Below are 110,731 nucleotides of genomic sequence, written 5' to 3'. Positions count from 1 at the left end.
GCCGTGCCGGCGATCATCGCGGCCGCGAACCCGGCCTACGCGGAGGCCGCCGGCCCCGCGACCGTGCTGGTGGCGGCGAGCGTGGTGGTCACGGCGCTGCTCGTGCCGCTGCTGACGGCCTTCGTGGCCGCGCGGGTCCGGCAGGAGACCGCCCAGCCGGAGCCGCTTCTGGATCCCGCCCCACGGCCCGCGACACGGCCGCACTGACCCGTCCACCGGCGTTGCCGGCCGCGCATCGGGCGCGGCAACCGAAATCGAGGACGTCCTGTTGTCTCGACAGACAGCCCGGCGCGGCCGCGGCTCATCGATCATCAGAGCGGGCACAGCATGTCCACCGAATCCCGAGGCAAGACGCACATCGATATCTATGACCGCACCACGCGCGAGGCGTGGGCGCAGCGCTTCGGCGTGAGCGAGGAACGCCTGCGCAAGGCCGTGACGATGGTGGGCAGCCGGATCACCAGTGTGGCCGCCTATCTCGACAAGCCGGCCTCCTGATCCGGCGGGCAGCCCCCGTGAAGTCCGATCCACGCCTGCCTCCTGAGCCGGGCTATCCGCCCGTGCCCGACGACACACACGCTCTGGTGCCGGCTCCGGGCGGCATCACCTTCGAGCAGATCCGTGAACGCGCCTACGAGTTGTGGGAGCGCAATCACCGCCCGGAGGGGTTCGAGATCGAGTTCTGGCTCCTCGCCGAGCGGGAACTGCGCAAGGAGCGGGAGCGCCGGACGGACGACGAGCCGGCGCCTTCCGGGTCCAAGCCGCCGCGCTAGCGGCCGATCAGGCTGGCCGGATCATCCCGGGCGGGGTACCGGGATCGGCCCGCTGATCGGGAGGGTGAACCCGCCGTCCCGAGCCGGCACAACGGGGCCTGAACTCCGGAGCGGCTCTGCGGGCAGGGCGGGGCGCCGTTCCGGACCGCCCGCGTTCAGCATGCTCTCGCGGATCCGGGCTTCCTGCGACGCCCGGGATGCGTGTCCGGTTGATGCCGTCCGCCTCGCCGTCCACGCGAGCGGAACGCAGCGACCCAGTCGGCGCCACCTGCAGGTCGCGCTCCCCTGGGTCACGTCGCTTCGCTCGTGATGACGGTGAGGGCGGCGTCAACCGGAGCGTTCAACCCGACATCGTATGAGGCGGCAGACGGTCGTGCTGGCCCGCGATCGCCGGGCCGGCCCGTCAGCCGGCCGCCGCCCGGGCTTCAGCCACCGCGGCCTCGAAGGCCATGAACGCCTTGGTGGCGTCGTCCCAGGCCTGGCTGCGGACGTGACGGGCAAGCGCCGCCGCCTGCTCGCGCGCCTGTGCCAGGGGCGCCTCCACGGCCGCCGGCCGTGCCGGATCGGCGGGGATTCCGGGCGGCGGCGCATCCGCCGAGCGCATCCCGACCAGGGTTGCCGCCATTGCCCGGCGCCAGGCCGCGCAATCGGCCGGGATGCGGGCGACCAGCAGGTCCGCGCCCTCGCGCTCCTGCTGGTCGAGCAGGGTCCGGCTCAGATCCTCGATCTGCTCGAGCTGTGCGAGGGCATCGCCGATCTCCCGGCGGGCCTTGTCGGTGCCCTGCGCGATCTGGCCGACGTTGCGCGCGATGTCGCCCGTCGCCTGGATCTGCTGGGTCATGATCTCGGAGGCATCGCGCATCTGCGCCGCGACCGTCGCCACGGCGCCGCTCTCGGCCTCGACCCGGGCATTGGCCCGCACCATGGCGGCGGCGCCGGTCTCGACGGCGCTGCGGCTGCGCGTCACGGCCGCCTGCATCGCCGCCATCTCCTCGCGCAGGCCGTTCACCCGGGCGCGGATCTCGTCGGTCGCCTTGGCGGTCTGGGCCGACAGGGTCTTCACCTCGGCGGCCACCACGGCGAAGCCGCGACCCGCCTCGCCGGCCCGCGCCGCCTCGATGGTGGCGTTGAGCGCCAGCAGGTTGGTCTGCGCCGAGATCGCCGCGATGGTCCCGGCCATCTCCTCGATGCGCAGGGCCGCGGCCGAGAAGCTGTCGAGGCGGCTGCCGATCTCCTCGGTGCCCTCCTCGATCCCGCGCATGCCGTCCGAGGCGCGCTGGAGGTCGCCGACGCAGGTGGCGATGCCGGCGCGCGCCGTCTCGGCGGTCTCCGCCGCCGAGGATGAGCGCGCGGCGATCTCACCGGTGGTGGCGGCGAGCTCCTCGCTGGCGGCGGCGATCAGGCGGGCCTGCTCGGCGGTGCCGGAGGCGTCGTGGGTCATCCAGCCGATCGAGACGCCGGCATCCGAGGCCGACGCCGAGAGCCGGGCCAGAAGTGGCAGCCAAGCACGGCTCGCCGCCGGGGCGGCCGGGGGCTTCGGGGCCGCCGAGACCGGCGCCGTGACGGCCGGCGCGATAATCGCCTCGGCCGGGACGCGCGCCAGCCCGATGGGATCGGCCGCGCCCTGGTTCTGACGCCGCCGGCGCAAGCTGAACATGCTGTAACCTCCGCCCTTTCAATCAGAGCGAAAGTCGCACGGAATCTTCAATCAATGGTGAAAGATGATCCCGCGACATCGCCGGCGATAAGCGGCTGTGCTGCAGCTTATCGCCGAACGGACCGAGGTTTGATGGTGCTCCCGGAGCGAAATTCTCCGGACGCCCGTATTCACTCGCCCGTGAGCGCGGCCTTCGTCCGGGACCACCATCCGGCGCGCTTCGGCCGGTCCGGATCGGCGGGCGGCGTCAGCACAACCGCCACGGGCTCCGGCGCCGGCTCAAGGTCAAGTTCACGGGCCGCCTCACCGGCCGCTACCTGGGCAGGCTCGGGCTCAGTCCCGCGAGCGGCCGCGCGGTCCGGTGCCGCGTCGGCACCCCCGGTCGCGGATGTCTCCGGCGCGGCAGCGACGGGTCGATCGACCGCGGTCTCGCCCCGGCCTTCCGACAATACAGCCTCAACGGCTTCCGCCACGGCCTGCGCGCTCACCGGCTCCTCCGCCGACAGGGCGACCGTATCGCCCGTCGCCTCGGGGGCATCCTCCGCCTCGGCCGCATCCCGGGTGCGGCCCTCGCCGCGCCCGCGTCCGCCCCGGCGTCCGCGGCGACGGCGGCGCCCGCCCTCGTCCTCGGCGCGGGCGGACTCGTCCGGCCCGGCCACAGCCGCGTCGGGCTCCCGGGCTTCGGCCGCGGCGGCCGGCGCAGGCTCGGACGGCTCCCCGGCCTCGGCCGCGTCCTCGCCCTCCCAATCCTCGTCCCGGCCGTCCTCGCGGTCGTCCTCCTCCGGACGCTCGCCGCCCTGGCGCTCGTCCTCGGAACGGCCCTCTTGCCGGCCGCCGCGGCGGCGGCGGCGACGGCGCCGACGACGGCCGTCGCCCTCGTCGCGGGATCCGTCCTCGCGGGCCTCGGCACCGCCCTCTTCGGCCTCGCCCTCGACGTCCGCCTCGGCCTCGGCCTCATCGACCTCCTCGTCCTCGTCGTCGAACTCGGTGGTGGGCGAGATCGCCTGGGCGCGTACGCCCGTCACCGGGCCCTCGGCCCGCTGGGCCGGCTCGCCGCGGTCGAGCTGGAAGGCGGCGGTGGCGGCGAGCCGCTCGTCGGCCGCGATCGTGATCGTCACGCCGAAGCGCACCTCCAGCTCGCGCAGGTGTCCGCGCTTCTGGTTGAGGATGTAGAGCGCCACCTCGGTGCGGGTCCGTAGGACGAGGTTGTGGGAGGCCGACTTGAGCAGCGCCTCCTCGATCGAGCGCAGGATGTGGAGCGCCACCGATGCGGTGGCGCGCACGAAGCCGGACCCGCCGCAATGCGCGCAGGGGATCGAGGAGGACTCAAGGACGCCCGTGCGGATGCGCTGGCGGCTCATCTCCAAGAGGCCGAAGGGCGAGATCCGGCCCACCTGGATGCGGGCGCGGTCGTTCTTCAGGCACTCGTTGAGCTTCTTCTCGACGGCGCGGTTGTTGCGCTTCTCCTCCATGTCGATGAAATCGATGACGATCAGGCCCGCGAGGTCGCGCAGCCTGAGCTGGCGGGAGACCTCCTCGGCGGCCTCCAGGTTCGTCTTGAGGGCGGTGTCCTCGATGTCGTGCTCGCGGGTCGCGCGGCCCGAATTCACGTCGATCGAGACCAAAGCCTCGGTCGGGTTGATCACGAGGTAGCCGCCGGACTTCAGCGAGACGTGCGTGGAGAACATCGCGTCGAGCTGCTGCTCGACGCCGAAGCGGGCGAAGATCGGCGTCGGGTCGCGGTAGGGCTTCACGACCTTGGACTGGCCGGGCATCAGCATCCGCATGAAGTCCTTGGCCTCGCGGTAGGCGTCCTCGCCCGCGACCAGAACCTCGTCCAGATCCTTGTTGTAGAGGTCTCGGATGGCGCGCTTGATCAGCGAGCCCTCCTCGTAGACCAGCGCTGGGGCCATCGAGGTCAGCGTCAGCTCGCGGACCGACTCCCACAGGCGCATCAGGTACTCGAAGTCCCGGGCGATCTCGGGCTTGGAGCGCGAGGCGCCGGCGGTGCGCAGGATGACGCCCATCCCCTCCGGCACCTCCAGGTCCTGCACGACCTCCTTGAGGCGCTTGCGGTCGGCCGCCGAGGTGATCTTGCGGGAGATGCCGCCGCCCCGGCCGGTGTTGGGCATCAGCACCGAGTAGCGGCCGGCGAGCGACAGGTAGGTGGTGAGCGCCGCGCCCTTCGTGCCGCGCTCCTCCTTGACCACCTGCACCAGGATGATCTGGCGGCGCTTGATCACCTCCTGGATCTTGTACTGGCGGCGGTAGTGGCGGGGGCGCTCGGGGATCTCGGCCAGCGCGTCGCCGTTGCCGCCGACCTGGGCGATCTTGGGCTCGGCGTCGGGATCGTCGGATTCCTCGTCCGAATCCTCGTCGGATTCGTCCTCGTCGTCCTCAGACTCGTCCTCGTCCTCATCCTCCTCGTCGGATTCCTCGTCCTCCTCGTCGGACAGGTCGTCGGCCTCGCCCACGGGCGCCGCGGTCAGTCCGGACGCGTCCGCGGTATCCTCCGCAACGGCCTCGGCGGGCTCCTCCGCCACGGTCAGGGCCTCCGCCACGGCGATGCGGGCCTCGGGCTCGGCCGGGCTGTCCTGGTCGGTGGCGGCGTGGGCGGGCTGCGCCTCGGTCGGCGCGGGGTTGCCGGCCTCAGGGGCCGCTTCGTGGACCGCTTCGCCGGCCGGGGCCGACTCGGCCTGCGGCTCGGCGATGTCGGCGGCCGCGGTCTCGGAGGCGAGGGCCTCCTGCACCACCTCGGGATTCTCGGCGAGGGTGTCGGGCATGCCGGTGGGGGCGACCGCGGCTTCCTCGGGGGCCTGATCCGCCGCCTGCACGTCGACCTGCAGCGCGTCGGTCGTATCCTCGAACGTGTCCTCGGCGCTCACCGTCTCGTCCGTGCTGCGGGCGCGGGCTTCGGCGCGGCGGCCGCGGGAGCGGCGGGGCGAGCGGCGGCGGCGCTCCTCGCGCTCGCGGTGCTCCTCGGCGTCCCGGGCCTCCTCCTCGAGGAGCGCCTGCCGGTCGGCGAGCGGGATCTGGTAATAGTCGGGGTGGATCTCGTTGAAGGCCAGGAAGCCGTGGCGGTTGCCGCCGTACTCGACGAAGGCCGCCTGGAGCGACGGCTCCACGCGGGTGACCTTGGCGAGGTAGATGTTGCCGCGCAGCTGGCGCCGGTTGGCGGCTTCGAAGTCGAACTCCTCGACCCTAGACCCGTGGACCGTGACGACCCGGGTCTCTTCCGGGTGCATCGCGTCGATCAGCATTTTGTTGGCCATGTCGGACTCTCGGCATGGCGGCCGACGTCGTTCTCCGTGCCCGTGGTCCCGGCGGCACCTCGCCCGACGTCAAACCTGTCGGGCGCGGTGCCGGCCTCGTCGCCGAGGCGGATGGATTCGAGGGGAAATTGCCGTCAACCGCCGTTCGGCGCCGTTGGCGCCTGGGGTTGAAACAGGCCGGGTAGAGGGACGGACCGGGACGACGCACCGATTGCGCCTCCGGGGCACGCGCAGCGCTCTGCTGGGCCGTGCGTCCGTCCATCGTTGTCCCGACCTCGCGAAACACTCTCGGCCGGATGGGACCGGCCGTGAATTCCTGGGGTGCGACGGAGGATCTCCGCCGCGACGTGCGACACCTGCCCGATCGGGGAAGACACCCGTCGCCGCCAGGCGGGCCGACAGGGCCCGCCGCGACACCGCGCCCGTTTTCGCGAGGAATTCGGCCGCGTCCGCGGGCCGTTGCGGCGGCCGACGGGACCGGAAAGGGGTCGTCATCATTACAGACCGCTGCGCGGATTTGGCAAGGGTCAAGTGGGAATAGATGTCACGGAGGTGTCACCCGGCGCCTTGCCCGGTGATCTGCCTATGACCGGCGCGGGTGTCCCGGGCGGCCCGGAGCCCATCCTGCGGCGGACGGCGAGGCGCACGCCGATTGTGCTGAACCGGCCCGGATCGATCGTCCAACCTACCTCGTCGTCCTGAGGTGCCGGAGCGCAGCGCAGGTCTCGAAGGAGGCCTCCAGGGATCGCAGAGGCTTCTGGAGGGCTCCTTCGAGGCCCACTGGCGCGGGCACCTCAGGATGCGGTGGTGGGTGGGATCACGCGTCCAGGGTGCCATGTGCCTAGGTGCGTCCGCAGCGGATCCCCCGATGCCAGAGCCGAACCGCCCTCTACTCCGCCGCTTCGAGGCGCGGCGCCAAGCCGGCCAGCGCCGCCGGCTTCGGGCCGCCGGTCGCCCAGTCGAGCAGCTCCACCGTGTGGACGATGGGGATGCCGGTGCCCTTCCCGATCTGCGTGGCGCAGCCGATGTTGCCGGTGGCGATCACGTCGGGGCGCACGCGCTCGATGTTGGCGACCTTCCGGGCGCGCAGCTTCGCCGCCAGCTCCGGCTGCAGGATGTTGTAGGTCCCCGCCGAGCCGCAGCAGATATGGCCCTCGGGCACGTCCTTCACGGTGAAGCCGGCCCGCTTGAGCAGCGTCTTCGGCTCGGTGCGGATCCCCTGGCCGTGCTGCATCGAGCAGGCCGAGTGGTAGGCCACCACGAGGTCGTTCTCCGCCACCGGCGCCAGATCGAGCAGCGCGAGGTACTCGGTGACGTCCTTGGCGAGGCCCGACACCCGCCGGGCCTTCTCGGCGTAGGCGGGATCGTCGCGGAACATGAAGCCGTAATCCTTGATGGTCGTGCCGCAGCCCGACGCCGTCACCAGGATCGCGTCGAGACCCTTGGCGATCTCCGCGTCCCAGGCGTCGATCGCCTGCTTGGCGTGGGCGTGAGCCGAGTGCTCCTTGCCCATGTGGTGGGTCAGCGCCCCGCAGCAGCCCTCGTTGGCGTGCACCACCTCGACCCCGTGCCGGTTGAGCAGCCGGATCGCCGCGCCGTTGAAGTCCGGCCGCAGGACGCTCTGGGCGCAGCCCCGCAGCAGGGCGACGCGCTTGGTGGCCTGTCCGGTCCCCGGCGGGAAGCGGCCCGGCCGGTTCGTCGGCTCGCTGGGCGGCATCCCGGCGGGGGCGAGGTCGAGCATGGCGGCGAGGCGGTTGCCGACCCGGGGCAGCCGGGCGACCAGCCCCCGGAACGGCGCCCCGAGCTTGGCGGCGCCCAGCGCGAGGCGGAAGCGGTTCGGGTAGGGCAGGACCTGGGCGAGCAGCGCGCGCAGGAACCGGTCGCCGGCGGGTCGCGCGTAGGTCTTCTCGATGTGGGTTCGGGCGTGGTCGACGAGGTGCATGTAGTGCACCCCGGACGGGCAGGTGGTCATGCAGGACAGGCAGGAGAGACAGCGGTCGACGTGCTTGACCACCTCCGGCGAGGCCGGCTTGCCGCCCTCCAGCATGTCCTTGATCAGGTAGATCCGGCCGCGCGGGGAGTCGAGCTCGTCGCCCAGCAGCAGGTAGGTCGGGCAGGTCGCCGTGCAGAAGCCGCAATGCACGCAGGTCCGCAGGATCTTTTCCGAGGCCGCCATCGCGGGGTCGGCGAGCTGGGCGGGAGCGAAGTTGGTCTGCACGGTCTCTTCCTGCCTTCTCTCCTCCCCCTTGCGGGGAGGAGGCGGAGGTGGGGGTGGCTCAGGATCGAGCGATGCGTTGCCTCCTGCACCACCCCCGCCCCTGGCCCCTCCCCACAGGGGGAGGGGAATCTACAGTCCGGCGTACATCCGGCCTGGGTTGAGCACGCCCTTCGGGTCGTGCGCCGCCTTGATGCCGGCGGTGAGCCGCATCAGCGGCTCGGCCAGCGGTTCGAAGACCGGCACGGCGGCGCGAACGGCATCGGGCGCGCGGACCAGCGTGGCGTGGCCGCCCTGGGCCCGAACCGCCTTCCGCACCGTTTCGGCGCCCGCATCGCCCTCCGAGCCGGTGGCCAGCCAGATCAGGCCGCCGCCCCAGTCGAAGAACCAGCGCGCGGCGCGCTCCGCCGCGACCGCCGCCGCCAGGGCCGGCCCGCGGGTCGGGGCGGTGGAGATCCGCCAGAGCGCGGCGTCCCGGGGCTCGGCCAGGGGCGCGGCGTCGCGCACCCCGCGCCAGAGGGCGGCGCCGGCCTCGCCGTCGAGAATCTCGGGCTGGCCGTAACGCTTCAGCAGGCGGCGCAACTCGCCCATGCGGTAGTCGATGGACTCCGAGAACCCCTCGAGGCGCATCAGGGTCCGCGCCCCGGCCGCGCCGATCCCGGCCGGGAGATGGGCCGCGCCGGTGAGTTCGAAGGGCGAGCCGAGGGCTTCCGCCAGGGCCGTGACGGCCCGGGAATCATCCAGGCCGGGGAAGACCAGGGTGGCGACCCGCTCGCTGGCCGGCAGGACCTTGAACGTGACCTCCGTGAGGAAGCCCAGGGTGCCGTGGGCGCCGGCCATCAGCTTCACGAGGTCGAGGCCGGTGACGTTCTTCATCACGCGTCCGCCCGACTTGATCGCCTCGCCGCGGCCGTTGACGAAGCGCACGCCGATCAGGCTGTCCCGGGCCGCGCCGGCGTTGATCCGTCGGGGACCGGCATTGTTGATCGCCGCCACGGCCCCCAGCGTCGGTTCGCCGGTGCTGCCGTAGAGGCCGCGCAGGTCCATCGGCTCGAAGGGCAGCATCTGGCCCCGGGAGGCCAGCAGCGCCTCGATCTCCGCGAGCGGCGTGCCGGCGCGCGCCGCCACCACCATCTCGGCGGGCTCGTAGAGCGTGACGCCGGTGAGCGCCTTGGCCGAGAGCGTCGCGCTGTCCTGCGCGGGCCGGCCGAGCCCCGCGGCTGTGCCGCCACCGGCGAGGCGCAGGCCCTCGCCGCGCCCGGCGGCCGCCCGCACGATCTCTCCGGCTTCCGCCTCGGTGCCGGGCTCGTAGACGCCCATCGCTTCCGTCCCGGTCTAACTTGGATCTTTTCCAGGATGGGTGTCGCCGGATCCGGGGCTGGTTTCAAGCGGAGGTGGAGTCGCGGGGTTTCAGCGGCAGGATTTCCTACGGGGCGCGGCTTGCGCGGCGCCCGGGCGCGGGAACGCGGAGCCCGCCCTGGTCCAGCCCTTGTCCAGCCTTGTCCAGGCCCTGTCCGTCCGCGCCCCTGGCCCGGAGGCTGGACGGCGCCGCCGCGTGGATGCGGCCCCACACGCGGCGCATGTGCCGGGCCGAACCGAAGCCGGCACGCGCGGCGACCTGCTCCAGGCCGAGGTCCGACTGGGCGATCAGTTCCCGGGCCAGCGCGATCCGGGACCGGTTGACGGCATCGGTCAGCGTCATGCCCGCGTGCAGCCTGAACAGGCGCGCGAGGTTGCGCGGGCTCGCCCCCACGATCCGGCCGAGCGTGGCGGGCGACCAGTCCCGGGCCGGATCGGCCGCGATGGCATCCTGCGCCCGGTGCACCGCCGGGTGCAGGTGGCTGCGGCCTTCCAGCCAGGGCGAGAGCTGGGGGTCGTCCGGACCCCGGCGCATGTACACGACCAGGGTGCGGGCCACCGCGACGGCCGCCGCCGGGCCGGCCCAGTCCCCCACGAGATGCAGCATCAGGTCGATACCGGCGGTGACCCCGGCGCTGCTGAACCGGTCCCGGTCCTGCACGAACAGCCGGTTCTCCAGGACCGCGGCCCGCGGTGCCGTTGCGGCGAGGCGCGCGCAGCTTCCGTGATGCGTGGTGCAGGCGTAGCCGTCGAGCAGCCCGGCCCGCGCGGCCAGCAGCGCGCCCTCGCAGACGGTCACGACGATGTGGCCCGGACGGATCGCCGCGCGCAGCCACGCCACGATCTGCGCCTCCGCGGCGGCCTCGGCCTCCCGGTCCCGATCCGGGCCGAGCGGCTGCTCGGTCGAACCCGGCAGGAGCACAACCGTCCCGGGAGCGATCTCCGGCGGCAGCGGACCGGCGCCGCCGAGATCCAGCCCGACCGAGCTGCGCGTCGATCCCTGTGGCGCCGCGTAGCGCAGGTCGAAGGCGACCCGGTCCTGCACCGCCCCGGCGATCCGCAGCACCTCCACCGGACCGGCCAGATCGAGCAGCAGCGCGCGGGGCGGCAGCACCACCAGAACCGGGATGCGGCGCTCGGGTCCGCTCATGCGGCGGCTGGAAGGTCCCGGCCGTCCAGCGCCTGCGCCACCGTGGCGATGCGGGCGAAGCGGTCGGCGAGCACCAGCTCGGTCCGGGCCTTGATGTCGTCGGCGCCGAAGCGGCGGCCGTCGGGATGGGTCATGGCGAAGGTCAGGGTCGCCTCCGTGACATAATCCACCTGCCAGCCGCTGTCGGAGGCGTGGCGCGCCGTCGTCTCGCAGCACTGCTCGGTCCGGATCCCGGAGACGATCAGCCGGCGGATGCCGTGCTGCGTCAGCCAGCTCGCCAGTCCGGTATCGACCAGGGCGCTGTGGCGGTGCTTGTGGAAGGTGGCGGTCGGCGCGATCGCGACCGGCTCCAGGGTGCGGACATGGCCGGAGGCGTGGGAGAACGGTCCGGTGTCGGTCACGTGGAACACCTGCAGGACCGGGATCCGGCGCGCGGCGGCGCCGTCGATGAGCCCCTGCAGCCGCTCGGTGAAGCGCGGGACATCGGCGTCGTCCCAGAAGGGCCTGTGCCGGAAGGATTCCTGGACATCGATGACCAGCAGCGCAACATCGGACATTTCGTGCTTCCCGCTCGGTGAAGGCAGCCGCACAATCGACCGGACCGGTCGAGCGCGAAAGAAACCGCTCCGCCAACCACCGGACATATCCGGCCAACCTTGACCGAGCAGGAGCGGCGCGTGGCGGATTCACCCAGGACGATCTTCGTGCTCACCGGAGCCGGCGTCTCGGCCGAGAGCGGGCTCGGCACGTTCCGGGACCGCGGCGGGATCTGGGCGCGGTTCGACCTGATGAAGCTCGCCACCCCCGAGGCCTACGCGGCCGACCCCGACACGGTGCTCGACTTCTACGATCATCGCCGCCGGGGCTTGATCGCGGCCGTTCCCAACGCCGCGCACGGCGCGCTGGCGCGGGCCGAGGCGCGGCTCGCCGACAGGGGCGGCCGGCTGTTCCTGTGCACGCAGAACGTCGACGACCTGCACGAGCGGGCCGGCTCCCGGTCGGTCACCCACATGCACGGTGAGCTGCTCAAGGCCCGCTGCTGCGCCTGCGGGGCCGTCATACCGTGGCGCGCCGACCTCGGACGGGCGGATGCGTGCCCCGCCTGCGGCACCCCCGCCCGGATGCGGCCGGACGTGGTGTGGTTCGGCGAGATGCCGATGCACCTCGACGCGATCGAGGCGGCGCTGGCGGAGGCCGACCTGTTCGTGGCGGTGGGCACCTCGGGGGCGGTCTACCCGGCCGCCGGCTACGTGCGGCAGGCCCGCAGCCTCGGCATACCGACTTGCGAGATCAACCTCGAACCGTCCGACAACGCCGATGCCTTCGACGCGGCGCATTACGGTCCCGCGAGCGAAGCCTTGCCGCGCTACTTGGCGGATCTGGGGCTGTGAGGATCGGATCGGCCGTAACGCACCAGCCGGCCTGGCTTTTCTGACTCGTCGCCGGGAATCCCCTGCCAGGACCAAAGTCTCAATTGCTGCGAATCACATCCGCGCGACCTGTCAAGAACTGGCCGGGCCGTTGCCCACCGGTTACAACAGTCAAGCTCGGGTTCGGCGTCGCGGCCCGCCCGGGCGTTCGTTGAAGCCACAAGGGGAAGCCACGACCCATGCAGCACTTCACCGTAACCGACCGCGAGCGCGACACTGTCCTGGCGGCGCTGCGCTATTACCAGTTCTACCGGATGCAGGGTCACCCCTTCGACCCGCGCCAGGACCACCTGATCGATACGATCGCCGGCCAGACCGGCGATGCCCTGGACCTCACCGAGATCGACGATCTCTGCGCAGGCCTGAACGGCCATCGCCACGCGCTGGCGGCCACCGCCGCCTGAGCGCGCCGCTCCGCGCGTCCCGCCGGAGGCGCGGGACGAAACCGAGGCAATCCGTTCCGAGATGAGCATCAGTGCCGCCGGAGGCGGATCCCTCGCCGGACCCGGGCGCGACCCCCGGGTCTTCATCATCCCCGCCGCGGTCGCCGCGGCCGGGACTCCCCCCGAAAGGCCGGTTTGATCCGGCCGAGAAACGTGCCCTAACGGGCCCGCGACGGTCCTCCGGCCGCGCGAGGTCCGGGAACACGGATGCCGACGATGCGGACGGGCTCGGGGGGATTCCGGCGCGGCGTGATACGTGTCGTCGGCATCCTGCTCTTTGGCCTCGCCCCCGCCGCTGCCGCGCCCGAGAGCGTCGCCACAGCCCTCGTCGTCTCGGTGGACGTGTCGCAATCCGTCGACGACACGCGCTTCCGCCTGCAGATGGAGGGCATCGCCGAGGCCCTGGAAGATCCCTCCGTGGTCGGCGCGATCACCGGCAATCCGGGCGGGATCCTGTTCGCCATGGTCACCTGGGCGGACCGGGCGAACCTCGCGGTCGGATGGCGGCGGATCGCCAGCCGGGCCGACGCCGCCGCCACCGCCGCCCTGGTGCGGGCCACGCCCCGCCAGGCCGGCGAGTTCACCTGCCTCGGCCAGATGTTCCGGACGGTCACCGCCGCCGTGCTGCCGGCGCTGCCGATGCCGGCGGACCGCGTCGTGGTCGACGTCTCGGGTGACGGGATCGACAACTGCACCGACGCCGACAGCCTCGCGGAGGCGCATACGGCGCTGCTGGCCACCGGCGCGACCGTCAACGGCCTGCCGATCCTGGTGTCCGGCGAGAACGACGTGGTCGGGGCCGGCGCCTACCGGGCGCCGGGCTACGGCCTGCTCCCGACCCCGCTGCCGCAGGAGCGCACGAGCCTGGAGCAATGGTATCGCGCGCACGTGATCGGGGGGCCTGGGGCGTTCCTGCTCGCGGCGGCAGGCTACGGTGACTTCTCCCAGGCGTTGCGGCGGAAATTCGTGATCGAGATCAGCGCGCTGGGGCGGTAGGCTGCCTTTTCCGAGGTGCATGGAGCTTCGGTGGAGCTCGGCCCAGGATTCGGCACAACAAGATTTGAGATGCCTCTGTGAGGTGGCGATGCCCTGCTGACCCAGCCTTCCGCCGCCTTCCTGGCGTCCGGGACCTGGCGCGATCCTCGAGAGCCGCTCAGACCAGATGGTGTCTTCGGCGGGTGTCGCTCCTTCCGTCCTCACGAGCGAAGCGACGTAACCCAGGGCAGCGCGACCTCGAAGAGCTAGCGTTCCCCTGGTTTGCTTCGCTCTGCTCGCAAAGACGGCGCGAGCGGAGCAGAAAACCGGATCAGCCTCTTACGGCGCCTTCTTCAGCTGCTGCTCGGCGCGGGTGAGCGCCGCCTCGCAGCCCTTCGCGTCGCCCTTCGAGTCCGCCGTGCGGGCCTCCTCCAGGGCGACCTTGGCCTGCTGGGCGGCGTCCGCGCCCTGGCCGGCCTGGGCCGACTTCTCCGGAGGTGCCTGCGGCGACTCGTTCGCCCGCTGGCCTTCCGTGCCCGTGACCCCCTCGCCACCGCGCTTGGCGGCGTTGCCCTGGCCGCTGGTCGAGGCGGAGATCGACTGGGTCAGCTCGGACTGGACCCGCTTCGACACGCCGTCGATCCGATCGCCGCACGGCGAGGCGAGGGCGGGGACCGTCAGCATCAGGGTCAGGCAGGCCGTCAGGGCGGGACGCATCATCGGGTCGGGTACTTTCCAAAAGAATGGGGCCGCGGGTTCCCCCACGGCCCCAACGCCTTGCGGCTGGTGACGGTTCAGGCGCTCAGCTGATCGCGGATCGGCAATTGCCGCACCCGCCGGCCGGTGGCCGCGAAGATCGCGTTGGCGATGGCCGGCGCCACCGGCGGCACGCCGGGCTCGCCGACGCCGCCGAGCGGTCCGTCCCAACTGCCGCTCGGCACGAGGTGCACGCGGACCGCCTTCGGGGCGGCGTCGATCCGGAGCACCTCGTAGCCGTCGAAGTTGTTCTGCACCGTCCGGCCCTGCTTGAAGGTGATCTCGGAGGTGAGGGCGAGCCCCATCCCCATGACCACGGCGCCCTCCATCTGCGAGCGGATGCGCTCCGGGTTCACCTGCGGACCACAATCGACCGCGATGTCGATCGCCTTCACCTGGACCTGGCCCTTGTCGTCGACCTCCACCTCGGCCGCCACCGCCGTGTAGGTGACGAAGCTGTAGTGGCCGGCGATGCCGAGGCCGGTGCCCTTCGGCATCTGCCGCCCCCAGCCCGCGCCCTTGGCGGCCGCCTCGATCACGCCGCGCAGGCGGCCCGTCTCGATCGGGTAGCGGTTCGGATCCTCGCCGTAGTTCCAGACGTCGCCGATCTCGGTCGGGCTGATCTTGCGATCGGGTCCGATGAGCGCGAGCAGGTACTCCTTCGGCTCGCGGCCGGCGGCGTGCGCCAGCTCCGACACGAAGGACTGGATCGCGAAGGCGTGCGGGATGTTCGACACCGAGCGGAACCAGCCGATGCGGGCATGGGCGGCGGCCTCGGGGTTCTCCAGCCGCATGTTCGGGATGTCGAGCGGCGTGTTGACCAGCCCCATCCCGAGCTCGAATGGCAGCTCGTGCTTCGGATCGGGCGCGAAGATCGAGCCGATCGTCGGCGCCACCGAGCGATGCAGCCACGCCACCGGCATGCCCTTGTCGTCGAGGCCGGCCTCCAGGTGCTCCACCGAGATCGTGTGGTAGAAGCCGTGGTGGATGTCGTCCTCGCGGGTCCAGGCGAGCTTCACCGGCGCGCCGCCGACGGCCTGCGAGCAGAGCGCCGCCTCGACCACGTAGTCGGGTTTCGACTTACGGCCGAACCCGCCGCCGAGCAGCGTGACGTTCACCTTGACCTTGTCGTCGGGCAGCTTGAGCGCCTTCATCAAGCGGTCGTTGGCCGCCTGCGGACCCTGGACGCAGGCCCAGGCCTCGCAGAACCCGTCCTTCACGCGTGCCACCGCCGCCGGGGGCTCCATCGGCGCCTGGGCGAGGTGGGGCACGAAGTACTCGGCCTGCACCTTGGTCTTGGCCTTGGCCATGGCGCCGTCGACGTCGCCCTGCGTGCGCACGACCTTGCCGGGCTTGCGGGCGGCGGCCTCCAGCTCCTTGCGGAACGCGTCGGTGTCGTAGCCGGCGTTCGGGCCGTCATCCCAGGTGATCTTGAGGGCGTCCCGCGCCTTCATGGCCGACCACGTGTTCTTGGCGACCACCGCCACGCCGCCGAGCGGCATGAACTCGGACGGGATCTCGCCGCCGTCGATCTTGAAGATCTTGACGACGCCCGGGACCTTCTTGGCCTCGCTGTCGTCGTAGGACTTCACCGTGCCGCCGTAGACGGCCGGGCGCGCGACGACCGCGTACAGCATCCCGTCGAGCTTGGTGTCGAGGCCGTAGATCGCCTTGCCGGTGGTGATGTCGACATTGTCGATCAGCCCGACCTTGCCGGTGCCGATGTAGCGGAAGTCCTTCGGGTCCTTCAGCTTGACGTCGGTGGGCACCGGCAGCTCGGCGGCGGCCTTGGCGACCGCGCCGTAGCCGAGGGTGCGGCCCGACTTGGCGTGGGTCAGCGTGTGATTGACGGCCGTCACCTCGGAGACCGGCACGCCCCACTGCTTCGCGGCCGCCTGGATCAGCATCAGACGCGCGGCCGCGCCGGCGTGGCGGAAATGCTGGAAGAAGTGGCGGGTCGAGCGCGAGCCATCCGTGTCCTGGTTGCCGAAGCGGTTCTCGTCGCCCCAGGCCTGGACCACCTTCACCTTCGACCAGTCGGCCTCCAACTCGTCGGCGACCGTGAAAGCCACCGAGGTGCGGATGCCCTGGCCCATGTCGGAGCGGTGGTTCGTCACCGTGACGGTGCCGTCCGGCGCGATGGCGACGAAGACCTTCGGATCGTCGCGCCAGCCATGCGGCATGCCGTCGGCGCCGAACTTCTGCTGCTTCTGCTCCTCGGTCTGGGTCTCGTCGGCCCGGGCCGGACGCAGGGAGAGGGCCAGCACCAGGGCGCCGGCGCCCCCGAGGATGCCGCGGCGGCTGACGTTGTCGAGGGCCGGCTTAGCCGTGGCCATGTCTGCCATCATCTTCGCGTCGTGGATCACAGGCGCTCTCCCTTGCTGGCGGGCGCCGTCTGGCCGGCGGCCTGATGGATCGCGGTGCGGATGCGCGGATAGGTGCCGCAGCGGCAGATGTTGCCGCTCATCGTGTCGTCGATGTCCTGATCGGTGGGCTTGGGCGTGTCCTTCAGGAGCGCGGCGGCCTGCATGATCTGGCCGCACTGGCAGAAGCCGCACTGGGCGACGTTCTGGTCGCGCCACGCCACCTGCACGGGGTGGTTGCCGTCCGGCGACAGCCCCTCGATGGTCACGACCTCCTGGCCGGCGGCCGCCGAGACCGGCGTGATGCAGGCGCGGGTCGCCGCGCCGCCGAGGTGGATGGTGCAGGCCCCGCAGAGCGAGACGCCGCAGCCGAACTTGGTGCCGGTGAGCCCGAGCTCGTCCCGCAGGTACCACAGCAGCGGCATGTCGGGGTCGCCGTCGAAGCTGCGCGCAGCCCCGTTCACGGTGAGTTTGATCATCAATGCGTCCTGTCTGGCGGCGCCGGAGCGGCGTTCAGTCGGGTCCGAGCCGGGCCTGAGGCCAAGGCCGGCATTGCCGGCTCACGCGTGCCGATGCGGAAAGGTCGCCAGGCAAACGCTCAAGCTCAGAATAATAAATATTCTAAAGCAGGCCTTGGGCCGAGTGCAACGCAGGGATCCGGATAGTCATCCTGCCATGGTTGCGTTCCGGGTATGGCGCGTGCGGTGGCGCACACAGTCGGATCATGGGACGGCGGTCGCCAAACTGAGGGCGGGCGGAGCACTATCGTTGTCCGCCCGCTGTGCCGAAGACCGCTCTTGAGAACTGATGTCTTTACGGGACGGTCTCCAGATCCGTCCTGCGAAATTCGTCGGCCGTGGCGAGGATCGGCATGTGGAAGAACCGCGCGGCCGCGTAGTGGAGGCAATCGCCGAGATTGAGTCTGTGGCGGCCGGCCCGGTATCGATGCGCGGCCGAAAGGGCGAGCGCCGTCGTCTCGCTGGCCGGCGGGAGATCGCAGATCTCGATGCCCCTGGCATCGAGAAATTCGAGGACGATTGGTTCGACTGCTTCGACTGTCATGTCGAACTTGTCGGGCCGCGCGAGCGCCAGCACAGTTTCGAGAACCGCAACAGGTGAGGTTCGACACTGACTGGCCGAAGCGAGCGCTGCGGAGATCCGGTCGGCCTCCGGCTCGTCCGCCAGCAGGGCGACGATCGCGGAGGCATCCACGAACATCAGCGGCTTTCCCACATTGCGTCGTAGATCTCCCGCGGCAGAGGCTCCCGGGCGGTGTCGCCCAGCGTGATCCCATGCTGTGCGCGCAACCGGGCCGCGGTCTCCCGCGGCGTCTCCGCCCGGTGCCTGCGCTCGATCGCCTCCCGCATGGCGATGACGATCGCCTCGCTGATGCCGACGCCCGCCATGGCGGCGAACCGGCGCGTCAGCGCGTCGGCTTCGGGATTGTTGACGTTGATCGCCATGGGGATTCGCCTTCGTTGCCCGATGTAGATAGTCCCGCGCGTCGATCTACACCAGCGGCTGGCACGTTGCCGTCACCTGCCTCACCCCTCGAAGGTCTTGTCCATGCCGATCAGTAGATCGCGGCCGTTCTTCGGGATCGGAAAGCCGTATCCATCGCCTGGCTTGTCCCACATCAGAGTGCCGGCCTTGTGGGCGTCGCAGACGTAGAGGTCGATGCCGATTTTCTGCATCGTCAGATGGAGCGCCTGCAGTGCATCGACGCCGGCTCCGAAGCTGTCTCGCGGCTCTCCGGGCCAACCGATCGTGTAGCGGCAGATCCAGTGGCCGTCGTCATATTCCGGCGCGCAGAGCCGGACCGGAACGGAAATATCCGCGTCCGGACTCCGGATGGTCAAGATGCGCGTGCCGATGACCATGGCGGCGCGATCCTCACACCGTCACCTGCGTCCCGACCTCCACCACCCGCCCGGTCGGGATCTGGAAGAAGTCCGTCGCGTCGTTGGCGTTCTTGGCCAGCGTGATGAAGATCCGGTCCTGCCAGAGCGGCATGCCCGAATGCGCCGCCGGCCGGATCGAGCGGCGCGACAGGAAGAACGACGTCGCCATGATGTCGAACTTGAAGCCCTGGCGGCGCAGCAGCACCAGGGTCTTCGGGATATTCGGCGTCTCCATGTAGCCGAACTTCATCACGACCTTGTAGAAGTGCGGGCCCACCGGCTCGATCCGCACCTTGTCGGCCTCGTTGGAGCGCGGCGTGTCCACCGTCTCGACGGTGAGGATCACGTTCTTCTCGTGCAGCACCTTGTTGTGCTTGAGGTTGTGCAGCAGCGCCGCCGGGGCGATCTCGGGGTCGCTCGTCAGGAACACCGCGGTGCCGCGCACGTGGTGGGGCGGGCTCTTCTCCAGCATGCCGACCAGTTCGACCAGCGGCACGTCGGTCTTGCGGGTCTTGTTGAACAGGATCGTGACCCCGCGCACCCAGGTCCACATCAGGATGATCAGGCCCCCCGCGAGCAGCAGCGGCACGTAGCCACCTTCCACCACCTTGATCAGGTTGGAGAGCAGGAACAGGAACTCCAGCACGATGAAGGGCAGCATCACGGCCGCGGCCGCCACCGGCGACCATTTCCACATGCGCCACATCACCAGGAAGGTCAGCGAGGCGGTGAGCAGCATCGTGCCGGTCACCGCGATGCCGTAGGCGGAGGCGAGCGACGACGAGGTCTTGAACAGCACGGCCAGCAGGACGACACCGATCATCAGCAGCGAGTTGATCTGCGGCAGGTAGATCTGGCCGGCATGCGACTCGGAGGTGTGACGGATCTCCAGCCGCGGCAGCAGGCCGAGCTGGATCGCCTGCCGGGACAGCGAGAAGGCGCCGGTGATCACCGCCTGGCTCGCCACCACAGTGGCCAGCGTGGCGAGCAGCACCATCGGCAGCAGGCCCCAGGCCGGCACGAGCTGGAAGAACGGATCGGCGGTGTCGGGCTTCTCCAGCACCAGGGCGGCCTGGCCGAGGTAGTTGAGGGCGAGCGCCGGGAAGACGAGGCCGATCCAGGCCACCTGGATCGGCTTGCGGCCGAAATGGCCGAGATCGGCGAACAGCGCCTCGGCCCCGGTCACAGCCAGGAACACGGCACCCAGCGCCACCAGCGCGCCGGTGCCGTGGCCGAGCAGGTAGACCACGGCGTGCACGGGATTGACCGCCCGGAACACCTCCGGGTGCAGGGCGATGTGCGGCAGCGCCGCCAGCGCCATGGCGAGGAACCACACGATCGTCATCGGCCCGAAGAAGGCCGCGACCTTGCCGGTTCCGCGGTTCTGCACGAGAAACAGGGCGACGATGATCACGACGGTGATCGGCAGGACGTAATCGTCGAGGGCGGGCGTGACGAGCTTTAGGCCCTCCACCGCCGAGAGCACCGAGATCGCCGGGGTGATCACCGCGTCGCCGTAGAACAGCGAGGCGCCGAGCAGCCCGAGCATGAACACGATGCGCGAGCCGCCGAGCGCCTTCCGGGCAAGCGCCATCAGCGAGAGGATGCCGCCCTCGCCGTTGTTGTCCATGCGCAGCAGGATCGCGACGTACTTCACCGTCACGATCATGAACAGCGCCCAGAGGATCAGCGAGACGGTGCCGATCACCTCCTCGGGCAGCAGGATCCCGTCCGTCCGGGCCGGGCCCAGGGCCTCGCGGAACGCGTAGAGCGGGCTCGTGCCGATGTCGCCGTAGACGACGCCGACCGAGCCGACCAGCAGCGTCCAGAACCCGGCATGGCCGTGCTGGGTCTCGGCCTTCTCGGGGGCGTCGAGGGTCCCGGAGGTGGCCGGCCCCTGCAACGGGCCCTGACCGTCCGCGTCACTGGTTGGGGCCGAGTCGCGGGCGTCGGACGCGGGCTGGGCTGCGACGCCGGGTGCGAAGATTTGGCTCATGGGAATGTCGGAAGCTCGGGCGTGGCCGGCGCTTCGCGGTTCGGCTCAGGGGCCAGTCGGGGCCGGGCAGAAAACGCGAAGACTCCGCCGAACCGCGCGGGCCGGCCACCGGGCCGACCGCTCACGGGATCGTGGCGCGTTGCTACCACGGCCGCGTGCGGCCGGAAACCGTGTTGCATTGCGAAGGGCGCGGAGCTGGGTCTCGGCGCGGCGAGGCTGAGGGACGCGGGCGCGATGCGCCCGTCGTCACTCCGCCGCGGTGCGCGTCCCGCCCTGGCCGAATCGGCGCTCGATGTAGTCGATGACGATCGTCTCGAAGTCCTTGGCCAGCGTCGGGCCGCGGAGCGTCATCGCCTTCTTGCCGTCGATGAAGACCGGCGCGGTCGGCGTCTCGCCGGTGCCGGGCAGGGAGATGCCGATATCGGCATGCTTCGATTCGCCCGGGCCGTTCACGATGCAGCCCATCACGGCGACGTTCAGCCCCTCGACGCCCGGATAGGTCTTCTTCCACTCCGGCATCGAGGTGACGATCCAGTTCTGGATGTCGCGGGCCAGCTCCTGGAACGTGGTCGAGGTCGTGCGGCCGCAGCCCGGGCAGGCCGCCACCATCGGCACGAAGGTGCGGAACCCCATGGTCTGCAGGAGTTCCTGGCTGGCCTTGACCTCGACGGTCCGGTCGCCGCCGGGCTCGGGGGTCAGCGAGTAGCGGATCGTGTCGCCGATCCCCTCCTGGAGCAGCACGCCGATGGCGGCCGAGGCGGCGACCAGGCCCTTCGAGCCCATGCCGGCCTCGGTGAGGCCGAGATGGATCGCGTAGTCCGAGCGGCGCGCCACCTCGCGGTAGACCGCGATGAGATCCTGCACCGCCGAGACCTTGGCCGAGAGGATGATCTTGTTCTGCGGCAGGCCCAGCTCCACGGCGCGGTCGGCCGAGCTGATCGCCGAGCGGACCATCGCCTCGCGCATCACCGCACGGGCATCGATCGGCCGCGGCGACTTGGCGTTCTCGTCCATCAGGTGGGTGAGCAACTCTCCGTCGAGCGAGCCCCAGTTGGCGCCAATCCGCACGGTCTTGTTGTGCTTGATCGCCTGCTCGATGATCGCCGAGAACTGCGTGTCCTTCTTGGCCTTGAAGCCGACGTTGCCGGGATTGATCCGGTACTTGGCCAGCGCCTCGGCGCAGGCTGGATGGTCGGCGAGCAGCTTGTGGCCGATGTAGTGGAAGTCGCCCACCAGCGGCACGTGGACGCCGATCCGGTCGAGGCGCTCGCGGATCTTCGGCACCGCGGCCGCCGCCTCGTCCCGGTCGACCGTGATGCGCACCAGCTCCGAGCCGACCCGGGCGAGCTGGGCGACCTGCGCCACCGTGGCGTCGATGTCGGCCGTGTCGGTGTTGGTCATCGACTGGACGACGATCGGGGCACCGCCGCCCACCGTGACCGCGCCCTCACCCTCGCCGACCGTGACGCCGACCGTGCGGTGCCGCGGGGCGGGGCCGGCGATCTCCGGGCCGCCGCCGGCCAGCGGGTTCTCGGCGGGGATTTCGGAGGGGTTGGTGGCTTCCATGACTTCCATCGTGGACCTTCGCGTGCGCGCCTCGCGGGGTGCCGGAGCCGGGACGGCTGCCGGGCCGGTCCCGGGGACACGCCTCGCCGGAACTTCGGGGCTGCCGCGGGTTAGCTGCGGATGACCCGGCGCCGCGTCAAGGCGGCGCCGCGCGGGGCAGCATCGCGCATGACAGCATCGCGGCTGTCATGTCGTATCCGCGCGCGGATGTCGAGTTCGCTGCACGTCCCGCAGGCGTCTGCCGACCGCGGGACCGAGTTTTCATCTCCCTCTGTTGCTGATTCGCTCGAGCAGGGTGGAGCGCGATCCGCCGGGCGCATCCCTGGCGTCCGGTTGATGCTGCATTGCAGCATCCCATCTTAGCGGGCTGATCAGGAGGCCCATATGAGCGAGCAGTCCGGCGGCGCCGAGCCGCACAATCCCGCCACCGCGGTACCGGAGGCGCCCGTTTCGGACGCAATCGAGGCGCCCCCCGCCCACGCGCCGGGTCACATGCTGGCCGGTCCCGGCGCCGAGAAGCCGGTCGCCCTGGCGCTGCAGGGCGGCGGTGCGCACGGCGCCTTCACCTGGGGCGTCCTCGACGCTCTGATCGAGGACGGGCGGCTCGGTTTCGAGGCGGTGACGGGGGCGAGCGCCGGCGCGATGAACGCCGTCGTCCTCGTGGACGGCTGGCTGAAGGGCGGCCCGGACGGGGCCCGCGAGGGGCTGGAGCGCTTCTGGCGCGAGGTCAGCCTCGACGGCGATCTCGGGCCGGCCCAGCGCAACCTCGTCAGCGGCCTGTTCAGCCTGTGGAAGGGCAACCCGGTGGCCGAGTTCTGGGCCAAGATGCTGGCGCCGAGCCCCTACGTGTCGAACCCGCTCAACATCAACCCGCTGCGCAAGGCGCTGGCCGAGCAGGTCGATTTCGACCGCCTGCGCGAGGCCGACACGGCGGGCCTGTTCGTCTCGGCCACCAATGTCTGGACCGGCAAGCTCGCGGTGTTCGAGCGCGAGCGACTGACCGTCGACCACCTGATGGCCTCGGCCTGCCTGCCCACCGTCTTCCAGGCGGTCGAGATCGACGGCGTGCCCTATTGGGACGGCGGCTATCTCGGCAACCCGCCCCTCTACCCGCTTCACCGCGGAGCCCAGACCCGCGACATCGTGCTGGTGCAGATCAACCCCGTGGAGCGGCGCGAGACGCCCCGCACGGAGAACGAGATCCGCGACCGTCTCAACGAGATCACCTTCAACGCCAACCTGATGCGGGAATTGCGGGCGATCGACTTCCTCGACGGGCTGATCGAGGAGGGCGTCCTCGGTCAGGGCGAGTACCGCCGGGTCCTGGTGCACCGGATCGACGGGACCGACGCGCTGGAGGACTACAACGCCGCCTCCAAGCTCGATGCCCGCTGGACCGTGTTCAAGCGCCTGCGCGACAAGGGCCGCGGCGCCGCGCAGACCTGGCTCGCCGAGAACTACGAGCGGATCGGCCGGGATTGCACGGTCGATCTGCAGCAAGCCTATCAGTGACACGGGCCGCTGATCGCGAACGTGCGAAGCGGTCTCCAGTCGAAGCTTCCTGTCGGTGAAGACCGCTCCATCATCGCGCGCAGCGAAAAGGCGTGAGGACGGTGCGATAACCACGAGCGTGGCGCCGGCCGGACCGCTTCGCTGCGCTCGTACAGATGGCGCCGCCGAGACGATCGGCCGGAAGCGGCATGATTGATATCTTGATCGCGTTCGCGAAGATTTTTAGGCGAGAAAAGGTCCAGACCTCGCGAACGCATATCTAAAAAAGGCAATTGGCTATATTTTTCCGCCTAAATTTCCAGAAACACAACTACATATATTCTTCACGAACCTCCGTTACGCGCACCGGGATGGGGCGCACATCGCAGAATAGCGCGTCCGTCACTTTGGGGAGGTGCTGAAACATGTCGCTTCGTATGTCTGATTACAGGATCAGCATCAAGATTGCGCTGGTCATGGGTGCGATGCTCGTCGTTACGCTGATCGTCGCCGCCATAACCCTGCGGAACACCGATGAGATCCGGGACACGCAGGATTGGATCGGGCACACGCAGACCCTCTTGACACACGTCGACCGGTTGAACCTCGCGATCGTCAACCGTGAGACGGGCCTGCGCGGCTACCTGCTCTCCGCGGAGCAGCGCTTCCTCGAACCCGAGACGGCCGGGCGCGAGGCTTTCGCGGCCGCCTGGGCGGAGGTGCGGCGGCTGACGGCGGACAATCCCGCGCAGCAGATCCGCTTGGCGGACCTGAAGGCCCTGGCCGACCGCTGGGGCAGCGAGTTCGCGGATCGCGAGATCGCCCTGATGGGCGACGCGGCGACCCGGGAGGAGGCCCGCCGGATCATGCTCACGGGCGTCGGCAAGGCGGTCATGGACAAGATGCGCGCGAAGACGGCCGAGATCGCCCAGACCGAGCGCGCGCTGATGCAGGAGCGGGCGAATGCCGCTGCGGCGGCCATCGCGACGACGCGCTCCGCCATCCTGACCGGGCTCGGGCTGATGGCGGGCATCGGCCTCGTCGGGCTGACGCTCCTGCAACTCGGCATCGCCAAGCCGGTCCGCGCCATCACGGCCGCGATGACCCGGATGGCCGGCAACGACCTCAAGACCGAGGTTCCCGGCGTCGGACGCGGCGACGAGATCGGCGCCATGGCCGATTCGGTTCAGGTCTTCCGGGACGGCCTCGTGCGGGCCGCGGCCCTGGAGACGGAGGCGGCGCAGGCGCGCGTCGCCCTGGAGGCGCAGCGCAGGGCCGCGATGTCGGAGATGGCCGACGGCTTCGAGACGGCGGTCGGCGGCGTGGTCCGCGCCGTCTCGGCGGCGGCGACCGAGCTGGAATCCGCCGCCGCGCGCATGAGCGCCGCCGCGACCGAGACGGCCGACCAATCCACCGCGGTCGCGGCGGCGGCCGAGCAGGCGGCCTCGAACGTCAACACGGTGGCGGCCGCCGCCGAGGAGCTGGGTGCGACCGTCAACGAGATCGGCCGTCAGGTGCAGACGGCGGCCGGCTTCGCCGACACGGCCGTCTCCGAGGCCGGGAAGTCCTCGGACCTGATGCGCAGCCTGCGCGAGAGCGCGATGCGGATCGGCGACGTGGTCGGCCTGATCTCGGGCATCGCCGCGCAGACGAACCTGCTGGCGCTGAACGCCACCATCGAGGCGGCCCGGGCCGGTGAGGCTGGACGGGGCTTCGCGGTTGTCGCCAGCGAGGTCAAGGAACTGGCGGGCCAGACCGCCAAGGCCACCGAGGAGGTGGCCCGGCAGATCGGTGAGATCCAGTCCTGGACCGGAGACGCCTCGCAGGCGATCGCCGCAGTCGTCAGCCGCATCGACGAGATCAGCGCGGTCTCCGGCGGGATCGCCGCGGCGATCGAGGAACAGGGCTCGGCGACCCAGGAGATCGTCCGGAACGTCGGGCAGGCGGCGCTCGGGACCGGAGCCGTCACGTCGAACATCGCGGCCGTGGCACATGCCGCCGGAGGGGCGGGGACTGCCGCCGCGCAGGTGCTCGACTCGGCTTCCGGCCTGTCGGGGCAGGCCCGGCAGCTCGACGCCGAGATGCGCCGCTTCCTCGACACCGTCCGGGCGGCCTGAGGCTGGCTCCGCAGACCTTCGCTTCCGCCGGCCGGCGGCTCTGCGTCCATTCAGCCGCCCCGGCCCGTGAAACGATGGTGGGCTTGGCGCGTTGGCGCGCGAGCGGAAGCGTCCGGCCCGGCTTGGTCCGGCCCGGTCCGGCAAGGAGGTCGACGCCATGACGATGCTGCGCCGCGAAGCCCTGATCCTGATCGGTGCCGGCCTCGCAGGGGGTGCCCGCGCCGCCGAGGCCGCGCGGGCCACCGACTTCGCCTTCGAGACGGCCGAGGGCGCGCCGATGCCGCTCGCCGCCTATGCGGGCAAGCCGGTTCTGGTGGTGAACACCGCCACCGCCTGCGGCTATGCCGGCCAGCTCGCCGGGCTCCAGACCCTGTGGACCCGCTTCGGCGACAGAGGGCTCACGGTGATCGGCGTGCCGTCCCCTGATTTCGGCAATCAGGAGCCGCTGGACGGGCCGGCCATCGCGGAGGCCGCCCGGAAGAACCACGGCGTCACCTTCCCGCTTACCGCCAAGACCCGGGTGAAGATGCCGGGCGCTCATCCCTTCTACCGCTGGGCCGCCGCGGAGCGCCCGGGCGAGACGCCGCGCTGGAACTTCCACAAGTACCTGATCGCCCGCGACGGCAGCCTCGCGGCGGCCTTCGCCACGCAGGTCGAGCCCACGGATCCGCGGATGATCGCGGGCATCGCGGGCGCCCTCGAACAGGCCTGAGACGCCGCGAGTCCAGGAGGCGGGATTAAAGGCCGGCGCCCCCGCGTTCACACCCTATGACATTGGACAAGCAGAAGCGCCCGGACATTATCGACCTGCTGGTGCCTCTGCGGCGCTATGCGCGGTCCCTCACCCGCGACGCGCTGCGGGCGGACGACCTCGTGCACGATACATTGGTGCGCGCGCTGGAAATGCAGCATTCCCTGCGCCCGAACACCAACCTGCGCACTTGGATGATGACGGTGCTGCACAACGCCTTCATCGACGAGCAGCGCCGCCGACAGGTCGAGGCACGTCACGCCGACACCCTGGTGCGGATGGCCGAGGATATGGCGCCCCCCGCCCAGGAGGGGCGGGTGCGCCTCGCCCAGATCCGGCAGGCGTTCCTCACCCTGCCCGAGGAACAGCGCGCGGCGCTTCACTTGGTCACCCTGGAAGGCATGGCCTACGCGGACGCCGCCGCCGTGCTCGGCATCCCGATCGGCACGCTGATGTCCCGCCTCGGCCGAGGCCGGGCGGCGCTGCGGGCCTTCGAGGAGGGCGGGCGTGCTGACCGGCCGGCCGACGAGGCCGAGCCCGGCGCGAGCGCCCCGGGCGCGCGGCGCGGGCCGCCCTCCGCCCTCAGGCTCGTCGTGTCGGACGAGCCGAAGGGCCGGTCCGGATGGCCTCTCCGCCGCGCGGCCGGAGAGAACTGAGAGCAACAGCCCGGCGCCGACGGTGCCGGTACGATCGAACGACTGGAGCCGGCGGATCGCCTCCAGGGCACGCTGGATTCGAGGACTTCACGATGATGGATCCGATCACAGACGACGATCTCATCGCCTTCGTCGACGGGCAGATCGACCCGATGCGCCGCCTCGAGGTGGAGGCTCATCTGGCGAACGATCCCGCGAGCGCGGCCCGGGTCATGGCCGAGATGCACGACCGCGACGCCCTGCGGGCCTGCTTCACGCCGGTCCTGGGGCCCGGGCCCGATCGCAACGTCGTGCTGGCGCGCCGCTTCGACCGGAACCTGCGCTGGCGCCGGGTCGCGTCGCGCCTGAAGCGGGCCGCGGCCATCGCGGTGCTGGTGGGCGCGGGCTGGCTCGCTCATGACGAGATCGGCCGCTTCGGTATCCCCGACACGCTCGCGGCGACGCCCGACCCGGCCCTGATCGCGGATGCCAAACAGGCCCGCGCCGTCGCGCAGCTGCGCAAGAGCATCGCCAACCAGGGCGACAGCCCCGTCTACGACCGGGCGCGGCTGCGGACCGTCACGGGAATTGACCTTCCGGCACTTCCGGACGGCTGGCGGGTGCGCGACATCCAGATCTTCCCGGCCCGGCACGGGACCGGCATCGAGATCGCCCTGGATGCCGGCGACCTCGGCGAGGCATCGCTGTTCGCGACCCGCGGCATCCGCGGCGGCCCGGCGACGCTCACCGGCTCAGACGACGGCGATGTCCTGTCCTGGAACGCGGGCGACACCGCCTACGCGCTGAGCGGCCCACGGGACGACGCGGATCTGCGGCAGGCCGCCAGCCTGCTCGGCGCGGGCACGGCGGTGCGCTGAGCGCACGCTGAGGCTGATCGGGGACCCTCGACAGCGCACCCCGGCTGGTGCCAATGATCGGCCCATGCAGGCCGCGGATTCGGAACGGGCAGGTGACGGGCTGACGGCCCTGTTCGAGGCCGCCCGCGCGGTCCGCGCGCAGGCGCACGCGCCGTATTCCCGCTTCCGCGTCGGTGCCGCGCTGCGCGATGACCGGGGCGGGGTCCACGCCGGCTGCAACGTCGAGAACGCGGCTTATCCGGTGGGGACCTGCGCGGAGGCCGGGGCGATCGCCGCCATGGTGGCCTCCGGCGGGCGGCGCATCGCGGCGATCCTCGTCTGCGGGGACGGCGTCGGCCTCGTGACGCCCTGCGGGGCCTGCCGCCAGCGCATCCGCGAATTTGCCGGGCCGGACACGCCGATCCATGCCGCCGGGCCTGACGGTGTCGCCCGCACCTTCACGCTGGCGGAACTGCTCCCGGAATCCTTCGGTCCGGAGACGCTGGGTGAGTGAGGCGGCCGCCCTCGCGGCCCTGCGCGCCGCGGGCTTTGCCGGACCTTATGCCTGCGCGCTCGTGACCGGCACCGGGCTCGGTGGCGTCGCGGCGGCCCTCCATGACGCGATTGCCCTCGACTACGCGGCGATCCCCGGATTCCCGGGGCCGGGCGTCAGCGGCCATGGCGGCCGGCTGCACCGCGGGCGCCTCGCGGGGCGGCTCGTCCTGGTCTTCGAGGGGCGCGCGCACGCCTACGAGCGCGGCGATCCGGCGGCGATGCGGGTGCCGCTCGCCTGCGCACACGGTCTCGGTGCCCGGCGCCTGCTGCTCACCAACGCCTCCGGCTCGCTGCGGCCGGAGGCCGGCCCCGGTCGCCTCGTGCTGCTCGCCGATCACATCAACCTCTCCGGGCTGAATCCGCTGATCGGCGAGGCGAGCGACGCGCGCTTCGTGCCGATGACCGAGGCCTACGATCCGGATCTGCGGCTGCGGCTGCACGCGGCGGCCGCAGCCTGCGGCCTGCCGCTGGGGGAGGGGATCTACGCGTGGTTCTCCGGTCCGAGCTTCGAGACGCCCGCGGAGGTCCGGATGGCCGGCCTCCTGGGGGCCGACCTCGTGGGCATGTCGACCGTGCCCGAGGTCATCCTGGCGCGCTTCCTGGGTCTGCCGGTGGCGGCGATCTCGGTCGTGACCAACCTCGCGGCCGGGATCGCCGGGGGCGCACCGCACCACGCGGAGACGAAGGCGATCGCGGCCCGCGCCGCGGAGGATCTCGGACGCCTCGTCCGGGCCTTCGTGGCCGGCCTGCCCGAGGGAGAGACGGCCGATGACTGATGCCGAAGCCGGTGCCGTCGCGCGCCGGGCGCTGCCGCTCCTCGATCTCACCGATCTCGGCGAGACCTGCACGGAGACCAAGATCGATGCCCTCTGCCGGGACGCGAAGCGCGGTGCCGTCGCGGCGATCTGCGTCTGGCCGCGCTTCGTCGAGCAGGGCGCCCGGGCGCTCGCCGGCACCGGCATCCGGGTCGCCACGGTGATCAACTTCCCCGCCGGCGGCGAGGATTGCGCCCGCGCCACCGACGACACCGCCGAGGCCCTGCGCGACGGGGCCGACGAGATCGACCTCGTCCTGCCCTATCGCGCCCTCCTGCGGGGTGACGGGGCCTTCGCCCGCGACATGGTGGAGGCCGTGCGCGACACCTGCGGCGCGGCGACCCTCAAGGTGATCCTGGAGACCGGCGAACTCGGCGATCCCGGGCGGATCCGGGAGGCCAGCCGGCTCGCCCTGGAGGCGGGCGCCGACTTCCTGAAGACCTCCACGGGCAAGAGCCCGGTCTCGGCAACGCCGGAGGCTGCCGAGGCGATGCTGGCCGAGATCCGGGCGAGCGGTCGGCCCGCAGGCCTCAAGGTCTCCGGGGGCCTGCGCAGCGTCGCCGATGCCGGAATCTATCTGGACTTGGCCGACCGGATCATGGGGCCGGGCTGGGTGGGTCCCAGGACCTTCCGGCTCGGCGCGAGCAGCCTGTTCGAGACGTTGATCCAGGCCCGGGACCTGTGAGCATGCGGCTGCCCCAGGAGACGATCCGCGCCAAGCGCGACGGCCTGCCCCTCGCTTCCGAGGAAATCGAAGCCTTCGTGCGCGGGCTCACCGACGGCGCGGTGGGGGAGGGGCAGGCGGCGGCCTTCGCCATGGCGGTGTTCTTCCGCGGGCTGACACTGCCGGAGCGGGTGGCGCTGACCCGGGCAATGGCCGAATCCGGCCGCGTCCTCGCCTGGGATCTGCCGGGGCCGGTCCTCGACAAGCACTCCACCGGCGGGATCGGCGACACGGTGAGCCTGCCGCTCGCCGCCATGGTGGCGGCCTGCGGCGGCTACGTGCCGATGATCTCAGGCCGGGGCCTCGGCCATACCGGCGGCACGCTGGACAAGCTCGGCAGCATCCCGGGCTACGACGCGACGCCCGGGCTCGACGCCTTCCGCCGGGTCGTCGGCGACGTCGGCTGCGCGATCATCGGCCAGACGGCCGACCTCGCCCCCGCGGACCGCCGCCTCTACGCGATCCGCGACGTGACCGGCACGGTGGAATCCCTCGATCTGATCACCGCCTCGATCCTGTCGAAGAAGCTCGCCGCCGGCCTCGACGGGCTGGTGATGGACGTCAAGCAGGGGTCCGGCGCCTTCATGGCGACCCTCCCCGATGCGCGGGCGCTGGCCGGGAGCATCGTTACGGTGGCGGAGGGGGCCGGGCTTCGCACCGCCGCGCTGATCACCGACATGGACGCGCCGCTGGCCAGCGCCGCCGGCAACGCCGTCGAGGTCGCCTACGCCATCGACTACCTGACCGGCGCGCGCCGCGAGCCGCGCTTCCACGCGGTCACGCTGGCGCTCGGGGCCGAGATGCTGGTCGCCGGGGGGCTCGCGGCGGACCGCGCCGCCGCCGCGGAGCGGCTGGAGCGGAGCCTCGCGTCGGGGCAAGCGGCCGAACGCTTCGCCCGCATGGTCGCAGCCCTCGGCGGGCCTGCCGACCTCCTGGACAAGCCGGGTCAGCATCTGCCCGCGGCGCCGGTGCGGCGGCCGGTCCATCAGGACGGGACCGTGGCGGGCATCGCGACCCGCGCGCTCGGTCTGGCTGTCATCGAACTCGGCGGGGGCCGGACCCGGCCGGAGGATCGCATCGACCCGCGTGTCGGCTTCACGGACCTAGCCGGACACGGCTCGGCGGACGGTCTGCTCGGGATCGTCCACGCGGCCGACGCGGCGTCGGCGGAGCGGGGCGAGGCGGCTCTGCGCAAGGCCTACAGGATGGGCGAGGCGGCCGCCCCGCGACCGGCCGTGATCGAGGCTGTCGGCGCCCGATAGCCCACCGCACCGGGGGCGGGCCGCACCCGGGCATGACCGGGCGCGGCGTTCTCGTCTCAGCGCACGTCCCCGCGTCGGATCAGAGACGGCACTGTCGGGCTTACCAGCGGCCGTGGCCGTGACGATGGCCCCAGCCGCCGTGGTGATGGTGGTGACGCGGGCCGAAGCCGTGGTGGCGCCAGCCGTGATGGTGTCCGCGTCCCCAGCCGTGATGATGATGGCGCGGGCCGAAGCCGTGATGGTGACCCCATCCGCCGTGGCGGTGGCCGTAGCCATACTGGACAGTGGTGATGTCGGAGCCCTGCTGCAGTCCGGCATCCCGGCTGAGTGGCGCCGCCACGGCCGGCCCCGCGACGGCGAGCCCTCCGAAAGCCAGTGCGGTAGCCCAGCGGATACGTGCGGTCTTGGTGAACATCGGCGTCCTCCTGCTCCACGCCGGGCGCGATGCCGCGTCCGGCCGTGTCACAGGTATGCGCGCCTTAAGTTGACGCAAACGTGATCCATTCGCTCAGGCCGTGTTCAGGTCAGGGCCGGCGGTAGACCCAGACCCGGGCGGGCGGCAGGTTGAGCCAGACCCGGTTCGAGCGGTCGGCGGTGTAGCTGCCCGCCTCGCATCGGGCCGGGATCGGCGGCACCACCGCGTAGGTGAACTGCACGAAGGGCGCGCCCGGCCGCATCAGGTCATGGGCCGCGTTGAGCAGGTCTAGCCGCTGCTCCAGTGGCTTGGTGAACAGTGGCAGGCTGGAGATCGTCGCTGCGGCGGGTTGGTCGAGCACGCTTCGAAGAGTGCTGCGCATGTCGTAGGCGTCACCGCGGATGACGGTCACGCCCGGGAAGCGATGGGTCAGCAACCGGCAGAAATCGGGGTTGAACTCGACCAGGATCAGACGCTCCGGGGCGATGCCGCGCCGGATCAGCGCCTCGGTCACCGGGCCCGTGCCGGGGCCGAGCTCGACCACGGGCCCCTCAAGCCGCGGATCCACGTAGGACGCCATGGTCCGGGCGAGCATCTTGCCCGAGGGCGTCACCGCGCCGGTGACGAGGGGGCGCTCCAGCCAGGAGCGGAGGAACCGGGCCTCGTCCTCCAGGGGGTCGCGCCGCGGCCCGAAAATCGCGCTCCTGGCGGCAGGAGCATTCGCGTTGGGACGGCGGAGCGGCGGCAAGTCCTGGATTCCTTGATGCCGGATGAGAATGAAAGGCTAGGGACGGCGTTGTCTTACAGTCAAGCCGGGACGGCGCCTAGGGTGCGCCGGCCACGCCGGCCGGATGCATAACAGGTCTGCCCCCGTTTCGGATCCGGCCTCATGGCCGGACCGCGCCCCCGAAGAAGTCCCGCACCTTCGAGAAGAAGCCCGCGGATTCGGGATGGTTCTCCGGGGAAGCCGACTGGTCGAACTCCTGGAGCAGCTCGCGCTGGCGCTTGGTCAGGTTCTGCGGGGTCTCGACGAAGACCTGGATGTAGAGGTCGCCGACCTCCCGCGAGCGGAGCACCGGCATGCCCTTGCCCTTGATGCGGAACTGCTTGGCGGTCTGCGTCCCCGCCGGGATCCGGACCTGCGTCTGCGAGCCGTCGATCACCGGCACGGTGATCTCGCCGGAGAGCGCCGCAGTCACCATCGAGATCGGCACCCGGCAGAAGAGGTCCGCGCCGTCGCGCTGGAAGAACTCGTGCTGCTTGATCGACAGGAAGACGTAGAGGTCCCCCGCCGGCCCGCCGCGCAAGCCGCTCTCGCCCTCGCCGGCGAGCCGGATGCGCAGCCCGTCATCGACGCCCGCCGGCACGTTGATCGAGAGAGTGCGCTCGCGGTTGACCCGGCCGGCGCCCTGACAGGCGGTGCAGGGATCGTCCACGATCTCGCCACGGCCGTGGCAGTTCGGGCAGGTGCGCTCGATGGCGAAGAAGCCCTGCGCCGCCCGCACCCGTCCGTAGCCCGCGCAGGTCGGGCAGGTCCGCGGCTTCGAGCCCGGCTTGGCGCCGGAGCCGTCGCAGGCTTCGCAGGTCACCGACGTCGGGATCTTGATCGTCTCGGCCTTGCCGGCGAAGGCCTCCTCCAGGGTGATCTCGAGGTTGTAGCGCAGGTCGGCCCCGCGCTCGCGCCCCGGCGCGCCGCCGCGCCCGCGCGCACCGCCGCCCCCGCCGCGGCCGTCGCCGAAGAAGTTGTCGAAGATGTCCGACATGAAGTCGCCGAACTCGTTGCCGAATCCGGGTCCGCCCCCGCCCTGGCTGAAGGCCGCGTGGCCGAACCGGTCGTAGGCGGCGCGCTTCTGGCCGTCGGAGAGGCACTGATAGGCCTCGTTGATCTCCTTGAACTTGATCTCGGCGTCCTTGTCGCCGGGATTGCGGTCCGGATGATAGGTCATCGCGAGCTTGCGGAAGGCGACCTTCATCTCGCCGTCCGTGGCGGTCTTGGTGACCCCCAGGATCTCGTAATAGTCCTGCTTCGACATCCCGCCCTCAGGTGCCTTCCCGTCCCGGTCCGGCCTCCGGATCGCGACGTATCTACCATCGCACCGTCATCCCGGACTCCGCTTCGCGTCCCCGGAACGGCGGAGCCTTCAGATGAGCAGCGCACGCAAACGCGGGGCCGGATCGCTCCGGCCCCGCGCGGTCGTATCAGACTCGCGCGCCTCAGGCGCGCTTCTTCTGGTCCTTCTCGTCGACCTCCTGGAAGTCGGCGTCGATGACGTCGTCCTTCTTCTCGGCGGCCGCCGCCTCGGCACCGGCATCCGGGCCGGCCGCCTGGTTAGCGGCGTACATCGCCTCGCCGAGCTTCATCGAGGCCTGCATCAGGTCCGTGGTGCGGGCCTTGATCGCCTCGACGTCCTCACCCTCAAGCGCGGTCTTGAGCGCGGTCATCGCGGTCTCGATCGCGCCCTTGTCGGCCGCCGGGACCTTGTCGCCGTACTCGGTCACCGACTTCTCGGTGGCGTGGATCAGGCTCTCGCCCTGGTTCTTCACCTCGACCAGTTCGCGCCGCTTCTTGTCGGCCTCGGCATTCGCCTCGGCGTCCTTGACCATGCGCTCGATATCGGCGTCCGAGAGGCCGCCCGAGGCCTGGATGCGGATCTGGTGCTCCTTGTTGGTCGCCTTGTCCTTGGCCGTCACGTTGACGATGCCGTTGGCGTCGATGTCGAAGGTCACCTCGATCTGCGGCATGCCGCGGGGCGCCGGCGGGATGCCGACGAGATCGAACTGGCCGAGCAGCTTGTTGTCGGCCGCCATCTCGCGCTCGCCCTGGAAGACCCGGATCGTGACCGCGTTCTGGTTGTCCTCGGCGGTCGAGAAGGTCTGGGACTTCTTGGTCGGGATCGTGGTGTTGCGGTCGATGAGCCGGGTGAACACGCCGCCCAGCGTCTCGATGCCCAGCGACAGCGGGGTCACGTCCAGCAGCAGCACGTCCTTGACGTCGCCCTGGAGCACGCCCGCCTGCACGGCGGCGCCGATGGCCACGACCTCATCCGGGTTGACGCCCTTGTGGGGCTCCTTGCCGAAGAAGGCCTTCACCACCTCCTGGATCTTCGGCATGCGGATCATGCCACCGACCAGCACCACCTCATCGATCTCGGCAGGAGAGACGCCAGCATCCTTGAGCGCCTTGCGGCAGGGCTCGATCGTCCGCTGCACCAGGTCGTCGACCAACGACTCGAACTTCGCGCGCGAGAGCTTCAGCGCGAGGTGCTTCGGACCGGTGTTGTCGGCGGTGATGTAGGGCAGGTTGATCTCGGTCTGGGTGGCCGAGGACAGCTCGATCTTCGCCTTCTCGGCGGCCTCCTTGAGGCGCTGGAGGGCGAGCTTGTCCTTGGTCAGGTCGATGCCCTGCTCCTTCTTGAACTCGGCCGTCAGGTACTCGACGATGCGGTTGTCGAAGTCCTCGCCGCCCAGGAAGGTGTCGCCGTTCGTCGACTTCACCTCGAACACGCCGTCGCCGATCTCCAGGATCGAGACGTCGAAGGTGCCGCCGCCGAGGTCGTAGACCGCAATCGTGCCGGACTTCTTCTTGTCGAGGCCGTAGGCGAGCGCCGCCGCGGTCGGCTCGTTGATGATGCGCAGCACCTCGAGGCCCGCGATCTTGCCGGCATCCTTGGTGGCCTGACGCTGGGCGTCGTTGAAGTAGGCCGGGACCGTGATGACCGCCTGCGTGACCGGCTGGCCGAGATGCGACTCCGCCGTCTCCTTCATCTTCTGCAGCGTGAAGGCGGAGATCTGCGAGGGCGAGTACTTCTTGCCGTCCGCCTCGACCCAGGCGTCACCGTTGTCGCCGCGGGCGATCTTGTAGGGCACGAGGCCCTTGTCCTTCTGGGTCATCGGATCGTCGTAGGTCCGGCCGATGAGCCGCTTGATGGCGAAGAACGTGCGCTCGGGGTTCGTGACCGCCTGGCGCTTGGCCGGCTGGCCGACGAGCCGCTCGCCGTCGTCCGTGAAGGCGACGATCGACGGGGTGGTGCGCGCGCCTTCCGAATTCTCGATGACCTTGGGCTGCGTGCCTTCCATCACGGCCACGCAGGAATTGGTGGTGCCCAGGTCGATGCCGATAACTTTACCCATGGTGGGATCCCTCTTCTGTCGCGTTCAAGCAGACCGCCGAGCCCCGAAGCAGCTCGGCCCATGGCGGTGTCAGGGGTGATGTGAGTATGGGACCCGGGCCGGATCAAGGGCCGTGAACGGCTGAAACCCAGCGCGCAATCCCGCGTCGAGGGCGATATAAGAAGCGCCTTCCGGGCTCGCAAGGCGAAGCCTGCGCATTGCGACCGGAGGTAGGTGCCGGCGCTATCCCGTTGTGGTTAAACAGTAATGCCGCTGGAGGCCACGGCCGCGCCGGATGGCGTGATCGCATTTTGTTGCTTCGTTGCCACGTCCGCGCCATCGAGAGCATGTTAACGTTTCGACAAGGGGTTGCATGTGGCCCCGCCACTTCGTGTCCCTGTAGAGAACGATGCGTCTGAACCGCAGCCTCTTGCTCCCGTTCCTGGCTGCCGCGGTCGCGGCGCCGGCGATGCTCGTCGCGCCGCCGGCTCAGGCGCAGAATTTCTTCGAGCGTCTGTTCGGCATCAAGCCGGAGCGGCCGCCGGTGCCGCCCCGCGGCGTGCCCGAAGCCCCAACCCCCGCGCCCGCCCCGGCGGCACCCGGCGAGCCGGGTCAGCCTCCGGCCGCCGAGGCGCCGCGGCCCGCGCCCCAGCCCGCCCGGCCCGTGGTGCTCAAGACTCCGTCGGAAGACGGCGTGCTCGGGCAGGACCTTCAGTTGAACGGCCTGTCGGGCAACCTGAAGCTGGAGCGGTCCGGGACCGCCGTGACGGCGCGGATCAAGCTGCCGGGCACCAAGATCTCCCAGCCGGCGGAGTCCTGCACGGTGCCGCTCGGCGGCGGCAACCCCATCGCGTTGAGCACCGAGGGCAAGCCCGAGGGCGTGCCGCGCTTCGAGGCGGCCGGGGCGGAGTGCCCGCTGCGCTTCGACGTGACAGAGGGCGGAGTGCTGGTCTCGACGCTCGCCTCCGGTCCGGTCTGCACCTTCTCGGCCGCGGATTGCGCCACGACGCCCACGGGCCTGTGGGGCCCGCCCGCCGCGACCCTGATCCCGCGGGCGGGCGAGTTCGACACGGCGCGGGGCGTCGCCGACAAGGCGGTGCGCGACAACTACAAGCTCATGACCCAGCGCGCCCGGCGCGAGGACGTGCGGCCGATCGTGAGTGAGCAGGCGGCCTTCTCGTCGGATCGCGAGCAGCTCTGCCGGACCTACGCGCGAGAAGGGGCGCACGGGTTCTGCCACCTGCGGGTCACCGAGAACCGGGCGCTGGCGCTGGCGACGCGCCTCGGCGCCAACACGGCGGTGCCCACGGCCGCGGTCGCCCCGCGCAGGCCGCGGCCGAAGCCCGCCGTGGAGGGCATGAACCCGGATGCGGGCGTCGGCGCCGACGTCGCTCCGGAATAGGCGGCCGAGCCGATCGGGGCCTCGCCGCTGCCCGGCGGTTCTGGGTTGCTTCGCTCCGCTCGCAAGGACGGGGTGCCGCCCCGCCAAACCTCAGGCGGGCTCAGGCGCGGCCGGCGGTCATCGACAGCATGGCGGGATCGATGCCGTTGGCGCGCAGGACCAGATCGTACTTGGCGTCCAAGTCGGCGTTGAAGATCAGTGCCGGGTCGGCCGGGCAGTTGAGCCAGCCGTTGGCCATGATCTCGCTCTCGAGCTGGCCCGCCTGCCAGCCGGCATAGCCCAGTGCCAGGACCGCGCTCGCGGGTCCCTCGCCGCTGGCGATGGCCCGGAGGATCTCGACGGTGGCCGTGAGGCAGATGCCGTCGTCGATGATCAGCGTCGATTGCTGGATGTGGAAATCGTCGGTGTGGAGCACGAAGCCCCGCCGCCCCTCCACGGGCCCCCCCATCAGGACCGGCATGTGCCCGACCCGCTCGCGCAGGCGAATCGCGTCCGCCTCGGGCGCCACGTCCAGCTGGACGAGGAGGTCCGGCATGCTGATGTCGGTGGCCGCCTTGTTGACGATGATGCCCATCGCGCCGTCAGCCGAGTGGGCGCAGACATAGATCAGCGAGCGGGCGAAGCGCTCGTCGGCCATCCCGGGCATCGCGACGAGGAACTGACCGTCCAGGAAGTCCGGTCCCGACAGGGATGTCTGCTGCGGGCCGGCGCCCTTTCCGGCCCGTGCAGGAGCCGGAGGTGCGGAATCCGGTTTGCGGTGCAGAGGAGGCGCCATGACACTATGCTACGCCGCGTCCTCCGGTTGTCCAGCGGGCAAAAGGGACGCGGCAAGCGTGCTGCAAGTTCTGCGCGGTCCGATCCCGTGCGGAAGGATGGGCGGCCGGCGCGAGTCGCGCGCGGCCCGGTGACTTTTCGGGGCGCGATGATCGGGGCGGGTTCCGCCTCTCCGACCACCTTCGATCTTGAGGCGCAGCGCGCGCGGATCGAGCGCGCCCATCGAGCGCGTCCATCAGGAGACGCGGAGCTTCGTCGCCGGGCATCACAAGCTGATCGCGGAGCAGTCGAAGCTCGCCGCCGAGAAGACCAAGCTCGCGGTTGAGACCGCCAAGCTCGGGCGCGACCGGAGCCTCGCGCCCTGCCAAGGCGCACTGTCCGGCATGACGGCCGGGGCGCCCTGGTCGGTACGGGAGCCGCCTTCATCAAGCTCGTCGGGCCGTGAAGCTGCGTCAGCCCGCGATCCTCGACAGGCCCACGCCGCCACGCTAGGTCAGGCGCGCTGCTCACGCGTGCGATCCCAGCGCGCGGCAACGAGGGACCTCGCGATGATCCAGGTCGGCGACCATCTGCCCCAGGCCACCTTCCGGGTGATCGGCCCGGATGGCCCCATCGCCCGCACCACCGACGACGTGTTTAAGGGCCGGCGCGTGGTGCTGATCGGCGTGCCGGGCGCCTTCACCCCGAGCTGCCACCGCAACCACCTGCCGGGCTTCGTCACCCACAAGGACGAGATCCTCGGCCGCGGCATCGACGCCATCGCGGTGACGAGCGTCAACGACGTGTTCGTCCTCGACGCGTGGTCCAAGGCCAGCGGCGCGGAGGGCCTGGAGTTCCTGGCCGACGGCAATGCCGACTTCGCCAAGGCCCTCGGCCTGGAGATGGACGGCACGGGCTTCGGCCTCGGCATCCGCTCGAAGCGCTACTCGATGGTGGTCGAGGACGGCGTGGTCCGGAACCTCAACGTCGAGGAGACCCCGTCGAAGGCCGAGGCTTCCGGGGCCGAGGCGCTGCTGAAGGTCCTCTGAGCCGGCCCGCGCCGCAGCTCGGCCCTCTTAAGGCCACGTTCCGCCGGCTTCAGTCGCCGCGTTTCGCCCGAAGACCGGCCTCGAGGATCGTATGGCCTTCCTGCACGACCTTCCTATCGCAGAGTTGATCGCGAATTACGGCTACATCGCCATCTTCGTGATCATCACCCTGGAGAGCGCGGGGGTGCCGTGCCCGGGCGAGACGGTGCTGATCTCGGCCGCCGTCTATGCCGGCAGCACCGGCAACCTGAACATCGGCCTCGTGATCGCCGCCGCCGCGGGGGCCGCGATCCTGGGCGACAATGTCGGCTACTGGGCCGGGCGGCGCTGGGGCATGCCCCTGCTCCTGCGTTACGGTCACCTCATCGCCCTCGATCACGGGCGGCTCAAGCTCGGCCAGTACCTGTTCCGCCAGCACGGCGGGAAGATCGTGTTCTTCGGCCGGTTCACCGCGATGCTGCGCGCCTACGCGGCGCTGCTGGCCGGCGTGAACCGCCTCGATGCGCGCCGCTTCTTCGCCTTCAACGCGCTGGGCGGTATCGTCTGGGCGGCCGGTATGGGCATCGGCTCCTACTATTGCGGGCGCCAGATCGAGCACATCGTCGGACCGGTCGGGCTGACGCTGCTGGCGCTCGTCGTGTTCGGCGGACTGGCCCTGTGGCTGTTCGTGCGCCGGCACGAGGCGCGCCTGCTCAACGAGGCGGAACTCGCGATCCCCGGCCCCCTCGCCTGAACCGCCTCACGCGGCCGCGAGGTCGATCGCGTCCAGCGCGTCGTGGTGGATGAGGAGAACGCCGGTCGCTGCGGCGAGCCGGCGGGCGGCCGGCGTGAAGCCGGCATTCGAGACCACCGCGGCCCGGTCGCCCGACCAGTAGCGCTGCGCGGCGGCCGCTTCCTGCACGGCGGCGTTGCCGACCGGCTTGCTCAACCGCTTGCACTGGACCACGAGGCGCAGTCCGTCGCGCACCGCGACGATGTCGGCGCCCTGATCGCCGCTCGCCGGCGTCCGGTGGGCCCGCCATCCGGCCTGCACGAGGCGCGCCGCGCAGAACCGCTCGTAATCGAGGCCGTCCTCCGGCGCGTCCTCCTCCTCGGGCAGGGCCACGGCGGCCGCTTCCGCCTCGACGATCGCCAGCATCCGCGCGCGTTCCGCGTCGGCGAGATCGGCGTAGCGAGACCCGATCTGCGGCAGGACCGTGCGGTCGATGAAATAGTCCCGCTCGCGCAGCCAGCCATCCTCGATCCAGTTGCCGTAGGCGTCGCTGAAGCTCTCCTGCCGACGCCGCAGCGCCAGCGTCTCCCGATGCGCCCGCGCGATCCGGCGTACCCGGGCCCGGAAGCGGCGCGGGCGCCCGAGATGGCGCAGCACCACCAAGACCAGGGCGAACCCGGTCGCCGCCAGAGCGGGCCGGCCGTACCAGAGCGCGAACGGGCAGCCGATCACGGCCGTCCAGAACAGGCGGGCGACGAGATTGGGCTTGCCGGGCATCGGGGAGCGTTGGCGTGGACGATCGCTGAACCCTCGCAGGATCCGCTTGCCCGATGCCTAACCGCAGCCGGAAATCTGTGGACGCAGGTGCCGGTCTCAGCCCTTCCGTCGCTGGTGGCCGAGCCCCATGCTCTTGGCGAGATCCGACCGGGCGGCGGCGTAGTTGGGCGCCACCATCGGGTAGTCCGGGGCGAGGCCCCACTTCTGCCGGTACTCGTCGGGGGTCAGGTTGTAGTGCGTGCGCAGATGGCGCTTGAGCGACTTGAACTTCTTCCCGTCCTCCAGGCACACGATGTAGTCGGGCTGGACCGAGCGCCGGACCGAGATGGCGGGCCGCAACTCCTCCGTCGGCGCCGCCTGGGGCTGGCTGAGACCGTGCAGCGTCGCGTGGACCGCCGCGATCAGTCCCGGCAACTCCGGCGCGGGCACCGGATTGTTGCTCACGAAGGCCGACACGATATCGACCGACAACGTGAGATAGTCCGGTTGCCCTTCAACCGTGGCATCCATCCTCGATCCTCCTCGCGACCCCGGCTGTTCCGCCGCGGATCGGGCGGAACGCCGGAATCTGTTTCTGGTCAGCCCGATACAGGGGGGTTAACGCGCAGTTACTATGGTCCTGCGAATTTAATGGCAAGACCAATTTACATCGACCCACAAGTGCCGTTTTGCGGAGGATAAAGGCGGCTGGATATTACCCACAATGCGTACCGCCGGTGATCCCGACCCGGGCCTGTGTGGCGCCCGCAGATGCGAGGCGCTCGGACATTGCGGACGCGACGGCGCGCGCCATCTTGTATGCCGGTGAGCGGCTCGAGGGATCCCGCGTGATCCCGTGCGATCTCGCCGACAGCGAAGGACCACCACATGCACGTCGGCACGCGCGGTTTGCGGGGCTCTACCCCGTGACGGCGGCCCCATGAGTGGCCGGCCGTGAGCACCTACCGGTTCGACAAGCTGCTCGCGCCGCGCTCCATCGCGCTGGTCGGGGCGGTGGCGCGCGAGGGCTCCCTGGGCCGCAGCGTGCTGGACTCCCTGCGCGGCGCCGGCTTTCCGGGCGCGATCCTGCCGATCCAGCCCGGCCACGCGCACGTCGACGGCCTCGCCTGCGTGCCGCAGATCGCCGACCTGCCTGCCGTGCCGGATCTCGTCCTGATCGCGGTGCCGCCTCCGAACGTGCCCGAGGTGGTCGCCCAGGCGGCGGCTGCCGGGGCTGGTGCCGCGGTGATCCTCACGGCGCGACTCGGCTCAGGGCCGGACGATCCCGGGCCGGCCGCCCACCGGATCGCCCGCGCGCAGGGCTTGCGCCTCCTCGGTCCCGACAGCGCCGGCCTCGCGGTGCCCGGCGCCCGGCTCAACGCCAGCCTATTCGCCCACGCCCCCAACGCGGGCGATCTGGCACTGGTGTCGCAATCCGGCACGGTGGCGGCCGCCATCGTGGAGTGGGGCGCGCGCCACGGCACGGGCTTCTCCGCCGTCCTGTCCTTGGGCAGCGTCCTCGACATCGGCGTGGCCGATTGCCTCGATCACTTCGCCGCCGACCACCGCACCCGCGCGATCCTGCTCTGCCTCGACCGAGTCGCGGATGCCCGGCGCTTCATGTCGGCCGCCCGCGCCGCCGCCCGCGCCAAGCCCGTGGTGGTCCTGCGCGCCGGCCGCCACCGGCCCGACACGCGCGCGGCCGTCACCCACACGGGCGCGCTGGCGCGGCCGGACGCGGTCTACGCCGCCGCCTTCCGGCGGGCCGGCCTGCTCGCCGTGCAGGACCTCGACGAGATGTTCTCCGCCGTGGAGACCTTGGGGCGGCAGCGCCCGTTCCCCGGTGACCGGCTTGCGATCGTGTCGAACGGCCGTGGCATCGGACTCCTCGCCGCCGACCGTCTGATCGAGCGGTCCGGCACCCTGGCGGGGATCGCCGCGGCGGAGGGCCGGCCGGCGGGCAATCCCCTCGATCTCGGCATCGACGCGGCGGGACCGGCCTTCGCGGCGGCGTTGGAGCCCCTGCTGACCGACCGGGTCAGCGACGCGGTCCTGGCGATCCACGTCCCCACCGCCCGCTCTGAGGCCGGCGCCGTGGCCAGCGCCATTGCCGGGACGGTCAAGGCCGCCCGCGCCGGACAGACGCGCAAGAAGCCGGTCTTCGCGGTCTGCCTGGGCGATGCCGAGGCGGCGCGCGACGCCTTCGCCGAGGCCGGGATCCCGCATTTCACCACCGATTCCGAGGCGATCGAGGGCTTCCTGCACCTCGTGCGCTATCGCGAGGCGCAGGACGACCTGATGCGCACGCCGGACTCGCTGCCGCGGGACTTCTCCCCCGACACGGCCCGCGCCCGCACGATCGTCGCGGGTGCCCTGCGGCAGGGGGCGGCATGGCTCGACCCGATCGCGGTGAACGGCCTGCTGGAGGCCTACGGGATCCCCACCGTGCCGATCACCCTCGCCCCCGACAAGGAGGCCGCCGCGGCCGCGGCCTGGCCGATCATCGCGGCGGGCGGCACCGTGGCGCTCAAGGTCGTCTCCCCCGATATCGTGCACAAGTCCGACATCGGCGGCGTCCATCTCGACCTGACCAGCGAGGCCGACGTCCGCGAGGCGGCGCGCCGCATCCTGGCCCGGGCGCGCCGGGAGCGGCCGGATGCCCGGGTGACCGGTTTCGCCGTGCAGCCCATGGTCCGCCGGGGCCAGCGCCGCGAACTCATCGCGGGGCTCGCCGAGGATCCGGTTTTCGGTCCCGTGGTGGTGTTCGGGCGCGGCGGCACGGCGGTGGAGGTGATCGACGACCGGGCGCTCGGCCTGCCGCCGCTGGACCTCACCCTCGCCCGCGACCTCATCGGCCGCACCCGGGTGGCGCGGCGGCTCGAAGCCTACCGCGACGTGCCGGCGGCCGATCTGCCGGCCATCGCGCTGACGCTGGTGAAGCTGTCCCAGCTCGCCGCCGACCTCCCGCAGGTGCGCGAACTCGACATCAACCCGCTGCTGGCCGACGAGACCGGCGTGGTCGCGCTCGACGCCCGGGTGCGGATCGCGCGCGCCGAGCGGGGGCGGCACGGCCGTGGGCACCCGCATTTCGCCATCCGACCCTATCCGGTGGAGTGGGTGCGGACCCTCAACCTCAAGGACCGCACCGTCTGCGTGCGGCCCGTGCGGCCGGAGGACGAGGGGCTGTTCCTGACCTTCTTCCAGGGACTCGATCCGGAGGATCTGCGGCTGCGCTTCTTCGGGCCGGTGCGCGCGTTCAGCCACGCATTCCTGGCGCGGCTGACACAGCTCGACTACGCCCGCGCCATCGCGTTCGTGGCCACCGAGAAGGAGCCGCAGGGAGGCGAACGGATGCTGGGCGCGGTGCGGCTGCACGCCGACGCCAATCACGAGAGCGGCGAGTACGCCATCGCCGTCGGCCGCGATGTCCGCGGCACGGGCCTCGCCTTCGCCCTCATGCGCCTGATGATCGACTGGGCGCGCTCCGAGGGCATCGGCCGGGTCGAGGGTACGGTTCTCTCCGAGAACCGGCCGATGCTGGCCGTCTGCCGGCGTCTCGGCTTCGCGCAGGGGCGGGACCCGGAGGATCCGGGCTTGGTGAAAGTGCGGCTGGATCTGGCGGGGGTGTGATGTGTTCCAGTCGCCAAGGCCCCGTCGTCATCCCGGGGCCGCGGAGCGGAACACGGGATCCAGACCCGCCGACACGTCAGTCTCTCGCCAAGGCGGTGTTTCCGGGTTCCGGGCTCACCCGCGGCGCCCGGAACGACGGTGAGCGTGGCATCCGAGGACGGGAGGCGTCCCAGATTGCCGTCCCGAAGCTCTGCCCGCATGAAGCAGCTCAGTGGCCGCTGTCGGTCGCGTCGCGGGTGGTCTCGTAGAGGAACCACGTGCGCTCCTCGGACTGGTCGATCCACTCCTCGAGCTGCGAGGTGGTCGCCACGTCGTCGGCCTCGTCGGTCACCCCGTGAAGCTCGCGCATGTGGGCGGTCAGCGCCTTGTTGTCGTCGCGCAGCTCCTTGAGCATCTCGAGGGGCGAGACGTACTCGGCATCGTTGTCGGGCACGCGCGTCAGGCTCTTGGCCTGGCCGAGCGACCGCAGCACCGTGCCGCCGATCTTCCGGGCCCGCTCGTTGACGGCATCGATGATCCCGAAGATCTGCTCCGACTGCTCGTCCAACAGCAGGTGATAGTCGCGGAAATGCGGGCCGCTCATGTGCCAGTGGAAGTTCTTGGTCTTGATGTAGAGGGCGAACAGGTCGGAGCTGAGGATCGTCAGACCCTCGGCGATCTTCTTAACGTCGTTCGGATCGAGATCCGTCGGGGTGTTGAGCCGTGCGCTCTCGAAGCGGCTGCTCGGCTTGGCCTTGGCCATGGTCGTCTCCAATCGGCTGGTGCGGAGCTGCGCGCCGGGGAGCCTCTCCAGATGTCCCGGGGACGTGCGGCCGCGCTCTCATCCCGCCAATGAACGGCCGGATCCGTTGTTCCTCCGGGTCAGGAAACACATGGCTGGGTTGGGTTTAGCGGATGGGTTCGATTGATTCCAAACTACCGGATGCCGCCGAGGACCGGGGCTTCGAAGGCTTCGGCGCAGGCCTGGTAACAGCGGTCGGCTTCACCAACGGAGCGCCCAGGGACGCCTTCGCGACGGGCGAGGCGGCGGGGCCGGAGGCCGCGGGCGGGATGGCCCCCGTCGCCGCGGGCTCGCCGGCCGGCACATCGAGCTTGTAGATGTCGTCGCGGAAATGCGCCTTGCCGTCGGGCGTGGCGTAGCCCGTGAGGTACACGAAGGTCACCGGCACCGGCTTGATCAGCTTGATGTCGCGCCGCTCCCCGTCGGCGATGCCGGTCTCGATCTCGATCGGTCCCCAGGTCGTGCCGGGACCGTTCGGCCCGTCCGTGCCCTGCAGGAGCCAGCCGACCAGCTCCTTGACCTGGCCGACCCGGACGCAGCCGTGGCTGTGGAAGCGCACGCTCGCGGCGAACAGCGACTTCGCCGGGGTGTCATGCATGTAGACGGCAAAGCGGTTCGGCATGTCGATCCGTACCTGGCCGAGCGAATTGTCGAAGCCGGAATCCTGGCGCAGCATGTAGTTGACGGCCTTGTCGCCGGCCCAGTCGATATGAGTCGGGTCCACCTCGCCGGTCGGGCCCAGGATGCGGATGTGGTTCCGGGCGAGGTAGCCCGGGTTCTTGCGCATCTGCGGGATGATCTCGTTCTTCACCACCGAGGCCGGGACGGTCCAGGTCGGATTGAAGTTGATGTCGGTGATCCGGGTCTCGACGGCAGGCGTCGCCTTGTCGGGGGAGCCGACCACCGCCACGTAGCGGCGCGCCACCGCGCCGTTCTCCACGGCCTCGACGGCGGCCGACGGGATGTTGACGACGACGTAGCGCTCGCCGAACGGGAACTTCGAGCCCATCAGCCGCGCCGCGGAGGCGGAGAGCTGGCGCTGGCGTGTCTCGGCCGGCACGTTCAGCGCGTTGATGGTGAGCCGGCCAAGGATACCGCTGTCGGGCAGGCCGTGGCGGGCCTGGAAGGCCGAGATCGCCGCCACCAGCGGCGGGTCGAGGCGATCGCTCGGCGGTGCGTCCGCGGGCAGGTCGCCGGTGAGGGTCAGGTGGTGGCGCAGCGCCGGAATGGCCGGGCTGCGCTCGCCCGGCTTCAGGCGCGCGAGATCCTCCGGCAACCGCTCCCATCCGCCGGCTTCCGCGAAAGCCGCGTAGCGCTCGGCAGCCCGGAGGGTGTCGAGGAACGTGCGCGCGGTGAGCGTCGGGTTCGGATCGGCGGAGACCTTGGCGTAGACCAGGGGCGCCGGCTCGCGCGTCTTCTTGACGGCTTCCTTGGCGGCTTCCTGCGGCTTGCCGAGGGCAGGCCGCGCCTCAGGCACCTCCGCGGATCTGGGCTCGGCGGGGGGCGCCTCCGGTCGCTTCGCCTCCTGCGGCTTCACGATCTCCTGCGGCTTCGCCTCCTGCCCCTTCGCCTCTTGCCCCTTGGCCTCCTGACCCTTGGCGACCGCGGCCTCCGGTGCAGGAGCTGGAAGCACGGGCGGCGGGGCGGCTGGGGCGGACAGCGACGGCGCCGGCGACGGCGCTGCGTTCGGGCCACCCGTCGGCGCGCCTGCGCCCACCGCCTGGGCCCGTGCATCCACGGCGGCGAGCAGCGTCAGCAGCGACAGGCCCGCGCCGAACGCGGCGCGCGGGCGAAGATGACGGCGGGATTGGACCGGGACCATACGCGACACTCCCGACGGCGCCCGGGTCGGCGCGGTCGGCCGGGATGATGGGCTGCCGTGGTTACCAATCTCCTCCGCTCGAAATGGTGGTTGCCGGCCCGGATTCACCATCCTGCGATTGGTTCATCCGCCTGAGACTTCGTGTGGATGTCGGCCGGCGCGAAAAGGGCGCTTATACTTTTCATGATGTGCTGGCCTCGGTACCGCCGTCGTTGCGCGCGGAACGGAGCGGTCCAGGCGGCGCACTGCCCTGGATCCTACGCTGCGAACGTGATGACGGCGGGGCTGCTTCGACCGAGGCCGCCACGCGCAAACCGTAGGGCGGACCCGACACGGCCAGACAGGCCCCAACAGGAGATCGGCCCCCGCCATGCAGGATCCCGAAGACCCGCGTCCCGCGGCCATGCCCTACCTGCCGCAGCTCGACGGGGTGCGCGCGCTCGCCATCCTGATCGTGTTCGCGGCCCATTGCGGCTACAGCCACGTGGTGCCGGGCGGCTTCGGCGTCACGGTGTTCTTCTTTCTCAGCGGCTACCTGATCACCACGCTGCTGCGGATCGAGCGGGTGCGGGCCGGCGGCGTGTCGCTCCCCGCCTTCTACCTGCGGCGGACCCTGCGCATCCTGCCGCCGATGTACTTGACCCTGCTGGTCTCCGGGTTGCTCTACGCGGCGGGTCTCCTCGACTGGATGGAAGTCGCGCCGGCGGCGGTGCTGGGGCAGGCGACGTTCCTGACCAACTATCCCGGCCTGTTCGGCACCGAGGCGGTGCTGCCGGTGCCCCTGTGGAGCCTCGCCATCGAGGAGCACTTCTACCTCGTCTTCCCTCTGGCCTACGTCCTGTGGCTCGGCCGCCTGCGACCGCGCCGGGCCGCGCTCGCCTGCCTGGGCGTCTGCGCGGCGGTGCTGGCGATCCGGTGCCTCAACGTCTGGCGGCTGCCGGACTACAGCTTGAACTACAGCTGGACCCACACCCGCATCGACGCGATCCTGTTCGGCTGCTGCCTGGGCCTGTGGAACAACCCGGTGATCCCGGCCGACCGGGCGTGGCGGCCCAGGGCGTGGCACGTGGCGCTGAGCCTCGCGGTCATCCTCGGCACGCTCGCGGTGCGCGATCCCGCCTTCCGCGAGAGCCTGCGCTACACGCTCCAGAGCGCGGCCCTGTGCATGCCCTTCGCCTACCTGCTGCACGGGGAGGGGCCGGTGGTGCGACTGCTCGCCAGCCGGCCGATGCGCCAGCTCGGGCTCTGGTCCTACAGCTTCTACCTCGCGCACATGACCGTGGTGGCGCTCGTGCTGCACCTGAGCCCCGGGCTGCATAGGCTCCCGCTCATGCTGGCCGCCTTCCCCGTCACGCTGCTCTGGTGCCGGGCCATGTACGGCCTCGTCGAGCGCCCCTGCGCGCGGCTGCGGCGTCGGCTCCTGGCGGACCGTCCGCCCGAGCCGGTTCTGGCGGACGGCGCCCGCCGCGCCGGCGTCACGCCCGCCTGAGCGTGTCCCGCGCCGCCCTGTGGTCCGGCGCGGCCTCGAAGGCCGCCTTCATCGCGTGCCAGAGGGGCTTGCGCCGGAACGCAGCATCGAGCGGCAGCGCCCGCTGCGGCAGGCCGTCGGGCCGCTTGCGGTAGGGGTGGTCGTTCAGCCACGTGTCCGGGTCGTAGATGTCCCAGGTGACGACGTCGAGCGTGGCGGGCTCGTCCAGCACCACGTCGAGGAAGCGCCGGGCGAAGTCGGCCACCATCCGGTCGCGGGTCGCCACGTCGGACGGGAAGGCGCGGTCGTCGATGTCGAGTTCGGTGATCGCGATACCGAGACCCATCTGGCTGATCTCCCGCAGGAAGCGCCGGAGCTGGCCCTGGTCGATCGGGATCGTGCTGGTGAGGTGCGACTGCAGGCCGAAGCGCCGGATCGGCACGTTGCGCGACCGCATCGCTTCCAGCCGGCGCAGGACCTTGGTGCGCTTGGCCTCCATCCAGGGCACGCCCTGCTCCACCGCGTCCTCGTTCCAGGTCCCGGCGGCGGCCGGGTCGGTCTCGTGCAGGATCCGGAAGGCGAGGTCCACGTAGCCGGGCCCGATCGAGGCGAGCCAGGGCGAGTCGCGCAGGCCTCCGCCCCGGTCCGGATCGGCCTCGTTGCCGAGGATCTCGTTGACCACGTCCCAGGCGACGATCTGGCCGCGGTAATGCCCCGCCACGGTCTCGATCCAGCGCCGCAGGAAGTCCTCGGCCTGGGTCGGGGTGGCCCGGCCAAGGAGCGGGGCGACCCAGGGCGGCAGCGCGGCGTGCCAGACCAGGGTGTGGCCCCGCATGCGCTGGCCGTTGGCGCGGGCGAAGCGCAGGATGGCGTCGCCGCGGGCGAAATCGGTCTGGCCCGGCGCGGGCAGCACCTCCTCCATCTTCATCTCGGTACCGCAGACGAGGAGGCCGCATTCCCGCGCCACCGCCTGCCGATAGGCCGGCGTGGCCTCGAAGCGGTGAAACGGCACCTCGCAGCCGTACATCAGCCCCTTGGCGGTCGCGGCCGCCTGGAGGCTGTCGCCCGACCAGGACGGACGGCCGAGCGGCCCGAATCCGGTCGGGCTCGCGGCCCGCGCCGCCGAGGCGAGCCCGGCGCAGGCGGTGCCGGCGAGCAGGGACCGGCGGCTCGGAAAGGTCGGCATGCCGGGTCCTGCGGTTGGGGCTGGCCTTCGGCGGGGCGTTCGTGGCGCGATCACCGGCCACCAGAGCACGGGCCGGCGCCGGATGCGATCCGCGCCGTCTGCCGGAGCCGGCGGCATCCCCAACTCGCCTTCATCACGGTTTGCCCCATCTGAAGGGCGCCATCCAGCCGAGGACCGTGTCATGAGTCAGCACCCCGCCATCAGCCCCGGCCGCAGCGCGGTCGTCACCGGGGGGGCGAGCGGCATCGGGCTCGCCGCGGCGCAGGCCTTCGCGCGGGCCGGCATGAACGTCTGGCTCGTCGACCGGCCAGGGCCGGCGCTGGAGGCGGCCCGGGCCGCGGTGGCCGAACTCGCCGCCGTGGAAATCCGCGCGGTCCCCGCCGACGTCTCGGACCGGGAGGCCGTGGAAGCCCTGGCCGCCGGTGTCGCGAAGGCCGGCCCGCCCGCCGTCGTGATGCTGAACGCCGGGATCGAGGCCGGCGGGAAGCTGTTCTCCGACGCGGACACCTGGGCGCGGATCCTGGGCACCAACCTCGGCGGCGTGGTCAACGGCATCCACGCCTTCGCGCCCGGCATGATCGACGGGGGCAAGCCCGGCGCGATCATTGTGACCGGCTCGAAGCAGGGCATCACCACGCCCCCGGGCAACGCGCCCTACAACGTCTCGAAGGCGGGGGTGAAGGCGGTCACCGAGGCGCTCGCCCACGAGCTGCGCAGCCGGGAGGGCTGCCAGACCACCGCGCATCTTCTGATCCCGGGCTTCGTCTATACCGGGCTGACCAAGGCCCGCGGCGTCGCCGAGAAGCCCGCGGGGGCGTGGACGCCGGAGGAGACGGTCACCTTCATGCTGGAGCGTCTGGCGGCGGGCGACTTCTACATCCTCTGTCCCGACAACGAGACCACCCGCGGGCAGGACGAGAAGCGGATCGCCTGGGCGGCCGGCGACATCATCGAGAACCGGCCCGCCCTGTCGCGCTGGCATCCGGATCATGCCGAGGCGTTCAAGCGGTTCATGGCGGGATAGGCGCCGCTGCACCCACCGTCTTTGCGAGCCCAGCGAAGCAATCCAGGGTAGCGCGACGCTCAGTGTGTTCACGCGAGATCGAGATACAGGTCGCGCCAGTCCGGATCCATCGCCTCGATCAGCGCGAGCTTGTTCTTCCGGGATCCCGCCTTGATCTGCTTCTCGCGCGTGATCGCCTCGGCCATCGTCGGGTGACCTTCGTACCAGACCGGGCGCTTGCAGGCGTACCGGCTGGTGAAGCCCGGAAGGAGCGCTTCGCGGTGCTCGTAGACTCGTCTTGCGAGGTTCGCGGACACGCCCGTGTAGAGCGTACCATTTCGGCGACTGGCCATGATGGAGACCGCCGGCTCACGCATCGTGCTCCCTCGTCGCTGGCGCGGAGCACTGGGTTGCTTCGCGGCGCTCGCAAAGACGGAGCGGTCCGCGAACCTGGGACCTCTCGATTGCCCCCGGCCTTACCTCTCCTCTGGCGAGACCCTTGCACCCAGGTTACGTGAGTGCGACGCAGCAACCGCACGAGTCAGCGCACGCCAACCGGGAGCCGCCCTTGGCCACGATCATCCCCGTCGCCTCCTTCGACTGCGTCGTGTTCGGCGCGACCGGCGATCTGACCGCGCGAAAGCTTCTGCCCGCCCTGTTCTACCGCTTCCGGGACGGTCAGATCCCGGACACCAGCCGGATCATCGGCGCCTCGCGCTCCGAGCTGTCCGTCGACGCCTTTCGCGAACACGCGCGCGACGCCCTCAAGCGCTTCGTGCCCGCCGCCGACCTGACCGAGGACGCCCTCGCCCGGTTCCTCGCCCACGTGGACTACGTGGCGGTGGACGGCGCCGGCGAGAGCGGGTGGGGGGACCTCGTGGCCAAGCTCGATGAGCGGCCCGATCAAGTGCGACCCTACTATCTCGCCACCTCGCCCGACCTCTACGGCTCGATCTGCCGCAACCTCGCTGCCCACGGGCTGGTCGGCGCGAAATCCCGCGTCGTGCTGGAGAAGCCGATCGGCAAGGATCTCAAATCCGCCAAGGCCATCAACGACGCCGTGGGCGAAGTCTTCCCCGAGTCGCAGATCTTCCGGATCGACCACTATCTCGGCAAGGAGACGGTCCAGAACCTGCTCAGCTTGCGCTTCGCCAACACCATCTTCGAGCGGCTCTGGACCTCGGACGTGATCGACCATGTCCAGATCACCGTGGCCGAGACGGTCGGCGTCGAGGGCCGCGCCGGCTACTACGACACGTCGGGCGCCATGCGCGACATGCTGCAGAACCACATCCTGCAGTTGCTCTGCCTCACCGCCATGGAAAGTCCGCTCAATCTCGAGGCGAACTCCGTCCGCGACGAGAAGCTGAAGGTGCTGCGCGCCCTGAAGCCGATCACCGCCCACGACATCCAGTCTGCCACGGTCCGCGGCCAGTACGTGGCCGGCGCGGTCGACGGGCAACCCGTGGAGGGCTACCTCGCCGAACTCGGCCACGAGAGCCGGACCGAGACCTTCGTGGCCATGAAGGTCGAGATCCAGTCGGGGCGCTGGGCCGGCGTGCCGTTCTATCTCCGCACCGGCAAGCGCCTGCCGCGGAAGCTCTCGGAGATCGTGGTGCAGTTCCGCGCCTCGCCGTTCTCGATCTTCCCCGAGGAGGCTTTCGGCCGCGAGCCGAATCGCCTCGTCATCCGCCTGCAGCCGCAGGAGGGCATGAAGCTCGAGGTGATGACCAAGGATCCGGGGCCCGGCGGCCTGCGCCTGCGCCCGACCGACCTCGACATCTCGTTCGAGGAGACCTTCAAGCAGCGCTACCCGGACGCCTATGAGCGGCTGCTGATGGATGTGGTGCGGGGCAACGCCACCCTGTTCATGCGCCGCGACGAGGTCGAGGCCGCCTGGGCCTGGGCGGACGGCGTGCTCAAGGCCTGGGCCGACCGGCCGGAGGCACCGCGGCCCTATCCCGCCGGGAGCTGGGGGCCGACGGCCGCCATCGCGCTGATCGAGCGCGACGGCCGGACGTGGCACGAGGAGCTGCGGTGAAGCTGTCCACAGCTTACGGCCAAGCTGCCTTGATACCGTCAAGCCCGAGGTGGACCCTGCCTGCGCCGCCGATCACCGCCCCGCCAGAGGGCTGGGTCCGGCTCACCACAAGGGACCATCAGATGCTCGACCCAAACCGGGACGCGGCCGTCCAGGCCGAGCGCCGCATGGAGCGGTCGGTCGCCGCCGCCCTGCGCGTCATCGCCGCTGCTCACGACGAGCGGCAGGCACCCCCCGTCTCCGCTGCCCGGCGCCGGTTGAGCGAGGTCTATGGTGAGACCCGCTTGGCGCGCCGCCTGGAGCAGGAGCGCCGCACGGCTTGAGTCGCCTCGTCTCTGCGCTGAGCGAAGCCATCCGGAAGCGCCGCGCTCACCGTGGTCACGCTACCCTGCGTCGCTTCGCTGCGCTCGCGATGACGGCATCTAGACCACGGCGTCCCAGGTCTCGCTGAGCGGCATAGTTCCGCGAATCAGCCGGGCGCGCAGCACCACGTCGCCCGCCGGAAGCGGCTCCGGCGGCCGCCACTCGACGTAGATGCGCCATCCGCCGGTCTGCGGCACGAAATTGGCCACCGGCTCGTGCATCGTGCCCGCACTGGCCGAGACATCCACCGAGATCGCATCGTCAGGGCCGTGCGGCAGGCTCGGCCCCTCGAAGTCGATCACGCAGAGCCGCCGCTGCGGACTTGGCGGCTTCGTGGGACGCAGCCGCTCCGCCGAGCCGAACCGGGTCGAGGTGACCCGCGCGAGGGCCGCCTCGGGAATCGCCGCGACGGGCTCCGCTCCGACGGTGGTCAGGCCGTAGGCGAGCCGCAGGGGCGCGCCCGGCTGAGCCGCGGCCGCCGGCACGAAGGCCGCCACGATGTTGTCCATGTACTCCTCGACCGAGGGGATCTCGTAGAGTTGCACGGCGCCCGCCGCGAAGGCAGAGCCGCCGGCCTCCGGCGACACCCACAGGCCGGGCCGCGCTTCCTGGCGCGCCTCGACATCCAGATAGGCGGCAAAATTCCGCTGCCGCTGGAGCAGGCCGAAGCCCGCGAGCGGCGCAGCCGCGAAGGCCGAGATCTGCGGCTGCGCGCGCCCGTTGACGAGCGGCCGCCAGATCCGGTCGATCCGCGCCGGATCGACACCGGCACCGGCACCGGAAGCGACGCACAGCCCGTCCGAGTCGTGCACCTGCGGCCGGAAATCGTCGACCGGCTTGGCGTCCCGGGCACCGGGCCCGTTCTCGCCATACAGGAACATGCTGGTGAGCGGCGCCAGCCCGAGCTTCGCGACCGTCTGGCGCGGATGCAGCTCCGCCGTGACCGCGATGCGGGCCGGGTCGCCGGGGGTGATGGCGAACCGGTAGGCACCGGCGACGCTGGGACTGTCGAGGAGCGACAGCACCGTCAGGCTGCGGGCTTCGGGCTCCGGCTCGCAGATCCAGTGGGCGACGAAATCGGGGAATTCCTCCCCCTCCGGCGCGCCGGTTCCGATGGCGAGGCCGCGGGCCGAGAGACCGTATTCCTGGTTCGCGGCCCGCAGACGGAAGTAGGAGGCGCCGAGGAAAACCAGGAATTCCTCCTGAAATCCTTTCGGCCGCCAGGACGGCGTCTCCGGGAAGGCGTAGTGCAGGCGGAAGCCTGCGAAGCCGAGATCCGGTGCAAAGCTTTGCCCGGCGAGTCCCGCGCCCAGATCGAACAGCCGACTCGCGTAGGGGATCGGGCGCGCGGCTCCGCTGCGGGGCTGAAGGTAGAGGGCCACCCGCTTGCGCTGCAGGAAGCCGCGGTGGAACAGCTGCGCGCTGAAGGTCTCGCCGAGCCGGATGCCCTCGTCCGGGCGGAAGGTGATCGCCCGGTAGCCGTCATAGTCGAGGGCGGCGAGCGCGGGCGGCAGGTCCTCGGCCGGCGCCGCGTAGGGCGCGGCGGCGCGGCGCGCCGCCTCGGCCGACAGGACTTCGAAGGTCATCGCGCCCGCCTGCGGCTGAAGCGCCGACCCGGCCCACGTTCTGGACCCATTCAGATCGGCCGCGCTAGGTAGGAGCGTGCCGGCAGCCGCGGTCAGGGCGTTTCGAAGAACGCGGCGTCGGGAGGGGGGATCGATCCGTTCGGCTTCCGGCTGCGCGTGCGGCCGGCTCGGCTCCGTGTCCTCACCCCGCACATCGGTATCCACGGTCATCGGTTCCCGGCCTCAGGCGGCGGGGCGGCCGGCAGCCTTCCACGGTCGAGTTCCTCGCGCCATGCCCCCTCGTCCCATCTCTTCGCGCCCCATGTCCTCACGCGTCACTTCCTCCGCCGAGCCGTCGCACCGGAACGCGGGTCCGTCCCTATCCGATCCGTCGGCGCCGGTGACGCTTCGGGAGATCTGGACCGGCCTGCGGGCGGGACGGGTCCTGCGCGCCCGGCGCCTCGCCCTGGCGGTGCCTAGCCTCATCACCGGAGGCGGCCTCGCGTGGCTCGCGGCGCTGGCCTACCCGGCCGGGGTCAGCCCTCTGGGATGGGCGGTGCTCATCCTGTTCAGCCTCGTCATGGGCTGGCAGGCCTTCGTCGCCTGCCAGTACGCCTACGGCCTCGTGGCCGACCTGCTGGCAGCCCGGGCGAAGTCGGCGCTGGAGCGCCGCTCCGAGGATGCGGAGATCGTAGCGACCGGCGAAGGACGCACCGCCGCCGTGGTGGCGATCCACGCCGAGGATGCGGTGGCGGTCTTCGCCCGCCTGCGGGTGATGGCGCGGTCGCTCGCCCGCGCGAACGCCGAGGCCATCGACATCTTCGTCCTGTCCGACACGCGCGACGGCGCGATCGCCGCGGTCGAGGAGCACGAATTCGCCCGCATCCAGGCCTGGGCGGCGGCCGACCCGGCGCTGCCGCGGATCCGCTACCGGCGGCGGACCGAGAATCTCGGCCGCAAGGCCGGCAACATCGGCGAGTTCTGCCGCAGCTACGGTGCCGAATACGCCTTCATGATCGTGCTGGACGCCGACAGCCTCATGACCGGCGCGGCCATGACCCGGCTGGTCGGGCTGATGCAGGCGAGCCCCCGCACCGGCCTGATCCAGACCGTCTCGTACGCGGCGGGCCGGGACACCCTGTTCGCCCGCATCCAGCAATTCGCCGTGCGCCTCTACGCGCCCTTGGCTTTGCGCTGCCTGGAGACCTGGCAGGGGCCGGAGGGCAGCTACTGGGGCCACAACGCGATCCTGCGGATCCAGGCCTTCGCGGAGAACGCGCAGCTCCCCCGGCTGCCGGGCCGGGAGCCGCTGGGCGGCGAGATCCTGTGCCACGACATCGTCGAGGGCGCGCTGATGGTGCGCGCCGGCTGGGAGGTGCGGCTGCTGCCCGAGATGGGCGGCACCTGGGAGGAGATGCCCACCAACCTCATCGACCTCCTCGGCCGGGAGCGCCGCTGGTGCCAGGGCAACCTCCAGCACCTCCGGGTCCTGCCCTGGGCCGGCCTGCACGGCGCGAGCCGCTGGCATCTGCTGGTCGGCATCCTCTCCTACGGCGTGCTGCCTCTCTGGATCGCCTTCCTCGGCCTCGCCGCCTGGCAGGCCGCGCGGACCGGGGATCTCGGCCTCCTCGCCTACGGATTGACCGGACAGGGCGCCGCCGCCCACGCGTTGGCCGCCCTCAGCGTCGCCGTGCTGGCGCTGCCGAAGCTTCTGAGCCTCGGCCACGTCCTCGCGTCCCCGGAGCGGCGCGCGGATTTCGGCGGCACCCGGGCGCTGCTCGCGAGCGCCGCCCTGGAGCAGGCCGTGTGGGTGGTCCTGTGGCCGGTCCTGACCCTGTTCACCGCCGGGGCCGTGGTCTCGACCTTCCTGGGCCGGGTGGTGCGCTGGGAGACGCAGGACCGAGACGACCGGCAGGTCTCCTGGTCCGAGGCCTTCCGGCTCCAGGCCGACGCGGTCGTGGTCGGCAGCCTGATCTGCTTCGCCCTGGCGATGGCCGGCAACCTGTGGCTCACCCTGTGGATGGCGCCGCTGGCCCTGGCGCTCCTCACCAGCCCCGCCCAGAGCGTCTGGACGAGCCGGGCCGATCTCGGCCGCTTCGCCCGGGCCCGGGGCCTGTTCCTCAACGCCGACGACACCCGCCAGGCGCCGGAACTCGCCGAGCTCGCCCAGATCCGCGGCCTGCCGGCCGCGCCGACGGCGCTCCGCCCGGTCGCCCGGGAGACGGCCATCTGGCTCGCCGCCGACGAGGCCTGAGGCCGGGAATTCGCCTGCAAATCGAGGGCATTGATACCCGAGACGATCGGAAATCGTCCCTCGTCTTACGGCCAAGCTGCCACAGTGTTGCCATCGAGTCACGGGTTTCCGGAACCGCCCCATCGGGGCGGTTTCAGGCTTGGCTTTGGGATGGGAGCGTTTACCCCTTGGCGAGGATCGGCACGGCATCGTGCCCCGGTATTCGCCGCGTTCCCACCATAGTCTGCGCCTGCCCCGAGAGGCTTTGATGCGTCGTATTCTCCCCGCCCTGATCGGGCTTTTCGGCGTGGCCGCCTGCGCCGCGCCGGCTCTCGCCTACGAGATCGATCCGCTGACCCGCCAGCCGCTGAACGACGCGCTGACCGTGCGCGTGCGCCCGCAGGCCGTCGAGACCGTCGCGGTGCCGGTGGCCAACGCCGCGCTCAACACCGCCGACCCGATGGACCAGGATGCGGCGGTGCCGCAGATGTCGGCCATCCCGCGGGAAGTCGTGGCGTATAACGGCCCCTACGGCGCCGGCACGATCGTCGTCTCCACGGCCGAGCGGCGCCTCTACTACGTGATGGGCGGCGGGCAGGCCCTGCGCTACGGCGTCGGCGTCGGCCGCCCGGGCTTCACCTGGGGCGGCGTGCAGACCATCACGATGAAGCGCGAGTGGCCGGATTGGCGTCCGCCGTCGACCATGCTCAAGCGCCGGCCCGACCTGCCGCGCTACATGAAGGGCGGCCTCGAGAACCCGCTGGGCGCCCGCGCGATGTATCTCGGCGGCTCGATCTACCGGATCCACGGCTCCAACGAGCCGGAGACCATCGGCACCGCCGTCTCGTCGGGCTGCATCCGCATGACCAACGACGACGTGACGGACCTCTATACCCGCGCCAAGGTCGGCACGAAGGTCGTCGTCCAGCGCTGATTGTTTCGGGACTTTCGGGGAAGGGCCGGCCGCGAGGCTGGCCCTTCTGCGTTCAGGTCTCCGGCAGGGTGACCAGCGCGTCCGGACGCTTCACCTCGATCTCGATGAACGCGATCGGGTGGTCGGAGCCGTTCATGACGTCGTGCCGGATGCCGGCCGGGCGCGTGTAGGATTGCCCGGCCGCCAGCGCCGTCTCGCTGACCGCCGCGCCGTCGTGGACGCGCAGGACCCCGTCCACCAGCATCACCACGAAATACGGCCAGCCATGCTCGTGCCAGCCGGTCACCGCGCCGGGCGGGAAGTCCCAGCGGGTGATGCGCACCGTAGCGTCATCCTGCTGGATCGTCGGCGTGGCGGGGATGGTGCAGGTGAAGGCCATGGTGGCTCCGAGCGACAGGCTGACGGTCGTGCGATGCAAGCCGCCGGCCTATCTTCCGCGGCTCTGCTCGGCCCGCAGTCATCGCGAGCGAAGCGACCGAGGGCAGCGCGTCCTCGACAGGCGTGGCGCTGCTGGATTGCTTCGCTCTCGCTCGCAAAGACGGCGCCGGGTCCGAGGTATATTGCGCGCCGCCCTCAATGGCACCCGCACGAGCCGGAGCCGCAGCCCCCGCCGGACTTGACCGGCACCTGCCGCGCCGTGTCGCGGTCGAGGCCGCGCTCGGCGAGTTCGCCGAGATAGGTCTGCCAGCGATCCTCGTACTCGCGGCCCAGCGCGTGCAGGTAGCCCCAGCCGTAGATGCCGGTGTCGTGCATGTCGTCGAAGCCGAGCTTCACCGCGTAGTTGCCCACCGGCTCCACCGCCAGGATCGCCACGGACCGCTTGCCGCCGATCACCTTGCGCTCCAGGGGCGAGTGGCCCTGCACCTCGGCGGAGGGACTCGAGACCCGCAGGTACTCGGCCGGAAGGGCGTAGCGGGCGCCGTCCTCGAAGGCGACGTTGAGCACGCGCCGGTCGGCCGACAGGCGGATCTCGGTCGGCCACAGATCCTCGGTCACGGGTCACACTCCTCACGCAATCTGGGGCTGCGGCCCGGGACCTGCTTGCCCACGACCGTTTAGGGCATCATATGCCGGACGATGCGCGATGACAGCTCCCCGACGCCGCGGATGTTCGCGGCCGATGCGCCCGCCTGGCCTGCGCCGCTGATCGACCCGTTCCAGCGGGCGATCTCGTACCTGCGCATCTCCGTGACGGACCGCTGCGACCTGCGCTGCGCCTACTGCATGTCCGAGCACATGGAGTTCCTGCCCAAGCGCGACCTGCTGACCCTGGAGGAGCTGGACCGGCTCTGCGGCGTGTTCATCGCCCGGGGCGTGCGCAAGCTCCGGATCACCGGCGGCGAGCCGCTGGTGCGCCGCGACATCATGCACCTGTTCCGCCGGCTCTCGCGCCACCTCGATTCGGGGGCGCTGGAAGAGCTGACGCTGACCACCAACGGTACCCAGCTCACCCGCTACGCCGACGAGCTGGCGAGCCTCGGCGTGCGCCGGATCAACGTCTCGCTCGACACGCTCGACCCGGACAAGTTCCGGGCAATCACCCGCCGCGGCGACCTGAAGGTGGTGCTCGACGGCATCGCGGCGGCGCGGGCCGCCGGGATGAAGGTCAAGATCAACGCCGTGGCACTGCGCGACGTCAACGCCGACGAGATCCCCGACATGATCGCCTGGGCGCACGGCCTCGGCATGGACATGACGCTGATCGAGGTGATGCCGCTGGGCGAGATCGAGGCCGACCGGACCGACCAGTTCCTGCCCCTCTCGGTCGCCCGGCAGCGCCTGGAGACCCGCTACACCCTCACGCCGCTACCCGACCGCACCGGCGGCCCGGCGCGCTACGACCGCGTCGAGGAGACCGGCGGGAAGCTCGGCTTCATCACGCCGCTCACCCACAATTTCTGCGAGAGCTGCAACCGGGTCCGCCTGACCTGCACGGGCCAGCTCTACATGTGCCTGGGTCAGGAGGACTCGGCCGACCTGCGGGCGGTGCTGCGCGCCTCTCAGGACGATGCCGTGCTGGCGGCGGCGGTGGTCGAGGCGATCACCCGCAAGCCCAAGGGCCACGACTTCGTCATCGAGCGCCAGCGCCCGGCGGCCGTGCCGCGGCACATGAGCGTGACCGGGGGGTAGCGCTCACATCTCCTCGTCGGCGTAGCGCGATTGTTGCCGGCCGCGCTGGCCGGATCCCTTTCGCGGCGCCCCGGCACTGATCCCCGCCACCAGATCGGCGATGTGGCGCAGCGTTTCCACCGCGAGCGCCTTCTCGCCTTCGCCCCGCCCCTGCGGGATCAGCGCCTTGGCGAAGCCGAGTTTTTGCGCTTCCTTCAGCCGGGAGCCGGCCTGCGCCACGGGCCGGATCGCCCCCGACAGCCCGATCTCGCCGAAATAGACCGTCTCGGGCGGCAGCACCGCCCCCGACAGCGACGAGACGAGGGCGGCGGCCACCGCCAGATCCGCCGCCGGCTCGGTGATGCGCAGGCCCCCCGCGACGTTGAGGTAGACGTCGTGGCTTCCGAGGCGGATGCCGCCATGGGCCTCCAGCACGGCGAGCACCATCGACAGACGGTTCGGGTCCCAGCCGACCACGGCGCGGCGCGGCATGCCGAGGGAGGAGGGGGCTACGAGCGCCTGGATCTCGACCAGCAGGGGCCGCGTGCCCTCCATGCCGGCGAAGACCGCGGTGCCGGCGGCCTGATGGTCGCGGCCCGCCAGGAACAGCGCCGAGGGGTTCGGCACCTCGCTCAGGCCGGCGTCGGTCATCTCGAACACGCCGATCTCGTCGGTGGGCCCGAACCGGTTCTTCACCGCGCGCAGGATGCGGAAATGGTGGCCCTGGTCGCCCTCGAAGGAGGCGACCGCGTCGACCATGTGCTCCACCACCCGGGGGCCGGCGATCTGCCCGTCCTTGGTGACGTGGCCGACCAGGATCACCGCCGTGCCGGTGGTCTTGGCGAAGCGGATCAGCGCCTGCGCGGAGGAGCGCACCTGCGTGACCGTGCCGGGGGCCGAATCCACCGTCTCGGTCCACATGGTCTGGATCGAGTCGATGATCGCCAGCGCGGGCGGCCGGCCCTGGCTCAGGGTCTCGACGATGTCCTCGACGTTGGTCTCGGCGGCGAGCTGCACCGGCCGGTCGCTCAGGCCCAGCCGCTCGGCCCGCAGGCGAACCTGCCCCACCGCCTCTTCGCCCGAGATGTAGGCGACCCGCTCGCCCGTCCCGGCCATGGCCGCGGAGGCCTGCATCAGCAGGGTCGACTTGCCGATGCCGGGGTCGCCGCCGAGCAGGATCACCGAGCCGCGCACGAAGCCGCCGCCGGTGACCCGGTCGAGCTCGCCGATCCCCGACGGCATGCGCGGCGCCTCCTTGGCCTCGCCGGTCAGGCCTTCCAGCGGGAAGACACGGCCGCGGTTGCGCGACGGCCGGGTGGCGGCGGGCCCGGACTGGCCGGGTGCCGACGGTGCCTCCTCGACGATCGTGTTCCAGCCGTTGCAGGCCTCGCAGCGCCCGCGCCAGCGGTTGTAGACTGCCCCGCAGGACTGGCAGACGAAGGTCTGGTGGATCTTGGCCATGGCTCGGTCAGGTCCGCGATGCGTGCGTCGCGCCGTCGATAGGATCGCGTCTCCCGGGGCCGCAGCGCGGAGCCCGGGATCCAGAGCCGCCGACCTGCCAGGACTTGGTACCGGCGGCGGTTCTGCATTCCGGGCTCGCCTGCGGCGCCCCGGATCGTCGGGCGGCCGTCATGCGCGACGGAAGGCTCAGCGCGACTCTACATAAGTTCGAACATAACGAGAACCCAGGCCCGTCAGGATCTCGTACCCGATCGTGCCGGCGGCGCGGCCGACCGTATCGAGGTCGAGGCCGTCGCCGATCAGCACCGCGGTCGCGCCGCGTCGCGCCGCGGGCGCTGCCGTGACGTCGAGGATGATCAGGTCCATCGAGATGAGGCCGAGGACCGGGCAGGAAACGCCGCCGACGAGCGCCTGACCGCGTCCGCTGATCGCCCGGGGAAAGCCGTCCGCGTAGCCCAGCGACAGGGTCGCCAGCCGGCTCGGGGCGCGGGCGGTCCAGCGTCCATTATAGCCCGCGCTGGCGCCGGGCTCGACGTCCCGCACCTGCGCGATCATCGCCTCCAGCCGGACCACCGGCCGCATCGGGTTCGCGGCGCCCGGCGTGGGGTTGCCGCCGAACAGGGCGTAGCCCGGCCGCAGCAGGTCGTGCTGCGCACCCGCGAGGAAGACGCCCGACGAATTCGCCAGGGAAGCGGGCATGTCGGGATAGGCCGCCCGGACGCGGCCGAAATCGGCGATCTGCCGGCCGTTGACGGGGTCGTCCGGCTTCTCGGCGCTGACGAAGTGGCTGAGGAGCAGATCGATTCCGGAGGCCGCGATCAGCGGATCGCCCGCGAGGTCCAGGGCCTCCGACACGGACAGGCCCAGGCGGTTCATGCCGGTGTCGACGTGGAGCGCCGCCGGCCGGCGGACGGGCGAGAACGCCGCCCAGTCCGACAGCTCCTCGACGCTGCCGAGGACGGGACGCAATCCGTGCGCCGCGAAGGCGGCGGCGGCGCCCGGAGGCAGACCGTTCAGCACGTAGATGGCGGCCTCCGGCAGGGCGGCCCGGGCGGCGACGCCCTCGGACAGGTGCGCGACGAAGAAGGTCCGGCAGCCGGCGGTCCACAGGGCCGGCCCGACCCGGCCGATCCCGCAGCCATAGGCATCGGCCTTCACCACGGCGGCGCAGGCGGCGCCCGCGCCCCGCGCCGCCAAGGTCCGCCAGTTGGCCACGATCGCCCCGAGGTCGATCGTCAGCCGGGCGCCGTGCGCGCCGATATCCATCACGGTTCCGGCCTCGGTCACGCAGGCCGCCTCCTTCCGCTCACGTCGGGACTCCCGGAAGCACAAGCCGGACCCATAGCACCGGGACGGCGCCCGGGTGGAGCCCGGCCGTCCCGACTCACGCGGGCGGCTCACCCGCGCAGGCGGAAGGGGTTGAAGTCCGTATCCGCATCGAAGGCGTCGCGTCCCTCGGCCCGTTTCAGGAAGCCGATCAATGGCAAACTCAGCGGGAGGGCGAGGATCTCCCAGGCGACCTTCAGCATCCAGACCGACAGGATCAGGGCCAGCAGGTCGGCGGCCGGATAGAGGCCTCCGAAGGCGAGCCCGATGAATAGCACCGAATCGACCCCCTGACCGATCAGCGTCGAGGCGACGAGACGCACCGCGAGCCAGCGGCCGCGGAGGCGCAGCTTGAGCTTGGCCAGAGCGTAGGCGTTCAGGAACTCGCCGGCGAGATAGGCGGTGAGGCCGGCGAGGGCGAGCCGCGGGGTCGCGCCGAGCACCGCCTCGAACGCCTCCTGGTGGGGCCAGAACGGCGCCGGCGGCAAGGCCGCGGCCGTCCAGTAGGCCAGGATCCAGAGCGCCTGGGCGAGGAACCCGGTCCAGACGACGGCGCGGGTGCTGGCATAGCCGTAGACCTCGGTCAGCACGTCGCCGAACAGGTAGGAGGCGGGGAACACGATCACCGCCGCCGTGAAGGTCAGGCCGCCGACCGCGACGATCTTGCCCGCCAGCACCAGCGAGATCATCAGCACCGCGCCGAACAGGCCGGCGATCGGAACGAGGTAAACAGAGCCCTCGGCGGGTCGGTCCGGCGTCATGGCCGGGCGGGGCTGATGCATCGACGGCACAGGCCCGGGCCGAGGCGCGTACGCCAGGGTGACGGCCGAGGTCCGGCTTGGTATAAATCCACCGCGGTCCGGGGGAGCCGCACGGCCGACGCGCCATCCCCTCGGGTACCAAAAAGCTCAACGATGCCGTTTACCGTCCTGGATCTCGTCGTGCTCGGCATTGTCGCGGTCTCCGCGCTGCTCGCGGCCGTGCGTGGCGTCACCCGCGAGGTGCTGGCGATCGTCGCCTGGGTGGCCGCCGCCGCGGTCGCCTGGACGCTCTACCCGATGCTCCTTCCCACCGTGAAGCAGCACGTGAACAGCGACACCGTGGCGCTGGTCGCCTCCATCGCGGCGATCTTCCTCGGCACCCTGATCATTGTGTCGATCATCACGGTGAAGATCTCGGACGTGGTCCTCGATTCGCGGATCGGCGCCGTCGACCGGTCGCTCGGATTCCTGTTCGGGGCGGCGCGCGGCTTCCTGATCTGCGTGATCGGGTGGGTGTTCCTGTCCTGGCTGGTTCAGGGCAAGGTGCCTGACTGGGCCGCGCAGGCGCGCACGCGTCCGATGCTGGAGAAGTCCGGCGACGCCCTGGTGGCGCAGCTCCCTGAGAATCCCGAGGGCTTCCTGAAGCAGTTCAAGAAGCCGAAGGCCGTCGCGCCGCCCAACGAGGCCGCCGACGCCCCCGCCGAGACCGACCCGGCGCCCCAGCGCCGGACCGAGACCGCGCCGACCCCGACGCGACGCTGATCTGCGGTATTCGCCGTAGGTCGCCTCGCCGGGAACGCCTAGATAGCGGGTCCGGTAACGAACGGATTGCATCCGCGACAGCCGGCGCGCCGGCCCGTCGCCGCCGGGACCCGTGAGTGATCGACCGCCTCATGTCACACGCCGCCAATCCCACCGCCGATTTCGATCTCGACGGCGACACGCTCCGCGAGGAGTGCGGCGTCTTCGGCATCTTCGGGCACCCGGAAGCCTCCGCCATCGTGGCGCTCGGCCTGCACGCCCTGCAGCACCGCGGTCAGGAGGCGGCCGGCATCGTCTCCTTCGACGGCGCGGTGTTCCACTCCGAGCGCCGCCCCGGCCTCGTGGGCGATTCCTTCTCGGACGGCGAGACCATCGCCCGCCTCAAGGGCCGCGCCGCCATCGGCCACGTGCGCTACTCGACCACGGGCGGGACGATCCTGCGCAACGTCCAGCCGCTCTTCGCCGAGCTCGCCAGCGGCGGGCTGGCGGTCGCCCACAACGGCAACCTCACCAACGCCCTGTCGATCCGCCGCGACCTCGTGCGCGACGGCGCGATCACCCAGTCGACCTCCGACACCGAGGTGATCCTGCACCTCGCGGCCCGGTCCCGGAAGCCGCGGATCATCGAGCGCTTCATCGACGCCCTGCAGGCGATCCAGGGCGCCTACGCGATCGTGGCGCTGACCAACAAGAAGCTGATCGGCGCCCGCGACCCGCTGGGCATCCGCCCGCTGGTGCTGGGGGAGCTCGACGGCCGTTACATGCTGGCCTCCGAGACCTGCGCCCTCGACATCATCGGCGCCCGCTTCGTGCGGGACATCGAGAACGGCGAGATCGTGGTGATCTCCGAGGAGGGGATCGAGTCGATCCGCTTCGCCGACGCCGTGCCGATGCGGCCCTGCATCTTCGAGTACATCTACTTCGCCCGGCCGGACTCCGTGGTAAACGGCAAGAGCGTCTACGGCGTGCGCAAGGCGATCGGCCGGGAGCTGGCCCGCGAGGCCGCGGTGGCCGCCGACGTCGTCGTGCCGGTGCCGGATTCCGGCGTGCCGGCGGCGCTCGGCTTCGCGCAGGAGACCGGCATCCCGTTCGAGATGGGGATCATTCGCAACCACTACGTCGGGCGGACCTTCATCCAGCCGACCCAGTCGGTGCGCGAGCTCGGCGTGCGGATGAAGCATTCGGCCAACCGGGCGGCGATCGAGGGCAAGAGCATCGTCCTCGTGGACGACAGCCTCGTGCGCGGCACGACCTCGGTGAAGATCGTCCGGATGATGCGGGAGGCCGGCGCCGCGGAGGTCCATTTCCGGATCGCCTCGCCGCCGATCACCTATCCGGACTTCTACGGGATCGACACGCCCGAGCGGGAGAAGCTGCTCGCCGCGACCCACGACCTCGAGGGGATGCGCAAGTACATCGGCGCGGACTCGCTGGCCTTCCTGTCGATCCCCGGCCTGTACCGGGCGATGGGCGAGGAGGCGCGGGACACCGCCTGCCCGCAATACACCGACCACTGCTTCACGGGCGATTACCCGACCGGCCTGACGGATCTCTCCATCGCCGGCCCGAAGCGCTTCGCCATGCTGGCCGAGGCGGACTGAGGTTTCGGGAACCCAAACGGCTTTAGCCCAGGCCTTTTAGCTGTTTGCGGAAGCGCTGGGACACTGGCGGAGCGCGCTCTCCTCTCCCTTGCGGGGAGGAGCTGGAGGTGGGGGTGGTGCAGGATCGCGCGCAACGGTACCTTCTGCACCACCCCCACCCCCTGACCCCTCCCCGCAAGGGGGAGGGGAGAAGTGCTTTTCCTGTCACTCGGGTCGAGCAACGGGTGGTGGTCCCTAGGCCCAGCTTAAACACCTTAAAAGGGGCTGGGTCACAGACCTTTTGAAACCGATTCCTCGACCCGTCGCGCGGAAATGCGCTAGGTCCGGCGCATGGCTGAGTCTCAGAGACCCCTGGAAGGCCGCGTCGCGGTCGTCACCGGCGCATCCCGCGGCATCGGGCGGGCCGCCGCCCTGGCGCTTGCCGGCGCGGGCGCGCACGTGATCGCGGTGGCGCGCACGGTCGGCGCCCTGGAGGAACTGGACGACGCGATCCGAGCCGCCGGTTCGAGCGCCACCCTCGTACCCTTCGACCTGTCGGATTACGAGGCGATCGACCGGCTCGGCGCAGCGATCAACGAGCGCTGGAAGCGCCTGGACATCCTGGTCGCCAATGCCGGCATCCTCGGCGCGCTCATGCCGATCGGCCACATCACCCCGAAGATCTGGGGGCAGGTGATGGACGTGAACGTCACCGCCAACTGGCGCCTCATCCGGTCCCTCGACCCGCTGCTGCGGATGTCGGATGCGGGACGCGCGATCTTCGTCTCCTCGGGCGCGGCCTCCAAGTGCCGTCCCTATTGGGGTCCCTACTCGGTCTCGAAGGCGGCGCTGGAGGCCCTGGTGCGCACCTACGCGGCCGAGACCGAGAGCACCGCGATCCGGGCCATGCTGCTCAACCCGGGCCCCCTCCGCACCGGCATGCGCCGCTCGGCCATGCCCGGCGAGGATCCGGAGACGCTTCGGACGCCCGAAGAGCTGGCCCCCCATTTCGTGCGCCTCGCCGCGCCGGACTGGACCGAGACCGGCAAGCTCTACGACTTTCCCACCGACCGGGTGCTGGGTTTCCGCGCACCCGAATGAGCCGACCGGCCGTTATCGGTTCGGGTTCTGCCAACCAACCCCCTCATCCTGAGGTGGCGGGTGAAAGATCCGACCGGTCTGTTCTTCTGAGTTGTTCACGATGATCGACGTCCGCTGCATCTGTGCGATCGGCCTTCGCGGCCAGCTCGGCCTCAACGGCCACCTGCCCTGGGAGGGCAACACCGACCCGCTCTTCGTGGAGGATGTGACGCGCTTCTTCGCGCTGACCATGGGCCACGTGCTGATCGCCGGCCCGAAGACGGTGGCTTCGGTGCCGGACTTCGCCTTCAAGGATCGTACCATCGACGTGATCCGCAGCCACGAGGATCCGGAAGCGGTGCTCAGGCGCTATCCGGGCCGGCGGATCTTCGTGGGCGGCGGGATCGCGGTGTGGAACGTCTACGCGAAGTACATCCAGAACTGGGACATCACGCGCCTGCCCTATGACGGCGAGGCGGACCGGTGGTTCGACCCGGCCTGGCTGGTGGGCGGCCCCTTGCGCGCGGCCTGAGCGGCACCTTCCTGTGGGCCGGCGCGTTGGCGCGCACGCGTCGCGTTTCCGGAGACCACGATGAGCGCCCATAGCTACCGCTTCGGCATCGAGGAGGAGTATTTCCTCGCCGATGCCGAGACCCGCGGGACGCCGCGCGGCGACCTCGCGGCCTTCCATGCGCGGGTGAAGGCGGAGCTGCCCGAGACCGGGCGCGAACTCGTCGCCGCGCAGGTCGAGGTCTGCACGCCGCCGCTCAGCGACGCGCGGGTCGCCCGGAACAACCTCGGCGGCCAGCGGGCGCAGCTCGCCGGGATTGCGGCGGAGAACGGCCTGAGCCTGCTGGCCTGCGGCACCCATCCCCTCGCGCGCTGGGCCCGACAGACCGCCACCGACGGCGAGCGCTACAAGGGCATCCTCTCCGATGTCGGGATCGCGGCCCGGCGGGCGCTCATCTGCGGCATGCACGTCCACGTGGAGGTGCCGGACCCGGAGGCCCGCGTCGATCTGATGAACCGGCTGCTGCCGTTCCAGCCGCTGCTGCTGGCGCTCTCGGCCTCCTCGCCGTTCTGGCAGGGCGAGGCGACGGGTCTCAGGGCTTACCGGCTCAGCGTCTTCGGAGAACTGCCCCGCACCGGCCTGCCGGAGATCTTTTCCGATGCCGCCGCCCACGCGCGGTTCGTCGACATCATGACCCGCTCGGGCGCCATCGCAGACGCGAGCTTCCTGTGGTGGTCGCTGCGCCCCTCGATCAAGTTCCCGACCCTGGAGTTGCGCATCGCCGATGCCTGCACGCGCCTCGACGATTCCCTGTGCCTCGCCTCCCTGTTCCGCTGCCTCGTGCGCCTGTGTGTGCGCCGGCCGGATCTCCATGCCGGGCTCGACGGCGTCTCGCGGGCGCTGGCCTCGGAGAACCTGTGGCGCGCCCAGCACAGCGGCGTGCGGGCGACGCTGATCGACGAGGCCCGGGGCGAGGCCGTGCCGTTCGCCGAGGCGTTGGAAGACGTGCTCGCCCTCGTGGCCGAGGATGCGGATGCGCTCGGCTGCGCCGCCGAGGTGATGCGTGCCCGGGCGATCGTCGGCGAGGGGACCAGCGCGGACCGGCAGGTCTCGGCCTACGAGGCGGCGCTCCGGGAAGGGAAGGACGAGCGCGCGGCCCTCGCGGCGGCGGTCGACTGGATCGCCGAGGCGTCCCGCTGAGGTCCTGCGGTCCCTCGGGTGGAAGACCCGCATCGTCATCACGAGCGCCGCGACGTGACCCAGGTTTGCGCGAGGCCGCTGATGGCGCGCTGCCTGGGTTGCTTCGCTCCGCTCGCAACGACGGCGCGGCTGATCCGGATTCCGGCTCAGCCCTTGTCGAAGGGGTTCTGCGAGGTCCGGAGCGAGAGCCGGATCGGCGTGCCCGGCAGGTCGAAGGTCTCGCGCAGGCCGTTCACGAGGTAGCGCGTGTAGGATTTCGGCAGGGCGTTGAGCTGGTTGCCGAACAGCGCGAAATGCGGCGGCCGGCTTTTCACCTGCGTGGCGTAGCGGATCTTGATCCGCCGGCCCGACACCGCCGGGGGCGGGTTGCGCGAGGTCGCCTCATTCAGCCAGTCGTTGATGCGCGACGTCGAAATGCGCCGGTCCCACACCTCTGAGGCCTGCACCACCGCCTGCATCAGCTTGTCGACGCCGTCGCCGGCGAGCCCGGAGAGCGGCACCACCGAGACGCCGCGCACCTGCGGCAGCAGGCGGGTGCAATCCTCGCGGAGCTGCTTCAGGAGGCCGGGCTGGTCGGCCACGAGGTCCCACTTGTTGAGGCCGATCACCAGGGCGCGGCCCTCGCTCTCCACGAGGTCGACGATGGTGAGATCCTGCTTCTCGAACGGGATCGTGGCGTCGAGGAGCACCACCACCACCTCGGCGAAGCGCACGGCGCGCAAGCCATCCGAGACCGCGAGCTTTTCGAGCTTGTCGTCGATCCGGGCACGGCGGCGCATGCCGGCCGTGTCGTGCAGCTTGATGCGGCGCCCGCGCCATTCCCAGTCCAGGGAGATCGAATCGCGCGTGATACCGGCCTCGGGGCCGACGAGCAGCCGTTCCTCGCCGAGCATGCGGTTGATCAGCGTGGATTTGCCGGCATTCGGGCGCCCGACAATCGCGACCTTCAGGGCGCGGCCGCCGGGGGCATCCTCGTCCGCGTCCTCGTCGTCCTCGCGCTGGGGCAGGGCGCCCTTCAGCGCCTCGTGCAACTCGCCCACGCCCTCGCCGTGCTCGGCCGAGAACGGGATCGGGTCGCCGAGCCCCAGCGTGAAGGCCTCGTAGGCGCCGGCGAGGCCGGTGCCGCCCTCGGCCTTGTTGGCGATCAGGATGACCGGGCAGCCGGCCCGACGCACCAGCTCGGCGAAGGGCTGGTCGGCCGGCAGCACGCCGGCGCGGGCGTCGATCACGAACAGCACCACGTCGGCGGCGAGGATCGCCGCCTCGGTCTGCATCCGCATCCGGCCGGTGAGGGTCCGCTCGTCCGCCTCCTCAAGCCCCGCGGTGTCGATCACCCGGAAGTGGAGGCCGCCGAAGGCGACGTCGCCCTCGCGCCGGTCTCGGGTGACGCCCGGACGGTCGTCGACCAGCGCGAGCTTTTTGCCCACGAGGCGGTTGAACAGGGTCGACTTGCCGACGTTCGGCCTCCCGACGATCGCGACGGTCGGCATGTCCATGATAGGTCTCGAAAAGTTCGGTTAGAAATCAGCGCGTGATCGGCGGGGGCGGCGCGGCCGGCTCGGGCTTGGCCTCGGTCACCGTGACGGGACCGCCCGCGACGATCGCCGCGTAGACCTCGATGCGCTCGCGCAGGTTCCGCGGGGTGTCGGGATCGGCGACGATCTGGTCGAACCAGCGGCCGGCGTCCTCGTAGTCGCCCTTCTTCAGGGCGGCCAGTCCCAGCATCTCGCGAGCGGTGTGGCGGAACGGCGTGCCGGCGGCCAGGCCCTGGAGATTGGTCAGCGCCGCGTCCGGGTTCTGGCCGTCGAGGCGCAGCAGGGCGGCGCGCAGGCGCGCGAGGTCGCGCATCCCGTCGCCGAGGCTGCTGTCGTCGGCGAGCTTGTCGAACTCCGCTGCTCCCGCCGCGGGATCGCGCTTGCTCGTCTCGGCCGCCGCACGGAACCGGGCGAGGAGCCGGTAGCCCGCCGGGCCCTGCGCCTCGAGGGCGTCGAAGGCCTTGTCGGCCTCCGCGGCCTTGCCGTCCTTGGCGAGGCGGTTGGCGTCGTCGAACTGCACCGAGGCGGTCTCGGCCGCCGCGCGCTGCTGAGCCTGCCAGTATCGCCAGCCCGCGACGCCCGCGACCACGAGCACGGCGAGCGCGATGATCACGCCGCTGTAGCGCTTCCAGATCTGGAGGATCCGGTCGCGGCGGTAATCCTCGTCGACCTCGCGAAGGAACTCGTTGTTCTCGGCCATTGTCTCCAGGCCTGCCTCTGTCGGCCGGCCGCCTCAGTACCGCGATGGGGCCCCGCGCCTAACACACGGGCGCCGGGTTGGCGACAGGCCGTGTCTCAGACGGCGTCTCAGGCCATCGCGCCCGGCCAGACGGGCACGCCGATCACCGGATAATGCAGGTAGCGGGCGAAGACGAACCACGCGACCGTGCCGATCGCTACGGCCAGGATGTCGTTGCGCCATCCGTGCGGCGCGACCGCCGGGCCCGCGTGCTGGGCCGCCACCGCCCCGGGCGCGAGGGCCCGGCGCTTGGCGCTGATCCGGGCGGCCACCGCCCAGGCGAGAAAACCGCCGAACAGCAGCATCGAGCCCAGGTCGCCGTTCGCCAGGAGATGGGCCGTCGCCCAGATCTTCACGGCGAGCAGCATCGGGTGCTTGGCCCGGGCGCGGATATGGCCCGGCAGGTAGGCGGCGGCGAGGCTGATGAAGGCCAGCCACACGAGGAGGAGCGCGAGGTGGCGCGTCCAGACCGGCGGATCCCAGACCGGGATGTAGCCGGCGAGCCGGTAATCGTGGAAGCCGATCCCGATGAGGACCAGACCCAGCAGCGACAGGGCGGTGTAGCCGAGCTTGTACCGGTTCTCGCCGATCCGGCCGACGATCGCGGCGCGCCGGGTGCGGGCCATCGAGAAAGCGTGCGTGCCGAGGAACAGCACGAGACCGAGGATCAGGAGCAGCATGGGGATCCCGCCGACGTGCCGCCGGGCGGCAAGCACTCTGTAATGGTTCTCAAGCGAATCTCGCCCTGTTTGTCCAGGCGTGGCCGGGACGCAGCCGGATGGCGGCGATGAACTGGACGATCAGGATTGCTGCGTGGAGCTGCAGAGGCGCTGTCGCGTCGTTCATCAGATCTGGCGGAACAGTGCCGCGGGATCTCCCTCCCCCCTCTGCGGGGGAGGGTGGCCCCTGCGTCAGCGGGGGTCGGGAGAGGGGAGCGCGGTTTCAGGAGAAGGCGCGACCTTCAAGACGGACACAGCCACATCCCGCACCGTCGCTCCCCTCTCCCGACCCCCTTCGGGGGCCACCCTCCCCCGCAGAGGGGGGAGGGAGGGCGTCGCGTGTCGCAGGCGCGGCACTGCTAATCCTGACCGGTCTTCTCCCTGTCCCGGCCCCCGCCGCGTCCGATCCCCCGCTCTCGGCCCTGACCCTGGTCGGCCCGCCCGCGATCGTCTTCAAGGCCGGTCGCGACGCCTGCGACGGCGCCGACGTCCCGGACGCGCCGGCCCGCGCCTTCCGCGACGCCTCCGGCGCCGTGGCGCTCTACGGCATGCATTACCGCAACCGGGCGCTCCGCGGCCCGGATCTCGGCCATCTCAGGCTCGACTGCACGGTCGTGCTCGATTCCGGCGAGAAGTCCGATCCGGCGGCCTACGATGACCGCTCCTGGATCACCGCCACTTGGACCGAGGACGGCCGCCGCGTCGCCGCGCTCCTCCACCACGAGTACCAGGCCAACGAGCATCCCGGCCGCTGTCCCGCGGGGACCTACATGGCCTGCTGGTACAACACGATCACGGCCGCCGCCTCCCTGGACGGCGGCCGGAGCTTCCTCCGGAAATCCCCGCCCGTGGTGGTCGCCGGCGCGCCGTTCCGGCAGGACATCGACCAGGGGCATCACCGGGGCTTCTTCAACCCGTCGAACATCGTCGCGGACGGGAAAGAGCGGTATTTCCTGGCCTCGACCACGGGCTGGACCCGACCCGGCAGCGATCAGGAGGCGGGCGTCTGCCTGTTCCGCAGCGACGATCCCGCCGACCCAACGCGCTGGCGGGCCTGGACCGGCACCGGCTTCACCGCAGCCTTCCCGGATCCCTATCGGGCCACGCATCCGAACCGGGCCACCTGCCGGCCGGTGGGGCCGTTCCCGGGGCCGGTCGGAGCCGTGGTCCGCCATCGCGGCTCGGGAGCCTGGATCGCCGTGTTCATGGCCAAGGCGGGCGAGGGCTTCGCGCGGTCCGGGTTCTACTGGACCAGTTCCCGCGATCTCCTCGCCTGGGACACGCCGCGCCTGCTCGTGGAGGGCGCCACGCTCTACGACGATCCCTGCACGGCGACCGCCCCGCTGATCGCCTATCCGTCGCTCCTCGATCCGGATGCCAAGGGGCGCAATTTCGACGATGTCGGCGACACGGCGCTCCTGACCTACGCGAGCCTGCGGGTCGAGGGCTGCACGATCACCTCCGACCGAGACTTGGTCCGCCGCCCCGTGGCGATCCGCGTCTGGCCCTGATCCGGCTTGACGGGACCGCGATCGCCGCACCCGTCAGGCGCGACCGCCACGGGATCCCCATGCACGAAGCCCGCCCGGAGGCGGAGGCCACGATCGCCGAGGCCTACCGCACGCGGCTCTCCTGAACGGCCCGCTCAGCGGCCCGGCCGGTCGGCGGCCCGTACAACAGGGCGCCGGCCTCGGCGGAACCCGTGGGCAGACCGATCCGCTGGCAGAGCACGGTGCCCAGGGTCAGGCTCAGCATCAATGCGGTGGTCGAGAGCAGCACCGTGGTCGCCCGGGCATAGGCGCGCCCGGCATGGATCAGCACGCAGCCGCAGGCGAAGATCGTGATGGCCTGAAACAGATGCTGCACGGGCGCCGTCCTCTCGGGCCGCGGAAGCCTGTCCGGGCCGGCCTGGATCGTCCGCGGGCGGCGTGAAAACGCGGTTAACGTCGGGTATAGCATCGTCATGCGAGTCGGGTGTTGAAGGACCTTGTATGAGCGCGTCCAGGATCCCCGAGGAGGCGGTTGGCGCGATCCCGCTCGGGTCGGTGGCGACTCGCGAGAGTGCGGCGCTCGGGTCGGGCGCCGTCGGCGCGGGAGCCCTGGGCGCCTCGGCGCTGGGGGCGCTCGCCGTCGGGGTCGCGGCCATCGGCGCGGTGGCGCTGGGCGCCTTCGCGATCGGCCGCCTGTCGGTGGCGCGTGCCCGGGTCGGTTCCCTGGAGGTCGGGTCGTTGAAGGTCGGATCGCTGGAGATCGACACGCTCACGGTGCGGTCGCTGCGCACGCCGCAGCAGGATTGACCCCAGGGCACGCTTGCCGGGCCGCCGCCCCGGAGGCGAACGCGAGGACAGGGTGCGATGACCGATCCGAAGCCGCCCTTCCGCGCCACGGACGCGGTGGATGCCCTCGGCGAGACCGAGGGCGATTTCGTCCTCCCGCTCTGCCTGCCACGGCCCAGCCTGCTGGTCGGCGAGGATCTCGCCGTCGTGGTGCTCGACACGATACACGGCCAGCGCGTGGGTCTGCCCCTCTCGCCGCAGGGCGTCGCGGATCTTCACGCCGTGCTGGGGGAGGCTCTGCGCCTGCTGCAGGCGCGGGATGGCGGTGCGGTTCAGTGACCGGGGTCGATCCTGAGGGATCCGATGCCTCCGCGCGCTAAGGCTTCGTTGAGACGCCGCGCGTAACCCTGACGCCGCCCTTCCCGCGTGGCGGCCGATGCGCGCTTCTCCCGTCCTCCTCGTGCTGCTGGCTGCCGGCGCGCCCGCGCAGGCCCGGCCCGCGACCTTCCTGGCGGTGCATGCCCTCGGCATGGCGGCGCTGCCGTCGGTCCCGCCGCACGCCGCGCCAGTGCCGGAGGGGCGTACCCGCTTCCTCCCGCTCATCGCCCGCGAGGCCGCCGGTACCGGCCTTCCGGTCGCCGTGGCCGATGCCGTCGCCCGGATCGAGAGCGGCTACGATCCCGCGCTGGTGGGCAGCGTCGGCGAGGTCGGGCTGATGCAGGTCCGGCCCACCACCGCGGCGATGCTGGGATTCCGCGGCACGGTGGCGGACCTGGCGGCGCCGGAGATCAACGTCCGCTACGGCGTGCGCTACCTGGCGGAGGCATGGCGCCGGGCCGACGGCGACCTGTGCCGCGCGCTGATGAAGTACCGGGCGGGCCATGGGTCGGAGGTGATGTCGCCCCTGTCGCATATCTACTGCGCCCGCGCCCAGGCGATCCTGTCCGACTCCGAGGGGCGCCTCGGCCCCGGCCGGTCGGCCGTTCCGGTGCGGCTCGCCGCCGGGGCTGCGGCCGACCCGCGGCACGGCCGGGCGGCGCCTGCTCCGGCGGCCCCGCGTTCGTTCTGGGAGGTTCATCGGGCCCGCATCGCCCGGCTCAACACCGCCGTCGTGGCGCGCTGGCGGGCACGCGGATGGGCGCCGAGCGGCGCCGCGGCCGCGCTGGCGACGGAGCGCGCGGGCGGCTGACGGCGCGGATCGGCCCGGCTCAATCCGCGGGTTGCGGCTCCGGTTCGTCCGACCGCGCCCCCCGGGCCACCTCCCGCATCTCCAGATCCGGCAGCGGGCGCTGGAGGCGGAGGGCCTCGGCGGTGGGGGCTTCGAGCCAGGTCGCCCACTCCTCGGGCTTCGTGAGCAGCACCGGCATCGCCTTGGGATGGACCGGACCGACGACGCCGTTCGCCTCCGTCGTCAGGAAGGAGAACAGGCGGTGCTCCTCGGCGACCCGGTCGGGGTTCTCGCGCTTCGTCCCGCGCACGCCCGTCCACGGGCGCCAGATTCCCGCGAAGGCGAAGAGCGGCCGATCCGCGTCCAGGGCGAACCAGACCGGCGTCTTGCGCGGCTTGGTGTCGGCGTATTCGCTGAAGGCGGTCACCGGAACGAGGCAGCGGTGGGCGACCCCGAGCCACGGGCGCCAGTGCGGGCTCGCCACGTTGCGCACGTTGGTGACCGGATGCTCGCCGAACGCCTTCGGCCCCGGCATGCCCCAGCGCATCATGACGAGATCCCGGCCGGACGCGCCGTTCAGCACCACGGGTGCCAGCTGGTCCGGAAAGATAGCCGGCAACAACGGCAGGTTTCCGGTGCGGTCCTCTGTGATCCCGAAGGCCCGGCGCAGATCCGCCGGTCCGGTCCGCAGGCTGTAGAGGTTGCACATGGCACCGTCCGCCGATCCGGGCGCAGCCGCGCGCCAAGCTTCGATGCCGTTCTCGGCGCGGACGGCCGAAGCGTCAACGTCGCTTCATGATCGGCTCAGCCGCCAGTCGGCGGCCCGCGCCCAACCAAACCCCGGGCGTGCCAACAAGCCTGTCGGGGCTTCGGACATCCCGGGGGCTCGGCAAGGCCGGGCGGCGTGCGACCGCCCGGCCGCACCTCAGAGGTGAAACACCACCTTCACGCAGCCGTCCTTCTTGTCGCGGAAGGTCTTGTAGAGGTCTGGGCCGTCCGCAAGGTTCTCGGATCGGTGCGTGATCAGGGAGGTCATGTCGAACTTGCCCTCCTGGATCAGCTTGGTCAGCGTCTCCAGAAAGCGCTTCACGTGGGTCTGGCCGCTCTTGAGGGTCAGCCCCTTCTGCACGATCGAACCCATGTTGACCGGCAGCGGACCGCCGTAGACGCCAGGCACCGAGACGATGCCGCAGGGCCGTACCGCCTTGATCGCCTCGGCGAGCGCGTAGGGCCGCTCGGTGGCGGTCAGCTTCTCCTGGACGGTGGACAGCATGCCGGTGATGCCGCCATGGCCGGCGCTCGCCTCCATGCCGACGCAGTCGATCACCGCGTCGGCGCCCTGGCCCTTGGTGATGTCCTTGATCCGCTCGAAAACATCCTCGTTCATGAAGTCGATGATGTCGGTGGCGCCGACCTTCCTGGCCAGGGCGATGCGCTCGGGCACCGTCTCGATGACGATGATCCGCTCGGCGCCCATGATCTTGGCCGACTGGATGGTGAAGATGCCGACCGGCCCGGCGCCCCAGATTGCGATGGTCTCGCCGCCCTGGATCTCGCAATGCTCGGCGGCCTGCCAGCCGGTGGGCAGGATGTCGGTGAGGAACAGGACCGACTCGTCGTCCATGCCGTCGGGCACCTTCATGGGCGCCACGTCGGCCATCGGCACGCGCACGTACTCGGCCTGGCCGCCCGCGTAGCCGCCGGTGAGGTGCGAGTAGCCGAACAGGCCGGCGGTGGTGTAGCCGAACTGCGCGGCGGCCATCTCGGCGTTGCGGTTCGAGCGCTCGCATACCGAGTAGTTGCCGAGCTTGCACTGGCGGCACGCGCCGCAGTTGATGTTGAAGGGCACGATGATCCGGTCGCCCTTCTTGAACTTGGTGAAGCCCTGACCGACCTCGACCACCTCGCCCATGAACTCGTGGCCGAGGACGTCGCCGCTCTCCATGGTGGGCATGAGCCCGTCCATCAGGTGCAGGTCCGAGCCGCAGATCGCGCAGCTCGTCACCTTGATGATCACGTCGCGGGCATCCTCGATGACGGGGTCCGGGACCGTGTCGCAGCGGATATCGTTCCGTCCGTGCCAGCACAGGGCCTTCATGGCAGGCGTCTCCAGATGTCATCATGCCATGGCTGGGAGCCAGCCATCTCACGGAGTAAGCCCGGCTTGGCACGGCCAAGTTCCGGCCGATGCGGGCGCGACGGCAGTCCCCGGCCCGAGCCGATCCATGCGGGACCCGACCGTCGCCATCGCCGGTTATCAGCCCGGCGGGCCGCCGCGCGCTCGCGCTTGCCGATCGCGTCCGGGTCCCAGACCCCGGCGTCCCAGGGAGCGCCGCGCGGTCCCGACGATCCGATCCATCCTCCCGCGAGTCCCCATGCCGAGCAGCCCTGTCCTCCAGCCCGTCACGATCGGCGCGCTGAACCTGAAGAACCGGGTCGTGATGGCGCCCCTGACGCGCAGCCGCTCCGACGACGCGGGCGTGCCGCCTGACTTCGCCGCTGACTATTATGGGCAGCGGGCGAGCGCCGGCCTGATCGTCGCGGAGGCGACCAACATCTCGCCCCAGGCCGTGGGCTACGCCTTCACGCCGGGGATCTGGTCCGACGCGCAGGTCGAGAGTTGGACCCGGATCGTCCGGACGGTCCACGCCAACGACGGGCTGATCTTTCTCCAGCTCTGGCATACCGGGCGGATCTCGCACCCCGACCTCCAGCCGGGCGGCGGTGTGCCGGTCTCGGCCTCGGCGATCCGGCCCGAAGGCACCGCCTTCACTCGCGCGGGCATGAAGGCGCATGTCACGCCTCGGGCGCTGGAGACCGACGAGATCCCGGGCATCGTGGCCGATTATCGCCGGGCCGCCGAGAACGCCAAGCGCGCCGGGTTCGACGGCGTGGAGATCCACTCCGCCAACAACTACCTGCTCGAGCAATTCGTGCGCGATTCGACGAACCGGCGCACCGATCAATACGGCGGCTCTGTCGAGAACCGCCTGCGCTTCCCGTTGGAGGTGGTTCGGGCCGTCACCGAAGTCTGGGGCGGCGGTGAGCGCGTCGGCATCCGGATCTCACCGACCACCACGCAGCCGGGCGAGACGCCCCTCGATTCCAATCCGAATGCCACCTACGGCGCCTATCTCGACGCGCTCAACGGGTTCGGCCTGCTCTACGTCCACGCGATCGAGGGTGTGACGCAGCAGACCCGCGACGCGCCGGACGGCGTCGATCTCACCGCTCTGCGTCGCAGGTTCAAGGGCGCCTATATCGGCAATAACGGCCTGACCCTGGATCTGGCCGAGAAGGAACTGACGGAAGGCCGGGCCGACCTGTTCAGCTTCGGTCGGCCGTATCTCGCCAATCCGGACCTCGTGGAGCGCTTCGCAACCGGCGCGCCGATCGCGGAGGCGCCGAAGGCATACTGGTACGGCGGCGGCGCGAACGGTTACTCGGATTGGCCCGGCCTGCACGGGCCGGTGCCGGTGCGCCGTTGATCGGCGCACACGGTCCGCTCCCGGCCGAATGGTTTACGAATGTTTCACGTGAAACGTCGCCATTCACGCCGGGTTTACCAAAAGAGGCTGCTTCGACCAGGCCCGCGAGCGCACCCGGATCGTGGCATCGCCGTCTTCGCGAGCGGCACGAAGCAAGCCGGGGTGCCACCTCGACGAGGGCGAGGGGGACAGAGATCGATCCCGTTTCCCCGATGGCGTCGGTTCAGCCCGTCGACGGATGCCCCGTCAGGCGATCCCGTCGATGCCGATATGGAGCTGTTCGGGACCGCGCAGGGAGGCACCGGGCCGGTAGGGCGGATCCCGCATCAGCCGCGGCGCGACGAGACGGCGGCTCAGCGCCACGAGGGCGATCTCGGCCTCGATCCGCGCGAGGGGCGCGCCGACGCAGTAGTGCAGGCCGCCGCCGAAACCGAAATGCTCGATGTCCGGGCGATCGGGATCGAACCGGTCGGGCCGGTCGAACCGGGCGGGGTCGCGGTTCGCCGCGGCGAAAAGCAGAATGACCGGCGCGCCCTTCGGGATCGTCTCCCCCGCGAGCGGGATCGCCCCGAGAGCCTTCCGGGTCCGGAAATGCACCGGGGGCTCGTATCGCAGGACCTCCTCGATCAGCCGCGGGGCCCGCTCGGGATCGGCGCGCAGGCGCTCCAGCTCCGCAGGGTGGCGCAGCAGGGTCAGCATCGCGTTGGTGATCAGATTCACCGTCGTCTCATGGCCGGCGACCAGCAGCAGGATCGCGGTGGCGATCAGGTCGAAGTCGCTCATCTGCTTCCGGCCGCCAGGCCCGGGCGCGGCGAGCCCGCTCAGCATGTCGGCGGCCGGATGCCGGCGCTTCTCGCGGATGAGATCGCGCATGTAGCCGGAGATCGCGTCGAAGGCCGCCACCGTGCGTCGGCGGGTCTCGACGTCGCCGCGCGCGTCCGGCTCGAGGGCCGTGGCGAGCTGCGTCGCCCAGGACTGGAATCGGGGCTCGTCGGATTCCGGCACGCCGAGCAGTTCGCAGATCACCGAGACGGGCAGCGGATAGGACAGGTGGTCCACGAGACAGATCTCGCTGCGGCCGCGGCATGCATCGAGGAGGCCGTCCACCTCCCGGGCCACACGATCGCGCAGGCCCTGGACGCGCGGGATGGTGAACTCCCGCATCACCGCCGCGCGCAGAGTGTCGTGGTCCGGCGGATCGCGGAAGATCAGCGGCCGGTGCGCGGTGGCGATGCGACTGCGGATCGGGTTGAGGATCCAGTCGCGGATGGGATTGCCGGTGGGGGGGCGCTTGAACGGCGGTAGATCCTCCGAACTGAGCCGCGGATCGAAGAGCACGGTGCGGATCGCCGCATGCGTGCTCACCACGTAGCTGCCGTCGCGCTGGCGGGCGACCGGTCGTTCCCGCAGGCGTGCGTAGAGCGGGTATGGGTCGGCCCGGTTGGCCGGGTCCATTACGGCGGAGAAGAGCGTGTCGTCAGGCATGCGTGACCTCGGCGGGAAGCGCCGCCGGAACGGTCGCCCGCGGCACCGGGAAGCCGGGGACGGCGGTCTCGATGCGGGGCTGGTCGGTGGCGTCCGCGATCGGCGGAAACGCGGCGCCGACCCGGATCGCCTCCGCGTAGGCCGGCAGCCAGCGGGCCTGATCGAAGGACACGGCCGCGATGCTGCGCCCCGCGCGGCCGTAGACCGCGAGGAAGCGCCGGGACGCCCGCGAGCCCTGCACCACGGCGACCGAATCCGCGCCTCCGGCCAAGCCGACCAGCTTGATGTTGATGCCGAACTGGCTCGACCAGAAGGCCGGCAGGTGCTCGTAGGCGCGCTGGTCTCCGGGGCCGGCCAGCATGTTGCGGGCGGCGTGAGCGGCCTGCTCGACGGCGTTGCTCCAATGCTCCACCGAGACCGATCGCCCGCCGTAGAGCCGGATCGGCCAGCGTGCGACGTCGCCGGCCACGTAGATGTCGGGGCAGGGCGTGCCGCCCGCATCGCGGGCCCGGCAGGCCTCGTCGCAGGTCACGCCGCCGGGATCTGCCATGAGGCCGGCGCCGCTGAGCCAGCCCGTGGCCCGGGTTGCGCCCAGGGCCGCGATGACGAGGTCGGTCTCGAGGGCCTGTCCGTCCGCCAGCCGGGCGCGCGCCACCCGGCCCGCGGCATCGCCCTCGAAGGCCCGGACCATCGCGCCGGGACGGAAATCCGCGCCGGAATCGCGCAAGCATTCGGCGATCACGCGTCCGACATAGAGTCCCAGCGCGTTGGCCAGGGGCGTCGGGTTCGGGTCGATCAGGGTCACGGGTAGGCCGAGGTCCCGCAGGCACGAGGCGGCCTCGCACCCGATCAGGCCGCCGCCGACGATGAGAACCCGGCGCGGGCCGGCGGCCAGGGCCGCCCGCAAAGCCGCCGCATCGTCGCGGCCCCGGAGCGTGTGGATGCCAGCGAGGTCGCCCCCGGCCTCGGTCGGCCACGACCGCGCCTCGGCTCCCGTCGTGATGAGGAGCTTCTCGTATGCCAGGGCGGAACCGTCGGCGAGCCGGATCGTGCGGGCCTCCCGATCAAGGGACACGGCGGCGCTCCCGAGCCGCCAGCGGGCCCGCAGGGGGGCGAGTTCCGGCAGCCGCGTCGCCCCGGCCTCCAGCTTGCCGGCGAGGACGTGCTTCGACAGGGGCGGACGGTCGTACGGGCGGTAGGGCTCGGCACCCACGAGGGTCAGGGGGCCGTCGTAGCCGCCCTGCCGGAGGGCCTCCGCGCCGCGCAGGCCCGCCAGCGAGGCGCCAACCACGACGATGCCGGCAGGCTCAGGGGTCACGGCGTCTCTCCGTCATCCGCGCCGGCCTGGAGGCGGATGGCACGGACCGGGCAGGCCTGGACCGCCCGCTCGATCGCCCCGCGCCGCTCGGCCGGCGGCGCGGGATCGTAGAACAGGATCTCGTGGCCGTGCAGCACGAATGCGTCGGGGGCCGCGTAGCAGCACTGGGCATAGCCCTGGCAGCGGTTGAGATCGACGACGACGCGCAGGGGCCCGCCCCCGACCCCGGGACCGGACGGCGCGCTCACGCCGACCTCATCAGCGGCACCGCGAGACCCGCACCGATGCCGCGCACCGGGCCCGTGCCTGCAAGATCGTCGATCGCCGTCATGATGCCGGCCATGGCGTCCCGGGCCGCGAAGGCGTCGCGCATCGTACCGGCGCGCTGCCGGAAGCCGGGCTCGTCGAGCACCCGCGCCACCGCCGCGCCGATCGCGTCCGAACTCGGCGTGTTGGTCGCGAGGTTGAGGCCGACGCCGGACCAGCCGATGCGCGCGTTCACCTCCGCCTTGTCCTCGGTGAGGCCGGCGGAGACGATCGGGACGCCGGCGGCGAGCGCCTGCGAGACGCTGCCGTAGCCGCCGTTGGTCACGAGGACGCTGACCCGCGGCAGCAGATCGCGGAACGGCAGGAACTCGGAGACGCGGGTGTTGGCCGGGATCGGCCCGCGCAGGGCGTCGACGGGGCGCCCGCCGGTGGTGGCCAGGACGAGGAGGTCGTCGCGACCCGCCAGGGCGGCGAGCGTCGGCTCGACCAGCTCGCCAAAATCCGCGTTGGCCAAGGTCCCCTGCGTCACCAGGATGACGGGCCGGCCCGCCGCATTCGCCGCCTCCAGCTCCGGCCACCAATCCGGCAAGGGAGCCGGCGGCGCGGGCGGCTCCAGCAGCCCGATGAAGCGTACGCCCGGCGGCAACGCGCCGTAATCGTACTCGAAGCCCGGCACGGTGGGCTGGAGAAACAGGTCGGGCAGCACCACGATGGAGTGCGGCAGCGAGGCCGGCAGCGGCGGCAGGCCGAGCTTGGCGAGCTGGCCGTCGGCGTAGGCGCGGACCGGGTTGGCGAAGGCCGCATCCATGCCGGCCTTCATGGCCGCGTAGCGGACCCGCTCGGCTTGGTCGCCGGCGGGGGGGAGGCCGAGGCCGATCGGAGCGTGGTCGGGCCGTTCCAGGAACAGGAAGCTGACGTTGACGGTCACGATGGGCGGCCGCGGCGCCGTGTCGAGGAGGAGCGGCAGCACGCCGAGGAACATGCTGCCGGCGACGATCACGTCCGGCGCCTCCTCGGCGATCAGGCGCCGGAGGGTCGCAGCCTGCACCGGCATGGGATCGACGAAGCGCCGCTCGAACTCGCGCCGGTAGCGCTCCGGGCCGGCGGGCAGCTCGGTCTCGCGGTATTCCGCGGACCGGTTGTCCGGATAATCCGTGAAGCGCAGGCCCGCCGCCTCGATCTTCCCGCGGAACGCCGCATCACTCAGCATCAGGACGGTGTCACCCCGCGCGGCGGCGGCCCGGCCGATGGCGAGCAGCGGGTTCACGTGGCCGGTGAGGGGGGATGCGGCGATCAGGATCTTCATCTCGGGCTCCTCGAGCGAGGCCAGCGGGGCCGGCCTGGCTCCTCGTCATGGTCCTGGCGCCGTCCGGCGCCTGAGGCGCGCCCGCGGCGGCCTCAAAAGAGCAATCGCACGCCAAGATACATGGTTACGCCCGGACACAGGCTTCGTGCGGCGACGCACAATTCGGGCCGCTGGAGGTGGCCTTCGATCGTGTCGCGCCGCCGACTTTGCGGAGCGGAGCGAAGCCATCCGGCGGGCGCCTTCCGCCGCGCTTCCGCGCCTCCCTCGGCCGCTCCGCTCCGCACGCGATGAGGGGGCGCTGCTGCGACCGGCGGCGTCAATCGACCACGATCACCCGGTTCGGCAACTCGTCCGGATCGTCCGGCCCGGCCGGGAGATGGTCCGCCAAGCGGGCGCCAACCCGTTCCACCGCCACCGTCAGTCCGGCTTCGACCTCGCCGCGCCCGAGGGCCGGCACGAGGTCGTTCAGGACGCCGTCCCAGACCTCCTGCGGGATCCGTCCCAGAACGCCGAGATCGGCGACGATCTCGGCGTGCCGTTCGGCGAGCGACAGGTAGAGCAGCACGCCGGTGCGGGCGCGGGTCCGGCTCAGGCCGCGGGACCAGAAGGCGCGGCGGGCCGCCTCCCGGGCGCGGGCGCGGCGCAGGCTCCGCGGCACCAGGGCGAGGCGCAGCCGCTCCTGCTGGCTCGCCAGGAGCAGGAAGGCGACCAGGGCCGCCTGGGCGAGCAGGATCGAGGCCGCGCTCCAGGCGGTCAGCGCGATCAGGGGCCAGGGCAGAATCAGCGCGGCCACCAGCACAGCCAGCAGCACCACCGAGCGATAGGCGCCCGCCTGCCGGCACACCATCACGACGATCTCGCCGGAGGTGCCGGCCTCGGCCCGCGCCACCACCCGAGCGAGGCGCGCCTGCGCATCGGCTGTCAGCACGTCGGCGCTCCTACCAGTCACCGGATGCTCCCCCGCCGCCCGACGAGCCGCCCCCGCCGGAAAATCCACCGCCGAAGCCGCCGGATGATCCGCCGTCGGAGAAGCCGCCGCCCCATCCGCCCGAGCCGGGGCCCGGCAGGATCACGACGCCGCCACGGCGCCCGAACCCGGCCCGTCCGCCGGCCCGGTTCATGCGCCACGCGACGAACAGGACGATCAGGAACAAACCGATGAACAGCGCGACCTGCGCGGGATCGACCTCGTCGGTGCGCACCTGCGGCTTGCGCTGCCACTCCTGCGCGTCGCCCGCCAGGATCGACAGGATGCCGTCGACCCCCGCGTCCAGCCCGCCGTAATAGTCGCCGGTCTTGAAGCGCGGGGTGATCGCGCTCGCGATGATCACTCGCGAGAGCGCGTCGGTCAGCGCGCCTTCGAGCCCGTAGCCGACCTCGATCCGGACCTTGCGCTCGCTCGGCGCCACCAAGAGGAGGACGCCGTTGTTGGTCTTGGCCTGCCCGAGCTTCCACGCGCGGAACAGACGGTTGGCGTAGTCCTCGACGGTCGTGCCCTGAAGGTTCGGGACCGTCGCCACGACCACCTGATCCGAGGTCTTGTCCTCATGCGCCTTCAGCTTGGCTTCGAGCGCTCCGCGCTGATCGGGCGTGAGGATCCCGGCCGCGTCGACCACGCGGCCGGTGAGGGTCGGGAAGCTCAGCTCCGCCGCCAGCGCGCCGACCGCGTAGACCGCGAGACACGCGGCGATGACGGCGAGCGCCAGGGCAAGCCGCACCCGTACGGGGATGCTCCAGCCCACGGGCCGACCCTAGAACTTCACGTTCGGCGGCCGGTCGGCGTTCGGCGTGGCCGTGAAGGTCTCCATGGGCTTGGCGTCGGGATAGAGGAACGCCGCGATCCAGCGGCCCGGAATCGTGCGCACCTCGGTGTTGTAGGCCTGCACGGCCCCGATATAGTCGCGCCGCGCCACCGCGATCCGGTTCTCGGTGCCCTCGAGCTGGGATTGCAGGGCCAGGAAGTTCTGGTTCGATTTGAGATCCGGATACTTCTCCACGGTCACCAGCAGGCGCCCGAGGGCGCCGGAGAGCTGGTTCTGGGCGTCCTGGTACTCCTTGAACTTCTGCGGGTCGCTCACCGTGGAAGCGTCGACCTTCACGCTCGAGGCCTTCGCGCGCGCCTCGGTCACGCCGATCAGCACGTCCTTCTCCTGCTGGGCGTAGCCCTTCACGGTCTCGACGAGGTTGGGGATCAGGTCGGCGCGGCGCTGGTACTGGTTCTGCACCTCGCTCCAGGCGGACTTCGCCTGCTCCTGCAGCGTCGGCACCCGGTTGATGGCGCCGCAGCCCGAGAGCCCCGTGGCCACCAGGATCATCGTCAGCACCGCGAGGAGGCGGGCCATCGCGGGCGGCCGGCGCAGGTTGCCGGCATACAGACTCGGATTCATGTCGTGCCCCTCCCGGCCGGGACACGCCCGGCCCAACGATCACAGATCCGAGAGATAGGTCCCGCAACGCCCACGGTTAAGCCCTCCGCGCGGCGTGCCGCGAGAACCGTCGGGACATGCGCGGCGCAACGGCTCGGACGGGTGCGCGTTCGACACGGGTCGAGCCGACAGGCGCGGATGCGCGGAGCCCAGGGATGGAAGCAGAACTCGCCGGTCACCTCAGGGCCGCGACAGCGGTCGCGCGGCGTCACGCCCTGGCCTTCGTGGCGCCCTCCGGCAAGGACGCGCTGCCCTGGTCGGTGATCGAGGCATACGACGCCGCGGTGCGCGGCCACGTGGAGCGGGATCCACGGCTCGAGGACGAGCGCGATCAGGTCCTGATCGCCGCCGTGAAGCTCGCCGAGACCCCCCTCGACGAGGGCGAGGACGAGATCGCGGCGGCGCGCGCGCGCCTCGTGTCGGCGATCGACGGCCTGGAGCGGGCTGTGCTGCGCTTCGGTGTGGTCAACCGCAAGGCCGCGAAGCTGGGCTACGGCACCCATGGCCAGCCGGTCGGGTCCCGGGACTGAGCCGCGGCCGTCGAGCGCGAAGCCCGTGTCCGCCGATCTGCCCGCCGCCGCGATTCTGAGCCGCCTCGATCTCAAGACGCTGCGCCTGTTCGCGGCGATCTGCGAGGAGGGCACGCTCAACGGCGCGGCCCGTCGCGCGGCCATCGCCCCATCGGCGGTGAGCAAGCGTCTCGCGGAACTGGAGCACGCCCTCGGCTGCACCCTGCTCACCCGGGAGCCCCGGGGCATGCGCCCGACGCCCGCGGGCGAGACGCTGCTGCATCACACGCGCCGCATGCTGGCGAGCGCCGAGCAGATCGCCCTGGAACTCGCCGAGCATGCCCGGGGCGTGCGCGGCTTCGTGCGGGTGCTCGCCAACCTCTCGGCCATCGTGGAATTTTTGCCCGAGGATCTGCAGGCCTTTCTGGCGGTGCAGCCCGCGATCCGGCTCGATCTGGAGGAGCGTCCGAGCGGCGGCGTCGTGGCGGGGGTCGAGGAGGGGCTCGCGGATCTCGGCATCTGCGCGGGCGGCACCGAGACCCGGTCCCTCTCGGCCCATCCGTATCGGTCCGACCGCCTCGTCCTGGTGATGCCGGCGGACCATCCCCTGAGCGGCCGGGACGCCGTCGCCCTGGCCGACACCCTCGACTACGACCATGTCGGGATGCACGCGGCGAGCTCGATCTACGCGGCGTTGCGGGACGAGGCGCGGCGCCTCGGCCGTCCCCTGCGGCTGCGGATGCACGTGCCGAGCTTCGACGCGATCTGCCGGATGGCCCAGGTCGGGATGGGACTCGGCACCGTCCCGGAGCATGTCTACGCCCTGCTGGGACCGCCGATGCGCCTCGCGGCCGTCCCGCTCACGGATCCCTGGGCGCGGCGCACCCTGCGCCTCGTGGTCCGGCCAGGGTCCCTGACGCCCGCCGCGACGCTGTTGCTGGACCATCTTCGGGGGGCCGCATCCTGCAGGGCTGAGAATTCATGATGACAGATCGCGCCGCATCTTGGCGTCGATTGCAACACCGCACCCGCACCGTCATTCCGGGACTGCGCCGCAGGACCCGGACTCCAGAACCGCGACGGGTGCCTTGCTCGGCTGCTGCCTGCGACTCTGGAGTCCGGGCTCGCCTTCAGGGCCCCGGAAGGACGGAATGGATGCTTCGAGGCGCAGGCTTATCGCGGTCACATAAGCTCGCGATCCGCCGCGTCCTGGGAGGCTGCGTTCTCCGCTCGCGAACGCACGTTGGTGCATGGCGTTTGGACTTAAAATGCCGAACGACAGTATTCATACAATCAATAAGTCATGGAGGAGAGAATGTCCGGTCCGCTCAGCGGTATCCGTGTTCTTGAACTGGGTCAGCTGATCGCCGCGCCGTTCGCGACGCGCCTGATGGCCGAGTTCGGCGCCGAGGTGATCAAGGTCGAGCCCCCGGGCGAGGGCGATCCCCTGCGCAAGTGGCGCAAGATGCACGAGGGCACGTCCCTCTGGTGGTACCTGCAGTCGCGCAACAAGAAGTCGATCGCCGTCAATCTGAAGTCTCCAGAGGGTCTCGACGTCGTCAAGCAGCTCGCTACGAGCGCCGACGTGGTGGTGGAGAACTTCCGACCCGGCGGCCTGGAGAAGCTCGGCCTCGGCTGGGACGTGCTCTCGGCACTGAACCCCAACCTCGTGATGGTCCGCATCTCGGGCTACGGCCAGACCGGCCCCTACCGCGACCGTCCCGGCTTCGGCGCCATCGGCGAGTCGATGGGCGGTATCCGCTTCACCACCGGCAGCCCGGAGGCGCCCCCGGCCCGCGTCGGCGTCAGCATCGGCGACACCCTGGCCTCCCTCCACGGCGTGATCGGCGCGCTGATGGCGCTCCTGCGGGTCAAGACCGGGCAGGGCGCCGGACAGGTGATCGACGTCTCCCTGGTGGAGAGCGTGTTCAACGTGATGGAGAGCCTCGTCCCCGAATACGATCTGCTGGGCGAGGTCCGCACCCGCACCGGCGGCGCGCTGCCGGGCATCACGCCCTCGAATACCTATCCCACGCGGGACGGCGGTTACGTGGTCATCGCCGGCAACAGCGACCCGATCTTCCGCCGCCTGATGACGGCGATCGGCCGTCCCGACCTCGCGGACGACCCGGCGCTGCGCAACAACGAGGGCCGCTCCAAGCAATCCGCGATGCTGGACGGCCTCATCGCCGACTGGTCGAGGACCAAGACCGTCGAGGAGGCGCTCGCCGCCCTCGACGCGGCCGACGTGCCGGCCGGCCGGATCTACTCGGTGGCCGACATCGTCGCCGACCCGCACTATCAGGCGCGCGACATGATCCTGCAGGCGGAGCTGCCCGGCGGGACCCAGGTCAAGATGCCCGGCATCGTGCCGAAGCTGTCCGACACCCCCGGCGCGGTGCGCTGGCAGGGTCCGGCGCTCGGCGCCCACACGGATTCGGTGCTCGGCGAGCTCGGCCTCGACGCCGACCGCATCGCCGCCTTGCGCGAGAAGGGAGCGGTGGCATGAGCGGCGACGCCATGATCGTCCAGGAGGTCGCCACCCGCGACGGCTTCCAGATCGAGCCCGTCTTCGTGGCGACGGCGGAGAAGATCCGCCTGATCGACGCGCTCTCGGAGGCCGGCTTCAGCCGCATCGAGGTCTCGTCCTTCGTCTCGCCGAAGGCCGTTCCGGCGCTCGCCGACGCGGCCGAGGTTTTTTCAGGGATCCGGCGCCGGCCCGGCACGGTCTACGTCGCCCTGGTGCCGAACCCCAAGGGTGCCGAGCGGGCCCTCGCCGCCAAGGTCGACGAGATCAACCTCGTCGCCTCGGTGAGCGAGACCCACAACCGCGCCAACATGGGCATGAGTCCGGCCGACTCCATCGCCGGCTTCGCGCGGATCATGGATTCGGTGCGCGGCGCGCCCGTCAGCACCAACGCCACGGTGGCCACCGCCTTCGGCTGCCCCTTCGAGGGTGACCAGCCGGTCGACACGGTGGTGGCGCAGGTGGAGCGCTACCTGTCGCTCGGCGTCGACGGGGTGACGCTCGCCGACACCACCGGCATGGCCAACCCCCGACAGGTGGCGCGCCTCGTCGCCCGCGTGCTGCCGCTCGTCGGCGCCGGGCGCCTGACGCTCCACTTCCACAACACCCGCGGCCTCGGCCTCGCCAACGTGCTGGCCGCCTTCGACACCGGCGCCCGGCGCTTCGACGCGGCGCTCGGCGGCCTCGGCGGCTGCCCGTTCGCGCCGGGTGCCACCGGCAACATCTGTACCGAGGACCTCGTCAGCATGGCCCACGAGATGGGCGTGCCGACCGGATTGGATCTGGAGGCGCTGATCGGCCTGTCGCGGGACCTGTCCCGCCTCGTGGGGCACGACGTTCCCGGTCAGGTCGCCAAGGCCGGACGCCCCTGCGACCTGCATCCGGCGCCCGCCAGGGCGGCGTGAGCCGCGGCCATCACCGCGACACTCAAGCGCCGACGGCTCTGACGAACGCGCCGCGCTCCCTCCCCGCAGAGGGGGGAGACGCGCCGCGACCGGTCCATCGCCTTTGTTCACCGCGAAAAGCCGCCCACCCGAAGGCGGCACTGCTTCCCCAATCCCAAGAAAACGGAGGAAACCCATGACCGCAGTCCTGTCGGGCGCGCCGGCGGCCGTCGAGGCCGGCGCGGTGACGGAGAACGCCGTCGTCCGCAAGGTCGCGTGGCGGCTCATGCCGCTGATCATGATCTGCTACATGTTCGCGTTCTTCGACCGCATCAACATCAGCTTCGCCAAGTTCCAGCTCCAGAGCGACCTCGGCTTCAGCAACGTCGCCTACGGCCTCGGCGCGAGCATGTTCGTGATCGGCTACGTCATCTTCGAGGTGCCCTCGAACCTCTTCCTCTACCGGGTTGGGGCGCGCCGCTGGATCGCCCGCATCATGATCTCCTGGGGCATCGCCACCGCGCTGATGATCTTCATCCGCAGCGAGTGGCACTTCTACGCGCTGCGCTTCCTGATCGGCGCCATGGAGGCGGGCTTCGCGCCGGGCATCCTCTATTACCTGACCCTGTGGTTCCCGGCTTCGCACCGCGGGCGGATCACCTCGTTCATGTTCGTGGCCTCGGCCTTCTCGGGCATCTTCGGCGCGCCGGTGGCGGGCCTGATCCTCGGCGGTCTGAACGGCGTCTGGGACCTCGCCGGCTGGCAGTGGCTGTTCCTGGCGGGCGGCCTGCCCTGCCTCGTGCTCGGCATCCTCGTGCTGACCCGCCTCGACGACCGGATCTCCGACGCCCGCTGGCTGTCCCAGCCCGAGAAGGATCTCCTGTCGAGTCGCATCGCCCACCACAACCGGGACATCGGCGACCACTCGCTCTTCGGGGCGATCAAGCAGCCGGGCTTCCTGATGATCGCGCTGATCTACTTCCTGCTGCAGATCGGCTCCTACGGGCTGAACTTCTGGGGACCGGATCTGATCAAGACCGCGAGCGGCGGGCAGGCCGCGTCCGTGGGCTTCCTGACGGCGATTCCCTACATCTGCGGGGCGATCAGCATGGTGGTGATCGGGCGCCTGTCCGACGCCTCCGGCGAGCGGCCGAAATTCGTCGCGGGCCTCGCGATCGCGGCGGCGCTCGGCTTCTTCGGCGCCGGCCTGTTCGACAAGCACATCGTGCCGCTGATGTTTGCCCTGGCCCTGCTGGGCGCCGGCATCGTGGCGTCGATCCCGACCTTCTGGACGCTGCCGGCCAAGCTCGTCACCGGCGTGGGCGCCGCGGGTGGCATCGCGCTGATCAACACGCTCGGCCAGTTCGGCGGCATCGTCAGCCCCGTGATGGTCGGCTGGGTCAAGGACCTCACCGGCTCGACCACGCCGGCCCTCTACGGGATCGGCGTGCTCTGCCTGGTCGCCGCCGGGCTCGCGCTCTTCGCCATGCCGGCGAGCCTGCGCCGCAGCGACCGTGTGGCGTGAGACGGGCCGCCGCCCCGGTGCCACCGGGGCGGCGGATCACGGAGCGCCTCCGAAGGCGGCCTGGCGGTGTTCCCGCGGCGTCAGGCCGTGGCGGTCCTTGAAGCGACGGGCGAAGTGAGCCTGGCTCTGGAAGCCGCAGCCATAGGCCAGCATCCCGATCGACAGGTGGGCACAGGCCGGGTCGGCCAGCCGCGCAGCGGCAGCCTCGAGGCGGCGCTCCCAGATGTAGTCCGAGATGTGCCGGCCGCGCTCGTGGAACAGCTCCTGCAGCCGGCGCAGCGACACGCCGACCGCGGCGGCGAGATGCGGCGGGTCGAGGGTCGGATCGCCGAGATTGGCCTCGACATAGGCCTTGGCCCGCTGGACCGTGGCATTGCCGTGGACGGAGCGCGGCACCTCCCGCGCCAGCCGCTCCGCGAGGCTGGCAACGATCAGATCGACCCCGATCAACGACATGCGCGCGGCGCTGCCGGGGCTGAGCTGATCGCCCACCCGGATCAGCTCCGCGATATAGGTGTTCGCCAGGGTCGTGGAGGCGAGGTCGGCCCCGATCGTGAGGGCGGTGAACAGACGGGATGGACCCAGCACGCCCTCCAGGCGCGCGCGCGGCAGGTCAAGGATCAGCGAGCTGCCGGTCTCGATCTCGCTGACGCCCGGACGATGATCGAGGATGACGAAGTCGCCGGATCGGGCCACCGCCGCGCGGTCGTTCTGCTGCACAGCGTGGCGGCCGGATTGGGTGAAGACCGCGTACAGGCGGTCGCACCGGCCGTTTCGGCGAACCGCGTCGGGCGTCACCTCCGTGCGCGTGGAACTTTGAACGCTCCGCGTGATCGGCAGACATCCGAACGCGGCCAGTTCGATCCGGCCCTGGAACGGTCCCGCCGCGAGGTTCCGGATCTCGTTCGGCACCATCTGATCGCACATCATGTCCCGCCAGCGGCGGAAGGCGCTTCGGGGATGGATCCCGTCCGTCGAGAAGAGCGTCCGCATCGGCCGCTATGTGTTCGACGTCGTCTCGCAGCGCAGGGCATCCTGCGAGACCCGGGAGACGGTGAGGACCGCGATCGCAGTCACGTCCGGTCGGCCCGCGAAGGATGGGTCGTCGCGCTGCTCGATCCCGACGGGGACCAGCCGCTCGAACAGCCCCTCACGCCAGGCTTTGAAGCGGCTCCGAGCGGGACGTCCGGATGTCGAGGACAGCGGCAGCATCAGCCGCCGCCCTGTCTCGTACCGCGCGTCCGCGTGCCGAGCGGCGGCCGGGTCGATCGGCAGAGGTTCGGCGCGCGGTTTGCGGAGGCGGGAACGGTCGGCCTGCGCTGACCGATCCGCTGGAGCGCGCCCTGAGGTGGGGAGCGTCCAGCCACGGACCGATAGGGCCGGGATGTCCGGCTGGCTGGATGCGGCGGGCACGCTCCGCTCGGCCCGGCGGGAGGGATGCGAACCGCTGCAGTCGGGCTGCCCGCCACATCGGGCCGACCCTGGAAACTGTTTCGGAGTTCGGTGCTGGCGAACGAAAACCGGGCCTGCATTGGTAAATTTTTGCCTTCAGCGCGCCGGTCGCGCGGCCGGGCAAAAAACCTCGCGCCGCCGGACAAACGCTGCCGCTCCCATATTGTATATTATCTGCAAGCTTAAGAACTGCCGAGGGGGCAACTTGAGGTAAGATTGGTCCTGCGCGTCGCGTGGGGCTTCCAGTTCGGCCCATTTCCCCAGGGGCGATCGGGTCGATCGCGCAGTAGCTGCCGGTGTGCCGCAGCGCATTCTTAGACAGTGAAGCCGAACATGAACCACCTGAACGAAATCTCCGCGCCTTCCCTGTTGCAGCAGGTCGGCGCCATCGTCGCCGCCTACGTGTCCAGGAACGCGATCGGTGTCGCGGAACTGCCGAGCCTGATCGATCAGGTTCACATGGCCATCGCGGTCCTGAAGGACCCGCCGGGAGGCGCCTACGGATCGGGCCTGTCCGCAGCGGAGGTCGAGGCCTCAATCCATCAGGACGGCCTGATCAGCTTCATCGACGGCCGGTCCTACAAGACCCTGAAGCGCCACCTCACGGCGCACGGGCTCACCCCCGAGCGCTACCGGGCCCAGTACGGCCTGCCGGCCGACTACCCGATGGTCGCCCCCGGCTACGCCGCCCGGCGCTCGCAGATCGCCAAGGCGATCCAGCTCGGCCACAAGGCCGCCTGACTGGCGATGCCCGGTCAATCGCACACCCTGGCTCCGGCGGCCACGCTCGGCCCGGAGCCGGCACAACCGGAGGCCCTGGAGCGTATCGCCAGGACCCTCGGCGTGCCGATCACGAGCTTCTTCCCCGATCGGGATCAGTCTGACATGACCGTCGCGCAGGCCGCCGATCTCGTCGCCGCCTTCGCGGCGATCACGAGCCCGGCCGCGCGCCGCACGTGCCTGGCTTTCGTCCGGGCAATGGCGAGTTCCTGAGGGGCGGGGGCACCTCAGGAGGCCGGGCCGGGCGCCGCCCCTTCCGACCCGGGGCGGAGGACGCGCTGCCCGCCCGGCCGCATCAGAACACGTGGCGCAGGACGAAGAACAGCGCCGCGGCGAGGGTGATGGCGGCCGGCAGGGTGAGGATCCAGGCCAGCGCCATGTTGCGGACGGTGGAGGCCTGCAGCCCGGAGCCGTTGGCGGCCATCGTCCCGGCGACGCCCGACGACAGGATGTGGGTGGTCGAGACCGGCAGGCCGTAGAGTTCGGCCAGCCCGATCGTGCCGGCGGCCACGATCTCGGCCGAGGCGCCCTGCGCGTAGGTGAGATGGATCTTGCCGATCTTCTCGCCCACCGTCACCACGATGCGCTTCCAGCCGACCATCGTGCCGAGCCCGAGGGCCAGCGCGACGCAGATCTTGACCCAGCCCGGGATGTAGCGGGTACCGGCATTGAGCAACCCGGAATAGCTCTTGAGCGTACCCTTGTCGGCCTCCGAGAGTTCGGCCCCGGCGCCCGGGAGCAGCCGCACCGCGTCCGCGGCGAGGTACATGTCGCTGCGCAGGTTCTGCGTCTGGGCGGCCGGCACGGTGCGGATCGCGCCGTAATTCTTCACGCTGGCGGCGATGTCGTTCGAGAGCGCCGCGAGGGCGGCGTAGACCGGCGGCTGATTGAGGTCCTTGGATTTCAGCGCCTCCGTGACGGTCCGGCGCGCCTGCGCGGCCTCGGGCTGCGGCGTGCCGGCGGCCCGGGCGGAGAAGATCTGGCTCGCCGCCGTCGAGGCCTGCACGAAGGCGGGGGTCGTGTCGTCCGCCATGGTGCGGTTCAGCGCGTAGGCGGTCGGGGCGGCGCCGATCAGGATCAGCATGATCAGGCCCATGCCCTTCTGCCCGTCGTTGCCGCCGTGGAAGAAGGAGACCAGCGTGCAGGTGAGGATCAGCAGGCCGCGGATCCAGAGCGGCGGGGGCGTATCACCCTTGGGGGCCTCGTAGAGATCCTTCCGGCGCACCGCGAATTTCAGGGCGAGCAGCAGCAGGGCCGCCAGCACAAAGCCGCAGACCGGGGAGAACAGCAGCGCCTTGAACACGTTGAGCGCCTGATTCCAGTCGACGCCCGCGGTGCCGTCGCCGCCGTTCATCAGCTGGTTGGCGAGGCCGACGCCGAGCACAGAGCCGATCAGTGCGTGGGACGAGGAGTTCGGCAGGCCGAAGGCCCAGGTCCCGAGATTCCAGAGGATCGCGGCCAGGAGCAGCGCGAAGATCATCGCGTAGCCGGCTCCCGATCCGACATTCAGGATCAGCTCCACCGGAAGCAGCGTCACGATGGCGTAGGCCACGGCGCCGGAGGAGAGCATCACGCCGAGGAAGTTGAAGAAGCCGGACCACACCACCGCCACGAGCGGCGGCATGGAGTGCGTGTAGATCACCGTGGCGACCGCGTTGGCGGTATCGTGGAAGCCGTTCACGAACTCGAAGGCCAGCGCGATCAGCAGGGCGAGCCCCAGGAGCGCGAAGGCGCCGTAGGCCAGCGGCGCCTCGCCGACCGCGTTCATGTCGGCGATGAGGCTCACGACCGCGTAGCCGAGCCCCGCCACCAGCACGAGCAGGAAGGCGACGACGCCCCCCAGGTGCATCCCGTGGTCGAGCCGGGGGCCGCCTCCGGGCCGGCCTCGCGCGAGGCCCGAGGGCATGACGGCGGAATCGGACATGCAGCCTCGCGCGGAATCAAATCTGATGGTGAAGGCGGGATTAAAATGCGCGCATGACGGTCCGGTGACGCAACGCCCCGTTGTCCGCCTGGAATCAGCATTCGGCCCGCGGGATTCCGACGAAGGCCATCAACGGTCACGCGCTCCCCTCGCGACCGCCGCATCCGCCGCCGCGGCAGGCCGGCTGTCACACGACTGACGCGGTCCGGCCGCTAGCGACCGGGCCGCGCGACGGCCAACGAGAGACCCGCATGAGTGACGCCCTGGTTCCGGCCCTGTCGTTCGGTTTGCTCCTGGCCCTCGTCCAGATCGGCAGCATCGTCATCGCGGGGCGGCGCCTGGGCCGGATCGACGGGCCGTCGCGGTTCCCGGCGGGGGCCCCGGTCTCGCTGGTGCGGCCGCTCCACGGGTTGGAGGCCTACAGCGAGGAGATGCTCACCCGCAGCTTCCGCCTCGATTACCCGGCTTACGAGCTGATTTTCTGCGTTGCCGATCCGGGCGACCCGATCGTGCCGACGGTGCGGCGCCTGATCGCCGCCCACCCGCACGTGCCCGCCCGCCTGATCGTCGGCGACGAGCGGATCAGCGAGAACCCCAAGCTGAACAACTGCCTGCGCGGCTGGCGCGCCGCCGCCCACGAGTGGGTGGTCCTGGCCGATTCCAACGTGGCGATGCCGCCGGACTACCTCCAGCGCCTTCAGGCGGCGTGGCGGGACGACACCGGCCTGGTCTGCTCGACGCCGGCCGGCGCACGCCCCGGAAGCTTCATGGCCGAGGTGGAGTGCGCCTTCCTCAATTCCCTGCAGGCGCGCTGGCAATACGCCGCCGAGGCCTTCGGTCTCGGCTTCGCGCAGGGCAAGAGCATGCTGTGGCACAAGCCGTTCCTGGATCGGCGGGGCGGCCTCCAGGCCCTCGCCGCCGAGATCGCCGAGGACGCGGCCGCCACCAAGCTCGTGCGTGCCGCCGGCAAGCGCGTCCACCTTGTGGCGAGTCCGTTCGAGCAGCCGCTCGGGCCGCGCTGCCTCCGGGAGGTCTGGGCGCGGCAGCTCCGCTGGGCGCGGCTGCGGCGGGTGACCTTCCCGTTGTTCTTCGCCCCGGAGATCGGCAGCGGCGTCCTGCTGCCGGCGCTGCTGGTGGCCCTCTGGGCCGGCAGCCTGACGGGACTCGCGAGCGCTGCGGTGCTGGCCGGCCTGTGCTATGGCGCCGAGGACCGGCTCGCCGCCCGCGCGGGCTGGCACCGTTCGCCGCGGATGCTGGCGGCCTTCCTGGTGCGCGACGCCCTAATCCCGGCGATCTGGCTGGGCGCCTGGGTCCAGAGCGCCATCGTGTGGCGCGGCAACGCCATGGATGTGCGCCCGCGCCGGGCGGCCGATGACCGTCCCTACGCGCGGTCGGCCTGACCGCGGCACCCCGGAGGCCGAGACGTGACCCGCCGCTACGCCCTGTACTGGCTGCCCGCCCCGGGCTCCCGCCTCGAAGCCTTCGGCCGGGCCGTGCTCGGCTACGACACCGTCTCGGGGGAGGCGGTGGCGCATCCGGCGGATCTGAGCGGCCTCGCCGCCGTCACCGGGGGAGCCCGGGTCTACGGCTTCCACGCTACCCTCAAGGCGCCGCTGCGCCTCGCCGCCGGCGGCACGGAGGCCGACCTCGTCGGCGCTGCCCGGGACCTCGCGGCCGCGCACCCGCCGGTGGCCGTCGGCCCCTTGCGGGTCGCGGCGCTCGGGCCGTTCCTCGCCCTCGTGCCGGAGGCCCCGCCGACGTCGCTCGGCCTGCTGGCCGCCGAGTGCGTGGCGGCCCTCGACCCGTTCCGCGCGCCGCTCACCGAGGCCGAGCGGGCGAAACGCCGCCCGGACCGCCTCGACGCGCGCGGACGGGCGCTGCTCGACCGTTGGGGCTATCCGTTCGTCTTCGAGGCTTTCCGGTTCCACATGACACTGACCGACGCCCTGCCGGAGGCCGAGCGCGAGACCTGGCTCGCGCGCCTGTCCGAGGCCTATGCCGCCACCGCGCCGGAGCCCGTGACGATCGACGCCGTGTGCCTCCTGGCCCAGGACGGGTCCGGGCGGTTCCGGCTCCTGGCGCGCCTGCCCTTCGCAGCAGGCGGAGGCAGCACCCGTGGCTGAGCGCGCCCTCGGCCTCGAACCGGCCGTCGATCCCAGCGCGCGGATCGAGGCATGTCGGCTCGGCCGCTACACCGAGATCGGCGCCCGCACCCGCCTGACCGAGACGATTCTGGACGACTATTCCTACATCGCCCAGGACGGCGAGGTGATCTACACCACCATCGGCAAGTTCTGCTCCATCGCCGCCAGCGTCCGGATCAACCCGGGCAACCATCCGATGGAGCGGGCGTCCCAGGCACATTTCACCTACCGGGCGCGCGCCTACTGGCCCGAGGAGGCGGACGAGCCGGCCTTCTTCGACCGGCGCCGGGCGAGTCCGGTCACGATCGGCCACGACGTCTGGATCGGCCACGGCGTGGTGGTGCTGCCCGGCCGGACCATCGGCACCGGCGCGGTGGTGGGCGCGGGCGCGATCGTCACCCGCGATATCGAGCCCTACACGATCGTGGTCGGTAACCCGGCCAGGCCCGTGCGCCGCCGCTTCCCCGAGCCGGTCGCGGCACGGCTGGAGCGCCTCGCCTGGTGGGACTGGGAGCACACGAGGCTTCGCGCCGCGCTCCCGGATTTCCGCGCTCTGCCCGTCGAGGCGTTCCTCGACCGGTACGATGGCGGGGCCGGGACCGGGCAGATCTCCCGAAGTAGATGATGCGCCGGCAAACATTATCGCGGCGTATTCGTCATCCAATCGTCGTGTAAGACGCGTTTAGCTGCGGCCATTCCCCGGCGGATGGATGCATGCTGGTCATCGAAGATCTGACGCGACAGTACGGCACCCGCCGTGCCGTGGACGGCGTCTCGCTGCAGATCGAGCCCGGCAGCTTCGTCGGCGTGATCGGCCGGTCCGGCGCCGGCAAATCGACGCTGCTCCGGCTCGTCAACCGGCTGGCGGATCCGACATCCGGGCGCATTCTCTATGACGGGCGCGACGTGACGCGCCTGCGGGGCCGCGCCCTGCGGGATTGGCGCACCCGCTGCGCGATGATCTTCCAGCAGTTCAACCTCGTCGGCCGGCTCGACGTCATGACCAACGTGCTGATGGGCCGGCTCAGCCACGTACCGAGCCACCGGTCGCTCCTGCGCCTCTGGTCCGAGGAGGACCGGGCCATGGCGCTCGCCGCCCTGGAGAGCTTCGACATGGGCGAGTTCGCCGGCCAGCGGGCGGACGGCCTGTCGGGCGGGCAGCAGCAGCGCGTGGCCATCGCCCGCGCCCTCGTGCAGGAGCCCGAGATCCTGCTCGCCGACGAGCCGGTCGCCTCCCTCGATCCCCGCAACACCCGCCTCGTGATGGACGCGCTCGCCGACGTGAACCGGCGCTACGGCATCACGGTGCTGTGCAACCTGCACTCCCTCGATCTCGCCCGCGCCTACTGCGACCGCCTCGTCGGCCTCGCGGATGGCCGGGTGGTGTTCGAGGGCGGCCCGTTCGATCTCACCGAGGAGGTCGCGCGCCGGCTCTACGGCCTGGAGGCCGGCGAGGTGCTCGACGATGCGGCGCAGCGCGAGGCCGAGCAGCGGGCGGCGATGCCGGGTCGTCCCGGCTTCGTGCCGGCGCGCCCGGTCGGCGAAGCCGCCCTCAGCGCCTGAGCCGCCACCAGAGACAGACCGGGAAGCGCCCGGCCGAAGGTCGGCCGAGCACGCGGCAGACGCCGATACGAAGGATGAGACCATGATCACCCGACGCACCCTCGCCGCCGCCGCGGCGCTCGCCCTCCTCGGCCTGCCGGCCGCCGCGCAGGACTGGAAGGCGCAGTATCCCGAGCTGACCCTGGCGGTGATCCCGATGGAGAACGCCAGCGGCACCGTCGACCGCTACACGCCGCTGGCGGCTTACCTGACCAAGGCGGTCGGCGTGCCGGTGAAGCTGCGGGTCGCCAGCGACTACGCCGCGGTGATCGAGGGCCAGCGGGCCGGCAACATCCAGCTCGCCTTCTACGGCCCGGCCTCCGTCGCCCGCGCCGCGATGACCGGCGTGAAGGTCGAGCCGATCGTCAGCCCGCAGCACGAGACCGGCGCCGCGGGCTACTACTCGGTGATCTACGCGCTGGCCTCCAGCCCGTACAAGAGCATCGAGGATCTGAAGGGCAAGAACCTCGCCCTGGTCGATCCCAACTCCACCTCCGGCAACCAGGCGCCGCGCTTCTTCCTGAAGCGGGCCGGCTACGACGTGGACAGGTTCTTCGGCAAGGCGGTCTTCGCCGGCAGCCACGAGAACGCCGTCCTGGCGCTGACCCAGGGGACGGTCGAGGCCGCCGCCAACCTCTGGAACTCCGAGACCGACACCATCGTCACCCGCATGATCACCAAGGGCCTGCTGAAGAAGCCCGACGGCACGCCGATGCAGGCCTCCGACTTCCGGGTGGTGTTCAAGTCCGACTTCCTGCCGGAAGGGCCCTACGCCATGCTGGCCACCCTGCCGGACGACCTGAAGGCGAAGCTGCGCGCGGCCTTCGTCGCCCTGCCGAAGGACGACAAGGCCGCCTTCGACCGGCTCTCCGACGGCAAGGACCTGGGCCTCACCCCGGTGACCCTCAAGGACTACCAGCCGATCATCGACATGCTCCGGTTCAACGACGAGCAGCGCAAGAAGTCCTGATCGGGACGCGGCCATCCGGCCCCGACCATGCGCGGCCTGACGAAGCTGCCGCCGGAGCGGGCAGCGACCCTCTCCGGCCTCTACGCGGCGGCGACCGGCGCCGCGCGCCGCCGGACGCTCGCGGGCTTCGCGGTGGTCGCCGGCCTGGCGGTGCTCGCCGGGCTCGCCGCCGAGGTGCGGCCGCTGGTCCTTGCCGAGAACATCGGCACGTTCACCGCCTACATCCGGCAGATCCTGCCGCCGGTCGGCCTCGACCACCCGGTCGAGGACGTGCGCGCCTGGTACTGGGGGCTGCCGCACTGGCTGGCGCTGCTGGGCGAGACCCTGCTGATGGCCTATCTCGGCACGCTGCTGGGGGCGCTTGCGGGCTTCGCCCTCAGCTTCGTCGCCGCGGTCAATCTCGTGCGGTCGCGGCTGCTGCGGATCCTCGCCAAGCGCGTCCTGGAGGTGTGCCGCACCGTCCCGGACGTGGTGTTCGCGCTGCTCTTCGTGATCGCCTTCGGCCTCGGGCCGATGGTGGGCGTGCTGGCCATCGCGATCCACACCACGGGGGCGCTGGGCAAGCTGTTCTCCGAAGTGGTCGAGAACATCGACATGCGCCCCGTCGAGGGGCTCTCCGCCTCGGGCGCCAGCTGGGTCGAGACGGTGCGTTTCGCGGTGCTGCCGCAGGTGCTGTCGAACTTCGCCTCCTACGGCCTGCTGCGCTTCGAGATCAACGTGCGCGGCGCAGCTGTACTCGGCTTCGTGGGCGCGGGCGGCATCGGCCAGGAGTTTTTGGCGGCGATCCGCAACTTCTACTACGCGGACGAGAGCGCGATTCTCGTGCTGATCATCCTGACGGTGTTCTGCATCGACCTCGCCACCGAGCGGGTCCGCCACCGGCTCATCGGGGAGGTGGCGCGATGAGCGCGGCGCGCACAGGGGCCCTGCGGGCGGCGGCCCGGGCCGACCTCCCGCGGCTGCGCGCCCGCTACCCGGCCCAGTTCCGCGCGGACCGGCCGGCGCGGGCGCGGCGGGTCCTCGCACTCGGCGCCCTCATCGCGCTCACCGTCCTGGCGTGCTGGCGCCTCGACATGTCGGCGGCGCGGATCCTCCACGGGCTCGGGCGGCTCGGCTCCTTCGCGGTGCTGATGCTGCCGCCGTCTCCCGAGGGCCATCTCTGGACCTTCCTGCACGCGCTCTGCGAGACCCTGGGTATCGCCTTCCTCGGCACGCTCACGGCGGCATTCCTGGCCTTCCCGGTGGCGTTCCTGGCCGCCCGCAACGTCGTGCCCAACCCGTTCGCGCGCTTCGCGGTCCGCCGCGGCCTCGACGTCCTGCGCTCGGTGGACGTGCTGATCTGGGCGCTCATCTGGATCAACGTCGTCGGGCTCGGCCCCTTCGCCGGCATGCTCGCCATCGCGTGTTCGGATGTCGGCGCGCTGGGCAAGCTGTTCTCCGAGGCGATCGAGACCTGCGACCGCCGCGCCGGCGAGGGCGTCGTCGCCTCGGGCGGCTCGGCCCTCCACCGCATCCGCTTCGGACTGATCCCCGGGGTCCTGCCGGTCCTGGCGAGCCAGGTTCTGTACTTCTTCGAGTCGAACACCCGCTCGGCCACGATCATCGGCATCGTCGGGGCCGGCGGGATCGGCCAGTATCTCACCGAACTGATCCGCGTGCTGGAGCTGCGGCAGGTCGCCTTCCTGGTGCTGATGATCCTCGCTGCCGTCGCGGCGATCGACTGGGTCTCGACCCGCCTGCGCCGGGCGATCATCGGGCCCGCGGCGCGCTGAGGACGCCGGCCGAGCTCGCCTCCGACCCGCGACCTCATCCTGAGCTGCGGCGCAGCCGCCTCGAAGGAGCCCTCCAGAGGCCGCCGCGATCCCTGGAGCCCTCCTTCGAGGCCTTCGCGGCGCTGCGGCGCCTCAGGATGAGGGGGTGGGATGGGACGGCCGCCGCAGCGTCACCCGCCGATCACCAGCTCCACCCGGTCGGCGGCGAACAGGGTCCGGTTCGCCTGGATCGGTACGCCCGCGGGATCGACGTTGACGCTCGACACTACGAGGACGACCCGTCCCGGCGCGATGTCGAGCCGGCTTGCCTCCTGGGCGTCGGCCGGACGGGCGCGGACGCGCGTCGACAGCCGGGTGTAGTCGGGAACGCCGCAATCGGCGAAGGCCCGGGTGATCGAGCCGCGCGCCGCATAGGCCTCGCCGAAACCGGCGAACCGCGGCAGCGGCAGCCACGTCAGCGCCGTCGACAGCGGGGCGCCGTCCGCCCGGTGGACGGTGTGGAGTTCCAAGACCGGCGCGCCGGGCGTCAGCGCCAGCGCCAGCGCCTGTTCGGGCGCGGCCGGCACGGTGGCGGCCGCGAGCAGGTCGCCCCAGGCTTCGCGCCCCGCCCCGGAGACGATCTCGGAGAAACGGGTGCGCGTCCCGATCGGGTAGGACAGCGGCGCCCCCTCCACGAACGTGCCGCGGCCCTGGCTGGCGCGTACCAAGCCACCCTCCGCGAGCGCGGCGAGCGCCCGGCGCACCGTGTGGCGGTTGACGGAGAAGCGCGCCGCCAGGGCGGACTCGGTCGGGAGCTGCTGGCCCGCCGCGTAAAGCCCCGCCGCGATGTCGGCCGTCAGCGCGTCGGCGATCTGCCGCCACGCCGTCAGCCCCTCGCCCCGGACGAGGCCGGGTGTCTGCAGCTGCGCATCCATCCCGTCATCCAAACTTCATTTGCGCCCCTTACGCCAGTTGTCTACACGATTAGACAACCGCGGGGCGGAGAGATTCGCGATGACGACGAGCACGGGATCGGTCGGCGAGATCGCCGCGCGACAGGACATGATGGCGCTCTGCGCCGACGCCGGGCGGGACGATCTCGAGGCTGCGGTCGCGACGCTCGAGGTCCCGGCGGCCGAGGATCTGCGGCCCCCGGAGACCGGGCTGGTCATGGCCACCGGCCGGATCGGCGGCGACGGGCGGTCCTTCAACCTGGGTGAGGTCAGCGTGACGCGGGCCGCGATCCGGCTCGACGGGGTCGGCACGGGGTTCGCCTACCATCTCGGCCGTGACCGCGCGAAGGCGCGGCTCGCCGCGATCCTCGACGCGCTCTGGCAGGATCCGGGCCGGCGCGGCCGGGTCGAGGAGGCCCTCGCGCCGGCCGCCCTGCGGATCGAGGCCGCGCGCCGGCAGGCCGCCCGGCGCACCGCCGCGACCCGGGTCGACTTCCTGACCCTCGCCCGCGGGGAGGATTGAGCATGCTCGCCCCCGGCTTCGCCGATCCGGTCCACGACGCGCAGGGGACCTTCCGGGCCGTGATGGACGCGCTGGCCCGACCCGGGCAGCCGCGGCCACTCGTCCCCGGCCTCGCGCCGCCCGTGCCCCTGACACCGGAACTCGCCGCCGTCGCGCTGACGCTCACCGACGCCGACACGCCGGTCTGGCTCGACGCGGCGCTGGCGGCCGTGCCGGACGTCGCGGCGTATCTGCGCTTCCACACCGGGGCGCCGCTCACCGACGACCCGGCCCGGGCGGCCTTCGCGCTCGTCCGCGAGCCCGCGCGCTGCCCGCCGCTCCGCCGCTTCGCGCCGGGCACGCCGGCCTATCCCGATACCTCCACGACGCTGGTGCTGGCCCTCGACTCCCTCATTCCGGGGGGGGGGCTGCACCTGTCGGGCCCGGGCATCCGGGGCGCTGCCCGCGTGGCGCCCGAGCCCGTGCCGGCGGACTTCGTGGCGCAGCTCGCCGAGAACCGCGCGGATTTTCCCCTGGGCGTCGACCTGATCCTCACCGCACCGGGCCGCGTCGCCGGCCTGCCGCGCTCCACCGTCGTGACGGAGGGTTAGCCGATGTACGTGGCCGTGAAGGGCGGCGAGGCCGCCATCGACAACGCCCACCGCCTCCTCGCCGAGGCGCGCCGGGGCGACCCCGCCGTGCCGGACCTCTCGGTCGCGCAGATCCGCCAGCAGATGGCGCTGCTGGTCGACCGGGTGATGACCGAGGGCTCGCTCTACGACCCCGACCTCGCGGCGCTCGCCCTCAAGCAGGCCCGCGGCGACGTGGTCGAGGCGGTGTTCCTGGTCCGCGCCTACCGGACGACGCTGCCCCGGTTCGGGACCTCGGCGCCGATGGAGACCGGCGCCATGGCGGTGGAGCGACGGGTCTCCGCCACCTTCAAGGATCTGCCGGGCGGGCAGGTGCTCGGGCCGACCTTCGACTACACGCACCGGCTGATCGATTTCGCGCTGGCCGCCGGGGAGGATGGAGAGGGCCCCGTCGAGACCGCCGCCGAGGCCGAGCCGCGGGCCGATGCCGGATATTGCCCCCGGGTCACCGACCTGCTGGCGCAGGACGGCCTGATCGAGCCCTCGCCCCAGGAGGATGGCGCGCCCGTCGGCGACCTCACCCGCGAGCCGGTGGATTACCCGGCCGACCGGGCCCTGCGCCTCCAGGCCCTCGCCCGGGGCGACGAGGGCTTCATCCTGAGCCTCGCCTACTCGACCCAGCGCGGCTACGGCCGCACCCACCCGTTCGTCGGCGAGATCCGGGTCGGCGAGGTGGCGGTGGCGTTCGTGCCGGAGGAGCTGGGCTTCGCGGTGCCGCTCGGCCGGGTCCGGCTCACCGAGTGCCAGATGGTCAATCAGTTCAAGGGCTCGGGGGCGGCGCCGCCGCAATTCACGCGGGGTTACGGGCTGAGTTTCGGGCAGAGCGAGCGCAAGGCCATGGCGATGGCCCTCGTCGACCGGGCGTTGCGCGCTGAGGAACTCGGCGAGCCGGTGGCGAGCCCGGCCCAGGACCAGGAATTCGTCCTGGCCCATTGCGACAGCCTCCAGGCGACCGGCTTCGTCGAGCACCTGAAGCTGCCCCACTACGTCGACTTCCAGGCGGAGCTGGAGCTGGTCCGGCGCCTGCGCGCCGAGTTCGAGCAGGGCCGGGACCGGGCCGAGATGCAGGAGGCCGCGGAATGAGCGCGACGCACACGGTTCTCCCTCCCCCCTCTGCGGGGGAGGGCGGCCCTCGAAAAGGGGCGGGCCGGGACGTAGTCCCGCAAGAGGGGCAGCGCGACGTTGAAGCACGCGGCCGTGCCCGGCATGATGGCAGCGCCTCTTCCGGACACGTTGCTCCCCCCTTGCGGGACTTCGTCCCGACCCGACCCCTGCTGACGCAGGGGCCACCCTCCCCCGCAGAGGGGGGAGGGAGACGCGGCGGAGAATCCGGCTACAACTTCGCCTATCTCGACGAGGGCACGAAGCGGATGATCCGCCGGGCCATCCTCAAGGCGATCGCGGTGCCGGGCTACCAGGTGCCCTTCGCCTCCCGCGAGATGCCGATGCCGTACGGCTGGGGCACCGGCGGCGTGCAGGTCACGGCGGCGATCCTCGGCCGGTCGGACGTGCTCAAGGTCATCGACCAGGGCGCCGACGACACCACCAACGCGGTCTCGATCCGCCGCTTCTTCGCAAAGACCTCGGGCGTCGCCACCACCACGCGCACCGCTGAGGCGACGGTCATCCAGACCCGCCACCGCATCCCCGAGACGCCGCTGACCGAGGGCCAGACGCTGGTCTACCAGGTGCCGATCCCCGAGCCGCTGCGCTTCCTCGAACCCCGCGAGACCGAGACGCGGCAGCTCCACGCGCTGGCCGAGTACGGCGCCATGCACGTGAAGCTCTACGAGGACATCAGCCGCCACGGCCACATCGCCACCACCTACGCGTACCCGGTGGAGGTCGCCGGCCGCTACGTGATGGACCCGTCGCCGACGCCGAAATTCGACAATCCCAAGATGGACGACTGCCCGGCGCTCCAGCTCTTCGGCGCGGGCCGCGAGCGGCGGATCTACGCGGTGCCGCCCCACACGCGGGTGCGCAGCCTCGATTTCGAGGACCACCCGTTCCGCGTGCAGGAATTCACGCATCCCTGCGCCCTGTGCGGCGCGCGCGGCCACTACCTCGACGAGGTGGTCACCGACGATGTCGGCGGCCGGATGTTCATCTGCTCCGACACCGACATCTGCGAGACCCGCGTCGCGGAGGCGGCCCGATGAGCGCACCGCTCCTCTCCGCGCACGGCCTGACCAAGGCCTACGGCAGCCGGCTCGCCTGTGCCGGCATCGACCTCGACGTCACCGAGGGCGAGGTGCTGGCCATCGTGGGCGAATCGGGCTCGGGCAAGTCGACGCTCCTGTCGCTGCTCGCCGGCGAGCTGGCGCCCGATTCGGGCGCGGTCCGTTATCGGCTGCGCGATGGGCAGACCCGCAGCCTCGCGGATCTCGGTCCGGCGGAACTCCGGCGGCTGATGCGCACCGATTGGGGCTTCGTCCGGCAGGATGCCCGCCAGGGCCTGCGCATGGCGGTCTCGGCCGGCGGCAATGTCGGCGAGCGGCTGATGGGGATGGGCGAGCGCCATTACGGCCGCATCCGCGGCCAGGCGCTGGACTGGCTCGGGCGGGTGGAGATCGAGGCGGGCCGCGTGGACGACCCGCCGAGCCAGTTCTCCGGCGGCATGCGCCAGCGGCTCCAGATCGCCCGCAACCTCGTCACCGGGCCGCGGCTGGTGCTGATGGACGAGCCGACCTCCGGCCTCGACGTCTCGGTCCAGGCCCGGCTCCTCGACCTGATCCGGCGCCTCTCGGCGGAACTCGGGCTCGCCGTGATCATCGTCACCCACGACCTCGCCGTGGCGCGGCTGCTCTCACACCGGATCGCCGTGATGCGGGCGGGCCGGGTGATCGAGACCGGCCTCACCGACCGGGTGCTCGACGATCCCGAGCACGCCTACACCCAGCTCCTCGTCTCCTCGGTGCTCGCCGCATGACCGCGCTCCTCACCTTCCGGGACGTCGCCAAGAGCTTCACCCTGCACCTGCGCGGCGGGATCGTGCTGCCGGTGGTCGGCGGCGTCAGCCTGTCCGTGGAGCCCGGCGAGTGCGTGGTGCTGGGCGGCCCGTCCGGAGCCGGCAAATCTTCGCTCCTCAAGATGGCCTACGGCAATTACCGCTGCGACGCGGGCGCCATCCTGGTCCGCGACGGCGACGCGGTCGTCGACGTCGTCCGGGCGGACCCGCGGGCGGTCCTGGCGCTGCGGGCGCGGGTCATCGCCTACGTGTCGCAGTTCCTGCGGGTGATCCCGCGGGTCGCCGCCCTCGACGTGGTCGAGGCCGCCGGCCGCGAGGACGGGCTCGACGCCGAGAGGGCGCGCGCCCGGGCCAGGGACCTGCTGGCCCGGCTCAACCTGCCGGAGCGGCTCTGGGGCCTGCCGCCGGCGACCTTCTCGGGTGGCGAGCAGCAGCGGGTCAACATCGCCCGCGGGTTGATCGCCGACCGGCCGCTGCTTCTGCTGGACGAGCCCACCGCCTCCCTCGACGCGCAGAACCGCGCGGTGGTGGCCGACCTCGTGCGCGAGAAGCTGACGGCCGGAGCGGGCGTGCTCGGCATCTTCCACGACAGCGAGATGCGCGATGCTGTAGCGACTCGGGTGGTCGACGTCACCCGCTTCGCACCGCACGCCCGGGCAGCCTGAGGACCGACGCGATGGACGATTTCATCATCGAGAACGCGACCCTGGTCCTGCCCGACCGGGTGCAGCGCGGCTGGCTCGCGGTCTCCGACGGGGCCATCGCGGAGATCGGCGAGGGCCGCCCGCCCGCCCGCGGCCTCGATCTCGGCGGCGATCACCTGATTCCCGGCCTGATCGAGCTACACACCGATCACCTGGAGAGCCACTACGCGCCGCGCCCGAAGGTGCGCTGGCACCCGCTCGGCGCGGTCCTGGCCTACGACGCGCAGATCACCGCCTCGGGCATCACCACGGTGTTCGACTCCCTGCGTGCCGGCAGCGATCCCGACGGCAGCGGCCTCGGCTCCGAGCTGGAGCAGCTCGCCGGCGCCATCGCCGCCGCTCGGGACCGGGACCTGTTCCGGGCCGAGCACTTCACGCACCTGCGCTGCGAATTGCCGTCCACCGACGTGCTCGACACGGTGGCGGAGTTCGTGGCCCGCTATCCCGTCGGGCTGATCTCGCTGATGGATCACACCCCGGGCCAGAGGCAGTTCCGCGACATGGCGAAGTACTACACGTACGCCACCCGCGGCGGCCGGCCGATGGACGAGATCCGCGCCAACACCGAGCGCAAGATCCGCGACGGCCAGGCGCTGAATGCGCGGAATCGCCCGGCCCTCGTTCACTTCGCGCGGGAGATGAACATCCCGCTGGCGAGCCACGACGACACCACCCTGGCGGACGTGGAACTGGCGGTCGGCGAGGGCGTGCGGCTCGCCGAGTTCCCCACTACCCTGGAGGCGGCCCGGGCCGCGCACGGGCGCGGCATCACCGTCATGATGGGGGCGCCCAACCTGATCCGCGGCGGTTCGCATTCCGGCAATGTCGCGGCGCTGGCGCTGGCCGAGGCCGGCCATCTCGACATCCTGTCGTCGGACTACGTGCCGGCGAGCCTGCTGATGGCGGCCTTCCTGCTGCCCGAGCAGGCGCCGTCGATCACGCTCCCGGAGGCGCTCGCCACGGTCACGGCCAACCCCGCCCGGGCCACCGGCCTGACCGACCGCGGCGCCTTGCAGACCGGCCTGCGGGCCGACCTGGTGCGCGTGCAGCTCGCCGAGGGCGTGCCGGTGGTGCGCGAGGTCTGGCGCACCGGGCGGCGTGTGGCCTGATGCCGGGCTGCCTCGTCCTCGTGGTCGGTCCGAGCGGCGCCGGCAAGGACACGTTGATCCGGCTCGCTCGGGCGGCCCTGGCCGACGACCCGCGCTACGTCTTCCCCCGCCGCCTCGTGACGCGGCCCCCCTCGGCCGACGAGGACAACACGGAGATCGACGAGGCCGCCTTCGCGGACGGTCACGCGGCGGGACGCTTCACCCTGAGCTGGCGCGCGCACGGTCTCGGCTACGCCCTGCCGGCCGAGGCGGGAGCGCTGGCGGCCCGCGGCCATGTGGTGGTCTGCAACGTCTCGCGCCGCGTCGTCGCTCAGGCGCGCTCGGCCATCCCCCGGGTCAGCGTCGTCGAGATCACGGCGCCCGCCCAGATTCTGGCTCGGCGCCTCGAGGCCCGTGGGCGTGCGGAGGACGGCGACCTCGCCGCCCGTCTCGCCCGCGAGGGGCAGGTCGACGCCGACCTGTCCCTCGTCAATGTCGGGGCGCCGCAGACCGCGGCGGATCGGCTCATCGCGCATCTGCGCGCCTGCTGAGCGCCCGGCACGAGAAAGGCGCGCACCGGTCCCGGTGCGCGCCTTCAGAAAACCGGTCCGGGAGGTTCGATCCCGGACGTCCGGGAGCCTCAGAGCCCGCCGAACTTGTAATTGAAGCCGGCGCGGACGATGTCGCCCTCGGTACGGAAGCGCGACACGTAGCCGGTGCCGGCGCCGACGCCCGGGACCGAGCCGACCAGCACGTTCTTGCTGCCGAGGTCGTAGTGGATGTACTCGGCCTTGATGGTCAGGGCATCGTAGCGCAGGCCCAGGTAGCGGCCGATCGCGAAGGTGTTCAGGAAGCTGTCGGTCGGCAGCGCGAACTCGATACCGCCACCGTAGGCGAATCCGGTCTCCACGTCGTCGCGGCGGCCGGCGAACGCGAGGGCGCCGCCCGGGGTGAAGAAGCGCGCGTCGTAGAGGACGCCGCCGTAGGCGAGGCCGCCCATGCCGTACACCATCACGCGATCGAAGGCGTAGCCGACGCGGCCGACGAGGGTGCCGACCCAGTCGGTGCTCTGGCGGAAGGCGCTCAGCGCGTTGGTGGTGCCCAGGTAGTACCGCCGGCGGTTCAGATCGGTCCAGTCGACGCTGTTGGCGACGCCGACGACGATGCCCGAGCCGGGGGTGAACTGATAGTTGTAGCCGACCGTGCCGCCGATGTTGGCGAAGCCGTCATCGGAGATCGAGGTCGCCGCCGGGCGGGCGCCGGTCGCCACGTTGGACGCGTTGACCGGCGAGATGCCGAGGGTGTTGATCCGCTGCCTGTCGGTGAAGACGTAGGAGGTCTCCAGACCGCCGTAGAAGCCCGTCCAGGTGAAGACCGGCACGGGGGTGAAGACCGGCGGCGGGGCGGCCCGGCGCGGCAGGTCGGCGGCCGAGGCAGCCGTCGTGACCAGGGCCGTCGCGGCGCTGGCGAGGAGGAGCTTCTTGAACATGGGGCGGGAATCCGGAGCTTGGGCGATGTTGCGAACAGTTAAGCTCCGCGGCGCCTGTTTCGCTATGCCCTGCGTGCCACACCGTGACTTGAAAGCGACCGGTTACTCTGAGGCATTGGTATTCCGCCGGTTCATGATCGACCGATGTGGCTTGACAGCGACGCCGCGCGGGGCGCCCCCGTGCGCGCCGGACCTTGATCCAAGGCGGCCGACCCTCTAAGCGGACCGCGTTTTGCGCCCCTTTTTCCGAGTTCGGGGCGGCCGACCAGGATCCGGGGCCCCCGTGTGGTCCCCGCCGCAGGAATGGGAATCATGGGCAAGGAAAAGTTCTCCCGCACCAAGCCGCACTGCAACATCGGCACGATTGGGCACGTTGACCACGGCAAGACGTCGCTGACGGCGGCGATCACGAAGGTTCTGGCGGAGACGGGCGGGGCGACGTTCACGGCCTACGACCAGATCGACAAGGCGCCGGAGGAGAAGGCGCGCGGGATCACGATCTCGACGGCGCACGTGGAGTACGAGACCTCGAACCGGCACTACGCGCACGTGGACTGCCCCGGCCACGCCGACTACGTGAAGAACATGATCACGGGCGCGGCGCAGATGGACGGCGCGATCCTGGTGGTGTCGGCGGCCGACGGCCCGATGCCGCAGACGCGCGAGCACATCCTGCTGGCGCGTCAGGTCGGCGTTCCGGCTCTGGTGGTGTTCCTCAACAAGGTCGACATGGTCGACGACGAGGAGCTGCTGGAGCTGGTGGAGCTTGAGGTGCGCGAGCTTCTCTCGAAGTACGACTTCCCGGGCGACGACATCCCGATCACCAAGGGCTCGGCGCTGATGGCGCTGGAGGACAAGGAGCCCAAGATCGGCAAGGAGGCGGTGCTGGCGCTGATGGCGACGGTGGACAGCTACATCCCGCAGCCGGAGCGCCCGATCGACATGCCGTTCCTGATGCCGATCGAGGACGTGTTCTCGATCTCGGGCCGCGGCACGGTGGTGACGGGCCGCGTCGAGCGCGGCATCGTGAAGGTGGGCGAGGAAGTCGAGATCGTCGGCATCCGGGCGACCACGAAGACGACGGTCACGGGCGTGGAGATGTTCCGCAAGCTGCTCGACCAGGGCCAGGCGGGCGACAACGTCGGCGTTCTCCTGCGCGGCACGAAGCGCGAGGACGTGGAGCGCGGCCAGGTGGTGTGCAAGCCGGGTTCGGTGAAGCCGCACGCGAAGTTCAAGGCCGAGGCGTACATCCTGACCAAGGAGGAGGGCGGGCGCCACACGCCGTTCTTCACGAACTACCGGCCGCAGTTCTACTTCCGCACGACGGACGTGACCGGGATCTGCACGCTGCCGGAGGGCACCGAGATGGTGATGCCGGGCGACAACGTGACCATGGACGTGGCGCTGATCGTGCCGGTGGCCATGGAGGAGAAGCTGCGCTTCGCCATCCGCGAGGGCGGCCGCACCGTCGGCGCCGGCGTCGTCGCCGCCATCAACGACTGA

The 110,731-nt window shown here is 71.2% G+C and carries 108 protein-coding genes (1 of these 108 cut by a window edge); 59 read left to right on the top strand and 49 right to left on the bottom strand.

Annotated features, from left to right (window positions below; all coding sequences use genetic code 11):
• From ACLBX9_RS26105 to ACLBX9_RS26095, 3 genes are all read left to right on the top strand, one after another.
• Window positions 1-207 carry the 3' portion of a 2-keto-3-deoxygluconate permease gene (locus tag ACLBX9_RS26105; protein WP_010684953.1) on the top strand. The gene continues 804 nt to the left of window position 1, outside the view, so the window shows 207 of its 1,011 coding nt (coding positions 805-1,011); the start codon falls outside the window, past its left edge; it ends in the stop codon at window positions 205-207.
• A 120-nt stretch (window positions 208-327) separates the two neighbouring features.
• Window positions 328-498, top strand: a complete 171-nt coding sequence (locus ACLBX9_RS26100) for a DUF3606 domain-containing protein (RefSeq protein ID WP_010684954.1) — start codon at window positions 328-330, stop codon at window positions 496-498.
• 62 nt (window positions 499-560) lie between these two features.
• Window positions 561-773, top strand: coding sequence for a DUF2934 domain-containing protein (locus ACLBX9_RS26095; RefSeq protein ID WP_447720953.1), 213 nt, complete (start codon window positions 561-563; stop codon window positions 771-773).
• 403 nt (window positions 774-1,176) lie between these two features.
• Here ACLBX9_RS26095 and ACLBX9_RS26090 read toward each other — a convergent pair whose 3' ends face one another.
• The 6 genes from ACLBX9_RS26090 to ACLBX9_RS26065 all read right to left on the bottom strand — a co-directional run bounded on the left by ACLBX9_RS26090 (window position 1,177) and on the right by ACLBX9_RS26065 (window position 10,983).
• Window positions 1,177-2,430: a methyl-accepting chemotaxis protein gene (locus ACLBX9_RS26090; RefSeq protein ID WP_447720952.1), complete on the bottom strand. Its 1,254-nt coding sequence runs from the start codon at window positions 2,428-2,430 to the stop codon at window positions 1,177-1,179.
• A gap of 170 nt (window positions 2,431-2,600) precedes the next feature.
• Window positions 2,601-5,702, bottom strand: a complete 3,102-nt coding sequence (locus tag ACLBX9_RS26085; RefSeq protein WP_447720951.1) for an Rne/Rng family ribonuclease — start codon at window positions 5,700-5,702, stop codon at window positions 2,601-2,603.
• Between the two features lie 889 nt (window positions 5,703-6,591).
• The gene (gene glcF, locus ACLBX9_RS26080) at window positions 6,592-7,920 is read right to left on the bottom strand and encodes a glycolate oxidase subunit GlcF (RefSeq protein WP_010684958.1); all 1,329 of its coding nucleotides are present in this window, start codon (window positions 7,918-7,920) and stop codon (window positions 6,592-6,594) included.
• A gap of 129 nt (window positions 7,921-8,049) precedes the next feature.
• Window positions 8,050-9,237 carry an FAD-binding protein gene (locus tag ACLBX9_RS26075; RefSeq protein ID WP_447720950.1) on the bottom strand — a complete coding sequence of 396 codons (1,188 nt, stop codon included), beginning with the start codon at window positions 9,235-9,237 and terminating at the stop codon, window positions 8,050-8,052.
• A 106-nt stretch (window positions 9,238-9,343) separates the two neighbouring features.
• Window positions 9,344-10,426 (bottom strand): GlxA family transcriptional regulator, encoded by a 1,083-nt coding sequence (locus ACLBX9_RS26070; protein ID WP_447720949.1) that lies wholly within the window; start codon window positions 10,424-10,426, stop codon window positions 9,344-9,346.
• Window positions 10,423-10,983: a cysteine hydrolase family protein gene (locus ACLBX9_RS26065; RefSeq protein WP_447720948.1), complete on the bottom strand. Its 561-nt coding sequence runs from the start codon at window positions 10,981-10,983 to the stop codon at window positions 10,423-10,425. Before ACLBX9_RS26065 ends, ACLBX9_RS26070 begins: the two co-directional genes overlap by 4 nt.
• Window positions 10,984-11,103: 120 nt before the next feature.
• Between ACLBX9_RS26065 and ACLBX9_RS26060 the strand changes: the two genes are divergently transcribed.
• The 3 genes from ACLBX9_RS26060 to ACLBX9_RS26050 all read left to right on the top strand — a co-directional run bounded on the left by ACLBX9_RS26060 (window position 11,104) and on the right by ACLBX9_RS26050 (window position 13,295).
• Entirely contained in the window at window positions 11,104-11,817 is a 714-nt protein-coding gene (locus ACLBX9_RS26060; RefSeq protein ID WP_447720947.1) for an SIR2 family NAD-dependent protein deacylase, read from the top strand.
• A 218-nt stretch (window positions 11,818-12,035) separates the two neighbouring features.
• A complete protein-coding gene (locus ACLBX9_RS26055; protein ID WP_010684963.1) occupies window positions 12,036-12,260 on the top strand; it encodes a hypothetical protein in 225 nt (74 codons plus the stop codon).
• A gap of 255 nt (window positions 12,261-12,515) precedes the next feature.
• On the top strand, window positions 12,516-13,295 hold the full coding sequence (locus ACLBX9_RS26050) for a DUF1194 domain-containing protein (RefSeq protein ID WP_447720946.1): 780 nt from the start codon (window positions 12,516-12,518) through the stop codon (window positions 13,293-13,295).
• Between the two features lie 318 nt (window positions 13,296-13,613).
• On the opposite strand, the gene ACLBX9_RS26045 is transcribed toward ACLBX9_RS26050, so the two are convergent.
• From ACLBX9_RS26045 to ispG, 8 genes are all read right to left on the bottom strand, one after another.
• A complete protein-coding gene (locus ACLBX9_RS26045; RefSeq protein WP_010684965.1) occupies window positions 13,614-13,994 on the bottom strand; it encodes a hypothetical protein in 381 nt (126 codons plus the stop codon).
• A gap of 74 nt (window positions 13,995-14,068) precedes the next feature.
• The gene (locus tag ACLBX9_RS26040) at window positions 14,069-16,396 is read right to left on the bottom strand and encodes a molybdopterin cofactor-binding domain-containing protein (RefSeq protein WP_447720945.1); all 2,328 of its coding nucleotides are present in this window, start codon (window positions 16,394-16,396) and stop codon (window positions 14,069-14,071) included.
• Window positions 16,393-16,872 carry a (2Fe-2S)-binding protein gene (locus ACLBX9_RS26035; RefSeq protein WP_149311330.1) on the bottom strand — a complete coding sequence of 160 codons (480 nt, stop codon included), beginning with the start codon at window positions 16,870-16,872 and terminating at the stop codon, window positions 16,393-16,395. Before ACLBX9_RS26035 ends, ACLBX9_RS26040 begins: the two co-directional genes overlap by 4 nt.
• Before the next feature lie 334 nt (window positions 16,873-17,206).
• Window positions 17,207-17,611 (bottom strand): type II toxin-antitoxin system VapC family toxin, encoded by a 405-nt coding sequence (locus ACLBX9_RS26030; protein WP_447720944.1) that lies wholly within the window; start codon window positions 17,609-17,611, stop codon window positions 17,207-17,209.
• On the bottom strand, window positions 17,611-17,856 hold the full coding sequence (locus ACLBX9_RS26025) for a type II toxin-antitoxin system VapB family antitoxin (RefSeq protein ID WP_010684969.1): 246 nt from the start codon (window positions 17,854-17,856) through the stop codon (window positions 17,611-17,613). Before ACLBX9_RS26025 ends, ACLBX9_RS26030 begins: the two co-directional genes overlap by 1 nt.
• Window positions 17,857-17,937: 81 nt before the next feature.
• Window positions 17,938-18,273: a DUF6968 family protein gene (locus ACLBX9_RS26020; RefSeq protein ID WP_447720943.1), complete on the bottom strand. Its 336-nt coding sequence runs from the start codon at window positions 18,271-18,273 to the stop codon at window positions 17,938-17,940.
• A gap of 13 nt (window positions 18,274-18,286) precedes the next feature.
• A complete protein-coding gene (locus ACLBX9_RS26015; RefSeq protein ID WP_447720942.1) occupies window positions 18,287-20,290 on the bottom strand; it encodes a potassium transporter Kup in 2,004 nt (667 codons plus the stop codon).
• 246 nt (window positions 20,291-20,536) lie between these two features.
• Entirely contained in the window at window positions 20,537-21,865 is a 1,329-nt protein-coding gene (gene ispG, locus ACLBX9_RS26010) for a flavodoxin-dependent (E)-4-hydroxy-3-methylbut-2-enyl-diphosphate synthase (protein ID WP_447720941.1), read from the bottom strand.
• A gap of 375 nt (window positions 21,866-22,240) precedes the next feature.
• Between ispG and ACLBX9_RS26005 the strand changes: the two genes are divergently transcribed.
• The 9 genes from ACLBX9_RS26005 (at window position 22,241) to deoA (ending at window position 31,063) form a co-directional block, all read left to right on the top strand.
• Complete coding sequence (locus tag ACLBX9_RS26005; RefSeq protein ID WP_010684973.1) at window positions 22,241-23,368, top strand: patatin-like phospholipase family protein; 1,128 nt, start codon at window positions 22,241-22,243, stop codon at window positions 23,366-23,368.
• Between the two features lie 404 nt (window positions 23,369-23,772).
• Window positions 23,773-25,464 carry a methyl-accepting chemotaxis protein gene (locus ACLBX9_RS26000; protein WP_447720940.1) on the top strand — a complete coding sequence of 564 codons (1,692 nt, stop codon included), beginning with the start codon at window positions 23,773-23,775 and terminating at the stop codon, window positions 25,462-25,464.
• Between the two features lie 157 nt (window positions 25,465-25,621).
• A complete protein-coding gene (locus ACLBX9_RS25995) occupies window positions 25,622-26,176 on the top strand; it encodes a glutathione peroxidase (RefSeq protein WP_010684975.1) in 555 nt (184 codons plus the stop codon).
• Between the two features lie 56 nt (window positions 26,177-26,232).
• The gene (locus tag ACLBX9_RS25990; protein ID WP_447720939.1) at window positions 26,233-26,871 is read left to right on the top strand and encodes a sigma-70 family RNA polymerase sigma factor; all 639 of its coding nucleotides are present in this window, start codon (window positions 26,233-26,235) and stop codon (window positions 26,869-26,871) included.
• A 92-nt stretch (window positions 26,872-26,963) separates the two neighbouring features.
• On the top strand, window positions 26,964-27,728 hold the full coding sequence (locus tag ACLBX9_RS25985) for an anti-sigma factor family protein (protein ID WP_447720938.1): 765 nt from the start codon (window positions 26,964-26,966) through the stop codon (window positions 27,726-27,728).
• 64 nt (window positions 27,729-27,792) lie between these two features.
• Window positions 27,793-28,221 carry a cytidine deaminase gene (locus ACLBX9_RS25980; RefSeq protein ID WP_010684978.1) on the top strand — a complete coding sequence of 143 codons (429 nt, stop codon included), beginning with the start codon at window positions 27,793-27,795 and terminating at the stop codon, window positions 28,219-28,221.
• On the top strand, window positions 28,214-29,038 hold the full coding sequence (locus ACLBX9_RS25975; RefSeq protein WP_447720937.1) for a purine-nucleoside phosphorylase: 825 nt from the start codon (window positions 28,214-28,216) through the stop codon (window positions 29,036-29,038). The genes ACLBX9_RS25980 and ACLBX9_RS25975 overlap by 8 nt, the downstream gene beginning before the upstream one ends.
• Entirely contained in the window at window positions 29,031-29,762 is a 732-nt protein-coding gene (deoC, locus tag ACLBX9_RS25970) for a deoxyribose-phosphate aldolase (RefSeq protein WP_447720936.1), read from the top strand. Before ACLBX9_RS25975 ends, deoC begins: the two co-directional genes overlap by 8 nt.
• A 2-nt stretch (window positions 29,763-29,764) precedes the next feature.
• Complete coding sequence (deoA, locus tag ACLBX9_RS25965) at window positions 29,765-31,063, top strand: thymidine phosphorylase (RefSeq protein ID WP_447720935.1); 1,299 nt, start codon at window positions 29,765-29,767, stop codon at window positions 31,061-31,063.
• Between the two features lie 100 nt (window positions 31,064-31,163).
• Here the strand turns inward: deoA and ACLBX9_RS25960 are convergent, their stop codons facing one another.
• From ACLBX9_RS25960 to dnaK, 4 genes are all read right to left on the bottom strand, one after another.
• Window positions 31,164-31,478 (bottom strand): hypothetical protein, encoded by a 315-nt coding sequence (locus tag ACLBX9_RS25960; RefSeq protein WP_010684982.1) that lies wholly within the window; start codon window positions 31,476-31,478, stop codon window positions 31,164-31,166.
• A 109-nt stretch (window positions 31,479-31,587) separates the two neighbouring features.
• Entirely contained in the window at window positions 31,588-32,226 is a 639-nt protein-coding gene (locus ACLBX9_RS25955; RefSeq protein WP_010684983.1) for a class I SAM-dependent methyltransferase, read from the bottom strand.
• 139 nt (window positions 32,227-32,365) lie between these two features.
• A complete protein-coding gene (dnaJ, locus tag ACLBX9_RS25950) occupies window positions 32,366-33,511 on the bottom strand; it encodes a molecular chaperone DnaJ (protein ID WP_447720934.1) in 1,146 nt (381 codons plus the stop codon).
• A 181-nt stretch (window positions 33,512-33,692) separates the two neighbouring features.
• The gene (gene dnaK, locus ACLBX9_RS25945; RefSeq protein ID WP_447720933.1) at window positions 33,693-35,609 is read right to left on the bottom strand and encodes a molecular chaperone DnaK; all 1,917 of its coding nucleotides are present in this window, start codon (window positions 35,607-35,609) and stop codon (window positions 33,693-33,695) included.
• A 388-nt stretch (window positions 35,610-35,997) separates the two neighbouring features.
• Between dnaK and ACLBX9_RS25940 the strand changes: the two genes are divergently transcribed.
• Window positions 35,998-36,990, top strand: a complete 993-nt coding sequence (locus ACLBX9_RS25940) for a hypothetical protein (RefSeq protein WP_010684986.1) — start codon at window positions 35,998-36,000, stop codon at window positions 36,988-36,990.
• A gap of 100 nt (window positions 36,991-37,090) precedes the next feature.
• Here the strand turns inward: ACLBX9_RS25940 and ACLBX9_RS25935 are convergent, their stop codons facing one another.
• Window positions 37,091-37,636, bottom strand: coding sequence for a YqgE/AlgH family protein (locus ACLBX9_RS25935; protein ID WP_238287148.1), 546 nt, complete (start codon window positions 37,634-37,636; stop codon window positions 37,091-37,093).
• 676 nt (window positions 37,637-38,312) lie between these two features.
• Between ACLBX9_RS25935 and ACLBX9_RS25930 the strand changes: the two genes are divergently transcribed.
• Window positions 38,313-38,792 (top strand): peroxiredoxin, encoded by a 480-nt coding sequence (locus ACLBX9_RS25930; protein ID WP_010684988.1) that lies wholly within the window; start codon window positions 38,313-38,315, stop codon window positions 38,790-38,792.
• 91 nt (window positions 38,793-38,883) lie between these two features.
• Entirely contained in the window at window positions 38,884-39,525 is a 642-nt protein-coding gene (locus tag ACLBX9_RS25925; protein ID WP_010684989.1) for a DedA family protein, read from the top strand.
• Between the two features lie 6 nt (window positions 39,526-39,531).
• Here the strand turns inward: ACLBX9_RS25925 and ACLBX9_RS25920 are convergent, their stop codons facing one another.
• Window positions 39,532-40,281, bottom strand: coding sequence for a restriction endonuclease (locus ACLBX9_RS25920; protein ID WP_010684990.1), 750 nt, complete (start codon window positions 40,279-40,281; stop codon window positions 39,532-39,534).
• A 96-nt stretch (window positions 40,282-40,377) separates the two neighbouring features.
• On the bottom strand, window positions 40,378-40,791 hold the full coding sequence (locus tag ACLBX9_RS25915; protein WP_010684991.1) for a MucR family transcriptional regulator: 414 nt from the start codon (window positions 40,789-40,791) through the stop codon (window positions 40,378-40,380).
• 423 nt (window positions 40,792-41,214) lie between these two features.
• Between ACLBX9_RS25915 and ACLBX9_RS25910 the strand changes: the two genes are divergently transcribed.
• Window positions 41,215-43,890: a bifunctional acetate--CoA ligase family protein/GNAT family N-acetyltransferase gene (locus ACLBX9_RS25910; protein WP_010684992.1), complete on the top strand. Its 2,676-nt coding sequence runs from the start codon at window positions 41,215-41,217 to the stop codon at window positions 43,888-43,890.
• A gap of 208 nt (window positions 43,891-44,098) precedes the next feature.
• On the opposite strand, the gene ACLBX9_RS25905 is transcribed toward ACLBX9_RS25910, so the two are convergent.
• Both ACLBX9_RS25905 and ACLBX9_RS25900 read right to left on the bottom strand, forming a co-directional pair.
• The gene (locus ACLBX9_RS25905) at window positions 44,099-44,632 is read right to left on the bottom strand and encodes a Dps family protein (protein WP_447720932.1); all 534 of its coding nucleotides are present in this window, start codon (window positions 44,630-44,632) and stop codon (window positions 44,099-44,101) included.
• Between the two features lie 145 nt (window positions 44,633-44,777).
• Window positions 44,778-46,493 carry a L,D-transpeptidase family protein gene (locus tag ACLBX9_RS25900; RefSeq protein ID WP_447720931.1) on the bottom strand — a complete coding sequence of 572 codons (1,716 nt, stop codon included), beginning with the start codon at window positions 46,491-46,493 and terminating at the stop codon, window positions 44,778-44,780.
• A 370-nt stretch (window positions 46,494-46,863) separates the two neighbouring features.
• Here ACLBX9_RS25900 and ACLBX9_RS25895 point away from each other — a divergent pair, with 370 nt between their 5' ends.
• The gene (locus ACLBX9_RS25895) at window positions 46,864-47,982 is read left to right on the top strand and encodes an acyltransferase family protein (RefSeq protein ID WP_447720930.1); all 1,119 of its coding nucleotides are present in this window, start codon (window positions 46,864-46,866) and stop codon (window positions 47,980-47,982) included.
• Here the strand turns inward: ACLBX9_RS25895 and ACLBX9_RS25890 are convergent.
• Window positions 47,969-49,147, bottom strand: a complete 1,179-nt coding sequence (locus ACLBX9_RS25890) for an endo-1,4-beta-xylanase (RefSeq protein ID WP_447720929.1) — start codon at window positions 49,145-49,147, stop codon at window positions 47,969-47,971. The genes ACLBX9_RS25895 and ACLBX9_RS25890 overlap by 14 nt on opposite strands.
• A 181-nt stretch (window positions 49,148-49,328) precedes the next feature.
• Between ACLBX9_RS25890 and ACLBX9_RS25885 the strand changes: the two genes are divergently transcribed.
• Window positions 49,329-50,171 carry an SDR family NAD(P)-dependent oxidoreductase gene (locus ACLBX9_RS25885; RefSeq protein WP_010684997.1) on the top strand — a complete coding sequence of 281 codons (843 nt, stop codon included), beginning with the start codon at window positions 49,329-49,331 and terminating at the stop codon, window positions 50,169-50,171.
• Between the two features lie 68 nt (window positions 50,172-50,239).
• Here ACLBX9_RS25885 and ACLBX9_RS25880 read toward each other — a convergent pair whose 3' ends face one another.
• Window positions 50,240-50,527, bottom strand: a complete 288-nt coding sequence (locus tag ACLBX9_RS25880) for a GIY-YIG nuclease family protein (protein ID WP_447720928.1) — start codon at window positions 50,525-50,527, stop codon at window positions 50,240-50,242.
• A gap of 191 nt (window positions 50,528-50,718) precedes the next feature.
• On the opposite strand from ACLBX9_RS25880, the gene zwf reads away from it, so the two are divergent.
• The gene (gene zwf, locus ACLBX9_RS25875; protein ID WP_010684999.1) at window positions 50,719-52,191 is read left to right on the top strand and encodes a glucose-6-phosphate dehydrogenase; all 1,473 of its coding nucleotides are present in this window, start codon (window positions 50,719-50,721) and stop codon (window positions 52,189-52,191) included.
• A gap of 122 nt (window positions 52,192-52,313) precedes the next feature.
• Window positions 52,314-52,514, top strand: coding sequence for a hypothetical protein (locus tag ACLBX9_RS25870; RefSeq protein WP_010685000.1), 201 nt, complete (start codon window positions 52,314-52,316; stop codon window positions 52,512-52,514).
• Between the two features lie 99 nt (window positions 52,515-52,613).
• Here the strand turns inward: ACLBX9_RS25870 and ACLBX9_RS25865 are convergent, their stop codons facing one another.
• Window positions 52,614-54,140, bottom strand: a complete 1,527-nt coding sequence (locus ACLBX9_RS25865) for a glucan biosynthesis protein (RefSeq protein WP_447720927.1) — start codon at window positions 54,138-54,140, stop codon at window positions 52,614-52,616.
• Window positions 54,141-54,441: 301 nt separating this feature from the next.
• Between ACLBX9_RS25865 and mdoH the strand changes: the two genes are divergently transcribed.
• Window positions 54,442-56,373, top strand: a complete 1,932-nt coding sequence (gene mdoH / locus ACLBX9_RS25860) for a glucans biosynthesis glucosyltransferase MdoH (RefSeq protein ID WP_447720926.1) — start codon at window positions 54,442-54,444, stop codon at window positions 56,371-56,373.
• Between the two features lie 247 nt (window positions 56,374-56,620).
• Entirely contained in the window at window positions 56,621-57,286 is a 666-nt protein-coding gene (locus ACLBX9_RS25855; protein WP_010685003.1) for a L,D-transpeptidase, read from the top strand.
• A 52-nt stretch (window positions 57,287-57,338) separates the two neighbouring features.
• Here ACLBX9_RS25855 and ACLBX9_RS25850 read toward each other — a convergent pair whose 3' ends face one another.
• Window positions 57,339-57,665 (bottom strand): cupin domain-containing protein, encoded by a 327-nt coding sequence (locus ACLBX9_RS25850; RefSeq protein WP_039893809.1) that lies wholly within the window; start codon window positions 57,663-57,665, stop codon window positions 57,339-57,341.
• A 194-nt stretch (window positions 57,666-57,859) separates the two neighbouring features.
• A complete protein-coding gene (locus tag ACLBX9_RS25845; RefSeq protein WP_010685005.1) occupies window positions 57,860-58,282 on the bottom strand; it encodes a gamma-butyrobetaine hydroxylase-like domain-containing protein in 423 nt (140 codons plus the stop codon).
• 111 nt (window positions 58,283-58,393) lie between these two features.
• Here ACLBX9_RS25845 and moaA point away from each other — a divergent pair, with 111 nt between their 5' ends.
• Window positions 58,394-59,416, top strand: a complete 1,023-nt coding sequence (moaA, locus tag ACLBX9_RS25840; protein WP_010685006.1) for a GTP 3',8-cyclase MoaA — start codon at window positions 58,394-58,396, stop codon at window positions 59,414-59,416.
• 3 nt (window positions 59,417-59,419) lie between these two features.
• On the opposite strand, the gene radA is transcribed toward moaA, so the two are convergent.
• From radA to ACLBX9_RS25825, 3 genes are all read right to left on the bottom strand, one after another.
• Window positions 59,420-60,856, bottom strand: coding sequence for a DNA repair protein RadA (radA, locus tag ACLBX9_RS25835; RefSeq protein ID WP_039893734.1), 1,437 nt, complete (start codon window positions 60,854-60,856; stop codon window positions 59,420-59,422).
• A gap of 186 nt (window positions 60,857-61,042) precedes the next feature.
• Window positions 61,043-62,143, bottom strand: a complete 1,101-nt coding sequence (gene alr / locus ACLBX9_RS25830) for an alanine racemase (protein ID WP_447720925.1) — start codon at window positions 62,141-62,143, stop codon at window positions 61,043-61,045.
• Window positions 62,144-62,253: 110 nt separating this feature from the next.
• Window positions 62,254-62,964: a queuosine precursor transporter gene (locus ACLBX9_RS25825; RefSeq protein ID WP_447720924.1), complete on the bottom strand. Its 711-nt coding sequence runs from the start codon at window positions 62,962-62,964 to the stop codon at window positions 62,254-62,256.
• Between the two features lie 132 nt (window positions 62,965-63,096).
• On the opposite strand from ACLBX9_RS25825, the gene ACLBX9_RS25820 reads away from it, so the two are divergent.
• The 5 genes from ACLBX9_RS25820 (at window position 63,097) to ACLBX9_RS25800 (ending at window position 68,076) form a co-directional block, all read left to right on the top strand.
• On the top strand, window positions 63,097-63,705 hold the full coding sequence (locus ACLBX9_RS25820; RefSeq protein ID WP_010685010.1) for a CvpA family protein: 609 nt from the start codon (window positions 63,097-63,099) through the stop codon (window positions 63,703-63,705).
• Window positions 63,706-63,836: 131 nt separating this feature from the next.
• Window positions 63,837-65,306 carry an amidophosphoribosyltransferase gene (purF, locus tag ACLBX9_RS25815; protein ID WP_010685011.1) on the top strand — a complete coding sequence of 490 codons (1,470 nt, stop codon included), beginning with the start codon at window positions 63,837-63,839 and terminating at the stop codon, window positions 65,304-65,306.
• 330 nt (window positions 65,307-65,636) lie between these two features.
• Entirely contained in the window at window positions 65,637-66,386 is a 750-nt protein-coding gene (locus tag ACLBX9_RS25810; RefSeq protein WP_010685012.1) for an SDR family NAD(P)-dependent oxidoreductase, read from the top strand.
• Between the two features lie 100 nt (window positions 66,387-66,486).
• Complete coding sequence (locus ACLBX9_RS25805) at window positions 66,487-66,897, top strand: dihydrofolate reductase (RefSeq protein ID WP_010685013.1); 411 nt, start codon at window positions 66,487-66,489, stop codon at window positions 66,895-66,897.
• A gap of 60 nt (window positions 66,898-66,957) precedes the next feature.
• Window positions 66,958-68,076, top strand: coding sequence for a carboxylate-amine ligase (locus ACLBX9_RS25800; RefSeq protein WP_010685014.1), 1,119 nt, complete (start codon window positions 66,958-66,960; stop codon window positions 68,074-68,076).
• Window positions 68,077-68,222: 146 nt separating this feature from the next.
• On the opposite strand, the gene der is transcribed toward ACLBX9_RS25800, so the two are convergent.
• The 3 genes from der to ACLBX9_RS25785 all read right to left on the bottom strand — a co-directional run bounded on the left by der (window position 68,223) and on the right by ACLBX9_RS25785 (window position 71,030).
• Window positions 68,223-69,572, bottom strand: coding sequence for a ribosome biogenesis GTPase Der (gene der / locus ACLBX9_RS25795; protein WP_447720923.1), 1,350 nt, complete (start codon window positions 69,570-69,572; stop codon window positions 68,223-68,225).
• A gap of 28 nt (window positions 69,573-69,600) precedes the next feature.
• Window positions 69,601-70,311: a tetratricopeptide repeat protein gene (locus ACLBX9_RS25790; protein ID WP_010685016.1), complete on the bottom strand. Its 711-nt coding sequence runs from the start codon at window positions 70,309-70,311 to the stop codon at window positions 69,601-69,603.
• A gap of 107 nt (window positions 70,312-70,418) precedes the next feature.
• A complete protein-coding gene (locus ACLBX9_RS25785) occupies window positions 70,419-71,030 on the bottom strand; it encodes an NnrU family protein (protein ID WP_010685017.1) in 612 nt (203 codons plus the stop codon).
• Window positions 71,031-71,425: 395 nt separating this feature from the next.
• Between ACLBX9_RS25785 and ACLBX9_RS25780 the strand changes: the two genes are divergently transcribed.
• Window positions 71,426-72,580: a hypothetical protein gene (locus ACLBX9_RS25780; protein ID WP_447720980.1), complete on the top strand. Its 1,155-nt coding sequence runs from the start codon at window positions 71,426-71,428 to the stop codon at window positions 72,578-72,580.
• 103 nt (window positions 72,581-72,683) lie between these two features.
• Here the strand turns inward: ACLBX9_RS25780 and ACLBX9_RS25775 are convergent, their stop codons facing one another.
• On the bottom strand, window positions 72,684-72,935 hold the full coding sequence (locus tag ACLBX9_RS25775; RefSeq protein WP_158168662.1) for a hypothetical protein: 252 nt from the start codon (window positions 72,933-72,935) through the stop codon (window positions 72,684-72,686).
• Window positions 72,936-73,060: 125 nt separating this feature from the next.
• Here ACLBX9_RS25775 and ACLBX9_RS25770 point away from each other — a divergent pair, with 125 nt between their 5' ends.
• From ACLBX9_RS25770 to ACLBX9_RS25760, 3 genes are all read left to right on the top strand, one after another.
• On the top strand, window positions 73,061-73,366 hold the full coding sequence (locus ACLBX9_RS25770; RefSeq protein WP_447720922.1) for a hypothetical protein: 306 nt from the start codon (window positions 73,061-73,063) through the stop codon (window positions 73,364-73,366).
• A gap of 57 nt (window positions 73,367-73,423) precedes the next feature.
• Window positions 73,424-73,684 (top strand): hypothetical protein, encoded by a 261-nt coding sequence (locus tag ACLBX9_RS25765; RefSeq protein WP_447720921.1) that lies wholly within the window; start codon window positions 73,424-73,426, stop codon window positions 73,682-73,684.
• Between the two features lie 97 nt (window positions 73,685-73,781).
• A complete protein-coding gene (locus tag ACLBX9_RS25760; RefSeq protein ID WP_447720920.1) occupies window positions 73,782-74,534 on the top strand; it encodes a lytic transglycosylase domain-containing protein in 753 nt (250 codons plus the stop codon).
• Between the two features lie 19 nt (window positions 74,535-74,553).
• Here the strand turns inward: ACLBX9_RS25760 and ACLBX9_RS25755 are convergent, their stop codons facing one another.
• Both ACLBX9_RS25755 and ACLBX9_RS25750 read right to left on the bottom strand, forming a co-directional pair.
• Entirely contained in the window at window positions 74,554-75,222 is a 669-nt protein-coding gene (locus tag ACLBX9_RS25755; protein WP_447720919.1) for an SOS response-associated peptidase, read from the bottom strand.
• 216 nt (window positions 75,223-75,438) lie between these two features.
• The gene (locus tag ACLBX9_RS25750; RefSeq protein ID WP_447720918.1) at window positions 75,439-76,611 is read right to left on the bottom strand and encodes a zinc-dependent alcohol dehydrogenase; all 1,173 of its coding nucleotides are present in this window, start codon (window positions 76,609-76,611) and stop codon (window positions 75,439-75,441) included.
• Between the two features lie 277 nt (window positions 76,612-76,888).
• Between ACLBX9_RS25750 and ACLBX9_RS25745 the strand changes: the two genes are divergently transcribed.
• Entirely contained in the window at window positions 76,889-78,001 is a 1,113-nt protein-coding gene (locus ACLBX9_RS25745; RefSeq protein ID WP_447720917.1) for an alkene reductase, read from the top strand.
• Window positions 78,002-78,247: 246 nt separating this feature from the next.
• On the opposite strand, the gene ACLBX9_RS25740 is transcribed toward ACLBX9_RS25745, so the two are convergent.
• The 7 genes from ACLBX9_RS25740 to ACLBX9_RS25710 all read right to left on the bottom strand — a co-directional run bounded on the left by ACLBX9_RS25740 (window position 78,248) and on the right by ACLBX9_RS25710 (window position 84,719).
• Window positions 78,248-79,486, bottom strand: coding sequence for a cytochrome P450 (locus tag ACLBX9_RS25740; RefSeq protein WP_158168674.1), 1,239 nt, complete (start codon window positions 79,484-79,486; stop codon window positions 78,248-78,250).
• A complete protein-coding gene (locus ACLBX9_RS25735) occupies window positions 79,479-80,804 on the bottom strand; it encodes an NAD(P)/FAD-dependent oxidoreductase (protein ID WP_447720916.1) in 1,326 nt (441 codons plus the stop codon). Before ACLBX9_RS25735 ends, ACLBX9_RS25740 begins: the two co-directional genes overlap by 8 nt.
• Window positions 80,801-81,013, bottom strand: coding sequence for a ferredoxin (locus ACLBX9_RS25730; protein WP_158169401.1), 213 nt, complete (start codon window positions 81,011-81,013; stop codon window positions 80,801-80,803). The genes ACLBX9_RS25735 and ACLBX9_RS25730 overlap by 4 nt, the downstream gene beginning before the upstream one ends.
• Before the next feature lie 35 nt (window positions 81,014-81,048).
• Window positions 81,049-82,377 (bottom strand): nucleotide disphospho-sugar-binding domain-containing protein, encoded by a 1,329-nt coding sequence (locus ACLBX9_RS25725; protein ID WP_447720915.1) that lies wholly within the window; start codon window positions 82,375-82,377, stop codon window positions 81,049-81,051.
• 316 nt (window positions 82,378-82,693) lie between these two features.
• Window positions 82,694-83,326: a TPM domain-containing protein gene (locus ACLBX9_RS25720; protein ID WP_158168678.1), complete on the bottom strand. Its 633-nt coding sequence runs from the start codon at window positions 83,324-83,326 to the stop codon at window positions 82,694-82,696.
• Window positions 83,316-84,095, bottom strand: coding sequence for a TPM domain-containing protein (locus ACLBX9_RS25715; protein ID WP_432419904.1), 780 nt, complete (start codon window positions 84,093-84,095; stop codon window positions 83,316-83,318). The genes ACLBX9_RS25720 and ACLBX9_RS25715 overlap by 11 nt, the downstream gene beginning before the upstream one ends.
• A 33-nt stretch (window positions 84,096-84,128) precedes the next feature.
• Window positions 84,129-84,719, bottom strand: a complete 591-nt coding sequence (locus tag ACLBX9_RS25710) for a LemA family protein (protein ID WP_191991950.1) — start codon at window positions 84,717-84,719, stop codon at window positions 84,129-84,131.
• 239 nt (window positions 84,720-84,958) lie between these two features.
• Between ACLBX9_RS25710 and ACLBX9_RS25705 the strand changes: the two genes are divergently transcribed.
• From ACLBX9_RS25705 to ACLBX9_RS25685, 5 genes are all read left to right on the top strand, one after another.
• A complete protein-coding gene (locus ACLBX9_RS25705; RefSeq protein WP_447720914.1) occupies window positions 84,959-85,333 on the top strand; it encodes a hypothetical protein in 375 nt (124 codons plus the stop codon).
• Window positions 85,334-85,358: 25 nt separating this feature from the next.
• Window positions 85,359-86,297: a LysR substrate-binding domain-containing protein gene (locus tag ACLBX9_RS25700; protein WP_447720913.1), complete on the top strand. Its 939-nt coding sequence runs from the start codon at window positions 85,359-85,361 to the stop codon at window positions 86,295-86,297.
• Between the two features lie 330 nt (window positions 86,298-86,627).
• A complete protein-coding gene (locus ACLBX9_RS25695; protein WP_158168688.1) occupies window positions 86,628-87,821 on the top strand; it encodes a CaiB/BaiF CoA transferase family protein in 1,194 nt (397 codons plus the stop codon).
• Entirely contained in the window at window positions 87,818-88,744 is a 927-nt protein-coding gene (locus ACLBX9_RS25690) for a hydroxymethylglutaryl-CoA lyase (RefSeq protein ID WP_447720912.1), read from the top strand. Before ACLBX9_RS25695 ends, ACLBX9_RS25690 begins: the two co-directional genes overlap by 4 nt.
• Before the next feature lie 175 nt (window positions 88,745-88,919).
• Window positions 88,920-90,248, top strand: coding sequence for an MFS transporter (locus ACLBX9_RS25685; RefSeq protein WP_447720911.1), 1,329 nt, complete (start codon window positions 88,920-88,922; stop codon window positions 90,246-90,248).
• Window positions 90,249-90,284: 36 nt separating this feature from the next.
• On the opposite strand, the gene ACLBX9_RS25680 is transcribed toward ACLBX9_RS25685, so the two are convergent.
• Both ACLBX9_RS25680 and ACLBX9_RS25675 read right to left on the bottom strand, forming a co-directional pair.
• Window positions 90,285-91,241, bottom strand: coding sequence for a helix-turn-helix domain-containing protein (locus tag ACLBX9_RS25680; RefSeq protein ID WP_447720910.1), 957 nt, complete (start codon window positions 91,239-91,241; stop codon window positions 90,285-90,287).
• A gap of 6 nt (window positions 91,242-91,247) precedes the next feature.
• Window positions 91,248-91,460: a hypothetical protein gene (locus tag ACLBX9_RS25675; RefSeq protein ID WP_447720909.1), complete on the bottom strand. Its 213-nt coding sequence runs from the start codon at window positions 91,458-91,460 to the stop codon at window positions 91,248-91,250.
• Window positions 91,461-92,033: 573 nt separating this feature from the next.
• Here ACLBX9_RS25675 and ACLBX9_RS25670 point away from each other — a divergent pair.
• Both ACLBX9_RS25670 and ACLBX9_RS25665 read left to right on the top strand, forming a co-directional pair.
• A complete protein-coding gene (locus tag ACLBX9_RS25670; protein WP_158168698.1) occupies window positions 92,034-92,441 on the top strand; it encodes a MucR family transcriptional regulator in 408 nt (135 codons plus the stop codon).
• Window positions 92,442-92,447: 6 nt separating this feature from the next.
• Entirely contained in the window at window positions 92,448-92,693 is a 246-nt protein-coding gene (locus ACLBX9_RS25665) for a hypothetical protein (protein ID WP_447720908.1), read from the top strand.
• A gap of 82 nt (window positions 92,694-92,775) precedes the next feature.
• On the opposite strand, the gene ACLBX9_RS25660 is transcribed toward ACLBX9_RS25665, so the two are convergent.
• Window positions 92,776-94,404, bottom strand: coding sequence for an inorganic phosphate transporter (locus tag ACLBX9_RS25660; RefSeq protein ID WP_447720907.1), 1,629 nt, complete (start codon window positions 94,402-94,404; stop codon window positions 92,776-92,778).
• Between the two features lie 251 nt (window positions 94,405-94,655).
• Between ACLBX9_RS25660 and ACLBX9_RS25655 the strand changes: the two genes are divergently transcribed.
• The 7 genes from ACLBX9_RS25655 (at window position 94,656) to phnE (ACLBX9_RS25625) (ending at window position 100,892) form a co-directional block, all read left to right on the top strand.
• Window positions 94,656-95,804, top strand: a complete 1,149-nt coding sequence (locus ACLBX9_RS25655) for a ceramide glucosyltransferase (protein WP_447720906.1) — start codon at window positions 94,656-94,658, stop codon at window positions 95,802-95,804.
• A 24-nt stretch (window positions 95,805-95,828) separates the two neighbouring features.
• Entirely contained in the window at window positions 95,829-96,527 is a 699-nt protein-coding gene (locus ACLBX9_RS25650) for a DUF1045 domain-containing protein (RefSeq protein WP_447720905.1), read from the top strand.
• Window positions 96,520-97,173: a chloramphenicol acetyltransferase gene (locus ACLBX9_RS25645; protein ID WP_447720904.1), complete on the top strand. Its 654-nt coding sequence runs from the start codon at window positions 96,520-96,522 to the stop codon at window positions 97,171-97,173. Before ACLBX9_RS25650 ends, ACLBX9_RS25645 begins: the two co-directional genes overlap by 8 nt.
• 89 nt (window positions 97,174-97,262) lie before the next feature.
• The gene (gene phnC / locus ACLBX9_RS25640) at window positions 97,263-98,111 is read left to right on the top strand and encodes a phosphonate ABC transporter ATP-binding protein (protein ID WP_447720903.1); all 849 of its coding nucleotides are present in this window, start codon (window positions 97,263-97,265) and stop codon (window positions 98,109-98,111) included.
• 82 nt (window positions 98,112-98,193) lie between these two features.
• Window positions 98,194-99,120 carry a phosphonate ABC transporter substrate-binding protein gene (phnD, locus tag ACLBX9_RS25635; RefSeq protein WP_158168710.1) on the top strand — a complete coding sequence of 309 codons (927 nt, stop codon included), beginning with the start codon at window positions 98,194-98,196 and terminating at the stop codon, window positions 99,118-99,120.
• 27 nt (window positions 99,121-99,147) lie between these two features.
• Window positions 99,148-100,026, top strand: a complete 879-nt coding sequence (gene phnE, locus ACLBX9_RS25630; protein WP_158168713.1) for a phosphonate ABC transporter, permease protein PhnE — start codon at window positions 99,148-99,150, stop codon at window positions 100,024-100,026.
• A complete protein-coding gene (gene phnE, locus ACLBX9_RS25625) occupies window positions 100,023-100,892 on the top strand; it encodes a phosphonate ABC transporter, permease protein PhnE (protein WP_447720902.1) in 870 nt (289 codons plus the stop codon). The genes phnE (ACLBX9_RS25630) and phnE (ACLBX9_RS25625) overlap by 4 nt, the downstream gene beginning before the upstream one ends.
• Before the next feature lie 170 nt (window positions 100,893-101,062).
• Here the strand turns inward: phnE (ACLBX9_RS25625) and phnF are convergent, their stop codons facing one another.
• A complete protein-coding gene (gene phnF / locus ACLBX9_RS25620; protein WP_447720901.1) occupies window positions 101,063-101,806 on the bottom strand; it encodes a phosphonate metabolism transcriptional regulator PhnF in 744 nt (247 codons plus the stop codon).
• Window positions 101,807-101,885: 79 nt separating this feature from the next.
• On the opposite strand from phnF, the gene phnG reads away from it, so the two are divergent.
• The 8 genes from phnG (at window position 101,886) to phnN (ending at window position 108,290) form a co-directional block, all read left to right on the top strand.
• A complete protein-coding gene (gene phnG / locus ACLBX9_RS25615; RefSeq protein WP_447720900.1) occupies window positions 101,886-102,347 on the top strand; it encodes a phosphonate C-P lyase system protein PhnG in 462 nt (153 codons plus the stop codon).
• A gap of 2 nt (window positions 102,348-102,349) precedes the next feature.
• Window positions 102,350-102,937, top strand: a complete 588-nt coding sequence (gene phnH / locus ACLBX9_RS25610) for a phosphonate C-P lyase system protein PhnH (RefSeq protein WP_447720899.1) — start codon at window positions 102,350-102,352, stop codon at window positions 102,935-102,937.
• A 3-nt stretch (window positions 102,938-102,940) separates the two neighbouring features.
• Window positions 102,941-104,059 (top strand): carbon-phosphorus lyase complex subunit PhnI, encoded by a 1,119-nt coding sequence (locus tag ACLBX9_RS25605; protein ID WP_447720898.1) that lies wholly within the window; start codon window positions 102,941-102,943, stop codon window positions 104,057-104,059.
• A 287-nt stretch (window positions 104,060-104,346) separates the two neighbouring features.
• Complete coding sequence (locus ACLBX9_RS25600) at window positions 104,347-105,138, top strand: alpha-D-ribose 1-methylphosphonate 5-phosphate C-P-lyase PhnJ (RefSeq protein WP_447720979.1); 792 nt, start codon at window positions 104,347-104,349, stop codon at window positions 105,136-105,138.
• Window positions 105,135-105,908, top strand: a complete 774-nt coding sequence (gene phnK / locus ACLBX9_RS25595; RefSeq protein ID WP_447720897.1) for a phosphonate C-P lyase system protein PhnK — start codon at window positions 105,135-105,137, stop codon at window positions 105,906-105,908. Before ACLBX9_RS25600 ends, phnK begins: the two co-directional genes overlap by 4 nt.
• The gene (gene phnL, locus ACLBX9_RS25590; RefSeq protein ID WP_447720896.1) at window positions 105,905-106,612 is read left to right on the top strand and encodes a phosphonate C-P lyase system protein PhnL; all 708 of its coding nucleotides are present in this window, start codon (window positions 105,905-105,907) and stop codon (window positions 106,610-106,612) included. Before phnK ends, phnL begins: the two co-directional genes overlap by 4 nt.
• An 11-nt stretch (window positions 106,613-106,623) precedes the next feature.
• A complete protein-coding gene (locus ACLBX9_RS25585) occupies window positions 106,624-107,760 on the top strand; it encodes an alpha-D-ribose 1-methylphosphonate 5-triphosphate diphosphatase (RefSeq protein WP_447720895.1) in 1,137 nt (378 codons plus the stop codon).
• Window positions 107,760-108,290, top strand: a complete 531-nt coding sequence (gene phnN / locus ACLBX9_RS25580; protein WP_447720894.1) for a phosphonate metabolism protein/1,5-bisphosphokinase (PRPP-forming) PhnN — start codon at window positions 107,760-107,762, stop codon at window positions 108,288-108,290. Before ACLBX9_RS25585 ends, phnN begins: the two co-directional genes overlap by 1 nt.
• A gap of 89 nt (window positions 108,291-108,379) precedes the next feature.
• On the opposite strand, the gene ACLBX9_RS25575 is transcribed toward phnN, so the two are convergent.
• Entirely contained in the window at window positions 108,380-109,228 is an 849-nt protein-coding gene (locus ACLBX9_RS25575) for an outer membrane protein (protein ID WP_158168733.1), read from the bottom strand.
• A 312-nt stretch (window positions 109,229-109,540) separates the two neighbouring features.
• On the opposite strand from ACLBX9_RS25575, the gene tuf reads away from it, so the two are divergent.
• A complete protein-coding gene (tuf, locus tag ACLBX9_RS25570) occupies window positions 109,541-110,731 on the top strand; it encodes an elongation factor Tu (RefSeq protein WP_010686902.1) in 1,191 nt (396 codons plus the stop codon).

Source organism: Methylobacterium sp. A49B (genome assembly GCF_053346215.1).
Note: the sequence above shows the minus strand (reverse complement) of the source record. Positions and strands in the feature narration are given on the sequence as shown.

Coding starts and splice junctions, on each gene's coding strand:
- ACLBX9_RS26100 (WP_010684954.1), top strand. CDS start 328: ATGTCCACCGAATCCCGAGGCAAGACGCACATCGATATCTATGACCGC.
- ACLBX9_RS26090 (WP_447720952.1), bottom strand. CDS start 2,430: ATGTTCAGCTTGCGCCGGCGGCGTCAGAACCAGGGCGCGGCCGATCCC.
- ACLBX9_RS26085 (WP_447720951.1), bottom strand. CDS start 5,702: ATGGCCAACAAAATGCTGATCGACGCGATGCACCCGGAAGAGACCCGG.
- ACLBX9_RS26075 (WP_447720950.1), bottom strand. CDS start 9,237: ATGGGCGTCTACGAGCCCGGCACCGAGGCGGAAGCCGGAGAGATCGTG.
- ACLBX9_RS26070 (WP_447720949.1), bottom strand. CDS start 10,426: ATGAGCGGACCCGAGCGCCGCATCCCGGTTCTGGTGGTGCTGCCGCCC.
- ACLBX9_RS26065 (WP_447720948.1), bottom strand. CDS start 10,983: ATGTCCGATGTTGCGCTGCTGGTCATCGATGTCCAGGAATCCTTCCGG.
- ACLBX9_RS26055 (WP_010684963.1), top strand. CDS start 12,036: ATGCAGCACTTCACCGTAACCGACCGCGAGCGCGACACTGTCCTGGCG.
- ACLBX9_RS26050 (WP_447720946.1), top strand. CDS start 12,516: ATGCGGACGGGCTCGGGGGGATTCCGGCGCGGCGTGATACGTGTCGTC.
- ACLBX9_RS26045 (WP_010684965.1), bottom strand. CDS start 13,994: ATGATGCGTCCCGCCCTGACGGCCTGCCTGACCCTGATGCTGACGGTC.
- ACLBX9_RS26035 (WP_149311330.1), bottom strand. CDS start 16,872: ATGATCAAACTCACCGTGAACGGGGCTGCGCGCAGCTTCGACGGCGAC.
- ACLBX9_RS26030 (WP_447720944.1), bottom strand. CDS start 17,611: ATGTTCGTGGATGCCTCCGCGATCGTCGCCCTGCTGGCGGACGAGCCG.
- ACLBX9_RS26025 (WP_010684969.1), bottom strand. CDS start 17,856: ATGGCGATCAACGTCAACAATCCCGAAGCCGACGCGCTGACGCGCCGG.
- ACLBX9_RS26020 (WP_447720943.1), bottom strand. CDS start 18,273: ATGGTCATCGGCACGCGCATCTTGACCATCCGGAGTCCGGACGCGGAT.
- ACLBX9_RS26015 (WP_447720942.1), bottom strand. CDS start 20,290: ATGAGCCAAATCTTCGCACCCGGCGTCGCAGCCCAGCCCGCGTCCGAC.
- ispG (WP_447720941.1), bottom strand. CDS start 21,865: ATGGAAGTCATGGAAGCCACCAACCCCTCCGAAATCCCCGCCGAGAAC.
- ACLBX9_RS26005 (WP_010684973.1), top strand. CDS start 22,241: ATGAGCGAGCAGTCCGGCGGCGCCGAGCCGCACAATCCCGCCACCGCG.
- ACLBX9_RS26000 (WP_447720940.1), top strand. CDS start 23,773: ATGTCGCTTCGTATGTCTGATTACAGGATCAGCATCAAGATTGCGCTG.
- ACLBX9_RS25995 (WP_010684975.1), top strand. CDS start 25,622: ATGACGATGCTGCGCCGCGAAGCCCTGATCCTGATCGGTGCCGGCCTC.
- ACLBX9_RS25990 (WP_447720939.1), top strand. CDS start 26,233: ATGACATTGGACAAGCAGAAGCGCCCGGACATTATCGACCTGCTGGTG.
- ACLBX9_RS25985 (WP_447720938.1), top strand. CDS start 26,964: ATGATGGATCCGATCACAGACGACGATCTCATCGCCTTCGTCGACGGG.
- ACLBX9_RS25980 (WP_010684978.1), top strand. CDS start 27,793: ATGCAGGCCGCGGATTCGGAACGGGCAGGTGACGGGCTGACGGCCCTG.
- deoC (WP_447720936.1), top strand. CDS start 29,031: ATGACTGATGCCGAAGCCGGTGCCGTCGCGCGCCGGGCGCTGCCGCTC.
- deoA (WP_447720935.1), top strand. CDS start 29,765: ATGCGGCTGCCCCAGGAGACGATCCGCGCCAAGCGCGACGGCCTGCCC.
- ACLBX9_RS25960 (WP_010684982.1), bottom strand. CDS start 31,478: ATGTTCACCAAGACCGCACGTATCCGCTGGGCTACCGCACTGGCTTTC.
- dnaJ (WP_447720934.1), bottom strand. CDS start 33,511: ATGTCGAAGCAGGACTATTACGAGATCCTGGGGGTCACCAAGACCGCC.
- dnaK (WP_447720933.1), bottom strand. CDS start 35,609: ATGGGTAAAGTTATCGGCATCGACCTGGGCACCACCAATTCCTGCGTG.
- ACLBX9_RS25940 (WP_010684986.1), top strand. CDS start 35,998: ATGCGTCTGAACCGCAGCCTCTTGCTCCCGTTCCTGGCTGCCGCGGTC.
- ACLBX9_RS25935 (WP_238287148.1), bottom strand. CDS start 37,636: ATGCCCGGGATGGCCGACGAGCGCTTCGCCCGCTCGCTGATCTATGTC.
- ACLBX9_RS25930 (WP_010684988.1), top strand. CDS start 38,313: ATGATCCAGGTCGGCGACCATCTGCCCCAGGCCACCTTCCGGGTGATC.
- ACLBX9_RS25925 (WP_010684989.1), top strand. CDS start 38,884: ATGGCCTTCCTGCACGACCTTCCTATCGCAGAGTTGATCGCGAATTAC.
- ACLBX9_RS25920 (WP_010684990.1), bottom strand. CDS start 40,281: ATGCCCGGCAAGCCCAATCTCGTCGCCCGCCTGTTCTGGACGGCCGTG.
- ACLBX9_RS25915 (WP_010684991.1), bottom strand. CDS start 40,791: ATGGATGCCACGGTTGAAGGGCAACCGGACTATCTCACGTTGTCGGTC.
- ACLBX9_RS25905 (WP_447720932.1), bottom strand. CDS start 44,632: ATGGCCAAGGCCAAGCCGAGCAGCCGCTTCGAGAGCGCACGGCTCAAC.
- ACLBX9_RS25900 (WP_447720931.1), bottom strand. CDS start 46,493: ATGGTCCCGGTCCAATCCCGCCGTCATCTTCGCCCGCGCGCCGCGTTC.
- ACLBX9_RS25895 (WP_447720930.1), top strand. CDS start 46,864: ATGCAGGATCCCGAAGACCCGCGTCCCGCGGCCATGCCCTACCTGCCG.
- ACLBX9_RS25890 (WP_447720929.1), bottom strand. CDS start 49,147: ATGCCGACCTTTCCGAGCCGCCGGTCCCTGCTCGCCGGCACCGCCTGC.
- ACLBX9_RS25885 (WP_010684997.1), top strand. CDS start 49,329: ATGAGTCAGCACCCCGCCATCAGCCCCGGCCGCAGCGCGGTCGTCACC.
- ACLBX9_RS25880 (WP_447720928.1), bottom strand. CDS start 50,527: ATGCGTGAGCCGGCGGTCTCCATCATGGCCAGTCGCCGAAATGGTACG.
- ACLBX9_RS25870 (WP_010685000.1), top strand. CDS start 52,314: ATGCTCGACCCAAACCGGGACGCGGCCGTCCAGGCCGAGCGCCGCATG.
- ACLBX9_RS25865 (WP_447720927.1), bottom strand. CDS start 54,140: ATGACCTTCGAAGTCCTGTCGGCCGAGGCGGCGCGCCGCGCCGCCGCG.
- mdoH (WP_447720926.1), top strand. CDS start 54,442: ATGTCCTCACGCGTCACTTCCTCCGCCGAGCCGTCGCACCGGAACGCG.
- ACLBX9_RS25855 (WP_010685003.1), top strand. CDS start 56,621: ATGCGTCGTATTCTCCCCGCCCTGATCGGGCTTTTCGGCGTGGCCGCC.
- ACLBX9_RS25850 (WP_039893809.1), bottom strand. CDS start 57,665: ATGGCCTTCACCTGCACCATCCCCGCCACGCCGACGATCCAGCAGGAT.
- moaA (WP_010685006.1), top strand. CDS start 58,394: ATGTTCGCGGCCGATGCGCCCGCCTGGCCTGCGCCGCTGATCGACCCG.
- radA (WP_039893734.1), bottom strand. CDS start 60,856: ATGGCCAAGATCCACCAGACCTTCGTCTGCCAGTCCTGCGGGGCAGTC.
- ACLBX9_RS25825 (WP_447720924.1), bottom strand. CDS start 62,964: ATGCATCAGCCCCGCCCGGCCATGACGCCGGACCGACCCGCCGAGGGC.
- ACLBX9_RS25820 (WP_010685010.1), top strand. CDS start 63,097: ATGCCGTTTACCGTCCTGGATCTCGTCGTGCTCGGCATTGTCGCGGTC.
- purF (WP_010685011.1), top strand. CDS start 63,837: ATGTCACACGCCGCCAATCCCACCGCCGATTTCGATCTCGACGGCGAC.
- ACLBX9_RS25810 (WP_010685012.1), top strand. CDS start 65,637: ATGGCTGAGTCTCAGAGACCCCTGGAAGGCCGCGTCGCGGTCGTCACC.
- ACLBX9_RS25805 (WP_010685013.1), top strand. CDS start 66,487: ATGATCGACGTCCGCTGCATCTGTGCGATCGGCCTTCGCGGCCAGCTC.
- ACLBX9_RS25800 (WP_010685014.1), top strand. CDS start 66,958: ATGAGCGCCCATAGCTACCGCTTCGGCATCGAGGAGGAGTATTTCCTC.
- der (WP_447720923.1), bottom strand. CDS start 69,572: ATGGACATGCCGACCGTCGCGATCGTCGGGAGGCCGAACGTCGGCAAG.
- ACLBX9_RS25790 (WP_010685016.1), bottom strand. CDS start 70,311: ATGGCCGAGAACAACGAGTTCCTTCGCGAGGTCGACGAGGATTACCGC.
- ACLBX9_RS25785 (WP_010685017.1), bottom strand. CDS start 71,030: ATGCTGCTCCTGATCCTCGGTCTCGTGCTGTTCCTCGGCACGCACGCT.
- ACLBX9_RS25770 (WP_447720922.1), top strand. CDS start 73,061: ATGAGCGCGTCCAGGATCCCCGAGGAGGCGGTTGGCGCGATCCCGCTC.
- ACLBX9_RS25765 (WP_447720921.1), top strand. CDS start 73,424: ATGACCGATCCGAAGCCGCCCTTCCGCGCCACGGACGCGGTGGATGCC.
- ACLBX9_RS25760 (WP_447720920.1), top strand. CDS start 73,782: ATGCGCGCTTCTCCCGTCCTCCTCGTGCTGCTGGCTGCCGGCGCGCCC.
- ACLBX9_RS25755 (WP_447720919.1), bottom strand. CDS start 75,222: ATGTGCAACCTCTACAGCCTGCGGACCGGACCGGCGGATCTGCGCCGG.
- ACLBX9_RS25750 (WP_447720918.1), bottom strand. CDS start 76,611: ATGAAGGCCCTGTGCTGGCACGGACGGAACGATATCCGCTGCGACACG.
- ACLBX9_RS25745 (WP_447720917.1), top strand. CDS start 76,889: ATGCCGAGCAGCCCTGTCCTCCAGCCCGTCACGATCGGCGCGCTGAAC.
- ACLBX9_RS25740 (WP_158168674.1), bottom strand. CDS start 79,486: ATGCCTGACGACACGCTCTTCTCCGCCGTAATGGACCCGGCCAACCGG.
- ACLBX9_RS25725 (WP_447720915.1), bottom strand. CDS start 82,377: ATGAAGATCCTGATCGCCGCATCCCCCCTCACCGGCCACGTGAACCCG.
- ACLBX9_RS25710 (WP_191991950.1), bottom strand. CDS start 84,719: ATGGCCCGCCTCCTCGCGGTGCTGACGATGATCCTGGTGGCCACGGGG.
- ACLBX9_RS25705 (WP_447720914.1), top strand. CDS start 84,959: ATGGAAGCAGAACTCGCCGGTCACCTCAGGGCCGCGACAGCGGTCGCG.
- ACLBX9_RS25695 (WP_158168688.1), top strand. CDS start 86,628: ATGTCCGGTCCGCTCAGCGGTATCCGTGTTCTTGAACTGGGTCAGCTG.
- ACLBX9_RS25690 (WP_447720912.1), top strand. CDS start 87,818: ATGAGCGGCGACGCCATGATCGTCCAGGAGGTCGCCACCCGCGACGGC.
- ACLBX9_RS25685 (WP_447720911.1), top strand. CDS start 88,920: ATGACCGCAGTCCTGTCGGGCGCGCCGGCGGCCGTCGAGGCCGGCGCG.
- ACLBX9_RS25680 (WP_447720910.1), bottom strand. CDS start 91,241: ATGCGGACGCTCTTCTCGACGGACGGGATCCATCCCCGAAGCGCCTTC.
- ACLBX9_RS25675 (WP_447720909.1), bottom strand. CDS start 91,460: ATGCTGCCGCTGTCCTCGACATCCGGACGTCCCGCTCGGAGCCGCTTC.
- ACLBX9_RS25670 (WP_158168698.1), top strand. CDS start 92,034: ATGAACCACCTGAACGAAATCTCCGCGCCTTCCCTGTTGCAGCAGGTC.
- ACLBX9_RS25665 (WP_447720908.1), top strand. CDS start 92,448: ATGCCCGGTCAATCGCACACCCTGGCTCCGGCGGCCACGCTCGGCCCG.
- ACLBX9_RS25660 (WP_447720907.1), bottom strand. CDS start 94,404: ATGTCCGATTCCGCCGTCATGCCCTCGGGCCTCGCGCGAGGCCGGCCC.
- ACLBX9_RS25655 (WP_447720906.1), top strand. CDS start 94,656: ATGAGTGACGCCCTGGTTCCGGCCCTGTCGTTCGGTTTGCTCCTGGCC.
- phnC (WP_447720903.1), top strand. CDS start 97,263: ATGCTGGTCATCGAAGATCTGACGCGACAGTACGGCACCCGCCGTGCC.
- phnD (WP_158168710.1), top strand. CDS start 98,194: ATGATCACCCGACGCACCCTCGCCGCCGCCGCGGCGCTCGCCCTCCTC.
- phnE (WP_158168713.1), top strand. CDS start 99,148: ATGCGCGGCCTGACGAAGCTGCCGCCGGAGCGGGCAGCGACCCTCTCC.
- phnE (WP_447720902.1), top strand. CDS start 100,023: ATGAGCGCGGCGCGCACAGGGGCCCTGCGGGCGGCGGCCCGGGCCGAC.
- phnF (WP_447720901.1), bottom strand. CDS start 101,806: ATGGATGCGCAGCTGCAGACACCCGGCCTCGTCCGGGGCGAGGGGCTG.
- phnG (WP_447720900.1), top strand. CDS start 101,886: ATGACGACGAGCACGGGATCGGTCGGCGAGATCGCCGCGCGACAGGAC.
- phnH (WP_447720899.1), top strand. CDS start 102,350: ATGCTCGCCCCCGGCTTCGCCGATCCGGTCCACGACGCGCAGGGGACC.
- ACLBX9_RS25605 (WP_447720898.1), top strand. CDS start 102,941: ATGTACGTGGCCGTGAAGGGCGGCGAGGCCGCCATCGACAACGCCCAC.
- ACLBX9_RS25600 (WP_447720979.1), top strand. CDS start 104,347: ATGATCCGCCGGGCCATCCTCAAGGCGATCGCGGTGCCGGGCTACCAG.
- phnK (WP_447720897.1), top strand. CDS start 105,135: ATGAGCGCACCGCTCCTCTCCGCGCACGGCCTGACCAAGGCCTACGGC.
- phnL (WP_447720896.1), top strand. CDS start 105,905: ATGACCGCGCTCCTCACCTTCCGGGACGTCGCCAAGAGCTTCACCCTG.
- ACLBX9_RS25585 (WP_447720895.1), top strand. CDS start 106,624: ATGGACGATTTCATCATCGAGAACGCGACCCTGGTCCTGCCCGACCGG.
- phnN (WP_447720894.1), top strand. CDS start 107,760: ATGCCGGGCTGCCTCGTCCTCGTGGTCGGTCCGAGCGGCGCCGGCAAG.
- ACLBX9_RS25575 (WP_158168733.1), bottom strand. CDS start 109,228: ATGTTCAAGAAGCTCCTCCTCGCCAGCGCCGCGACGGCCCTGGTCACG.
- tuf (WP_010686902.1), top strand. CDS start 109,541: ATGGGCAAGGAAAAGTTCTCCCGCACCAAGCCGCACTGCAACATCGGC.